Raw genomic sequence first — 112768 nt, forward strand, 5'->3', positions numbered from 1 at the left:
CAAACCGGTAGCGCTCTTTCCTTTGAGCGCAACCTGCCTCATGTGTCTCAGTTTTTTTCTTCGCCTCGCGGGTCCAAAACCTCAGCCCCAGTCCCAGTCCCGTCCGGCGTCCCGTCAGCACCTCAGCGCCGCCGGTGAAGGGTGTCTACTCATTGCCGCGAGCGGCTGCAAGAGGCTTTTTTCATCGGCGACGTGCGTCAGAAAAATCAGTCGCCTCTTGCGTGCCACCCTTGTCCACAAGCGAAAAGTCGTCGCGTCGGCATGCGATCGTTCCGCTCCAGGGACGTGGACATGGATCACATCACCGACCTCACCTGCCAGAGAGGCGAATCTGATCTCGACGCCTTCCTGGCCGTAACGCGTGGCCCGCCCGTTCAGACGTTGGTGCTGGCCGGACACGGCAGGGTCGAGAACGGAGCCTCGGCCTGATGCTTAAGTGACGCCTTTCGCTTCTTTGGTTTTGGCACTGGGGTGACGAGATCCGACCGTCGACATTGGTCCAAGATCCTGTTGGTGTGCTGACCGTCCGCGCAGAGGTCCCAATGCGGCCCAGGATGCTCATGGGGTGAGTTCAGGATCGGCTAACCAAAGAACCTATCCCTCATGCGCCTCGGCTCGCAGCCAGATGGGCCAAATTGTGGTAACTCCGCCACCTGAGCCAAGTTGCTTTACGGAGGCTAACACCTTTCAGGCCGACAGCAGTCTCAGTGGGTACGAGGATATGCAACACTCAGATCAACGGCCCAAGGATGCATCACGCCTCAAGCGGGCAAGTTCAAGATCGACGACTGAGGGGGTGCAGACACACTGCTTTGGCTGCGCTTTTTGCTGCACACGGGCCACGAAGACGAAGTTCGTATGTCGCTGATTTTGCAAGCGCAGTTGAAAACGTTGGTGCCCCCAGAGAGACTCGAACTCCCGACCCTCTGATTACAAATCAGATGCTCTACCAGCTGAGCTATAGGGGCTGCCGCGATCCGCATACGACATGGCTCGCCGGCGCGCAAGCATGGGCGGGTTTGCACCGCGCACGTGGGCGGTATAGGGTCCCGCGCGGGCAGGCAGACGGGTCAGGGTCAAACACAGCATGCAGGTTGTCTTTCACCTCGGCGCGCCGTGCACCGATCAGGGTTTGTTGCTTCAATCGCTTGGCAAGAACCGGGCGCGGCTGGCCGAGGATGGAATCCTCGCCCCGTCCATCGCCCGTTACCGCCCGCTCTTGCGCGACACGCTGCGTGCGCTCAAGGGCCAGACCGCCAGCCGTGACGTACAAGACGCGCTGCTTGATGCCATCATCGACGAGATGCCGGCCGACCGGCTGATCTTTTCCGATCCGCGTCTCGTGTGCATCCATCGCCTCGTCGTGCAGGGCCCGCAGATCTGGGCGATGATCGACCGTCAGGTCGCGGCGCTCCGCGGGCTTTTTCCACAGGCCGAACCCGAGGTCTTCATCGGCATGCGAAATCCGGCAACCCTGATTCCTGCACTTTTCGCCGCCTCCAAGTTCAGCGACTTCCCCGAGTTCAGCGAGAACATGCAGCCCCATGCCGTGGCATGGTCGGAAATGCTGAGCCGGCTGCGGCTGGCCCATCCCGACGTTCCTGTCACCGTGTGGTGCAACGAGGATACGCCGCTCCTGTGGGGCCAACTCCTGCGCGAGATCGCCGATGTGCCCTTCGACTATCCGCTCAAGGGCAGCGACGACCTGATCGAGACGATCATGGACCCCACCGGCTTCAATCGCCTGCAACGCTATCTCGCCGACAACCCGGCCCAGTCCGAGATCCAGCGCCGACGCATCGTGGGCGCCTTCCTCGACCGCTACGCCATAGACACCGCGATCGAGGAAGAACTCGACCTGCCCGGCTGGACGCCTGACCTGATCGAGGAGATCAGCCTCGCCTATGATGACGACATGGCCGAGATCGCCCGCATTCCGGGCGTGACGCTGCTGACGCCATGACGGCGCGCGCACCTGAACGCTGGGATGCAGGTGCCGTCTGGGCGCGGCGGATCGGTCCCGCGGATCTTGATTGCTTGCGCCCGCTGATGGCCGATCCCGAGGGGCTGCGCCGTGGCCCCGCCCCGGCGCAGATGGCGGCGGGCTTTGCCCGCGATCTCGACCATTGGCAGCGTCACGGGTTCGGGCGCTGGGTTGTCTTGCACGGCGATAGACCTGTCGGGCTCTGCGGCGTGACCCATCAGACGGGTTTTCCCGGGCTGAACATCTCGTGCTACCTGTCGCCTGCGGTCCGGGGACGGGGCTGGGCCACCGATCTGGCAGCGGCTCTGGTCGATCTGACCGAGGCACAGGGTCTCACCCCCTATCTCCACGCGCTCCTGCGCGCGGCCGACCCGGCGCCAATCCGGCTGCTGGACAAGCTGGCGTTCCGCGATCTGGGCCGGGTTCAACACGACAGCTCGGAAAGCCTGTTGCGCGTGCGCACCTTCAGGGGGACCGCCCCGATGGTCTATTTCGGCGGGCCGTGGCAACCGATCGTGTCCGAGACGCCCGAGGGCCTCATCTATTCGCTTCCCGTGAGCTCGGGGCCGGTCGATTTCAGCGTCGACCTGCCCATCAGCGCCCGCGATCTCGGGGTTCTGCGCGCCGATCCTGACCGCGCGTCGCTGGCCTTTGCCGTGTTGCACCCGATGGGGCAAGCCCTGCGCGCGACGGGAGAAACGGCCGAGATGGCGGCGGCCCTACACCATGTCGTGCAGGCCGACAGGGCCGACCTGTTGCCTTGGCTCGCCGCCCGCGACAAGGCCTGCAACGGGGAGATCTCCAACCATCTGAGCATCACCTGCGGCGCCGATATGGCCAAGCTTCGGCGCGGCGCATGGCTGCCGCTGCCGCGCCCGGACGGCACATCTGCCTGACCCGATGCGGCAGCCCGCGGCCTGCGCTCAGCGCATCCCCAGCGCTTCCTTGTACATCTCCAGCACCGCCTCTTCCTCGGCGATGTCATCGGGCTCGCGTTTGCGCAGCGCGATGACCTTGCGCATCACCTTGGTGTCGTAGCCGCGCGATTTCGCCTCGGCCATGACCTCCTTTTGCTGGTCGGCGATGTCCTTCTTCTCGGCCTCCAGCCGCTCGAACCGCTCGATGAACTGGCGCAGTTCGTCGGCGGTGACGCGGTAGGTGTCGGGGCGGGCGGCGGTATCGCCGTCGATCTCGGTCACGTCCATCGGGTATCTCGCATCTGAAGGGGGAATTCCGGACCTCCGATCTAGCCGCAGCCCGGCCCCGCCACAAGCCTTGCCAGCCGCGAAGTGCTGGACTAGGTCAATCACGGATCGCTTGGGAAAGGATGCTGCATGGCCGCTCTGGTCTATGTCGGAACGGCCATGGCTCTGGCGGGGCTCCTCGCGCTGGCGTGGTGCATCTGGGCGGCTGTCACGGCCAAGCGGGCGGGCCTGCCCGACGCCGAACTGCGGGTGCGCCTGCAACGCATCGTCACCATCAACATGGGTGCGCTTCTGGTGTCGGTCCTGGGGCTGATGTCGGTCGTGACGGGCATCTTTCTGGGCTGAACGCTTGCGCTGGCGCGCGAATTCACGGCAAGCCCTGCAGCATGAGCACCATCGACAGCCTTCCCCCCCTGCGCGAGGTCATCGCGACACACGATCTGTCGGCCAAAAAGGCGCTGGGACAGAATTTCCTGCTCGATCTCAACCTTACCGCCAAGATCGCGCGCACGGCGGGGGATCTGACCGGTTTCGACGTGCTTGAGGTTGGGCCGGGCCCCGGCGGGCTGACGCGCGGGCTCTTGGCCGAAGGCGCGCGCCGCGTGGTCGCGGTGGAAAAGGACGCCCGCTGCCTGCCCGCGCTGGCCCAGATCGCGGCCGCCTATCCGGGCCGGCTCGAGGTGCTGAACGCCGATGCGCTGGCGCTCGACTGGGCCGCGCATCTGACGCCCCCGATCAAGATCGTGGCCAACCTGCCCTATAATGTCGGGACCGAATTGCTGGTGCGCTGGCTGACGCCGTCCGGCTGGCCGCCACAATGGCAATCTCTGACCTTGATGTTCCAGCGCGAAGTCGCGGACCGGATCGTGGCGCGCCCCGGGTCCAAGGCCTACGGTCGGCTTGCGATCCTTGCGCAATGGCGCTGCGAGGCGCGCATCGCCATGACCCTGCCGCCCGAGGCCTTCACCCCCGCCCCCAAGGTCCATTCCGCGGTGGTGCATCTGACCGCCCTGCCCGCCCCGCGCTTTCCGGCCGATCAAGCCGTGCTGGAAAGGGTGGTGGCAAAAGCCTTCAACCAGCGCCGCAAGATGCTGCGCGCGGCGCTGAAGGGGCTCGCACCCGATATCGAGGACAGGATCGTGGCGGCGGGCCTGACCCCCACCGACCGGGCCGAACAGGTCCCGATCGAAGGGTTTTGCGCCTTGGCGCGCGCTGTGGCGGGCTGAGCCGGACGGGCTTGCCACAGTCCGGGCCGGTCACGGCACGGATCGGGCCACGGTAATTACTCGGCGGCCTCTTGAGGAGTGTCCGAGGACGGCTCGCCTCCCGCCTCACCCGCATCATCCGTCTTGCGCGGGCGCCGCGTGCGGCTGCGCTTGGGCTTCGGCGCGCTCTCTGGCGTCTCGACAAGGGTGCTGTCCCCCGCTCCGCCGCCATCGAGCACCGCATCGAAATCGCTCCGCAAGGGTTTGTCATCCGCCCGCTCGGGCTGACGCTCCGCCCGTTCCGGCTGACGCTCTGCCCGCTCGGGCTGACGCTCGGCTCGTTCCGGCTGACGATCCGCCCGCTCGGGCTGGCGGTCCTGCGGCCGGTCATAGGCGCGCTCTTGCTGCGGCTGGCCCTGCGCCTGCGGCGCACCCTCGCCATAGCCATAACCGTCCCGCTCGTCGCCGTCGCCGCGCTCACGGCCCTGCTGGCCCTGCTGCGGCTGGCGGGCATCTTGTTCGCGCTGCGCCTCGGCCAGCATGCGCAGGTAGTGTTCCGCATGTTGCTGGAAATTCTCGGCGGCGACCCGGTCGTTGGACAGCTGCGCATCGCGCGCCAGCTGGTTGTACTTGTCGATGATCTGTTGCGGCGTGCCGCGCACCTTGCCTTCCGGCCCGGACGAATCAAAGACGCGGTTGACGACGTTGCCGACCGAGCGATTGCGGTTCCCCTTGGACCGCGAGCGGTTCTTAGATGATCTCATGTGATAAATACGGTTCCAGTTGTCCTGGGTTGGCGGCGCCTGCACCGAAGTGCATGGACGCTCTGTACCCGCACCGGCGCTAGGGCGAAACGGCACGGAAAATTCGGCAGAACCGCGGGGGGTTGTCCTGGGACAGTCCCTCTCGCTGGGGATGAGTAAGCATGCGGAGCGCCGCGTGACAAGAGCAATCGACGCCCAAACCGGGGAAAGGCGCGGAAAACCGCCCCGATCGCGACCATTAGGCCGCAGTCGCGGCGCGCGCGCGTCGTCCCGACACGACACGAGGCTTGCCATTGATGTCGGGATGCACCGCCACGTCCTCCAACCCCGCCACCTCGAACAGCGCTGCAACCGCCTGTCCCTGCGCGGCGCCGATCTCGACCAGACAGCGCCCGCCCGGCACCAGATGGGCCGTCATGCGCGACAAGATGATCCGATAGGCCGACAGGCCGTCACCCTCGGGCGTCAGCGCACGGCGCGGCTCCCATCTTGTGATCTCGGGGGCCAGGCCAGCGTAGTCCTCGGCGCTTACATAGGGCGGGTTCGACACGATCAGGTCGAACGACCCCTCGATCCCCTCCCACCAATCGGACTGCACGAGCTCGATACGCCCTGCCACCCCATGCCGCGCCGCATTCACGGCGGCCACCGCCAGCGCCTCGGCCGAGACATCGCTGGCAACACCCGTGGCTTCCCGCCGCTCGGCCAGCAGCGACACGGCGATCGCCCCCGTTCCGGTCCCCAGATCCAGCAGCCGTCCGAAGGGCGCAGACAGGGCCAGATCGACCAGCGTCTCGGTATCGGGACGCGGCGTCAGCGTGTCACGCGTGACCCGAAAGGCCCGCCCAAAAAACAGCCATTGCCCCAGGATCTGCGCCATCGGCTCGCGCGCCAGACGCCGCGCCAGCATCGCCTCGGCCGCCTCCAGCACCGGCGCCTCCAGCGCCTCCCCCCCCGCCACCGCGACCCGCGCCGCCGACCAGCCGGTTGCCGCCCCCAGCACCATCCGCGCCTCGCGCGCCGCAAGGTCGCCCGATATCGGCCGCAACAGCCCCATGGCCCGCGCCATCCAATCCGCGGCCGTCATGCCCGGTGTCTCCCGCCCTCATCTTTCCCCAAATATGCCCGCCGGAGGCATCCCGCCCCCACCCACGGACGCAGGACGCCGGCAAGGGCGCCCACGCGCGGTCGCGCCGCAGGCGCCCCGCGCGCGGGCTCGCGGGCAAGGCCCGCGAAACAGCCCGGCCCCTCAGCCATCCATCTCGGCCAGCAGTCGGGCCTGCGCATCCGCGCTCAGCGCATCGATCACCTCGTCCAGATCGCCCGCGAGGATCTGCTCCAGACGGTAAAGCGTCAGGTTGATCCGGTGGTCCGTCATCCGCCCTTGCGGGAAATTATAGGTCCGGATGCGCTCGGACCGGTCGCCCGAGCCCACCTGCGCCTTGCGGTCGGCGGCCATCGCATCGGCCGCGCGGCGCCGCTCCTGATCGAACAGCCGCGCGCGCAGCACCTGCATTGCGATCTCGCGGTTGCGGTGCTGGGATTTCTCGGAGCTTGTCACCACGATGCCGCTGGGCAGATGGGTGATGCGCACGGCGGAATCCGTCGTGTTCACATGCTGGCCGCCCGCGCCCGAGGATCGCATCGTGTCGATGCGGATATCGCCCGCGGGAATGTCGATCTCCACCGCCTCGGCCTCGGGCAGGACCGCGACAGTCGCCGCCGACGTGTGGATGCGCCCCCCCGATTCCGTCTCGGGCACGCGCTGCACCCGGTGCACGCCGCTTTCGTATTTCAGCCGGGCAAAGACCCCCTCGCCCTCGATCCGCGCCGTCACTTCCTTGATGCCGCCCAGATCGGTCTCCTGCAGATCGACGATCTCCAGCCGCCAGCCGCGCGCCTCGGCATAGCGGGTATACATCCGCAGCAGGTCGCCCGCGAACAGCGCCGCTTCGTCGCCGCCGGTGCCGGGCCGGATCTCGATCATCGCAGGGCGCGCGTCGGCGGCATCGCGGGGCAAGAGCGCCAGCTGCAGCGCCGCCTCCCCCTCGCACAGCGCCGCGCGCAGGCGGGGCAGTTCCTCCTCGGCCAGCGCGTGCATCTCGGGGTCGGCCAGCATCGCCTCGGCCTCCGCGATCTCGGCCGTCAGCCTGCGCCAGGCCGCGACCTCCTCGGCCACGGGCTTCAGCTCGGCGTATTCCCGGCTGATGCGCGCGAAATCCTCCGAGGCCGTGCCGGCGTTCAGCCGCGCCTCGAGATACTCGAACCGCTCGGTGATCTGGTGCAGGCGATCTTGCGACAACATGGCCGCGATGTGACGGGCCGCGCGGCGCGGGTCAAGGGGCGGGCTGCACGCCTCAGCCGCGCGCGGCCGCGATCCAGCGGGCGACGCGGGCGGCATTCACGCCCATGTCGGAATAGCCAAAGCGCGCGCGCGAAAATATCTCCACCCGCGTGCCGCCCGCCACTGGCACCAGCCGGACCGAGACCGCATCGGGAAAGCCCATGATCCGCGAGCGCGCCACATAGGTCATCTGCCCGGTTGCCAGATCGCCGCCGATCATCGCGGCCCCTTCGGCCGTGGCGATGGCGTCGATCCGCGCGGCCATCACATCGGCCGTTGCGTCGAAGACCGGTGCGCCCTCGCCCCGCCGCAGCTCGAAATTCGGGCTCGCAGGCGGGGTCACGCTGCCCGGATCGACATGCCAGACCTCGGCGGGCATGGCCACCGTGCGGAAATAGACCGCAGCGCCGATAACGGCGAGGACGGCAAGAGCGACAAGGATCAAGAGGAGACGCATGGGATCCAGTTTTCGCCTTCTGCGCCTTTCGTCAAGAGCGCCCGGGCGCATGCGCGCGCGATGATCCGCTCCTCGTCGGTCGCCATCACCAGGATCGGCACCCGCCCGGCATGGATTGTAGCGGCATTGACGGCATTGCGGTCAGCGTCCACGGCCAACCCCAGAAAGCCCAGCTTTGCAACCGCGCGCGCCCGGATCGGGCCCGCATTCTCGCCAATGCCGCCGGTGAAGACCAGCGCGTCGATCCCCCCCAGCGCGGCCGCAAGCCCGCCGATCTCGCGCGCCAGCCGAAAGCTGTAATAGGCGATCGCCTCCTCGGCCTCGCGCGCCTCCGAGGCCAGCAGCACCCGCATGTCATGGCTGATCCCCGACAAGCCCTTGAGCCCGCTTTCCTTGTAAAGCAGATCGGTGATCTGGCCCGCCGTCATGCCCTGATCGAGCAAGAACAACACCACGCCCGGATCAAGCTGGCCCACCCGTGTTCCCATCGGCATCCCGTCCAGCGCCGAGAAGCCCATGGTGGAGGCGACGGACCGCCCCCCCTCCAGCGCGCAAAGCGAGGCGCCGTTGCCCAGATGGGCCACGATCACGCGACCCTCGAACAGGCGCGGATGCACCGCCCTCAGGCGGCCCGCGATGTAGTCGTAGCTCAACCCGTGGAACCCGTAGCGGCGCACGCCCGCCTCGAAGAACCGCCTTGGCAGCGCGAAGGTGTCGTTGACGAAGGGATGGCCGCGATGAAACGCGGTGTCGAAGGCCGCGACCTGCACCGCCTCCGGAAAGGCTGCAAGGGCGGCGCGCACGCCCGCCAGATTGTGCGGCTGGTGCAGCGGCGCCAGCGGCGCCAGCGCGTCGAGCTGCGCGACAAGTGCGGGCGTCAGGACGCGCGGCCCGTCGATGTCCGGCCCGCCATGCACCACCCGGTGCCCAACCGCCGCGATCTGCCGCGCGGCACAGAGCGGTCCCAGCGCCGCGATCAGGCGGGCAAGACCCGTGGCATGGTCGGCCGGGCCGATCACCTCGGAGGTCTCGACCCCGCCCGCCTCGATCACCAACCGGGCCTCAGGGCCCAGCGCGTCGATCTGGCCGCGCGCTTCCTCACGCGGCTCGTCGGAGGGTGCATAAAGCCCGAACTTGATCGAGCTGGAGCCTGCGTTGAGCGTCAGGATCAGGCTCATCGCAGGCTTTCGGCATAAAGCGCCGCCACCGCGCAAGACGCCAGCCGCGCCTTGTCGTCATCGGCGCGCGAGGTCAGGATCACCGGCACCTGCGCCCCCATCACGATGCCCGCCGCCGCCGCATGGGCCAGAAACGTCAGTTCCTTGGCGATCATGTTGCCCGCCTCCATGTTCGGCGCGACGAGGATCTCGGCGCGCCCGGCCACCAACCCGGTCAACCCCTTGGTGCGCGCGGCGCCCGGATCGACCGCATTGTCCATCGCCAAGGGCCCGTCGACCAGCCCCCCCGTGATCTGGCCCCGATCGGCCATCTTGGACAAGATCGCGGCATCAAGCGTCGAGGGGATGGAGGCCGTTACCGTTTCCACCGCCGAGAGGATGCCGACCTTGGGCAGCTCGACGCCCAGTGCGCGCGCCAGATCGATGGCGTTTTGCACGATGGACACCTTGCATTCCAGATCGGGCGCGATGTTGATCGCGGCATCGGTGACAAAGAGCAGATGCTCCAGCCCCGGCACATCCATGACGAAGACATGGGACAGGCGGCGGTTGGTCCGCAGCCCACCCTCCTTCTTCAGGATCGCGTGCAAAAGCTGGTCGGTGTGCAGATGGCCCTTCATCAGCGCCCTTGCCCGCCCCTCATGGATCAGCGCGACCGCGCGCAGGGCGGCCGCGCGGTGGTCGGGGATGTCGACGATCTCGATCCCCGCGATGTCAGCCCCGGCCTCGGCCGCGGCAGCGGCGATCTTGTCAGGGCAGCCGACGAAGAGCGGGGAGATCAGCGTATGATCGCGCGCCATGACCGCCCCCATCACCGCATCGGGGCTTTCAGGGCAGACCACCACCGTGGGCAGGGGCGGCAAGGGTGCTGCGCGCGCCAGCAGGGCGTCGAAATGGCGGTGCGACTGCACCGTCAGGCCCGGCACTTCCACGCCGTCGAAACGGCGCACGGCATCAGGTGCCTGCACCGTCACCTCGCCCTCGGCGACGCGGCCCGCAGGCCCGTCGACCCAGACCGCCAGCCGCACGGCGCGCGCCGGCAACTTGTCGACGACCCTCACGCCGATGCTGAGCGTCTCGCCCGCATGGGCGCGTCCGACAAAACGCAGGTCCTGCGCCAGATAAAGCGTCCCCGGCCCCGGCAACTGGTTGCCCAAGACCCCCGAGATCAGCGCCGCCACCCAGGCCGAGGGCGCGACCGCCTCGGGGCGCCCGTCGCCGTCGCCATCGAGCTTGGGCAGATGCATCGGGTTCATGTTGCCGCTGGAATGCGCAAAGACATAAAGATCCTCGGCGCGGCAGAGGCGTTGCACGCGCGCCTCCTGCCCGGGGATCAGATCGGCATAGGGAATGCTGGTCAGGATGGTCATGTCGTTCCTTTGGGTCTGCACGTCGGGTCCGGATTGCCCGGGCAGCTTGGGTCCGAACCTAGCGACGCAGGGTGACGTCGCCTTGACATGGGTCAGGCAGAGGACGGCCGCCGCCGGGTCCGCCCCCCGCGCACCGGGGAATCGCCTTTACTTGTGGCGCAAAATGGGGCATGTTTTGTGCGCTATCTCTACTCTATCGACCCCTGTCTTAGCCCTCATGGCCAGGCTTGTGCTCTCGATCTTGCATGGGTTACGCCGGACTGCCGCATGGTGCGGGCAGTGTGATAAGACAGGAGACCACGGTTATGGCCACTGGCACCGTGAAATGGTTCAACACCACCAAAGGCTACGGCTTTATCGCGCCCGATGGCGGCTCCAAGGACGTGTTCGTGCACATCTCTGGCGTCGAGCGTTCGGGCCTGACCGGCCTCGCCGACAACCAGAAGGTCAAGTTTGACCTCGAAAAAGGCCGTGATGGCCGCGAAAGCGCCGTGAACATCGAACTGATGTAACAAGGGCCTTCGGACCCGGATTTCCAAAGGGCGCGCTGCCATGGCGCGCCCTTTTTCCTTTTGCCGCATGCCTGTTCGTGGCGCGACAGCCCGTCATGTCGCGCCGGTCGGCCCCACCATGGTCACGCCGACTGCCCCTATGCCGTCGATCACCACCTCGACCACCTGCCCCGCCTTCACGGGGCGGGCGCCCAGCGACGTGCCACAAGCGATCACGTCGCCGGGATTGAGCGTCATATCTTGCGACAGCAGGCGCACGATCTGGGGAGGGGTCAAGATCATGTCCGACGCCTCGTAGCTTTGCCGTTCGCGCCCGTCGACCAGCACCTTGATCACAAGGCTGCGCCAGTCGAGGTCTGTCGCAATGACCGGCCCCACCACACCAAAGCCGTCAAAGCTCTTGGCGCGGGTCCATTGCGCGAAACTCGAGTCCGCGCTCAGCACATCGAGCGAAGTGATGTCGTTCACGCAGGTGTAGCCAAGGATCGCGGCCTCCGCCTCGGCCTCGGTCGCATCCTTGCAGGGCCGCCCGATCACGATGCCCAATTCGCCCTCGAAGATCACCCGCCCCGCACTTTCGGGGATCACGACCGCATCACCCGGCCCCGCCAGCGAGGTGCAGGCCTTGAGAAACCAAAGCGGATGGGTCGGATGGGCCTGCCCACCCTTTTTGGCTGCGGCCTTGTAGTTGTTCCACAGCCCGATGAACTTGCCCGGCACCACGGGGGCCAGTAGCGTCAGATCAGCCAGCGCGACCGGAGCGCCTGCCGCTTCGTCCGCGCCCAGCGCCGCGCGTGGATGCAGCGCCTCGGCCTCGATGACACCGGTGACGATCGTCCCTGAAGCCGTGCGGCCGCGTGCCCATGACATGATGGTCCATCCTCCCTGATACGGGCGCGCGATGCCGTGGCCCCAACGCCTCGACACGCCCCCCGCGCCCGCTTTTGCCAAGCCTGAGGCAGCGGCACAAGCACAAGCCTTACCCCTTGACGGGCCGCCCCGGCCCTCGCCACTCTGCCCCACCGGGAGGACGGCATGACAGACCCCAGACCACGGCGCAGCCTGCCCCGCCGCCTTGCCGCGCGGATCGTGGGTAATGCGCTGGTCTTGCTGGCCCGCTTCATCACCGCAGTCCGTGCCGACTGGCGCGGGGTGGAACCCGTCGCCCGCCAGCGGGTCTATTACGCCAATCACGTCTCGAATGCCGACATGCCGATGATCTGGGCCTGCCTGCCCGGCCACATCCGCCGCATCACCCGCCCGGTCGCCGCCGCCGATTACTGGCTCAAGACGCCTTTGCGGGCCTTTGTCGGGCCCGAGGTCTTCAACTGCGTCCTCGTCGACCGCAACCGCGAGGGCCGGACCGAGGACCCGATGATCGCGATCCTCGAGGCGCTGGACGAGGGTTCCAGCCTCATCATCTTTCCCGAGGGCAACCGGAACATGGGCGACGAGCCGCTGCTGCCCTTCCGCGCGGGCCTCTACAACATCGGCCGCGCCCGTCCCGATGTCGACCTCGTGCCCGCCTGGATCGCCAACCTCAACGAGATCATGCCCAAAGGCGAGGTCATCCCGCTGCCGCTGATCTGCACCGTCACCTTTGGCGCGCCCGTCCGGGTCGAGCCGGGCGAGAACCGGGGCAATTTCCTGGCTCGCGCGGCGGCGGCGCTGGTGGCGCTGCGCCCCGAGGACGTCGAGGAACGCCCATGACCAGCCAGACCACCTTCGACATCCTGATCCTTGCCACAGGGGTGATCGGCATCCTGACCGCGCTGACGCTGGTGGGCGAGATCCTGCGCGCCCGCCTGCCATGGGGCGAGACCGATCCGGGCGTCGAGACCTTCATGACCCGCGTGCAATCGTGGTGGGGCATGGTGATCTTGCTGTCGTTGGCCGTGCTGTCGGGAAAGATCGGCCTCTTGCTGCTCTTTGCCTTCGCAAGCTTCGCGGCGCTGCGCGAGTTCCTGACCTATGCCACCAAGCGTCGGGCCGATCATTTGTCGCTGGCGCTAGGGGCTTTCGTCATCTTGCCGCTGCAATATGTCTTCGTGGGGCTGGGTTGGACGGGGCTCCATACCGTCTTCATCCCGGTCTATGCCTTCTTGCTGTTGCCCATCGTTTCGGCGCTGCGTGGCGACCCGGACAGGTTCCTCGTGCGGGTGGCCGAAACGCAATGGGGGCTGATGATCTGCGTCTTTTGCATCAGCCATGTGCCCGCGCTGTTGACCTATGGCATGCCGGACGGATCGGACCGGTCGGTGCTGCTGATCGTGTTCCTCGTGATCGTGGTGCAATCGGGCGATCTGGTCGATTATTACGTCGGGCGCAGTCTGGGCCGCAGGCGGATCGCGCCCGCCCTGTCGCCGCGCACGCTCGAGGGAGTCGCGGCTGGCGTCATCGGGGCCGGCATCATCGGGGCCGGGCTGGGCTGGATCACCCCCTTCGGCATGGCCGGGGCGGCGGCGATGGCGGCCCTTGCGGCAGCGGCGGGCATTTTCGGCAGCCTCGTCTTTGCCGCGATCAAGCGCGACAAGGGGGTCAAGGACTGGTCCCACCTGATCCCCGGTCAGGGCGGCTTTTTGGACCAACTGCATGGCGTGATCTTTGCGGCACCTGTGTTCTATCACGTGACGCATCTGATCTGGGGCTGAGACACAGCCTTTGCCGCCTGATAGCGGGCCGGTGATTGCCACGGCCCATCACCAAACCGTGACATCCGCGCCTTTGCAATCACGTCAAAACTGCGTCACGCTGCCGCAGGCCAGCGCGCGAGACTGGCCCGCGCGCCACACCAAGCGCCTCACCACCGGGAGATCTGCGACATGAACCGCCTTTTGACCGCCACCGCCCTTGCGGCGATGCTGGCAGCACCTGCGTATTCCGAAACCTTCCGCTGGGCCTCGACCACCGATCCGCAGACGATGGACCCGCATGCCGTCTCCTCGACGCCTGTTCTGGGGTTTTTGAACAATGTCTACGAGGGGCTGGTGCGGCGCGGCCGCGACATGACCATCGAGGCCTCGCTCGCCACCGCATGGGAACCCTTGCCCGAAGGTGCCGGCTGGCGCTTTACCCTGCGCGAGGGTGTCACTTTCCACGACGGCGCCGCCTTCACCGCCGAGGATGTCCGCTTCAGCTACGAGCGCGCCTCGTCCGAGGCCTCGGACGTGCGCAGCTGGTTTGCGCCGGTGAGCGACGTGGTCGTGGTCGACGACTTCACCGTCGACATCCTGACCACGGCGCCCCAGCCGATCTTTCCCGACTCGATCGCCAACTGGATGATCATGGACAGTGGCTGGGCAGCGGCCAATGACGCGACGGGCGTGGCCCGCGACGTCGAGAATTTCGCGACGCTGAACGCCAACGGCACCGCCGCCTTCCGCCTCGTGTCGCGCCAGCCCGATCTCGAAACCGTGCTGGAACCCTTCGACGGCTGGTGGGGCGAGGTGGAGCACAACATCACCCAAGCCATCTTTACCCCGATCCAGAACGACGCCACCGCCGTGGCGGCGCTGCTCTCGGGCGAGATCGACATGATCAACCCCGTCCCGGTGCAAGACGCCGCAAGGATCGAGGCGGGCGATGGCGTCTCCGTCCTCAGGGGGATCGAGACGCGCGTCATCATGCTGGGCTTTGCCCATGACCACGAAACGTTGCAAAACGGTGCGCCCAACCCGTTCAGCGACGTCCGCGTGCGCCGCGCGGTGGCCCAAGCGGTCAATGTCGATGCGATCTTGCAGACCATCATGCGCGGCTCGGCCGAACCCGCCAGCCAGCTTGTTCCGCCGTCGTCGCGCGGGTTTTCCACCGGGCTCGACACGCGGCCCCCGCTCGACCCCGATGCCGCCCGCGCCTTGTTGGCCGAGGCGGGGTATCCCGACGGGTTCGACTTCACCCTGTCATGCACCAATGACCGCTACATCAACGACGAGGCCGTCTGTCAGGCCGTCGTCGGCATGCTGGCGCAGGTCGGCATGACCGCCACGCTTGAGGCCGGTCCGGTGTCGAACTACTGGCCGGAACTGCGCGCGGGCAATTTCGACATGTACCTGCTGGGCTGGTCGCCGGGCACCTTCGATGCCGAACATCCGCTGCGCTTTCTCGTGCACACCGCCGGTGATGCGCTCGGCACCTGGAATTTCGGCGGTTATTCCAACCCGCGCATCGACGCGCTGATCCCGTTGATCCAGTCCGAGATCGACGACAGCGCCCGTCAGGCGATGCTGGACGAGACCGCAGCCACCATTCAGGAGGACATGGTCTATGTCCCCCTCTACGTCGAACCGCTGCTTTGGGGCGTGCGCGACGGCGTGAGCCTGACCCAGCGGCCCGACAATTTCTTCATCCTGCGCTGGGTGACGGTGGACTGAGGTCAGGCCCCGAGAAAAAGAAACCCGCCACAGGGGCAGACAGGCCCCCTTGGCGTGGTAGGGTTTACCACGGGGCAAGACTTGACGGGCGGGGCCACCCATTGCACCCCTGTCAGACGCCAACGGGGACGCCAGCCATATGGTCAGCTACATCTTCCGCCGCATCTTGCAATCCGTGCTTGTCCTGCTGGTCGTGGGATTGGTGGCCTTTGCGATGTTCCGGTTCGTGGGCGACCCGGTGGACACCATGCTGGGGCAGGAACGCACCGTACAAGATATCGAGCGTCTGCGTGAAAGCCTTGGCCTGAACGACCCGTTCTTTGTCCAGTACTGGAATTTCCTCGGCCGCGCGCTGCAGGGCGATCTGGGCATTTCCTACCGCCAAGGCCGCCCGGTGGCCGAGATCATCGCCGAACGCCTGCCCGCCACGCTGGAACTGGCCGCTGTCTCGGGCACCTTCGCCCTGTTGATGGGCATCGGGCTGGGCGTCTTCACCGCGATACGGAGGCACGGGTTTTCGGCCAATGCGATCATGGCGCTCAGCCTGATCGGCGTGTCGCTGCCCACCTTCCTCATCGGTATCTTGCTGATCTACCTCTTTGCGGTGGAGCTCAGGTGGCTGCCCAGTTTCGGGCGCGGCGAGACGGTGATGGTCGGGGGCTGGTCGACCGGATTTCTCACGCAATCGGGGTTGATCGCCCTCATCTTGCCCTCGATCACGCTCGGCCTTTACCAGATGACGCTGATCATGCGGCTTGTGCGCTCCGAAATGCTCGAGGTGATGCGACAAGATTACATCCGCTTTGCCCGCGCCCGCGGGTTGTCGCAGCGGGCGATCCATTTCCGCCATGCGCTCAAGAACACGCTGGTCCCCGTGATAACCGTCACCGGCCTGCAGCTTGGCTCCATCATCGCCTTTGCCATCATCACCGAGACGGTGTTCCAGTGGCCCGGTGTGGGCCTTCTCTTCATCAACGCGATCCAGTTCGTCGATATTCCCGTCATGGCCGCCTATCTCATGCTGATCTCGGTCATGTTCGTGGGCATCAACCTGATCGTCGACCTGCTCTACGTCGCCATCGACCCAAGGTTGAGGAGCTGACGCCATGACCGACACCCCTGCCCCGAAAACCGTCGCGCGGTCACGGCTGGCCATGACATGGGACAGCGATGTCGCCCATGCCTTCCGCCACTCGCCGGTGGCGATGATCTCCTTTGCGGTGACGGCCATCTTGATCCTGTCGGCCGTCTTCGCACCCCTCATCGCGCCGCATGATCCGTTCAACCCGGCCACGCTGAACCTGATGAACGGCTTCACGCCCCCCGGTGAGGCCAACATGTTCACCGGCGAGAGCTTCGTGCTCGGCACCGACGACCAGGGCCGCGACGTCTTTTCCACCATCCTCTACGGCCTCAGGATCTCGCTTTTCGTGGGCTTCGCCGCCGTGGGCTTTGCGATGGTGCTGGGCATCACGCTTGGCCTGATCGCGGGCTATGTGGGCGGGTTGGTGGAAACCATCATCATGCGCGTGGCCGATGTGCAGCTGACCTTTCCCGCGATCCTTGTCGCCATGCTGATCTTTGGCATCGCCAAGGGGATCACGCCGCCAGAATACCGCAATGACGTGGCGATCTGGGTGCTGATCATCGCCATCGGCCTGTCGGATTGGGTGCAGTTCGCCCGCGTGGTGCGCGGCGCCACCATGGTCGAGAAATCCAAGGAATACGTGCAGGCCGCGCGCCTGATCGGGCGCAGCCCGGCGGCGATCATGCTGCGCCATATCCTGCCAAACGTGCTCTCGCCGGTGCTGGTCATCGCCACGATCAGCCTCGCGCTTGCCATCATCGCCGAGGCGACGCTGAGTTTCCTCGGCGTCGGCGCGCCGCCGACCGAGCCTTCGCTCGGCACGCTCATCCGGATCGGACAGAGCTTCCTCTTTTCGGGCGAATGGTGGATCTTGTTCTTCCCGGCCTGCACACTCTTGGTGCTGGCCTTGTCGGTGAACCTCTTGGGCGACTGGCTGCGCGACGCGCTGAACCCGAGGTTGCGCTGATGGCCCTGCTGGAAATCGAAAACCTCACCGTCCAGTTCCCCACCCGGCGCGAGACCTTCGTGGCGGTCAAGGACGCGCATCTGACGGTCGAGCCGGGGCAGATCCACGGCCTTGTCGGGGAATCGGGCGCGGGCAAATCCACGATAGGTGCGGCCGTCATGGGCCTGCTTGATCCGCCGGGCAAGATCACCGGCGGCGTCATCCGCTTTCGCGGCGAGGAGATTTCCGGCCTTGATGCCGAGGCGATGGCGAGCCTGCGTGGCCGCAAGATCTCGATGATCTTTCAAGATCCGCTGACGTCGCTCAACCCGCTCTTCACCGTGGGCCAGCAACTGGTCGAGACGATCCGCGCACATCTGCACCTGTCCGAGACCGAGGCGCTGGCACGTGCCATCAACCTGATCGACCGCGTCGGCATCCCCGACGCGCGCGCGCGCGTGAACCAGTATCCGCACCAGTTTTCCGGCGGCATGCGGCAGCGCGTGGTGATCGCGCTGGCGCTGTGTTCCGAGCCTGACGTCATCATCGCAGATGAGCCGACCACAGCTCTCGACGTCTCAATCCAGGCGCAGATCCTTGACCTGATCAAGGGTCTGGCGCGCGAACGGCGGGTGGGCGTCATCCTCATCACCCATGACATGGGCGTCATCGCCGACACGACCGACGTGGTGACGGTGATGTATCGCGGCGAGGTGGTGGAAAGCGGGCCGACGGCACGGGTTCTGGGCGCGCCGTCGCACCCCTACACGAAATCCCTGATCGCTGCCGTGCCGCGCCCCACGGTCAAGCTGCACCGCTTTCCCCTAATCGATTACGGCGGACGGGTCACGGGCTTTGCCATCGCGGATCTGGCGCGCAACTGGCCTAAAAGCACGGGCGAACGCGGCGCGCCTCTGATCGAAATCGAGGGGATCAGCAAGCGCTTCGTGTCGAAACAGGCCATCTTGCCGTCGCGTCGGGGCTATTTCACCGCCGTGGACAGCGCGAGCTTTACCATCCGGCAAGGCGAGGTCTTTGGCCTTGTAGGCGAAAGCGGCTCGGGAAAATCCACCATAGCCCGGATGATCGCGGGGCTTTATCCTGTCGATGGCGGAACGGTGCGCTACGGCGGGCGTGACGTGACCGCGACGACACGAGGCGTGCCCGACTGGTATCGCCGCGAGATCCAGATGATCTTTCAAGACCCCTATTCCAGCCTGAACCCGCGCATGCGGGTGGACGAGATCGTGGCCGAGCCCGCGCGTCATCACGGGCTGCTCAAGGGGCAGGCCCTGCGCAACCGGGTGGCGGAACTGCTGGACCGGGTCGGGCTTGGGGCCGAGGCGGGCGTCAAGTTTCCGCATGAGTTTTCGGGCGGGCAACGGCAGCGGATCTCCATCGCGCGCGCGCTGGCGACCCAGCCACGGTTCTTGATCTGCGACGAGCCGACAAGCGCGCTCGACGTGTCGATCCAGGCGCAGATCCTCAACATTCTCAAGGATCTGCAGGACCATCTTGGTCTGACCATGCTGTTCATCAGCCACGATCTGCCCGTGGTGCGCCAGATGTGCGACCGGGTCGGCGTGATGAAGGATGGCAAGCTGGTCGAGGTGGCCGAGACCGAGACGCTCTTCGAGGCGCCGCAGCATCCCTACACTCAGCACCTGCTCTCGCTCATGCCACGGCTCGACGGGTTGTCGGACGAGGGGCTGGCGGTGGCGTGAACCGGCTTCGCCCGCTACGCGGTCGACCGGTGCGAGGGGGTTCCCCCCTCGCGCTCCCCAGCATATTTGTGGAAAGATGAAAGGGCGAGCCCGCCCTTGAAGGGGAGGAACCCGCCATGCCGCAGCCCGATCATGTGTCGATCTACGATCTGCCCGATCTTGCCGATCTCGACGAGGACATGCAGCGCTATTTTCAGGTCTGCAGGGACAAGCTGGGGATGGTGCCGAATGTGTTGCGCACTTTTTCGCGCAACCAGGACAAGCTCAGGGCCTTCGCGCAATATTACAACACGCTGATGCTGGCGCCCTCGGGGCTGAGCAAGTTGGAGCGCGAGATGGTGGCGGTCGTGGTCTCGAGCGCGAACCGCTGTTTCTACTGCCTTGTCGCCCATGGTCAGGCGGTGCGCGCGCTCTCGGGCGATCCGCAACTGGGCGAGATGCTGGTGATGAACTACCGCGTCGCGCAGCTGGAGCCCCGGCAGCGCGCGATGCTCGATTTCGCCTGGACGCTGACGAGCACGCCTTGGGCAGTGGACGAACCTGACCGGCAGGCCCTGCACGATGCGGGGTTGAGCCAGGACGAGATCTTCGACCTGGCCGATGTCATCGCGTTCTTCAACATGTCCAACCGCTTCGCCATCGCCTCCGACATGATGCCGAACGCCGAGTATCACGGGATGGATCGTCAATCCTGATCAAAGGGTTGCGGCTCGTTCTTCACGCATCACTTCAATCGGCCAGCGCCCGCGCACCGCCCAGCGTTCCGGGGCCTACCATGCCGTCGATCGCACCTTGATACAGGCCGCGCGCCTGCAAGATCAGCTGGAACTCGATCGCCGTCTGCCGTTCCCACGCCGGTGGACGCGGGCCACCTGCGGCGCGCAGATCCTCGACCGCGACTTCGCCGGTCTCCAGTGCCGCGACATAGCCTTGCGCGGCCGCGACCGGGTCGGCGGGCGCACCGATGCCCTGTTCACGCAGAAAGGCGAGGGCTGCGACGGCGGGCGAGTGGCCGGCCTCGGCGGCGGCACGCGTCCAGCGCAGGCGCATCGCGGGGCTGGGCGCGACACCCTCGGCGCCCGCGGCATAGAGGCTGGCCAGACCCAGCGCGGCGTCGAGATTGCCGCCGCGCGCAGCCGCTGCAAGCAAGGGCACGGCGGCGCGCGGATCGGGGATGCCGAGCGCGGGATCGGCGCCGCCCGGCACGCCCTCGCCGGTCAGGTAGGTCTGGGCGAGGTTGATCTGGGCGAAATGGTAGCCCTGATCGGCGGCGGTGCGGAACAGGCGGATCATCTCGGCCGCATCGCGCGGCACGCCGCGCCCGAGGCGGTGCATGAAGGCCAGCGTGGTCGTACCCGCGGGATCGCCGAGGTCGGTGGCGGCGCGATAGGCGGTGATGGCGCGGTCGAGGTCGGCCCGGATGGGGCCGATGGCGAAATTGTAGTAATCCCCCAGCCGTGTGTGGGCCGCGCCGATGCCGGCTGCGGCGGCACGGTCGTAGAGCGCAACGGCCTCGCGATGCTCCCCGCGGGCCTGCGCCACGGTGGCGAGATGGAAGAGCGGGCCGCCTGCCTCGGGGGCAAGCGACACGGCCTCCTGGCAGAGGGCCAGCGCGTCGCGCAGACGGGCGAAGACCGCACGCTGGGCGGCTTCGCTCACCGGCACCTCGGCCGAGGCAGGGCCTGCGCGATCCATGCAGGCGGCAACCGCAGCCTCGGCCAGTTGGCGGGCCGCGCGTTCTTCGGCGAGACGGGCAATCTCGGCCGCGACGGTGGCGCGGCGGGCTTCGGCCTCGGCCTGGGCCTGTGCAATCGCCGTGGCCTGGGCAGCGGTGGCGGCCTCGGCAGCGGCGCGGGCCTCGGCGGCGAGGCGTTCGGCCTCGGCGGCGGCGGCGGCCTCTTGCTCGGCGCGCCTTAGGGCCTCCCGTTCCTCGGCCAGACGGGCGATCTCGGCGGCGACGATGGCGCGGCGCGCCTCGGCCTCGGCCTGGGCCTGTGCAATCGCCACGGCCTGGGCAGCGGCGGCGGCCTCGGCAGCGGCGCGGGCCTCGGCCGCCAGACGCTCGGCCTCGGCGGCCGCATCCTCAGGTGCCGGGTCTTGGGCGATGATGATGGCCGTATCCGTCCCTTGCTGCGCAATGGCAATCGGTGCGGGCGCGGCGAGCAGGCACAGGAGGATCAGCAGCCGGGTGTATGTGACATCTTGCGGGCGGGAAAAGGGCACGGGGGTTTATTCCTTGGGCAGCAAATGGATAGCGCCAGCCTAGCGCGCGACGGCCCGACCTGTCGAGCGTCGTCACACCACAACCGGTCGAGAAAGCGCTGGCAAAGCGCAGGGCACTGGTGCAGGCTCTGGCCAATTGAAAAGGCACGGAAATTCGACGGAGCGAGAGCCTGACGCAGCCCCAACCAGAGACCGAGGCAAGCGCCATCGATCTGCCCGTTCTGGTGGCCGATCTGGACGGCACGCTGCTGCGCTCGGACATGTTGCACGAGAGTTTCTGGGATGGCGTCGCGCGCGATCCGGCCACGCTGGGCGCGGCTCTGCTGGCATTGCCCCGGGGCAAACCCGCGCTCAAGGCCTGCCTCGCGGAGCGCTCGCGCATCTTGCCCGCCACCCTGCCCTATGACCCGCGCGTCATCGCCAGACTGGAGGCATGGCGCGAAGCGGGGGGGCGGACGGCGCTGGTGACCGCGACCGATGCGCGGCTGGCCGCGACGGTGGCCGATTACCTCGGGCTGTTCGACGAGGTGCATGGGACAGCGGGCGGCACGAACCTCAAGGGTCCGGCCAAGGCCGCGTTTCTGGCCACCCGCTACGGGGCGGGCGGCTATGTCTACATGGGCGACAGCGTCGCCGACCTGCCGGTCTGGGCCGCGGGGGGCAAGTCGATCAGCGTGAACGCCAGCGCCGCCGTCCGGCGCAGCCTCGACGCTCAGGCACAGGGCGAAGTGGAGCATCTTCCGCCCGAAACCGGGCGGGCCGGCGCGATCTTGCGCGCGCTCAGGCCGCAGCAATGGGTCAAGAACATCCTCGTCTTCGTGCCGATGATCGCCGATCTGGCCTTTGATCTGGCGACACTGATGGCGGCGCTGGTGGCCTTTGTCGCGCTCAGTCTGACGGCCTCGGCGGGCTATGTTCTGAACGACCTGCTGGATCTGGCCGACGACCGCAGCCATCCGCGCAAACGCCACCGCCCCTTTGCCAGCGGCGCCCTGTCGGCGGCCTTTGGCACATGGCTGTTCCCGGCTTTGTTGCTGGCCGGTCTGGCCGTCGCGGCGCTGGACGGGGTTTTGCTGCTGGGGGTCGTGGCGCTCTATTTCGGGGCGACGCTGATCTATTCTGTCAAGCTCAAGCGCCACACGATGGTCGATATCTGCATGCTGGCGGTGCTGTTCACGCTGCGCATCATCGCGGGCGGCGTGGCGATCGGGGTGGAATTGTCGGTCTGGTTGCTGGCGGTGTCGATGTTCCTGTTCTTCGCGCTGGCCGCGGTCAAGCGTCTGGCGGAACTGACCGACCTGCAAGCGGCGGGCCGCGCGGTGTCGCGGCGCGGCTACCGGGTGGAGGATCGCAACCTCTTGAGCCAGATGGCGATAACCTCAGGGTATCTCGCGGTGCTGGTGCTGGCGCTGTATGTCGACGAGCCGGTGGTGCAGGAGAAATTCGGGATGCCCTGGATGCTCTGGTCGGTTTGTCCGCTCCTGATCTTCTGGATCAGCCGGATGGTGATGGTGGCCGCGCGCGGCGAGATGCACGACGACCCGCTGGTCTGGGCACTGGAGAACCGCACCAGCCGCAAGGTCATGGCGATGGCAGTAATCTTCATCGTGCTGGCGGTGGTCTTGTGAGCGCGCGGCCGTCGGGGGCGGCGCTGGTGCTGCGCTACGCAGGCTTCGCGGTGGTGGCGACGCTGGCCAATCTGGGCGCGCAACGGCTGGTGCTGGCCGGAGCCGATCCGGTCGGCATGCAGCGGCTGGTTCTGGCGATGGCGGTCGGCACCGCCGTGGGGCTGGTGGTGAAATACCTGCTCGACAAGCGATGGATCTTTTACGACGCCACGACGGGGGCGCGGGCGCAGGGCGCGCAATTCGCGCTTTATTCCGCGATGGGGCTGGTCACGACGGCGATCTTCTGGGTGACGGAAACCGCGTTCTGGATGGTCTGGGGCACCGATGCGGCGCGCGAAATCGGGGCCGTGCTGGGGTTGAGCCTGGGCTATGTCACGAAATACCTGCTCGACCGGCGCTATGTCTTCCGCGCGGCAGGGGGTGCTGCATGACGCGGCTTTCGGGCTGGGGCCGGTTCCGCCCGGTCGAGGCGCGGGTGGCCCGCGCGCGGGACGCAAGCGATGTGGTCGCAGCCCTGGCGCAGGGCCCGCTGATCGCGCGCGGCAACGGGCGGGCCTATGGCGACAGCGCGGTCAGCCCTGGCCTGACGCTGGACATGCGGGGCATGGACCGGATGCTGTCCTTCGACAAGGTCCGCGGCGTTCTGGTGGCCGAGGCGGGGGTTCTGCTGGCCGAGGTCATCGCGGCCTTCTTGCCGCGCGGCTGGTTCCCCGCCGTCACGCCGGGCACCAAGTTCGTGACGCTCGGCGGGGCCATCGCGGCCGATGTGCATGGCAAGAACCACCATCTGGACGGCAGCTTCGGGGCCTTCGTCGACTGGGTCGAGGTGATGGACGCGAAGGGCTGCGTGAGACGGGCCGAGGCGGGGTCCGAGGCCTTTGGCTGGACGGTGGGCGGCATGGGCCTGACGGGCGTGATCTTGCGCGCGCAAATCCGTCTGCGCCCAGTTGAGACCGGCTGGATCGTGCAAGACATGCGCGCGACCCAGACGCTGGAGGCGACCATAGACATGATGGATGCCACCCTGTCGGCGCCCTATTCGGTCGCATGGCTCGATTGCGTGACGACGGGCGTGATGATGGGGCGCGGCCTCGTCATGCTGGGCCGCCATGCCACGTTGGACGACCTGCCGCGCGCGGACCGGCGCAAGCCCTTAGTCACGCCCAGAAAACCAACCCTCCGCCTGCCCTTCGACCTGCCTGCCGCGGCGTTGAACGGCATCACGCGCCGCGCCTTCAACGCGCTTTACTACTGGAACGGGCGGCGCAAGCCCGGGCCAAGGCTGGTCGATTGGGACAGCTATTTCTACCCGCTCGATGCGATCCTCGACTGGAACCGGGGCTATGGGCGGGCGGGATTTCTGCAGTTCCAGTGCGCCTTGCCGCAAGAGGCCGCGAAACCCGGCATGAGCGCCCTTCTGGGTGCCATCGCGCGTTCGGGCGAGGCCTCGGTGCTGTCGGTGCTGAAACGCTTCGGCGCGCAATCGGGGCCGTTTTCCTTTCCCATGGCGGGCTATACGCTCGCCCTCGATTTTCCCGCCAACGACCGGAGCCTGAGGCTGATGGAGAGACTGGACGCGATCACGCTCGACCATGGTGGGCGATTCTATCTGGCCAAGGATGCGCGGATGCCGCGCGCGGTGCTGGAGGCGGCCGATACCCGTGTGGCGGCCTTTCGCGCGATGCGGGCCGCAACCGGGGCGGCGGGGCGCTTTGTGTCGGTGCAGTCCGAAAGGCTGGGGCTGTGAAGGGGCCGGTCCTGATCCTCGGCGCGGCCTCCGACATCGCGCGGGCAACCGCGCGGGCCTTTGCCGCACAGGGCTGCGCGATCCAGCTCGCCGCGCGCGACCCCGACAGGCTGGCCGATGACAAGGCCGATCTCGAAACCCGCTTCGGGGTGGCGGTCACGCTGCACAGGGTGGATGCGCTGGACGTGGAAAGCCATGAGGCGTTTGTCGATAGCCTGCCGGACCTGCCCATGGTGGCCGTCTGCGCCGTGGGCCTGATGGGCGATCAGGCCCAGACCGCCGCCGACGTGACCCGCGCCACCCTCATCCTGCGCTCGAATTTCGAGGGGCCTGCCAGCCTGCTGGGTGTGCTGGCCAACAAGATGGAGGCGCGCGGATCGGGCACGCTGGTGGGCATTTCCTCGGTCGCGGGCGAACGCGGACGGGCGTCCAACTACGTCTACGGCAGCGCCAAGGCAGGCTTCACCGCCTATCTGTCGGGGCTCAGGAACCGGCTGGCGAAAAAGGGCGTGCATGTCGTCACCGTGCTGCCGGGCTTTGTCGACACCAAGATGACGGCAGGCATGGGCCTGAAGGGCCCCCTGCTGGCCCAGCCCGAGGAGGTCGGGCGCGCCATCGTGGCCGCTGTCGAAAAGACCCGCGATGTCATCCACGTGCGGCGCGTCTGGTGGCTGGTGATGGCCATCATCAAGGCCATTCCCGAAGGCAGCTTCAAGAAGACCTCGATCTAACTTTTCGCGCCGGTTTCCGCGCTAGGCCCCACCATTTGCGCGGGATTCCGCCGGGGCCGGGGCGCGCGGCCCATGTCTTGCAAGCGCTTTATTGTGAAATTCACCTTTTGCGCTTAGGGCAGGATCATGACCGGGACAGTGACGGCGCAGCCAAAGGCGCGCATTTCAAACCATATCGTTCGCATCGCGGACAACCCCAACACCGTGATCGCGGCGCTGGTGCTGTCGACCTGCGTGGCGGCCATCGCCGGTTATGTCGTGACCTCGCGGGCGCTGTCCTACCTGTCCGCCCCGGTGGAACTGGCTGAAATCGATACCCCCCTGCGTCCGACGGAACGACCTGCGTCACGGGTACGCCCTCTGCTGTCGACCGCCGATCCCGTGGTCCTCGCGCCCGCGTTCAGCGACACCGCCCCGGCCCAAATCCTGCCGCCTCGGCTGGCCGATGCAGACCTGCCCGCACCGCCGCGCATCGAAACGTCTGACGCGACAGCAGACGCCACGCCGCTCCGCGTGATCGCCGGACGGCCTGCCGTGGTGCCGCCGCAGCGCCCTGCCAGCGGATCACGCCTTGTCGCGCTGGCCGACGGCGTCAGCGCGGCGCGCGCCTTGGGCCTGCCCGGTCCCGTGGTCCGCCCCGACGCGCCGGTCGCCGCCCCGGTCCGCGTTGCCGCCGTCCGCCCCGCCATCCGCCCGGTGACCCTGTCGACGCGCGCGCCCGCGGACGCCGAAATCGTACTGGCCGCGGCCACCACGCCCGAGGTCGAGCCCAGCCCCCGCCTGTCCGACCCGGTGCCGCCGCGCGCGGGCGCCAACCCCTGTTCGCCCCAGCTGGCGCGCGAGATCCCGCGCAGGCCCGGCAACGCGGCGGGGGGCGCCGCCGCCATGGCCGCCGTCGGCAATGGCAGCGGCGCAACGCGCGATTCCGCGCTGGTGGCCGAGGCGCTGCGCGGCAACATCCCTGCCCATCTGCGCGACCTGCAGCCGGTCGAGTTTACCGGCGTGGTGGGCGGACGGCAGACCCGGATCACCATCTGCGTCACGCCCGATTACCTTGCCATCGGATCGGATGCCGATCATGTCCGCGTGCCGCTTGGCCTGCCCGCAGCGCTGCGCGTCGCCGATGCCTTCGACATGATGTTGCCGACGACGCGGATGGTGGACGCGATCTATGCGCAGGCCGATGTGCGCGTCTCGCCCTCGCCGATGCCGCCGACCTCGGCCATGTCCTCGACCGAGTATTTCTTGCGCCACAACGCCACTGTCGCCGCGCAGTTCGCCCGCGCGGGCGCTCGCCCCGGCCTGCTGGTCGCGGGCCACAAGAAGGATGTGGTGATCGCCAACAGGCTCGCCAATGCGCCGGGCCGCGTTGCGATCTACGGCTGGCACCGCTCGAACGGCGACCCGATCCAGCCGCTGTCGACCGTGCATGGCGAATATTACGCCGACTACAGCCATGGCGTGCGGCTGGTCGCGCGCACGGCCTATGTCGACGGGCGCGCGGTCGACCTGCGCGGGCTGCTGACCGACGGGCAATATGCGGGGATGCTCAACACCGATGGGCCGCTCAGCAGCACAACGGTCAGGCTGGCCTCGCTTCGGTAGTCAACGAGCGGGAAAAACTGCAGTTTTTCCAATCGGAAAACTGCAGTTTTCCGATCCCGTCACCCCACATCCCGGAAACAGCGGAAGCCGAGGTGATAGTTCCGGTGGCTGCCCTCCGACATGACCCGCGTGCCGTGCCAGAAGGGTGCGCGCCAGCGCGACCAATGCTCATGCGCGCGGATGGTGTCCCAGATGAACCACGACCCTTTCATCTCGGTCACGCCCAGAGTGGTCGACCCGCGGCTGGCCATCTGATCCTCCGACAGGGGCAGGTTCATGTGCTCTGCCGCATTGCCGTCGATGTCATAGACCCCCAAGGGTGACCGGCACTCCGGGAACGAGCCGGCAGGATAGGTGTTCGACCCGCAACCGGTGAAGCTGCCGCCATTGCACGAGGCGTTCTTGAAACTGCCCGTGGCACAGACGCCCGACCGCCACGACCCGATGGAAAAGGTGCCCGACGTATTGGCGTAGCGCGCATTGTGCAGGCCGCGCATCGTGTTGACCGCGGCCGAGGCGCTCATGCCACGAATGCGGTCGAAGGGATAATCGGGCGGCAACAACTGGCCAGCCGAGGCACCCTCCCACTCATGGGCATCGCCGATCCGCTTGCCCTCGGCTGCGCAGAGCTGCGCGGCCTCGTTGGCGCGGACCCAGACGACCGGGTAGGCCATCGGGATATTGGGATATTCGAACATGTCCGCACAGACCGTGGCATCGCGCGGGCTTTGGGTCTGCGGATCATAAAGTGGCACCATGAAGGGCTCACCGCAGATCCGCTCGTATTCGCGGTTGCGATAGCTGTTCTGGACCTGCTCGACCGTGCCACCCAGCCGCGCCGCCGCCTCCTCGGGCGTCAGCGGGTGGCGGGTGACGGCCGGGTTGCCCTGCCCCATCCAGCCATTGGGCGAGGCCGCAAAGATCGCCCGGACGCGGCTGATCTCGGAGGCCGAGACGCCGCGCACCTCTTGCATCTGGCGAAACATCGCTTCGTTGCGTTCGGCCAATGTCTGCGCACCCGCAGGCAAGGCCATGGCTGCGGCGGCCAGTGCCGCCTTCAGGACGGTTCGGATCATGCTCACTCCCTCCGCACAAGGTAGAAGAAATCACGGTTGTCGGGCGCCTCGACGAATCGCGCGGCCCCGCTCGGGTCGCTCTCGGCCATACCGCGCACGAGGTGGCGGGTTTCCAGATCACCGTCCTCGCGGGTGTAGAGCGCCATGTAGGTCAGCTCCTGGCTGTTCATGTCCAGAAGCATCGCATAGTCACATTGATAGGCTTGGAAGGTCCGCGCCATGCCCGACGGCGTGGCCGACGAGAAATAGGCGTAGATCAAGAACTGCCGCCCCTCGACTGTCCGCAAGCAGGCCCCCGCCCGCAGCGTGCGCAGGTTGGCCTCGGCCGAACCCGACCAGTTGCCGCCCCCCCACGAGGTCACGCGGTCGCCCGGCACGCCGTTCTCGATCAGGGGCACGCCGTTCTGGCGGGCGGTGACCAGCCGGTCCATCAGGCCCGCATCCTCTTCGGTCCAGGTGCGCATGCCGACCGTGCCATCCTCCAGCACATAGAGCGTGGCGAGGTTCGGCCAGAGCCGCGAGAACAGCACGCCATGGGTCAGGAAACCGTAGTGATGGCCCCAGTTGAAGCTCGCGTAATCCCCGAACCGCCAGGCCCCGTGTTCGCGTTTGAACCCGCCGGTGAAGGTCGCGGCCACCGTTTCGTAGAAATTGGGCGAGAGCATCCCGTTGAACACCAGCGGATCGGGCCGGTCGATGCCGTCCGGCCCCGGCCCCTGATAGTGCCGCCCTGCGCCCGAGGGTCGCGGCGACCAGCCCAGCGCCGGGTGGTCGGTGCCCACCTCGTAGCCGATCTCGAATTGCGCCATGTCAAAGGCCACCAGATACACATCCGCGCGGTTTTCCACCCCGTCGAGCCCGTTGGCCCCGGGCACATCGAAGACCTCCCGCGCGATCATGGCCGGCTGCATCACCGATGCGTAGATGCCAGGCGCGTCGGTGACCTCGTACCAGGCCCCCGCAGTCATCGCGCCGCCATCAGTGCCCTCAAGCTCAAACCCCATCGCAGGCCGCATCGCGGGCGTCTGCGCCAGCAGCGCGGTGCCCAGCAACTCTACCCCGCTGATCTCCACCTCGCCCTCGAACCCCTCCGAGGACACCATGAACGCATCCTCGAAAAAAGCGCCCTTGATCAGGTTCACGATGCTGTCGCCGAAGATGACGTTGTCGCGCAGGAATTGCGATACCGCCTCGCGCGTGGTGCGGTTGCCGCGCACCGGGTTGCGCACGAAGACCGCCCAGTCGCAGATCGGGGCAAAGGGCAGGTCAAGGTCGGCGGCGGCTTGCAGGCTGCCGTCGGCCCAAGGCGCGCATTCGGTCAGGACGCCGGACTGGTCGAGCACCAGCGATGGCGCATCCCCGTCTTGCAACGCGATCAGCGTGGCCTCGGGGTCACCGTTCTCAAGGTGATAGGCGCGCGCGCGCCCCGAGACCGGCGCGACCTCGAGCACGAACCACGAATTGACATGCGGGTTGAGCGAGGTGAGCCGGAAGGTCGTGCCATCGTCACCCGTCGCCTCATGCGCGTTGCGAAACGGGTTCAAGGCCCAGATCGAGCCCGGCACGTCGGCGTTCAGCTCTGCCAACTGCGCCTCCATCACGGCCGGATCGGGCAGATCAACCGCCTGTGCCCGCCCGAGAGGACCAATCACAAGCAGCAGTGCAAGCGGCGCAGTCAGCGCGAAACCGGGAATCAGACAAAAGGGCTTGGACCGCGGCAAGACGACCTCCTTCAATATAGGTTCCGCGTCAGGTGCTGCAGCGGATCATGCAATGGGCCAAGTGTTGCAACATCCTGATCCATGGCGCAACGCCGCAACGCGGGCTGCACGGGTCAAATCCCGATCCCGGCACGGCCTGCGGAAGATCGCCCAGAAACGGCACGCGGGACGGCAGCGTTTTTCAATCGGTTAACCAAGTGTTAACCCCTACCCGCAAGGCTTGCGGGTAGGGGATGCGCACGGTGTCGCCTGATCCTGCCAGGGCAGACAGGATCGGGCGCGGCATGATGTGTCCCCGGAATGGGAAGAGTAGACCGAGGACCGGTATGGCACGTCATTTTGCGCCCGAAGATCATCAAGATATCGCTGCGGGTCCGGTGGACCTTCTGTCCGACACGTCGGACACGCGGCCCGATGCGGGGCTTTTGCTGGCGCGCGCGCAGCTTTTGCGGGGCGATCTTGCCGCCGCGCTGACCGCGTCACGCCATCTGTCCCAGATGCTGCCCGGGCGGCCCGATCCGGTCGAGCTGCTGGTCGATGTGGCGCTGGAACATGGCCGGGTCCAGCTGGCACGCTGCGTCGTTGCGCAGGCAGAACCGACTGCACCGGCTGCCCAGACGGCGCTCCTCAAGGCGCGCATCGCCCTGTCCCAAGGGGATTTCCCGGCGGCCAAGGCGATCTTGGTGACGGCGGTCGAGGCAGCCCCCGATGTGGCGGCCCTGCGCGCCCTTCTGGCAGAGGTCATGGTCGCCGCAGGCACCGCGGCCGATGCCCGCGCCGTGCTGACGCATCTGGGCCAGCCTCCGGTCTGTCCGCCGCTGGACATCCCGTCCGAGGCTGGCGAACCCGAACGGCGACCGGAAAAACGGATCGGCTGACCGCCGCCGGTTTGGTTTGACGCGCCCCCGCGCGCGGCCCATGCTTGGCGCGCAGGACCGAAGAGGCACGACACCGATGCGCGGCGACCGGCTGCTCAAGACCACATGGCGGGGGCCGTCGTCACCGCCCTCGCCCAAGCTGTGGCCCGCCCGGCAAAACGACCGCCGGGTGTCACAATGACCCAGCCCGGCCTGCCGCAAGGCATCAGGTTGCGCGCGCCCGCTCTGGTCATGAGGCTCGCACGGCTGGGTGCCTTGCAGCCAAGCCGCCTCAGTTTCGACCGGCAGCTGTTGCGGCGCATGGCGGCCGAGCGTTGGACGGTGGCGCGCAGCATCTGGTCGCTCGATGCCGCAGGGCAAGGTCACGCTGTCTATACCGTGAGTACGGGCGCCCGGCGCTACGCCCTCTTTGCGGTGGCGGATGGCGGCCCGCGATCAGGCTTCGCGCTGTGCGACGGCACCCCCGAGGTGGACGACATGGCCCGTTTGCGCACAGCGCTGCTGCGCGACGAACCCGGCCGCCTGTCGGAGCGGGAGCTGTGCCTGACTCATGCGACGCACGAGGGCGCGTTGTGGGACCATGTGCTGGCCTGTCTCGCCGCGGGCGTGCAGCCCGACACGGCGCGGCTGTCCACCGGCGCGCTGCTGCGCGCGGCGCCGGTGCTGGCCTCGGGCAAGATGGGCACCGCCGACCGCGACCTGATCGCCGACCGCGCCGAGTTGCACGCTCCGTTTCAGGCCGAGTTGCTGACGCTCTGGCTGATGCGACGCTTTGCGCAAGATCTGGTGGAGCATCTGGCCCTGGGGCTGGGCGGCGCTCAGGCCACCCGGCTGACCGCTTCGGCGGCGCGGTCACTGGGCATTGGCCTGTCCACCGGGCTGACGCTTGCGGCCTTCCCGGTGACCCATCCATGCCTCTTCAACACATGGATCATGGCCCGCGAAGAGGCCATCGCCCGGGTCTCGGCCCTCGACCGGCTGCGCACCGACGACTGGGACCATGTCCGCGACCTGCTGGTGGGGCTGGGAACAATTGCGGGGGATGCGGAACGCGGCACCGCCTTGCGCGCCGATCTGGAGCGTCTCGCGCAAACCATGGCAAAGGGTCCACAAGGCCCGCGCCCCTGGGGATGGCTGATGGAATGGGCGGCGGGCGCACTTGGACCGGGCGGACAGGAGGCGCTGGCCTCAACCATGCTGGAGCCCTACGGCGATCTGGTCGACGGTCTGGCGCATTGCATGTCCGACACGCTGGACCGCGATTACCGCATCGACGGCACCCTGTCCGTCGGGCGGATGCGCGCCCTGATCGACGGCGTGCATGGCTGGGCGCTGGCGCGCGACTGGTCCGAGGAGGCGATGACCGCGCTGGCCTGGTCGAGCGCACGGGGCGGCGGCGACCCGACGCTGGGGCCAAGGCACAGGCCCGGCGGCGCTGGCGCTGGCGCGGTGACGGGACCCTTCGAATTGCCGCTGGCCGTGGTCCGCGACGCCGTGCGCGCCTGGCGCAGGCTTGGGCTTTTCCCCGACGAGATGCCGGTCGCGCAGATGCTGCTGGAGCATCCAGACCACCGCAGCGCGATCCGCCGTGCCCAGATCGCGGGCTTCGCCCCCTATGCCGAGATCCGCGACAACCTGATCGACGCCGATCTGCGGCCCGCCGACCTGATGCGGGCCACGCTGGCCTTCCTCGGGGGCACGGACATCGGCGCGACGGGCGACTTGCGGGCGCGGCTCTTTGCCGGCGCACCCTGCGCGGACGATGCCGGTGCGCGCCGATGACCGACACGCTGTCCTTCGGCGAGGTGGAGACGCTGGCGCGCCGCGCGGCCCGTGGTGCCGGCCTGCCTTGGGATCTGGCCGACGAGGCCGGGCGCGCCGTGCGCATCTTGTGCGCGGCCGATATCGACGGCTGCCGGGCGCTGGCCGACCTGCTCGCCGAAATCCGGGTACGCCGCGACGCCAAGATGGTGCCGCAGCGCCTGCAAGACCGGGTCTGGAGCGCTCCGGGCGGGGCGCTTTGCCCGATCCGCACGGGCACAGCACTCAGCGACATCGCCCGCCACCTTCCCCCCGACGGGGTCGGTCTTGTGGGCGTGACGGTGCCAGCCCTGATCCTGCCCTTCGCCGCTGATGTGGCGCGTATCGTGCAGGGCCCGGTGACGCTGTCATGGCACAGCGGCATCCTCAGCATCGGGCCAGACGGGCTGCCGCGGTCCGAGGGCATGGCCAAGCTGGTGCAGACGCGACAGACCGGGCTGCACCTGCATCCGGGCGGACCGGGCATGCCCCCGGCCCCGCCCCAGACCCGCGCCCGCCCCGACCCGGAGGCCTGGGCCGCGCTGGTCGCTTTGGCGGCGCGCACGCTTGCCCCGCCCGGTGATCCCGTTCCGTGTGATCCCGTTGGGTGACCCGCCCGCCACAGGGGCCGGTCAGGGGCGGTATTTCTCGATGAAGGCGTCGATGGACAGCGCGCGGAAATCGGGGATGGCCGCGCCAAACCGGTCATGGTCCCAATCCCACCACGCGATTTGCATCAGCGCCCCTTCCTGCGCCTCGCTGAAGCGGCGCTTGATTGGGCGGGCGGGGGCGCCCACGACGACCGTGTAGGGGGCGACGTCACGCGTCACCACCGACCCTGCCCCGACGACCGCCCCGGTCCCGATGCTGACGCCGGCCAGCACCGTGACGCCGTGCCCGATCCAGACGTCATGGCCCACACTCACCCAATGATCGCGCCGCCAGTCGAAGAATTCCGCCTCGTCCTCGCCGAACCCGAACATGCTGGCGCGGTAGAGCGCGTGATGCTGGCAGGCCCGCCATGTCGGATGGTTGCCGGGGTTCAGGCGCACCATGTTGGCGATGTTGGTCCACTTGCCGATGGTGGTCCAGATCACCTGACCGTAGGCGCAGATGTAGGAATAATCCCCCATCTCGCAATCGGTCATGGTGGTCTGGCGCCCCACCTCGGTCCAGCGGCCAAGGGTCACATCGGCACCGACCTCTGCCTCAGGGTGCAGGGTCGGCGCCTCGCTCAGTCGTTTGCTCATGCGTCGTGCTTCTCTCCGATGGCCCAGAGGCGCACGCGCTTGGACACCCAGTCAATCGCAAAGATCAGCACAAGCACGTTCAGCACCACGAATGCCACCTGATCATACAGCCCAGCGCGGAAACGTTCGATGATGATCATCCCGATGCCGCCCGCGCCGACGATGCCCAGAATGGTGGCCGAGCGGGTGTTGCTTTCGAGAAAGTAGAGCGATTGCGAGATGAAGACCGGCAGCACCTGCGGGATGTAGCCGTAGCGGATCACGCCCAGCTGGCTGGCGCCGGTGGCCTTGACGCCTTCGACCTGCTTGCGGTCGATGTTCTCGATCGCCTCGGAATACAGCTTGGACAGCGTGCCAAGGTCCGAGACGAAGATCGCCAGAACCCCTGCCAGCGGCCCAAGGCCAACGGCCCGCACGAAGACGAGACCCCACACAAGCGAGTCGATGCCGCGCAGCACGTCGAGGATACGGCGCACGATCTGGCGCACGATCATGACGGGCATGACGTTGCGCGCCGCCACAAAGCCGATCATCAGCGCGCCGATGGTACCCAAGAGCGTGCCGAGGAAGGCCATCGCCAGTGTCTGCGCGATCCCGACATAGATCTGGTCATAGGCCCAGCCGTCCATGTCGCGCCAGACCACGAAGGCCCGGAGCAGGCGCAGCACCCGCTCGGAGCTTTCAAGCAGTTTGCCAAACTCGAAATACCACATCGAGCCAAGCACATAGATTACCGCCAGTACGAGGGGCGCCCAGCGACGGATGGTGCCCAGCGGCGTGGCGAAAGCGCCCGGATGGTCCGCGCGCACGCGGTCGATCTGGTCGTCGGTGACAGCGGAAATGGCGGCGATGCTCATTGGAAATTCTCCCGCCCGATGTAGTTCAGACGCACGCGTTCCGAGATCAGGTCGATGATGGTCACGGTCAGAACGACCAGCAGCAGAACCGCCGCCACCCGGTCATCGGAATAGAAGGAGATGACGCGGTTCAATTCCTGCCCGATACCGCCTGCGCCGACGAAGCCGATGATGGACGAGGCCCGCACGTTGATCTCGAAGCGCAGCAGGGCGTAGCTGAAGAAGTTGGGCGCCACCTGTGGCACCACGCCGTAGGCCATGCGTTCGGCCCAGCTGCCGCCGACCGCCGTGATCCCCTCGACCGGACGGGACGATGCGTTCTCGTTGACTTCGGCGAACAGCTTGCCCAACGCGCCCATGGTGTGGATCGCAATCGCCAGAACGCCCGCCAGCGGGCCGATGCCGATCATGAAGACGAAGACCAGCGCCAGCAAGATCTCGGGAATGCCGCGGCAGATCTCGAGGAACCGGCGCGAGATCCAGTAGACCCAGCTATTCGGCGCAAGATTGGCGGCTGCGGGAAAGCTGAGCACAAAGGCCACGGCGGCCCCGATCAGCGTCGCGGTGATCGCCATCAGGATGGTTTCCCAGATCAGCCGCATGTAGGTCCAGAAATCGGTGTACCAAAAGGTCAGCGAGCCGGGCACGGCGCGGCCTTCCTCGGTCCGGCCCTCAAACAGCACGGACCACTGCAGGTCGGGCATGATGGTGCCGAAATACTCGAAAATGCGCGGCACACCGGCGGCAAGCCGGTCGGGGTAGAAGCGGCTGACCCAGATCGACAGGCCGAGGCAGACGACAAAAGCCACCAGCCCCAGAATGTTCCAGAGCCGCTTGGAGGCGCGCAGTTCCGCGCGGTGACGCTCGAAGGTGGAGACCGCGTCGCGCGGTCCGTCACCCGGCGCGGCGGAGGATCCGCCGAGGGTGGGGGTATAGGTCATTGCAATTGCCCCTCAGGCCATGACACGCGCGGCGGCGACGGACGCCGGCAGCGCGGTGGAGGTCGCGGCCTCGTTGAAGGCCTCGTCAGCCTCGGCACCGTAGATCTCGCGCGCCATCTGCGTGGTCAACAGGTCCGGCGTGCCGTCAAAGACGACGCGCCCGTCCTGCATGCCGATGATCCGGTCGCAATAATTGCGCGCGGTATCGAGCGTGTGGAGGTTGCAGATCACCGTGATCCCGTCTTGCCGGTTGATGTCGCGCAGCGCGTCCATCACGATCTTGGCGTTCATCGGGTCGAGCGACGCGATGGGTTCATCGGCGAGCAAGATCTTGGGCTCCTGCGCCAGCGCACGCGCGATGGCGACGCGCTGCTGCTGGCCGCCCGACAGGGTTTCGGCCTTTTGCAGCGCGGTATGGGCCATGCCCAGACGATCCAGCGCCTGAATGGCAAAGGCGCGTTCGCGGGGGGTAAAGACCTGCGCCATCGACCGCCACGCTGGCACGTCGTAGAGCCGCCCGGTCAGCACGTTGGTGATGACGTCCAGACGACCAACAAGGTTGAACTGCTGAAAGATCATCGCGCAATCGGACCGCCAGGCGCGCAGCTCGCGGCCTTTGAGGGCGGCGATATCGGCGTCGCCGAACAGGATCTGGCCCTCGGACGGGTCGATCAACCGGTTGAGCAGACGCAGCAGCGTGGACTTGCCCGCACCAGAGCGGCCGATGATGCCCACCATCTGGCCATCGGGAATTTCCAGATTGGCATTGTTCACGGCGAGGTTTTCGCCGAACTGCCGGGTCAGTTTCTGAAGTTTCAGCATATATGGGTTCCTTTGCCTGCCTGCGGCCGCGCGGACGTTCGCACCGGCACGAAATGCGCCGCGGGGCCGGTTTCACGGGCCCCGCGGCGTCGATCTATGGGTGTGTCAGCGCGCTTCGGTCATCACTTCGCGCAGGGCGATCGTGCTCTCGTAGAAAGCATGGTCGATCTCGACAAAGCCACCGTCATCGCCACCTGCGGCCAGCGCGTAGCATTCGGGATGCTCGGCCTGCATGCTCAGCAGGAACTCCATCATCAGCGCGCGCGCTTCCTCGGGCAGGTCCTGGCGGAACACGGTCGGGCCGTTGGGGATGATGTCCGAGGTCCAGACGATGCGGATGTCGTTCATGTCGAGCAGGCCATTGTCGACCATCCGGCGCAGGTTGCCGCGCGAAAAACCGTCGGAAAAGTCGCCCTGACCGGAAATCCAGGTCACCGCGGCATCATACTGCTCGTTGAGGACGGCGACGACAGCCTGTTCATGACCGCCACCAAAGCCGGTGGTGCCGAAATATTCCTCGTCATTGATCCCCTGCAAGGCGAGCTGGCCGCGCGGCACCAGATAGCCGGAGGTCGAATTGGGATCGGCATAGGCAAGGCTGCGACCCTGCATGTCCTCGAGCGACTGGATGTCGCTGTCCGAGCGCACCACCATCACGGCGTAGTAGCCCAGCGTGCCGTCCAGCTGGGCGCGCGTCAGGACCGGCTCGACCGCGTCGGGGTCCTGCAGGTAGATGCCGGCATAGGATGCCGCACCAAGGCCCGCCATGTGCAACTGACCTGCCAGCAGGCCCTGCATGACACCGGCGTAATCGGCGGCCGGGAAAAGCTGGACCGGCACGCCCAGCACCTCGGAGATCAGCTCCCCGTAGCATTCGTTGCGGCGCAGCCGGTCGGCCTCGTTCTCGCCGCCCAGGATTCCGATATTGAAGCTGCCCATCTGCGCGCGCCAATCGTCTTGCGCGAAAGCGGCGGTGGAGGTCAGCGCGGTGGCACCCAGCACGAGGGCTGCAAGCGTTGTCTTGAACATGGTGATGTCCCCAGATTTTGAATGAAACGAGAGGGGCGGCCCCAAGGCCGCCCCGCATGGCTGCAATCGCTCAGCGCGACTGGGTCGTTGCCTCGCGCATCGCGATAACGCCCTCGTAGAACTCGTGATCGACCGGCACCCAGCCCTGTCCTTCGCCCATGGAGAATGCGGTATAGCAGGCGGGGTCGGTCTCGTGCTGCGTCAGCAGGTAGTCGTAGACGATCTGGCGGGCTTCATCGGGCACACCGGTGCGGATCACGGCGGGACCGTTCGGGATGATGCCCGAGGTCCAGATCACGCGCAGATCGTTCATGTCGACGAGGCCATTGTTGACCATGGTGCGGAAGTTGCCACGCGTGTAGCCCTCGGCATGCTCGCCTTGACCGGATGTCCAGGTGACGCCCGCGTCGTACTGGCCGTTCAGAACCGCGATCACGGCCTGCTCATGACCGCCACCAAAACCTGTTTGCGAGAAATAATCGTCGGTGATGCCCATCCGGCCCAGCTCGAACTGCGGGACGAGATAGCCCGAGGTGGAGTTCGGATCGGCATAGGCCAGGCTGCGGCCCTCCATGTCGTCCAGCGTCTGGATGTCGCTGTCCGCGCGCACATACATCATGGCGACGTAACCGGTGGACGCATCCGCCTCCGAGCCCACGAAGATTGGCTCGACCGCCTCGGCGTCCTGCATGTAGATGCCCGCGTAGCCCGACGCGCCCAGCGTGGCGAAATCCAGCTGCTCGGCCAGCAGGCCCTGCATCACGCCGGCATAATCAGCGGCGGGGAAGAGCTGAACCTCGACGCCCAGCGCTTCTTCAAGCGCAACGCGGAAGCATTCGTTGTTGCGCAGACGGTCGGCTTCGTTCTCGCCGCCCAGCAGGCCGACGCGGAACACGGGCAGATCTGCGCGCCAGTCCTGCGCCAGTGCGGCGGTGGAGGTCAGAGCGGTGGCGCCCAGCACAAGGGCGGTCAGGGTTGTCTTGATCATCGACAGATATCCTTGGGTTGCGGTTGTAACGCCGAAGCCCGGCCCTCTCACCCAAGGGTGCCGCCCGGTCTTCGTTGGGGCGGGTGCTAGGGGGTACACATGATGGTGGTGTAATGGTTCGACGAAGAATTCGTGACAGTGCGCCAAGCCCGCCAAGTGACAGGAGAATCGCCTCGGATCGCCCGGCGCGGCATGGAGACGGCCACGCCTCCCGGCACCGACAACCCATCGAAATGTCGGAAAAAACACCTTCAGGGGCGGCACTTCAGCCGGCGCGACGCCCCTGCCGCGCGATTCGCGCCCTTCGGGCTTCCGGCACGCGGTGCAAAGCACCACGAGACGTCACAAAACAGTCACCACGGCGCAACACCGGCGTTACACTGACCCCGTTGAGAAGGCGCATGTGCCAGGAGGTTGCCCCACCATGTTTGATGCCCCGCCCGCCCCCGCGCTGACGCTGTCCAATGCCCGCATCGTCACCCCAAGCGGCATCGTCGACGGATCGCTCGCGCTGGAAGACGGCCGCATCGCCGGGCTCAGCCGCGCGTCGGATGGCCGCGATCTCGGCGGCGCCTTCGTGATCCCCGGCATCGTCGATCTGCACACCGACCATGTGGAGCGTCACACCCACCCGCGCCTCTCGGTGCTCTGGCCCTTCCTGCCCGCACTCATGGCCCATGACGCGGTGGTGATCTCGGGCGGCACGACGACAGTTTTCGACAGCCTCTCGGTCGGCGCCTCGCTCAAGCGCCCCGAACGGCGCGAGATCCTCGAACCGCTCCTCGCCGCGCTGGCCGAGGGTCAGGCGGCGGGCGTCTTCCGCGCCGAGCACCTCGTGCACCTGCGCTGCGAAATCTCGGACCCCTCCACCATGGGCCTGATCGACGCAACCGTCGCCCATCCGCTCACCCGCCTCGTCTCGGTCATGGACCATACGCCCGGCGACCGGCAAAGCCCCGACATCGACCGCTGGTTCGCCCATATGATCCACGAGATGGAAGTGGACGAGGTGACCGGCCACGCGATGATGGACGAGTTGTTCGAGCGGTCCCAAAAGCGTGGCGCGGAGGTCCGCGCCCATGTCGTGCGCGCGGCACATGCCCATGCCCTGCCGATCATGAGCCATGACGACCGGACCCTTGCCCATGCCGATCAGGCCGCCGCCGAAGGGCTGGCGATCAGCGAGTTTCCCACCACGCTCATAGCCGCACGGCGCGCCCGTGACGCAGGCCTCGCCATCGTGATGGGCGCGCCAAACTACCTGCGCGGCGGCTCGCAATCTGGCAATATCGGCGTGGCAGAGCTGCTGGCGCATGGCCTCGTCGATGCGCTCGCCTCCGACTACATCCCGCGCTCGCCGCTCGATGCCGCCTTTCGCCTCGCCGCCGACCCGGCCTTTCCCCATGACCTGCCCGCAGCCCTTGCGCTGGTCAGCGACGCGCCTGCCCGCATGACCGGCCTGTCCGACCGCGGCCGGATCGAGGATGGTCTGCGCGCCGATCTGGTGGCCGTGCGGCTGGTCGGCGATCAACCCGTGGTCCAAGCCGTCTGGCGGGCCGGAAAGCAGGTGTTTTGATGCTCCCCCTGAAAATCGGCGCGGCCCTCATGGTCGCGGACCTCCCCACCTACCGCGACTGGCTGATCGGGGATCAACGCGACCTCGAAGTGCAGGATTTCCTGCGCCCCGAGGTACTCTTGGGCGACTGGCAGGCCGTGGTGACCGAGGCCAAACGCCATCTCGACGGGTTCGAGGGGCGGCTGGGCATCCACGGGCCCTTCATCGACATGACGCTCGACATGGCCGATCCGGAGATTGCACCGATCGTGTCGCGCCGCTTTGTCACGGCGGTGGATGCCGCCACAGCGCTTGGCGCGTCGCAGATGGTCGTCCATTCCCCCTTCACGACCTGGGATTGGTTCAATTTCGGAAACGACCCAGAGATCGGCAACACCCCCTCCGCGCGCGACCGCAAGATCGCCCGTGCCCAGGCCCTGCTGGGGCCCGCCGTCGCCCGCGCCGAGACCTGCGGCGTCACGCTGGTGATCGAAAACATCGAGGATATCGACCCGGGCACCCGCCGCGAGCTCGCCGCCAGCTTCGCCTCGGACGCCGTGCGCCTCTCGATCGACACCGGCCACGCACACTACGCCCATCACGCCACCGGCGCGCCCCCCGTGGATTATTTCGTCACGGACGCAGGCCCGATGCTGTCGCATGTCCACCTGCAAGACGCCGACGGCTTCGCCGACCGCCACTGGCCACCCGGGCGCGGCACGGTCAACTGGCACGCCGTCTTCCGCGCCATCGCGGCACTGCCGCAGCGCCCGCATCTGGTGCTGGAACTGCGCCATGCCGCCGACATCCCGGCCGCCATGGCCTGGCTGGAGCGTGAAGGCCTTGCCTGCTGAACCAAACCGCCCCTGCCTTCATCTTTCCCCAAATATGCATGACCGCAGCCACCGCCCCGCGTCCCCGCCGCGGAGCCGGGCACCCAAGCGCCGGGCGGGGCTCGATGCCCCTCGCGGCGCTCCCCCCTCACGCGACGCGCGCCCCCGCCGACCAGACACCGCGCATCACGGGCACGCCGTCGATCAGCCGGAACCGGATCACATCGGCCCGCATCCCCTCGGCCAGCATGCCCCGATCCATCAGCCCCGCCGCATGCGCAGGCGCCCGGCTGACGGTCGCCATGCCGCGCGACAGGTCGCCCCAGATCCCGCCCAGCAACACGGCCGCATAGAGCAACGCCGCCGGCACGTAATCCGACGAGACGATGTCGAGCAGCCCCGCCCGCGCCAGCGCCTCGGCCGAGACATTGCCCGAATGCGACCCACCCCGCACAAGGTTCGGCGCCCCCATCATCACCGCGATCCCGTGACTCCGGCAGGCGCGCGCAGCCGCTTCGGTGGTCGGAAACTCCGCCAGCGCGATGCCATGCCCGGCGGACCGCACGACATGTTCGACCAATGTGTCGTCATGGCTGGCCAGCACCGCGCCCAGACGCTGCGCCGCCGCCACGGCCGCCGCTTCATGCGCGTCGCGCACCGCCTGCCCCAGGGCCTGCCGGGTGCGGACATGTTCCTGAAACACCTCCTCGCTCAGCCCGTGCTTGCCTTTCATGTAGGTCGCATATTGCCCCAGATCTGCGAACTGCCGCTGGCCCGGCGTGTGATCCATCAGGCTCATGATGCCGACCCGATCCTCGGGGCCGAAGCTCTCCAGCTCCTCGAGCAGCGTGTGCGAGCAGATCTCGGCGCGCAGATGGATGTGATGGCTGATCTTGAGCGCTCCCGCCGCCCGCATCGCCAGCAATTCGTCGGCCAGATCGCGCGCATAGCGCGACCAGCCGACGCCCCCCTTGCCCTCGATCGAGCCGACCCGGATCGCGTCATAGACGGTTGTGATCCCGCAAGCGGCCAGTTCCGCGTCATGGGCGACGATGGCGGGCTTGTGCGGCCAATGCGCCGAGGGGCGCGGGCGGATGTGGCGCTCCAGATTGTCGGTGTGCAGTTCCACCAGTCCCGGCGCAACGATATCGCCGCCGCAATCGATGGCGCCCGCGGGCACGGCATGGCCCGCCGCCAGCTCGACAATCTCGCCGCCCTGAAGCGTCACGCGCCCCGTCATCTCGCCTTTGGGCAGGATCAGGCGGGCATTGGCAAGCGTCAGCGTCTCGGACATCAGGGGGTGATCCTTGGGCATGTCAGTCTCGGAAGGTCAGGACAGGATGGATGAGTTCAAGCGTTACGGTCTCTACGTGGTTCCCGAGGGCGCGCTCTATCGCGCAGGTGCCGACTGGCTGGGCTGGGACAGCGTGGCGGGGTCCAAGGTGGGACAGCCCGACCTGCCGGGCCTGCCCGACACCCCCGCAGCCCTGACCGCGACCCCGCGTAAATACGGCTTTCACGGCACGATCAAGCCGCCGTTTCGCCTCGCCACCGGCACCGATGCCAAGTGGCTGGCGGCCGAGGCGCGCATCTTTTGCGCGACCTGCTCCCCGGTCACGATCCCCGCGCTCGAGGTGCGGCGGCTGGGCGGGTTCATCGCAATCGTGCCCGCCGAGCCCTCTTCCGCGCTGGCCGATCTTGCGGCGGCCACCGTCGAAGTGCTCGACCCGTTCCGCGCGCCCCCCTCCGAGGCGGAACTGGCGCGCCGCCGCAAATCCGCCCTGACCGACCGGCAAGAGGCCCTGCTGGCGCGCTGGGGCTACCCTCATGTGATGGAGGAATTCCGCTTTCACATGACCCTGACCGGCAGCCTGCCGACCGACCGGGCCGAGGCCGCGCGCGCAGCGCTTGCGGCCCATTTCGCGCCGCATCTCGCCGCGCCCTTCGTCATCGACAGCCTGTGCCTGATGGGCGAGGACGCGGCGGGGATGTTTCACCTCCTCCACCGCTACACCTTCGCGGGGTAGAGCGCGGCAAGCGCTGCCGCCACCGCACGGTCCAGCCGTCCGGAATTGTCGATCTCGCTCACCCGCAGCCCGTCGGGAAAGGGCGGCGCGGCGCGTGCGAGCCTGCGGGCGATATCGCCCCGCCCCTCGCGCCCGCGCGCGGCCAGCCTGTCGGCCAGCACCTCGGGCCGCGCAGTGATATGCAGCACCTGCAGCGTGGGAAAGGCCCGGTGCGCCTGCCCCAGCATCCCCCGCGACAGGTTGGCCAGCGCATCTTGCCCGCGCGCCAGCACCTGATGCACCTCGCGCGGGATGCCGTAGAACAATCCATGCGCCTGCCAGTGCAGCGCGAAATCGCCGCCCGCCGCGCGCGCCGCGAAAAGCGCCGGGCTGATGCCGTCGAAATCCTCGCCGCCCGCGCCCGAGGCCCGCGTGATGACCCGGCGCACCCGGACAAGCTCGGGGCGCGCGGCGACAAGCGCCTCCATCACGCTGTCCTTGCCGACGCCCGAAGGGCCGACCACAGCGATGAACCGGCCCGGGGTCACGCGGGCATCGATCATGCAACCCTCGGGGTAAAGGCCGAGACGTCGATCTCGCGGTCGGCGACACGGGCGCGCGCCTCAAGATCGTGGAAGATGCCGACGATGGCCGCGCCCTGCGCCTTGGCCTCCTCGATCAGCGTCAGCACCGTCTCGCGGTTGGTGGCGTCAAGACTGGCGGTCGGCTCGTCGAGCAGCAGCGCCGGATAAGCATGGGCAAAGCCGCGCGCGATGTTCACGCGCTGTTGCTCACCACCCGAAAAGGTCGTGGGCGACAGCTGCCACAACCGTTCGGGAATGCGCAGACGGGTCAGCAGGTCCCGCGCACGGTTCAGGGCTTCGCCCTCCGGGCGGCCCAGCGCCAGAAGCGGTTCGGCCACCACCTCCAGCGTCGGCACGCGCGGCACGACGCGCAGGAACTGGCTGACATATCCCAATGTCTCGCGCCGCAATTGCAAGATATCGCGGGGCTCCGCTTTTGTGATGTCCACGCCGCCGATCCGCACGCTGCCACTTTGCGCAAGGTAATTGCCGTAGAGAATGCGCATGACGGTGGATTTCCCCGCCCCGCTCTCGCCGGTCAGCGCCACGCATTCGCCCGGCGCGACACTGAACCCCGCCCCCACGATCACGGGGATGACCGTGCCGCCCTGGTTGTGCAACGTGAAATTCTTTGCGAGTTCTTCTACATGAATCATGTCACACCTGCAGGACGGAACTGACGAGAAGCTGGGTATAGGGCGCCTGCGGATCGTCGAGCACCTGATCGGTCAGGCCGGTCTCGATGACATGGCCGTCCTTCATCACCATCAGCCGGTCGGCAAGCAGCCGTACCACGGCCAGATCATGCGTCACGACAATGGCCGACAGCCCCATGCGCCGGACGAGGCCTCGGATCAGGTCCAGCAACCGGGCCTGCACGCTGACGTCGAGGCCTCCCGTCGGCTCGTCCATGAACACCAGCCGTGGCCCGGTCACGAGGTTGCGCGCGATCTGCAGCCGCTGCTGCATGCCGCCCGAAAACGCGCTGGGGCGGTCGTCGATCCGGGTCTCGCTGATCTCGACCCGGCCCAGCCAATCGGTCGCCTGCGCGCGTATCTCACCATAGTGGCGCGCGCCCACGGCCATCAGCCGCTCGCCTACATTGCCGCCCGCGCTGATGCGCATGCGCAAACCGTCGCGCGGGTTCTGGTGGACAAAGGCCCAATCGGTGCGCCCCAACATGCGCCGTTCGGGCTCCGACATGGTGAGAACGTCGCGCGGGCCCTCGGCGCGGGTGTCAAAGATGACCTGACCGCGATCCGGCGGCAGATGGCCCGCAAGGCAATTGAGCAGCGTCGACTTGCCCGAGCCGCTTTCGCCCACGATCCCCAGCACCTCGCCGGGATAGAGCCGGAAGGACACATCGGTGCAGCCGACCCGCCCGCCGTAGGTTTTCGTCAGGTCCTTCACATCCAGAAGCGGTGTCATGCGGCTTCCCCCTCTTGCGCGGCCCGCCTGTCGGCGCAGAAATCGGTGTCGGAACAGACGAACATCCGGGTGCCTTGGTCATCGGTGATGACCTCGTCGAGGTAGCTGTCCTCGGCCGCGCAAAGCGCGCAGGGATGCGGCGCCTTGGACGGATCGAAGGGGTAATCGTCGAAATCGAGGCTGACGACCTTGGTGAAGGGCGGCACGGCATAGATGCGCTGCTCGCGCCCCGCGCCGAACAATTGCAGCGCCGCACTTTCCAGCTTGGGATTGTCGAACTTCGGGATCGGCGAGGGCGACATGACATAACGGTCCTCGACCATCACCGGATAGGAATAGGCCGTCGCGATCTCGCCATGCCGCGCGATATCCTCATACAGCTTGACGTGCATCAGCCCGTAGTCCTGCAGCGCATGCATCTTGCGCGTCTCGACTTCGGAGGGCTCCAGAAACCGCAAGGGTTCGGGCATCGGCACTTGATAGACGAGGATCTGATCCTCGGTCAGCGTCACCTCGGGGATGCGGTGGCGGGTCTGGATGATCGTGGCCTCCGCGGTCTTTTCCGTCACCGCCACATCGGCGGTCTTTTCAAAGAACTTGCGGATCGACACCGCGTTGGTGGTGTCGTCCGCGCCCTGGTCGATCACCTTGAGCGTATCCTCGGGCGTCAGGCAGGCGGCCGTCACCTGCACGCCGCCCGTGCCCCAGCCATAGGGCATCGGCATCTCGCGGGATGCAAACGGCACCTGATAGCCCGGCACGGCCACCCCTTTCAGGATCGCGCGGCGGATCATCCGCTTGGTCTGCTCGTCGAGATAGGCGAAATTATAGTCAGACATGGGTCACCTTTTCGCCGAAATCGCATGCGATGGTTGCGGTATGGGACAGTTGATCTTTGCCCTTCTGTGGACGGCCATGGCGCTTCTTCTGCTCTTTTTCGGGGGCATAGAGACGCTTGCGCCGCTTGAACGCGCGATCTTCACGATCTTCCCGATCACCGGCATCGCGCTGACCTGGGCCAGCTGGCGCCAGTTTCGCCGCCGCCGCAGCCTGCGGGTGGAAACCGTTGGCGGGGTTTCCGTCTACGTCTGGATCGAGATGGACGGCACAGAGCGGCGCGCGACCAAGGACCCGCGCGACGATTGGGACAGCGACGGGGACGGCGGGGATGGCGGGGGCGACTAGGCTCATTCCGCGGCCTCCTTGCGCGTGGCTTGCATCGCCTCGGCCCTGAGCCTCCGGATCAGTTCAAGCTCCGACTGGAAATCGACGTAGTGCGGCAGCTTGATGTGTTCGAGGAACCCCGTCGCCTGCACGTTGTCGGCATGGTAAAGCACGAACTCCACATCTTGTGCAGGCGCGCCGGAATTGTCTTCGCCCAGTTCTTCCCAGCGCAACGCACGGTCGACCAGCGCCATGGAAATCGCCTTGCGCTCGGTCTGGCCGAACACCAACCCATAGCCGCGGGTGAATTGCGGCGGCTCAGATTTCGAGCCGGTGAACTGGTTCACGGTCTCGCATTCGGTCAGCACCACCTCGCCGATATCGATGGAAAACCCCAGTTCGGGGATGTCCATCTCGACCGGCACGGTGCCGATGCGCAATTCGCCCACGAAAGGGTGGTTCTTGCCGTAGCCGCGCTGGGTCGAATAGGCCATCGACAGCACGAAGCCCTCGTCGCCGCGGGTCAGCGCCTGCAGCCGCAGGGGTCGGTCGGCCGGGAAATCCAGCGGCTCGCGCGTCAGGTCGCGGGGCGTGGCGGGGCCGTCGGGGTCGGGCTGGATCAGGTCCTCGCGCGCCAGAAAGCCGGTCACATGCGGCACCGCCCCGCCCGACGCCTCGGCCTGCGGGGCGGCCTCGGGCGCCAGCCCCTCGGCCGCCAGCGCGAAATCGAGCAGGCGGTGGGTATAGTCGAAGGTCGGCCCGAGGATCTGGCCGCCCGGCAGGTCCTTGAAGGTCGCCGAAATGCGCCGGTCACAGGCCATCGCGGCGGTGTCCACCGGATGAGAGGCACCAAAGCGCGGCAGCGTGGTGCGATAGGCGCGGATCAAGAACACTGCCTCGATCAGATCGCCGCGCGCCTGCTTGATCGCCAGCGCGGCCAGATCAGGGTCGTAGAGCGAGCCCTCAGCCATCACGCGGTTGACGGCCAGCGCCAGTTGCTCGCGGATCTGCGCGATGGAAAGCTCTGCCACGCCAAGATCGCCACGCCGTTCCTCGGCCAGCCACGCATGGGCATTGTCGATGGCGCGCTCGCCACCCTTGACCGCTACATACATCGCCTAACCCTCCACACGGGTGCTGCGCGGCAGTCCGGCCAGCCGGTCGCCGCAGGTGAGATAGGTGTCGAAGCCCAAGGGAAAGCGGCGGCGGTTTTGCTGAAATGCCGCCACCTCGGGCAGCGACAGGCGCGCGATGGTCCGGATGCCCGGGCCGCTCAGCGTCGCACCGTTGGTGGAAAGCTCGCCCAGCTCCACGATCAGCGTTGCGGATCGGTCGGGATATTCCGCCGTACCGGGCGAAAACCGCGTGACGGCAGCCAGCGCGGCCCATGTGCCCAAGCCGAACATCGCATGTTCCGGCCCGGTGAAGGGCGCGCCGGTGTGAAAGGTGATCCATCCGCGCAAACCCTCGGTGTCATGGGAGGGCGCAAGGTAGATCGGCGTGGTCGTGTCGCAAAGCGTCACCAGCAGCGCGCCCGCCGCCACCGAACAGGGCGCGGGCGGGGCCACGCCCGCGACCGTCTCGATCCGGCCGGGGCGCGCCATGGCCTGCAAGGCCGCGCGAAAGGCATGGGCCGCATCGCGCGCGGGGTCCTTGAACCCGCCATCCAGATAAACAGCAGCCATCGCTCAATCCCCCCGGACCATGGTGAAGAACTCGACCTTGGTGGCCGCCGCCCGCGCAGCTCGCCCCGCCTTGCGCGCCGCATCCTCGGCCCGGAGTGGCGACAGGATCGCCGCCTCCAGCGCCGCGCCCTGCCCGTCCTCGGCCAGCGCGTCGATGAGCGCGGCGGCGCGCGCGGCCTCACGGTCGCGGCCCTGCACATGGCCGTGGCCGACGGTGCCTGACGCAAGCCGCACCGAGCAGCGCGTCACCGTCATCTCGCCAAGGTTGAAGGACGCGCCGACCGCCCCCGCCCTGCCCCGCACCATCACGGTGCCGATCTCGGGCGCGCGCAGCACCTGATGGGCGGGCGGCTCGGGACTGTGCGCGGACCAGAGCGCCTTGAGCCGGTCGGCGGGGGCCTTGGCCAGCGTCGACAGGCGGGCGCGGCGGGCGGCATTGGGGTCGGTGTCAGACATCTTGGCAAGTTGTCCATTTATTTATACAACTATACAAATCTGATCTCACAGCCCCCGAGTCGGAGCAAGAGGGCATTGCATGAAGGTTTGGTGACAGCGATGGGCCGATCCCCCCTTTGGACCGCGATCCGCGACCATATCTCCGAGGAAATCGGGCGCGGCCACTACGCCCCGGGCGACCGCCTTCCGACCGAGACACAGTTGGCCGACCGCTTTGGCGTCAATCGCCACACGGTGCGGCGCGCGCTGGCCGATCTGGCCGAGGCAGGCACGGTTCATGCGCGCCGCGGCGCGGGCGTTTTCGTGCGCCACCGACCCACCGCCTATCCGCTTGGGCGACGCGTCCGGTTCCACCAGAACCTGACGGCGGCAGGCCGCGTGCCCGAACGGCGCATCTTGCATCTGGAAACCCGCGCGCCCGACGCGGATGAGGCGGCGGCCTTGCGGTTGGACCAGGGCGCGCAGGTCCATGTCTACGAAGGCCTCAGCCTTGCCGATGGCACGCCCATCGCGCTGGCACGCTCCGTGTTTCCGGCAGCGCGCTTTCCCCGCATGCTTGACGCGTTGCGGGAAAACCACTCCATCACCGCCGCCTTTGCGGTCCATGGGCTGCCCGATTACACCCGCGCCTCGACCGAGATCACCGCCAAACCGGCGACGCCCACGCTGGCCGCGCAACTGCACCTGCCTGCGGGCGCCGCGATCTTGCGCACCGTGGCCATCAACGTGGATGCGGGCGGACAACCGGTGGAATTCGGGCGCACATGGTTCGCGGGCGATCGGGTGGCGCTGACGCTCGGGTCCGAGGGGCTCTAGGGCTTGCGCCTGCCGCCCGGGCGGTATTCTCTCGTGGCGGAGCAGGAGAGACCCCCATGACCCCAACTTTCGCCCACCGCATGGACCGCGTGGTGCCCAATGCCATCGGCGAGTTGCTGGCGCTGGGGGCCGATCCCTCGATCATCTCCTTCGGGGGCGGTTACCCCGACCCGACGCTGTTCCCGGCCGAGGCGCTGGCGCAGGTGTTCGACGATGTCATCCGCGCGCCCGGCGGGCAGGCGATGCAATATGCGCCCTCGGACGGGCTGCCCCTCCTGCGCGAACAAGTGGCGGAGCTGATGACGGCAGATGGCACTCCCTGCACCGCCGCCGATGTGCTGATCTTGCAAGGCAGCCAACAGGGTCTTGATTTCAGCGCGCGGATGATGGTCGACCCCGGCGACGTGATCGTGACCGAGGACCCGACCTTTCTGGGCGGGCGCATCGCCTTCGACCCGTCGGAACCGGTCTATGCGCCGATCCCGATGGACCAAGACGGCATGCGGATGGATGTCTTGCAGCAGGTGCTGGAGACGACGCCGCGCGTCAAGATGATCTACACCATCCCCGAGTTCCAGAACCCCACCGGCGTGACGCTGTCGCTGGCACGCCGCCGCCGCCTGATCGAATTGGCCAATGCGCACAACGTCATCGTGCTGGAGGATACGCCCTATCGCCAGATCCGGTTCTCGGGTGAGACGCTTCCGACGCTGAAATCCCTTGATACCCAAGGCCGCGTGATCCACCTCGGCTCCTTCTCCAAGGTGCTGGTGCCGGGGCTGCGGGTGGGTTGGGCGGTGGCATCGCCGGCACTTCTGGGCAAGATGGCGCTCCTGAAACTGGCCAATGACACACAGACCTCGACGCTGAACATGGCGGCCACCAGCCTCTACCTCGACCGGCACGACCTCGCGGCCCATGTCGCCATCCTGCGCGCCGCCTATGCGCGGAAAAAGGCGGTGATGCTGGACGCGATGCGCCGCCATTTCCCGCAAGACGTGACCGTGACCGACCCCGAGGGTGGGCTGTTCACATGGGCGACATTCCGCGAAGGCTTCGACGCCACCGCCTTCATGCGCGACGTGGCCTTGCCCGAGGCGCGGGTGGCCTATGTGCCGGGCGCCAGTTTCCATCCCGTGACGCCCCGCGCGAATACCGCGCGCTTCAACTATTCCGCCCAGCCCGAGGCCCGCATCGAAGAGGGCATCGCTGCCCTCGGCGCGGCCCTGAAACGCCATGCCTGAAGGTTGCCCATGACCGTCACGACCCATCCTGCCCCTGCCCGCCTGCCTGACGCGGCGCTCGCCCCATGGCGCGACGTGCCGGTGGCGCTGGCCGTCGATTGCGCCCCCGGCGCGCGCCAGATCGACCCCGCGATCCGCCCCCTGCGGCCTGCCGGCCGGCAGCCACGCCTGTCCGGTCGCGCCGTCACCGTCCATGTCAGCCCGCCCGATTTCGGCGCGATGCTGCATGTGCTCGATCTGGTCGGGCCCGGCGACGTGCTTTGCGTCGATGCGGGCGGGGATGCGCACACCGCGATGATTGGCGACATCTTGTCGGGCCAGTTGCGGCGGCGCGGCGTGGCGGGCCTGATCGTCGACGGCGCGGTGCGCGATGTGGCGACGCTGGCGGGCTGGGATGATTTCGCCGTCTTCGCCCGCCACATCACCCCGCGGGGGCCGACCGGGGCTGCCGGCGGCACGATCAACACCCCCGTCACCATCGGCGGGGCGCGCATCGAACCGGGCGATCTGATCCTTGGCGATGATGACGGGCTGGTCTGCCTGCCGTCCGCGACGGTGCTGGACGGCCTCGGCCCGGTGCAAGCCAAGGCCGCACGGGAAACGGTGTGGGAAGCGGGCCTTGCCGCGGGCCGCAGCGCGGCAGAGGTCTTCGCCCTGCCGCCCGTCCAGCGCGCCTGACGCCCCCCCCGGGCAGGTTTGAGGTTGCATCGCCACCGACGCGCCCGCACTGTCCGCGACCAGCCATGACACGGACCAGACAGACCCTCGCCATGCCCGAAACCGGCCCCGCCCCCCTGCCTGACCCCGACACGGCGCCCCGGTCCGGGCGCCGCTCGCGCCCCTTGCGCGTGGCCGAGGCGATCAAATCCTGGGTGGTCGAGCGCAACATGCGGCGCGGCGACCGCCTGCCCGGCGAGGCCGAATTGATGGCGCGCTTCGCCATGGCCAAGGGCACGATCCGCGAGGCGATGCGCATCCTCGAGGCGCAAGGCCTGATCGAGACCCGCACCGGCCCCGGCGGCGGCAGCTTCGTGGGCGAGGTGACGGCCGACCGCGCCAAGGCTCTGCTCGCCAATTACTTCTACTTCAAGGATCTGTCGGTCGCCGATATCTACCAGCTGCGCCGCGCGCTGGAACCCGAGCTTGCCGCCGCGCTGGCGGGCAAGCTCGACGCGGACCAGATCGCCGCACTGGAGGGCATCGTCGCCCGCTACCCCCGCCCCGCCGAAAGCGCCGAAGAGGAACGCGACCAGCATGTCGCCTCGCTGGCCTTTCACCGCAAGCTGGCCGAATTCTCGGGCAATCCGCTGCTGGGCTTCGTGGTTGATTTCATGGCCAGCATCCTGGCCGACCTGACCGTCTACCGCCGCCTCTACGATCCGCCCAACCGCGCGCTCTACGACCGCGGCCGCGCCAGCCAGCTCGCGCTGATCGCCGCCCTGCGCGAGGGCCGCGCAGAGGAGGCGCGCGCCATCATGCGCGGCCATATGGAAGGCGCCGAGGCGCTGATGCAGGCGCAAGAGGCGCAAGTGATGCGCCGCTTCATCGCGGAGTGAGCGGCGAGCTTTGCCTCAACGACGGATGGCCGGACCACCCTCGATGATCGGCTCGGGCAGGTCGGGCACCTGTTCCGGGGCAGGCGCGCGGTACGGGTCATCGAGCACCGGCACCACCTCGGTCCAGCCGTGATAGGGCTCGCCCTGACTGACCCGATAGAGATCGGCCAGCGCGGCCAGCGGGTTGACCGAATGGTCGATCCTGAGCGTCAGCGGTGCCATGTCGCGCCCCACCACCAGAAGCGCCGCTGATTTCAACCCCCGCGCATCGCCCCCCGCCGCTGCCGCCGCGCCCAGCGCGCCCATCAACCGTTCGGCAAAGGGCATCGCGGCTGCGGCATGAAACCCCGCGACAGCCGCCGCGATGACCTGCGGACCGGCCAGCATGTTGCCCGCGACGACCAGACCGGCCGCGTCTTGCGATCCGGCATGGGCGATGCTTGCCGCCCCGGTAAAGGCCGCCGTACCGCCAAACCGGTCCAGCGCCGCCAATTGGCGGTGTGCCCGGCCACTATCGGAGCCTGTGACCGCCGCCACCGCATCTGCCGCGCGCAACCCGTCCGCCATCGAAGCCAGAACCCCCTCGCCCCACAGCGTCGAGGGCGCGGTGCCTTGGCTGGCCGACATCCCCGATTCGGGGTGCCCGCGCAGCACCCAGCCCCCCACGCACAGGCTGCCCGTGGCCGCCGCCCCGCCCATCCGGCCTGTTTTTTCATCGAATGCGAGGATGGAAATCGTCACCTTGGGGCCTCCGCTGCATCGGTCTTGCATTTATCATGATAATTTGGCCTCATCGAATTGATAGTGAAAAATTCAAAGACCCGACAGGAAAGGCAAGACCATGACATTTCTGACCCTGACGCGGCGCGCGGCCCTTGCAGGCGGTGCCGCCCTTGCATTGGCCCTCTCGTCGCTGACCCCTGCCATGGCCCAGACGCCACCCGGCGTGTTGATCGTGGGTCAGGTGGCCGAGCCGCAGGCGCTTGACCCCCATGCCGTGACCGCCGTCAACGATTTCCGCATCCTGATGAATGTCTATGACGGCCTCGTCCGCTACGCCCCCGGCACGCTCGAGGTCGAACCGGCTTTGGCGAGCGCGTGGGACGTATCGGAGGACGGCACCGTCTACACCTTCAGCTTGCGCGACGGCATCACTTTCCACGACGGCACGCCCTTCGATGCGGAGGCCGTGGTCTTCAACTTCGAACGCATGCTGAACGAGGAACACCCGTTCCACGACACCGGCCCCTTCCCGCTGTCCTTCTTCTTCTCATCGATCCAATCCGTCGAAGCCGTCGACCCGCTCACCGTCCGCTTCACGCTTGACGGCCCATATGCGCCCTTCTTGTCTAACCTCGCCTATCCCACCGGCCTGATCGTCTCGCCCACAGCGGTCGAAACGCACGGCGCCGACTTCGGGCGCAACCCGTCCGGCACCGGACCCTTTCGCTTCGTCGAATGGCGCTCGAACGAGGCGGTGGTGATCGAGGCCAACCCCGATTACTGGGATGGCGCCCCCGCGCTTGAGGCCGTCGTCTTCCGCCCCATCACCGATGCCAACACCCGCGTGGCGGAAATGCTGTCGGGCGGCATCGACATGATGGTCGAGGTTCCCCCGGTGGCCCTGTCGGAATTCCGCAGTGACGATTTCCGCATCGTCGAACAGGCAGGGCCCCATGTCTGGTTCCTGATCCTCAACCTGCGCGAAGGCCCTTTTACCGACCAACTGGTGCGACAGGCCGCCAATTACGCCATCAACAAGACCGCTCTTGTAGAAGAAGTCTTGGAGGGCACCGCCGCCGTCGCCGCCGGCCCCACGCCCCCCGCCTTTGCCTGGGCCTATAACGAGGATCTGGAACCCTACCCCTATGACCCCGACCGCGCCCGCGCCCTTCTGGCCGAGGCAGGCGTGGAAAACCCAGCGATCACCTTCTACGTGACCGAGGGCGGATCGGGCATGCTCGACCCTGTCGCCATGGGCACCGCCATTCAGGCCGACCTCGAGGCCGTGGGCTTCGACGTCACGATCGAGACCTATGAATGGAACACCTTCCTCGGCCGCGTGAACCCCGGGCTGGAAGGCGAGGCCGACATGGCGCAGATGGCCTGGATGACCAACGATCCCGACACCTTGCCCTATCTCGCGCTGCGCACCGAGGCCTGGCCGGAACAAGGCGGCTTCAACTCCGGCTACTATTCCAACCCGGCCGTCGACGCCCTGCTGGAAGAAGCCCGCACCGCCACCGATCAGGACCGCCGGGCAGAGCTTTACCGCGAGATGCAGGTGATCGTGCAGCAAGATGCGCCTTGGGTGTTTGTCGCCAACTGGGTGCAGAATGCCGTGACCTCGGACCGGGTCGAGAACTTCACGCTTGAGCCGTCGTTCTTCCTGCTGCTGGATGACGTGGTCAAGAACTGACACCGCAACCCGGGCCGCGCGGCAGGGCATGGGCCTTGCCGCACGATCCGGGCCATATGTACGAGATGTGTACGGCCTGTGTACGCGCTGTTCAGGCCCGCATCCGCCGCAGGGGGCGCCATGACCCGATACATCCTCCGCCGCTTGCTCTCCGCGATCCCCGTTCTCTTCGGCATCTCGGTCATCGTCTTCGCGATCATGGCGCTGATCCCGGGCGACCCGGCGCTGGCGATCTTGGGCAGCTTTGCCACGCCCGAAAACGTGGCGCGGCTCAACGCGGATCTGGGCCTCGATAAACCCCTGATCCAGCAATATTTCATCTGGTTGGGCAACATGCTGCAGGGCGATTTCGGGCGCTCGTTCAACCTCAACCGCCCGGTGCTGGACGAGGTGCTGGACCGCTTCAACGCCACGCTGGTGCTGGCCGGAACCAGTTTCGTGCTGTGCGCATTTCTTGGCATCGTCGCGGGCGTGGTATCGGCGGCCAATCAATACGGCTGGGCCGACAAGGGCATCACCTTCGTCGTTTTGCTCGGTATTTCAATACCTTCCTTCTTCCTCGGGATGATGATGATACTCACCTTCGCGGTGAACCTGCGCTGGCTTCCCGCCTCGGGCATGTGGCCGATCTACGGCGAGCGCGATCTTTGGGCGCTCCTGCGTCACCTGACGCTCCCGGCGCTGGCGCTGTCCGTCGTGGCCACCGGCGTCATCGCGCGGCTGGCGCGGTCGGCCATGCTCGAGGTGCTCAGGCAGGATTTCATCCGCACCGCGCGGGCCAAGGGCGTGCATGAGCGCGGCGTGATCTGGCGCCATGCGCTGCGCGCCGCGATGGTCTCGATCATCCCGATCCTCGGCATTCAGGCGGGCTTCGTGCTGTCGGGTGCGGTCTATATCGAGGTCGTGTTCCAATGGCCCGGCATCGGCCGCATGCTGGTCGACGCGATCTTGCGCCGCGACATCTTGCTGGTGCAGGGCGGCGTGATCTTTGTCGCCGCCTGCTATGTCCTGTTCAACATCGTGGTGGATGTGGCCCAAAGCCTGCTCGACCCGAGGATCAAGACATGAGGTCGCTGGCGCTTCTGGCGCGCAACCGTCTGGCGCTCGGCGGCCTCATAGTCATGGGCCTTGTCGTGTTTCTGGCGCTGTTGACGCCCGCCTTGCCGCTCAAGCCGCCCAACATCACCGACACCTCAAACCGCTTCCTGCCGCCCTTTTCCCAAGGCGCGATCCTCGGCACCGACCACCTTGGCCGCGACCTGCTTTCGCGGCTCATGTGGGGCACGCGCCTGTCGTTGGCCGTGGGGTTTGCCGCAGCACTCATCGCCGCCACCATCGGGGCCGCCATCGGGATCGTCGCGGGCTACTACGGCGGGCGCACCGACAATGTCATCATGCGCGGCGTCGACATGCTGATGGCCTTCCCCTACATTTTGCTCGCACTCGCCATCGTCGCCGCCCTCGGCCCCGGCCTGATCAACGCGCTGGTCGCGGTCGCCGCCGTCAACATCCCGTTTTTCGCCCGCAACATCCGCGGCATCACGGTCGGCATCGCGCACAAGGAATTCGTCGACGCCGCGCGCCTATCCGGCATGTCGGATGCCCGCATCATCTTGACCGAGATCTTGCCCAACGTGATCCCCGTCATCGTCATCGCCATGTCCACGACCGTCGGCTGGATGATCCTGGAGACCGCGGGCCTCAGCTTCCTCGGCCTCGGCAGCCAGCCGCCCGTCGCCGATCTGGGGTCCATGCTGGGCGAGGCGCGCGCGGCGCTGATCACCAACCCCCACACCTCCATCGTGCCGGGGTTGATGATCCTCGTCATCGTCATGGCGATCAACCTCTTGGGCGACGGCATCCGCGATGCGCTCGACCCACGGCTGAAATCCGGCGCGCTCAACCGCCCTCTGCCTGCCACACTCGTCGCGCCGTCCCGCCAACCCGCAGCCCAGCACGCCGACGCCATCCTGACGCTGGACAACCTCCAGACCCAGTTCCACGTCAAAGACCGCGTCTATCGCGCCGTGGGCGGCGTGTCGCTGTCGGTCAAACCCGGCGAATGTCTTGGCATCATCGGAGAAAGCGGCTCGGGCAAATCCGTCACCGCGCTCTCCGTCATGGGCCTCGTCGCCTCACCCCCCGGTATCATCACCGGCGGCTCCGTCCATTACCAAGGCGAGGATCTGGTCGGCGCGCCTTACCGCCGCCTCCGCACCCTCAGGGGCCGCGAGGTCGCCTATATCTTTCAGGACCCGCAGGCCACGCTCCACCCGCTCTACCGCGTCGGCGACCAGCTGATCGAGGCGATCACCGCCCACCGCCCGCTTTCGAGGGACGAGGGCCGCCGCAAGGCCATCGACCTGCTCGATGCCGTGCGCATCCCCAACGCCAGCGCCCGCGTGAACGACTACCCGCACGAGATGTCGGGCGGCATGCGCCAGCGCGTCGGCATCGCCATGGCGCTGGCCAATGACCCCGAGGTCATCATCGCGGACGAGCCCACCACCGCGCTGGACGTGACCGTTCAGGCGCAGATCCTGTCGCTACTGGATGACCTGCGCCGCGAACGCGGGCTCGCTATCGTTTTCATCACGCATGACTTCGGCGTCGTGGGGCAATTGTGCGACCGCGTCGCCGTCATGTATGCTGGCCGCATTGTCGAACAGGGGCCGACCCGCGCCATCCTCGACGCGCCGCGCCATCCCTATACCGCCCGCCTGATGGCCTGCGTGCCCGAGCTTGGCGGCGGCAAGCGGCGGCTCGACGCGATCCCAGGCCTGCCACCCGCCGTCGATGACCTGCCCCCCGGCTGCGCCTTCGCGCCGCGCTGCGACCGCGCGACCGAGACCTGCCGCACGGGCGAGATCCCGCTCGACAAGGTGGGCGACCGTGCGCTCCGCTGCCTCCACCCGGTCACCATGACGGAGGCGGTGTCATGACCACCCCCGCCCTGCGCCTCGACACCCTGTCGAAAACCTTTCCGCTTGGCCGCAGCCTCTTCGGCCCGGAACGCCCCGGTGTGCGTGCCGTCCACCCCATCACTCTCGACGTGATGCCCGGCGAAACGCTTGGGATCGTGGGGGAATCAGGCTGCGGCAAGTCCACGCTGGCGCGCATGCTGGTGGGGCTGATCCCACCCACCACCGGCACCATCGAAATCGAGGGCGCGGCGCTTGACAATGCCGACCCCGCCGTCTTCGGCAAGCGCATCCAGTATGTCTTTCAGGACCCGATCAGCAGTCTCAACCCGCGCAAGACCATCCGCCAGATCATGGAGGCGCCGCTCAAACTCCTGCACGGCATGGACCGCGCCGCGCGCACGACCCGCATCGCCGAGATTTTCGAGACGGTGTCGCTGCGCGCCGACTTCCTCGACCGCTACCCGCACGAGTTTTCCGGCGGGCAGGCGCAGCGCATCGGCATCGCGCGGGCCTTGGCGGCCGAGGCGCGCATCTTGATCCTTGATGAACCCGTTTCGGCGCTCGACGTGTCGGTGCAGGCGCAGGTGCTGAACCTGCTGGCCGACCTCAAGGCGCGGCTGGGGCTGACCTATCTGTTCATTTCCCATGACCTCGCCGTGGTGGAGGCTGTGTCGGACCGCATCGCGGTGCTCTATTTCGGGTCAGTCGTGGAACTGGGACGGGCCGAAGATGTGTTCCGCACCCCCCGCCACCCCTATACGAAGCTGCTGGCCGACAGCGCGCCGGTCGTGGGCCGCCCCCTGCGCGCGCCGGAAGGCGCCGAGACCGAGTTGCCCGATCCGCTGAACCCGCCCGAGGGTTGCGCCTTTCGCGCCCGCTGTCCGCGCGCGACCGATTTGTGCCGAAAGCTGGTGCCCACCCTTGCCCCCGCGGACGCAGGGCATTCGGTGGCCTGCCACAACCCGCTTGGGGGCTAGGTCAGAACAGGCCCGCCTCCTTGGCGGTCATCGCGGCCTGCGTTCGGTTGGTCGCCCCGATCTTGCGGTAAAGCGTCTTCATGTGCAGCTTGACGGTCGGCTCCTTGATGCCAAGCTCATGAGCGATTTCCTTGTTCGCCATGCCCTTGCACAGCTTTTCCAGAACCTGCAGTTCGCGCTGAGTGAGCTTTTGCGCCAAGGCGTTGACTGGCGTCTGCAGGCGCGCCTCGCTCATCAGGTCGGTCGGTGCATAGCGTTCACCCATCGCCATGAAGCGGACAGCGTTCACGAAGGATTTGGGAGCCAAGGTCTTGGGCAGGAACCCCGCCGCGCCCATGTCGAGCGCCTCTTGCACCACTTCGCGCGGGGCATTTCCCGACATCAGCGCGACATGTGCCCCCTTGGACGCGCCCAGCATGCGCGCCAAGCCCTCAAGGCCATCCATCCCCGGCATGCGATAGTCGAGCAAGATCAGGTCGAACGCGTCCGAGGAAGCGACCGCGGCCAACGCGCCGGCAAGATCACCGGCTGCGGTGACCACGATCTGTTCCTTCTGGAACCACGCATCGAAAAATTCCCGCAACAGGTCGTGATCGTCGGCAATCAACAGGCGCATCGTTACTCTTCCTGATCAATCATACGCAAAAGGGCCAGTTCGGCCTGCAAGACAAGCGCCGCGCGGTCCACGGGCTTGGGCAGAACGGCGGCGAAACCCGCGCCCGACCGCCCGGCCTCCCCGGCCAGCGCGGTGACCAGCAGCACCGGCAAACCGGGCGCATGGGCCTGCGCCGCGCGCGCCAGATCGGCGCCTGTCATGCCGGGCATGTCGTAGTCGGTCACCAGCAGATCCCAAGACTCAGCGTCATCGGCGAGCGCCTCGAGGATGTCGGATGGATCGGTGCTGGGCGCGACCTCGGCGCCGGCCGCCTCGAGATAGGCGGTCAGGATATCCAGCACATCTTGCTGGTCATCGACGACAAGGATCATCTTGCCGTCAAGCCGCCCGGTCACGTCCTCGGTGCTGACCGTCACGGGCGTGGTGGGGGCTTCGGCCTCGACTGGCCAGAACACGTCAAAGCGCGTGCCCTGCCCCGGTGCAGTATCGAGATGCATCGCGCCACCGTTGTCGCCGATCACGGTCGACACCACGGCCAGACCCAGCCCCGTGCCCTTGTCGCCCTTGGTGCTGAAATAGGGGTCGAGGATGCGCGCCGCGACCTCGGGCGGCATGCCCGGCCCGGTATCGACCACCGACAGGCGCGCATAGCGCCGCTTGGGGTCGAGCCGCCCCACCGCCAGTGGCTGATCGGCAGTGCCGAACTCGGGTTCGCTCAGGCTTATGGCGATGGAGCCGGGTCGCTCGGCCAGCGCGTCGCGCGCGTTAATCGCAAGGTTGAGCACGACCTGCAAGATGTCGGTCGGATCGGCCATCGCCTCGATCGGAGTTTCGGGCAAGGTCACGAAAAGCCGCATCGGCGCCCGCAGGCTGGAGCGGACAAGCTCGGCCGCCTCGCGCACCGGATCGCGCAGGTCAAGGGCCACCCGCTCGGGCTGGCGCGCGCCCAGCGCCAGCAGCCGCCGCACCAGACCCGCCGCCTGATCGGAGGCCGCAAGGATGCGCGCCGCCCCCACGGCGGTCGCATCATCGGCCGAGGCGGTTTCGCGGATCAGCGACGCGCCGCCCGCGATCACCGCCAGCAGGTTGTTGAAATCATGCGCCAATCCGGCCGCCATCTGGCCGATCATCTCGCGCCGCTGGGCCAGCTGCAATTCGTTTTGCAGCCGGTCACGCTCGGCCCGCTCGAACCGGCGCCCGGTGATGTCGCGGCTGATGCACAAAAGCCCGCCATCCTCCTTGAGGGTCAGCGACACGTCTTGATCGACGGGCGTGCCGTCGCGCGACAGGCCCATGATCTCACCCGACCAGCCGCCGTCGCGCATCAGTGCGGGCATCGCATGCGAGGCCATCCAGGCGGTTTCCTCCGGGCCATAGAGAACGGACCAGTGCCGCCCCAGAACCTCGCGCTCCTGCGTGTAGCCGAACATCTCCAGATGGGCGCGGTTCATGTAGACGAAATGCCCCGCGGCATCGGTGATGGAAATGCCATCGAGGCTGGCCTCCATCGCGGTGGCGCGGTCGGCAAGGGCGCGCTGCTCGGCCAGCTTGAGGGCGGTGATGTCGACCCTGAGACCGACGCGGCCGCCGTCGGGCGTGGCCTTTTCATAGACCCTGAGCCATGTGCCATCGACCAGCTGTTGTTCGAATTCGGTGTCGTTGCGGGCGTGCCGTTCCATCCGCTCGGCCAGCCATGCCTCCTCCCGACCAATAGCGTCGGGGTATTGGCCGCGCGACAGTCCGAAGCGCAAGATGGCGTCATAGGTCGCGCCGGGTCGCATCACCTCGGCAGAGAGCGCGTAAAGCTCGCGGTAGCGGCTGTTGCACAGCACCATGCGGTCCTCGGCGTCGAACAAGACAAACCCGTCTTGCAGCGCCTCGACCGCCGTCTCCAGCGTGGCGCGGGCGCGCGCTGCCGCGTCGGCCGCGTCGCGCAGGGCATCGGCCTGCCGCCGCTGTTCGGTGATGTCGACCTGAACCGCAAGAAATCCGTCAAGCGCGCCATTGGCGTCATGAACCGGCTGGATGTCGACCGCGAGCCAATAGCGATCGCCGCTGCGCGAGCGGTTCAGGATCTCGCCCTGCACCGGCAGGCCCGCATCCAGCGCCGCGCGGAAGCGAGCGACCGTGGCCTGATCGGTGGCGTCGCAATGCAGGAAATGGCCGGGGTTGCGCCCGCGCACCTCGCCCAGCGTCCAGCCCGTCGTGCGCTCGAAGGCCGCGTTGACCCATTGGATTTGCCGTTTGGCGTCGGTGACGATCACAAGGTTGGTGGTGCGCCGCGCGATCATCGACAGGCGCTCGATCTCGGCGCTTTGCGCGCGCACCTCGGTGATGTCGCGCAGCGCGAAGATATAGCCCTGATCGCCCACCGCGGTGGCCGACATCTGCCACCAGCGCGCGACCGGATCGAGCAGCGCAAGCTGGAAAGTGTGGCTGACGCTGCGCGCGCCCGCATCAAGCTCGCGCAGCTTGGCGCGCGCAACTGCCGCCAAGTCGGCGGGCAGCGTCTCCTCGGGGGTGCGGTTGAGGAAGAAATGGTACACCGGATCGGGCACGACGACCGCGCCCGAATGCCACGAGACAAAGCGCCCGTCGCGGTCCAGTTCCACGACCAGATCGGGCATGGCCGACAGCACCGCCTCGAGCCTTGCGCGCTGCGACTGCGTTTCGGCATGCACCGCGACCAGCCGTTCCTCGGCGTCGCGGCGCGCCAGAACCGAGATGATGACCTTGGCGACCGAGCGGATCAGATAGACCTCGCCGGGCAAGAAGCTGCGCAGCGCGCGCACGGCGTCAAAACCGACGAAGCCGCGGAACCTGCCGTCGCTGACCATCGGCACCGCCAAGAGCGACCGGATGCCCTGTTCGAGCAGGATCTCCTTTTCGGGGGCAGCTTCCGGCATGGCCGCGACATCGGGGATCATCACCTCTTCGCCGGCATCGAAGACGGCGCGCCAGTGATCGATCATGTCGGCGGGAATGTCTTGCAAGATGTGGCGCATCGGCTCGATGCCCTGCGCGCACCATTCATGGGTATTGTCGATGAAGCCGCCATCGTCGCGCAGCCGGAACACATAGACCCGGTCGCTGTCGGTCAGCACGCCCATCCGCGCCAGCGCCCGGTCGATGGCGGTGTCGATATGGTCAAGCGGCGCGCCCAGCAGCGCGTCGAGGATGCCGACGACCTCGCCCTGCATTTCGGTCAGGCGGGTAAAGGCCTTGTGGACCGCCTCGAAGGGCGCGTCGATTACACCTTGCCCCCCCTCCAGCGGTTTGCCCTCGACCAGCGAGATCAAAAGCGCGTTGCGCCGCGCCTCGCGCAGCGCCTGCAATGCCTGCGCCGCCAGCTTGGCCACCTGTTCCAGAACCCGCAGATCGCCGGCCGAAAACCGCCCGGTCTTCTCGCAGGCCAGCACAAGCGCGCCGGGTGCCTCGCCCGGTACCGTCAGGGGCGCGACCAGTGCCGAGGCAAGATCGCGCAGCGCCTCGGGCCAGACCTCCGCATCGCCTTCGCCTTTCGGGGCGGACAGATCGGCAAGCCTGCGCGCGCGCTCGATCACTGCGGCGGGCAAGGGCAGGACATCGCCCACGACACCCTTACGGGCAGAGGCGGAGACGATGATCTGCGCGCCTTGGGCCTGCACGAAAAAGCAGTCGCAGACCTCGAAATCACGCCGCAAGACGTCGAGCAGCGCCTGCAGCGCCTCATCCGCGCCGGGCTTGCCGGTCAGGGCCTTGAGCGCCTCGGACAGGATGGAGCGTTCCTTGAGCGCCCAGACCTCGCGCTGGCGGATCGCTTCCATGTCGGCCAACGCGTCGCGCACGGCCTCGGTCTCGGCCATCAGGCGCTGGTTCATGGCGACAAGTTCGCGGCTCTTGGCCTCCAGCGACGCCTCGGCCGCGAGACGGGCCTGCCGCTCGCGCTCGAGGTCGGACCGGGACACCGGCGTATCGCTGGTCGCGTCACTCATGCATCTGATCCATCCCGCACGCCACCCGGCGCCCCGCTCATCGGGCGCGCCATCTTGCGTCGCGCGGCCTGCCCTGTCCAGCAGGGGGCGTGACGCGGGTTGCGATCACGCGCCGCAGGCGGACGGCGTCCGGCCTGCCGCGCTGGATGGCCTGCGCGGCGGTCATGGGTCAGGCTGCGCGATCACGCTGCACGAAATCATCAGGTTGCCATGCTTGGCCTCGTCACCGACCGGAACACCCTGTTCGCCGAAGGTGAAGACCCCAAGCCACGGCACATCGCCCAGTGCGGCCTCAATCCCGGCCGAAACCTCCTCCATACGGTCGCGCACGGCCAACATGCAGCCGCCGCAATAGACCACCAGCGCGCCCGCGACCGCGCCGCCCGCGCTTTCGCGCGCCTGTGCCGCCACCCGGCCCGCCCGCGCCACGAGACTGTCGGCCGATCCCTGCATCTGCCAGAGGTGATCGCCTTGGGCGACATCGGCGAACAGGTCGACCGACCCGTCAGGATGGGCGACCGCCGGATGGGCCAGCAGGTGGAACGGCACGCCCGCCAGATGGCGCGTCACCCGCCCCAGCGGCCAGAGGGTCGAGGCCGCGAGGATCGAACAAGGCTCTTGCCCGGCCATCGGCACCACCCCCCCCGACCAGTCATGCAGCACCTGCGCGGCGGGGCGGCCGTCGATCTCGATCAGGCGGCGGCCCTCCACGCGGGTGACATGGCCCTGCGCGCCCGTGGGGGCATAGCCGCTTTGGTAGACCGAGGCGATGGGCTGGCTGGGAAACAGCACCGACACCACGACCCCATCGCCATGCACGCCGTCGGGGCCGAACTGCGCCCAACTGCCGCTGATGTCATTGTCGGCTGAACTGCCACCCACGATCAGGGTTTCCGCCCCCACCACCGCGCGCAGGCCCGCCAGAACCTGTTCCTCACGCCCGGGCGCGACGCTCAGCCAGACCATGTCCGGCATCTCGCCCGAGCGGCCTGCCTGCGCCAGCGCCGCCAGTGCCGCATGGCGGGCCGCCTCCTCGGCATTTTCCCCCAGATCGGCCGCGCCGGTGCCATAGCTGCCCTCGGCATCCCAGATCGCAAAAGCCCCAAGGCCCGCACCGGCGATATCAACCCCGTCCCGTCCCATGACGCCAAGGCAAGACGACCCTCCGTGCAGCGCCCCCGCACCCAGCGACCCGAGCAGCGCGTCGCGCAGCTTTGCCGCGTGAAGGCCGACGCCGAAATGCACCGCGACGAAATCGGGGCGGCCGCGTCGGGGCAGGTCAAGGCGCGTCACTATTTCAGCCACGCCTTGCGCTACGTGGCTTTCGCGCGATTGTGCGGTGACAATGTCCATTCGATGCTCCTTTGGAGCGGAAACTACCTCAAGACAGGCAGTACTTCTCGGCGCAAAAGGATAGGCATTTGTATCGAAAGTATCATTTTTGACGCGCGAAGGTGTCTGACCCTATGCGCGATCAGGGCGCAGCGGCCCGATGATGAGGCGTCCGGCCCTGATACCGGCCCACACCCTTATCCGCGCGCAACGCGCCATCGGCCATCACCGTCTTGCCGCGCAGGATCGTGCGCACCGGCCAGCCCGTGACCTGAAACCCTTCATAGGGAGTGTAATCGGCGCCGTGATGCAGATCGTCTTGCCGGATCGTTCGGGTCTCAGCCGGGTCCCAGAGCACCAGATCGGCATCCGACCCGACCGCGATGGTGCCTTTCTGCGGGTACAGCCCGTAGAGTTTCGCGTGGTTGGTCGAGGTCAACGCCACGAAACGGTTGAGGTCGATCCGCCCCTTGCTGACCCCTTCGGAGAACAGGATCGGCAGGCTCGTTTCCACACCGGGAATGCCGTTGGGGACATAGCGAAAGCTTTTGACGCCTGCGGGGCGCTTCTTGCCCTGCTCATCCTCGAACCGGTAGGGGCAATGATCCGAGGAATAGAGGTCGAAAACGCCTGTCATCAGCCCCTCCCAGCAGGCGGCCTGTTGGGCGGTGTCGCGCGGGGGCGGCGAGCAGACGTATTTCGCCCCGTCGAACCCGGTGCGGTCCATGTCGTCAGCCGTCAACACCAGATACTGCGGACAGGTCTCGCCATAGACCACGCTGCCGCGTGCGCGGCCTGCGCGGATTTCCTCCATCGCATCGCGGTTGGAGACATGGACCACAACGATGGGGGTTCCGATCACCTCGGCCAGCGCGATCGCGCGGTGCGTCGCCTCGCGCTCGGCGGGGATGGGTCGCGTGGTGGCGTGGTATTTCGGCGCCGTCTCGCCGCGCGCCTCGGCGCCGTCGCGCAGAAACTCGATCATGTCGTCGTTCTCGGCATGCACCATCGCCAACGCGCCCGAGGTTTTCGCGGCCTCCAGCGTGCGCAATATGTCCCTGTCGGACAGTTTCATCCCCTCATAGGTCATGAACAGCTTGATCGAGGCATAGCCGTCGGCGACCAGCGCGGGCAGGTCTTGGCCCAGCGCCTGCGGGGTCGGGTCGGTCACGATCAGGTGGAAACTGACATCGCAGTAGCAGTTCCCCTCGGCCAGCCCGTGATACCATGTGACCGCCTCGCGCAAGCTCTGGCCCTTGGCCTGCAGGCAAAACGGCAGCACGGTGGTCAGCCCGCCGAAGATCGCGGCCCGCGTGCCGCTCTCGAAATCATCGGCGATGACCACGCCCGGCTCGCCCGGTTGCGAGATATGGACATGGCTGTCGATGCCGCCGGGCACCACGATCAGGCCGGTGGCGTCGATCACCTCGGGCGCGTCGTAAAGATCGGGGCCAAGATCCTCGCCGATCATCACGATCCGCCCACCCTTGATGCCGATGTCAGCGCGGGATGTGTCGCTGGCCGTCACGATGGTGCCGCCGCGGATGATGGTATCGAGCGGGGTCATGCCACCGCCTCCAGCCCCTTGGTGCGGATCTGTTCCAGCCGGTCGATCAGGCGGTCGATCTCATCCGCCGTGTTGTAATGCACCGCCGAGACGCGGATGACCCCATCGGGGTTTGGCAGGTCCAGATCCTGCACCAGCCCGCGCGAATAGAAATCGCCAAAGCGGATGCCGATGCCGGCAGGATCGACCGCGCGCACCACCGCCTCGGACGGCTGGCCTTCGATCACGAAGGAAATCGTGGGCACCCGGCGGTCAGCCTCGGGTGATGGGTCGCCGATAATCGTCACGTCCTCGCGCGCGGTCAGATAGTCGAGAAGGCGTTGCGACAGCGCCGCCTCATGATCGGCGATCAGGGCAAAGGCCGCCTCGACCGCCGCGCGGCCCTTGGTGTTGACGCCATGGGCCTGCGCGAGGGCCTCGAGGTAGTCGATCACGCCGACACATGAATAGGCGGCCTCGTAATTGGCGTTTCCCGGCTCCAGCTTCTGGGGCACCTTTTCGGGGCTGAAAAAACTGTGGTTGATGTTGCCCGCCGCAAGCAAATGGTCATACCGACCATAGAGGGCGGCAAAATGCACCCCATAGACCTTGTAGACGGAAAAGGCGTAGAAATCCGCCCCCAACGCCTGCACGTCGATGGCCCGGTGCGGCGCATAGGCGACCCCGTCCACACAGATCAGCGCGCCGCCCGCATGGACCACGTCGGCGATGGCGCGCACATCGTTGATCGTGCCGTAGATGTTGGAGGCATGCGTCACGGCCACCAGCCGGGTGCGCTCCGTCATCAGCGCCTTGAGGTCATCGAGATCGGGCCGGTTCGCGCCCGGACGCATCTTCCATTCCCGGATCACGATGCCCTTGTCGGCCAGTTTCCGCCACGGGCCGATATTGGCCTCATGGTCGAAATTGGTGACGATCACCTCGTCGCCCGGTGCCCATCTCTGGACCAGCGCGCGCGCCAGCTGGTCGAAAAGCTGCGTCGTGGTCGCGCCCATCACCACCTCTTCGGGCCGCGCGGCGTTGAACAAGGTGGCCAGCGCCTGCCGCCCCTCATGGACCATCGCACCCGCACGGACCGAGGCGCCGTAACTGGCGCCAAGCTGCACATTCGCGGTGAAGAGATAATCGTTCAGACGGTCCGCGACCTGCCGCGCGACCTGCGACCCGCCGGCATTGTCGAGATAGACCTGCCCCTTGCCCAGCGCCGGAAAATTCTCTTGCACAAACGCCGTGTCAAATGTCGCCATTCGATCGCTCCCTTCATCTCCGGCGTCACGGGGGTGCACGCCCCGCCGCGCCTGTCCGCACATCGTCCCCAAGCCCTAGCGGACCCGATCTGTCGATCCCAGAGCAAACCGGGGGATTCTCCGTCCGCAAAGCCAGCGGCCTTCTCGAGTTGCTTAATTTTGGTGCAAAGGCGGATTACATCGCGTAAGAAATGTTCCCAGCCGAACGGTAGTGACAAATCGCACCGGCTCGGCTTTGTTAAACGAGACGCGTGTCTAGGGTGGAGATCTGACCTGCGGCGCGGGTTCCATGAAAAAACAACCAATGGGGAAGACCAATATGAGATTTATTGCTATCACCAGCTGCGCGCTGATGCTGGGTGCAGGTGCGCCCGCCTTCGCACAAGCCACGCTCGCGACCGTGCAGGAACGCGGCATGCTGAACTGCCAGGTCGGTCTGCCGACCCCGGGCTTTTACGCGCTGGCCGATGACGGCACCTGGTCGGGCATCGACGTCGACATGTGCCGTGCCGTGTCGGCCGCAATCTTTGGCGATCCGGACATGGTGGAATACCAGTCCGTGACCTCGGCCGTGCGCTTCACCTCGCTGGCGAACTCCGAAAGCGACATGCTCTCGCGCACCACCACCTGGACCGCCGTGCGCGACACCCAGCTTGGCCTCGATTTCACCGCCGTGAACTTCTACGACGGTCAGGGTTTCCTCGTGCCCGCGGACAGCGGAATCACCTCGGCGCTGGAACTCGATGGCGCGACGATCTGCGTTCTGACCGGCACCACCACCGAACTGAACCTTGCCGACTATTTCCGCGCAAACGGCATGTCCTTCACGCCGGTGACCAACGAGAACGTCAACGTTCTGGTGGAAACCTACCTCGGCGGCGGCTGCGATGCCTATACCAACGACAAATCCGGTCTGGCCGCACGTCGGTCTGCCTTCCCCGACCCGTCGGCGCATATCATCCTGCCCGAGACCGTGTCGAAAGAGCCGCTCGGCCCGGTCGTCCGTCAGGGCGATGACGCATGGGCGAACCTCGTGCGCTGGGTCATCTACGGCATGATGAACGCCGAGGAACTGGGCGTGACCTCCGAGAACGTCGCGGAAATGACCGCTTCTGCCGATCCCAACATCGCCCGCCTGCTGGGCACCGAGGGCAACATCGGCGAAGGTCTGGGCCTCAGCGCGGATTTCATGGTCAACGTGCTCACGGCCGTCGGCAACTACGGCGAAGTCTACGAGCGTCATATCGGCGTCAACACGCCCATCGGCATTCCGCGCGACGGCACGCTGAACGCGCTCTGGACCGAAGGCGGCATCATGTATGCCCCCCCGTTCCGCTGATCGTCGCCTGACCTTCTGACCCTACGATACGTGCCCGCCCCTCGCGCGGGCACGTATCCCCCTTGACCGGCACCTAGAGCAGGCGGAGCACGGCCATGGCCATAACCGACAGTCGTTCCTCGACATCCCCCCCCGAAAGATCAGGACTGGCAAAGGCGTTCTTCGACGCCCGCATCCGGTCGATCGTATTTCAGATCCTGACGCTGGCGGGCGTGATCGGATTTTTCTGGTGGCTCGTGGACAACACGATCACCAACCTCGCCGCGCGCAGCCTGTCTGCGGGCTTTGGCTTTCTCGACGTTTCGGCGGGCTTCGGCATCGGCTTCACGCTGATCTCCTACACCGAGGGCGACACCTACCTGCGCGTCTTTGCGGTCGGCATTCTCAACACGCTTCTGGTCGCGGTCGTCTCGATCGTCTTTGCGACGATCCTCGGACTTCTGGTGGGCCTTGCCCGCCTGTCGACAAACTGGATCATCTCGGGCGTCGCGCGCGCCTATGTCGAGTTGCTGCGCAACACTCCCCTGCTGTTGCAGATCATCGCGTGGTATTTTGGCGTGTTCAATCTGCTGCCCCGCCCGCGCGACAGCGTGGTGCTGGTGGAAGGGTTCATGCTGAACAACCGCGGGTTCTACATGCCCGGACCGGTGCCGCAAGACGGGTGGGGCCTTGTCGTCGCCGCCTTCGTGCTGGCCCTGATCGGTGCCATCACGCTTTACAAATACGAAGAGGCGCGGCGCGACCGGACCGGGAAATCCTTTCCCGCCATATCCTCGGGGATCGCCATGGTGATCTTGGTGCCGATGGTGGTGTTTCTCGCCACGGGCAGCCCGATGGAGTGGACGATGCCCGTCCTTCAAGGCTTCAACCTTGTCGGCGGTATCTCGGTGCCCCCAAGTTTCTGCGCGCTGATCGTGGCGCTGTCGGCCTACACCTCGTGCTTCATCGCCGAAATCGTGCGCTCGGGCATCCAGTCCGTGGGCAAGGGCCAGCTTGAAGCCGCAGGCGCGCTGAACCTGCCCGCCAACTGGACGCTGCGCCGCGTGGTGCTGCCGCAGGCGATGCGCGTCATCATTCCGCCGCTGATCTCGCAATACCTCAACGTCACCAAGAACTCCTCGCTCGCCATCGCCATCGGTTTCCCCGATCTGGTCAGCGTCTGGATGAACACCTCGCTCAACCAGTCGGGCCGGGCGATCCCGATCGTGGCGATGACCATGGCGTTCTACTGCATCGTCAGCCTGTCGGTGTCGCTGGTGATGAACCGCTACAACCGCAGCGTCCAGTTGAAGGAGCGCTGAGCCATGACCATCGTGTTCCAGCCCAAACCAAGCCGCCCCGCCCCCTCGAACGTGGTCGGGCCTGCCGCATGGCTGCGCCAGAACCTGTTCAAGGACATTCCCAACACCTTGATGACCATCCTTGGCCTCTACATCGCCGTGACGGTGGTGGGCTGGGTGCTGAACTGGGCGGTATTCAACGCGGTCTGGGATGCCGATAACCGCCGCGAATGTCTCGACATGGTGGGACGGTCCGGCGCGTGCTGGCCCGGTGTGGCCAAATGGCTGCCCAACATGATCTACGGGCTTTACCCAAAGGATCAGGTCTGGCGCATCAACCTCGGGTTTCTGGCGCTGATCGTGTGGATGATCCCCCTGTGGATGGGTGGCGTGAAATCCAAGGTCGCCATCGGCCTGAGTGCGGTGCTGCTCTACCCGTTTCTGGCCAGCTATTTCTTTCTCGGCGGCAGCAAAGGCGTGGTCTGGAGCGCGCTGATCGCACTTGGCCTGTCGGGCTTTGTCTGGGTCTGGGCGACGGCGATCTGCGAACGGGTCACCGGGTTGAGCGTGGGCGAATGGATCGGCCGCCGTTTCGCGGGCGCAACCGAAGACGTGAAGCAAAAGCGCGTGCGCCAGATCGCTGCGCTGCTCCTGTTCCTTGTGTGCTACGGCGTCGTCTCGCAATGGTCCCTGCCCGGAGTGCGCACGCAGCTTTGGGGCGGATTGTTCCTGACCCTCGTGATCTCGGGCATCGGCATCACCTTCTCGTTGCCCGCTGGCATCTTGCTGGCGCTGGGGCGACGCTCGAACATGCCGGTCATCTCGCTGTTGTCGACGCTGTTCATCGAACTGTTCCGCTCGGTGCCGCTGATCACGATCTTGTTCATGTTCAACACGATGCTGCCGCTGTTCTTGCCCGAGGGCACATCGGTCAACCAGCTTGTTCGGGCCATCGTGGCCGTGTGTCTGTTCGCCGCCGCCTATATGGCCGAGGTGATCCGGGGGGGCCTGCAGGCGATCCCGAAAGGGCAATACGAGGCCGCAGCGTCGCTGGGCCTTGGCTATTGGCAGACCACCACGCAGGTGATCATGCCGCAGGCGCTCAAGATCATGATCCCGACCATCGTCGGCAATTTCATCGGCCTGTTCAAGGACACGACTCTGGTCTCGATAATCGGCCTGTTCGACCTGATGAACATGGCCCGTGCCGTGGGCGAAGACAGCGACTGGCTGGGCCTGTTCATCGAGCCCTTCTTCGTCGTCTCGCTGATCTACTTCGTCTTCTGTTTTGCGATGTCGTCCTATTCCATTGGGCTTGAACGAAAACTGTCTGCGGGGCGTGACCGATGAGCCGGATCGAGGGTGCGAAAAAGGTGATCGAGATCACCAAGCTGAACAAATGGTTCGGTCCGTTCCACGTGCTCAAGGACGTCAGCCTGACAGTGCGCGACCGCGAAATCTACGTGGTCTGCGGCCCCTCAGGATCGGGGAAATCGACCCTGATCCGCTGCATCAACCAGCTTGAACACCATCAGGAGGGCGACATCGTCGTCGATGGCGTGGAGGTGGAAAAGAAGGGCAAGAACCAAGCCCTGATCCGCCGTAACATCGGCATGGTGTTCCAGAGCTTCAACCTGTTTCCACACCTCACGGTGCTGGAAAACTGCACGCTCACCCCGACACTGGGCCTGCAAACCCCCCGCAAGGAGGCGGAGGAGACCGCGATGCGCCACCTCGAACGGGTGGGCATCGCCGATCAGGCCAGGAAATACCCGCTGCAACTGTCCGGCGGCCAGCAGCAGCGCGTGGCCATCGCGCGGTCGCTGTGCACAAAGCCCAAGATCATGCTCTTCGACGAGCCAACCTCGGCGCTTGACCCCGAGATGATCAAGGAAGTGCTCGACGTCATGGTCGAACTGGCCGAGGACGGGATGACGATGATCTGCGTCACCCACGAGATGGGCTTTGCCCGTCAGGTCGCCGACAAGGTCGTGTTCATGGACGGCGGCGAGATCGTGGAATCCGACACTCCCGAGGCCTTTTTCGCCAACCCGCGCTATGACCGGACGCAGGCCTTCTTGTCGCATATCCTCTAGGGATAGGGCAGCGCGGTCACGTCGATCACGCCGTCGACAGGCATGGCGAAATCGGGCTGCCCCCCCGCAAGCCCCATCACGCGCTGCGGATTGTAGAGCGTGAGCCACGGCGGATCGTCCTGCAGCACGCCGTAAGCCTCGGCATAGATCGCGGCGCGGGTGGCGCTGTCGGTTTCCCGCCGCCCTTGGTCAAGAAGCGCCTCGGCTTGCGCGTTGTGATAGCCCTGCCACCACGACCCCGCCACGCGGGCGTCGATCTTCTCAAAGAGCACGCGGAATGTGCTCATCGGGCTGGAATCAAACACGCACATATCGCCGATCTCCTTGCGGCGGACCATATGGGCGTAGCCTTCACGGTCGGTATGGCGCGTGACATCAAGGGCTATCCCCAAGCGCGCCAGTTGCTCGGCCAGCGCCGCCGTCAGCCGCTCGGCCTCGTCGGGCAGGCGGGTGGGGCAATCGACGCTCAGGCGCAGACCCTGCGCATAGCCCGCCTCGGCGATCATCGCACGCGCCCGGTCGGGGTCGAACGGGTCGCGCGAAGCATCGCCCGCCCCGAAATGCACCGGGCTGACGAAGCCGCGCAAAGGCTGCGCCATGCCGTCCAGCACCGTATCGATCAGCGCTGCACGGTCGACCCCGAGGCTGAGCGCTTGACGCAACCGCGCATCGGCCAGCGGCCCGCGCGCGGCATTGAGCAGGTAGATGATCGCCACCGGCGACAGGTAATCGTGCCGGGTATGACCCGCTGCCGTCAGCGCCGTGGCGGTGGCGGGATCAAGCAGCGTCGCCACCTCCACCTCGCCTTGCAGCAGCAGCGCCAGACGCTCGGCCGGGTCTGGCACCGCGCACCATGTCACCTGCGCCGGGCCGCCGGCGGCGAAATGCCCTGCAACACGCGCGGCGGTGATGCGGTCAGGGGCGCGCGAGGTCAGGCGATAAGGACCTGAGCCCACGGGGGCCACATCCTCGCCCCGGTCCAGTGCCGCAGTGCTGTCGGGCGACAGGATGAACCCCTGCTCAAGAATGTCGAGCAGATCGGCCAGCGGCTCGGGCAACTCGACCACCACGGTCAGCGGGTCGGGGGCCGACAGCTTGGCGCCGCCCAGATACTGCCGCCAGACCGCAGGCGCGCCCAACGCATAGCCCTTGTCGGGCCGCGCCATCCGCGCCAGGGATGCCACCACAGCCATCGCATCACAGGGCGTGCCATCGTGGAACACCTGCCCGGGGCGCAGGTGAAAGGTCCAGCTGCGGGCATCAGCGCCGACCGTCCAGCCTGTCGCCAGATGCGGCACGAAGCCTTGCCTCACGCGCTTGACCAGCGTGTCGAACAGCGCGTGCTGGATCGTCAGCTCATCTGCGGCATCGGTGCAGTCATGCGGTTCGGCGAGAGCCGCCCGGCGCTGCGCGATCGTCACATGCTGTGCCATTATGCCCCCTTGGTCGTTGCAAATCCGGTTGGCCAAAAGCCTAGCCCGCCCCGCACCCCTGCGCCACATCGGAAAAGCGTGGCATCACCCCGCCCCGGCCTTGCGCCCCTCGGTGCGGATCAGATCCAGCATCTGGCGTTGTGCTGCCGTCGGCTCCCAGTCGCTGCGCGTGCTCAGGCCGATGGGCCGCCCCGGCAGATCGACCCGGACATCGAGACGCGCCACGAGATCCTTTCGGATCTCGGCCTCGGCCTGCGCGCCCGAGATACAGCCCAGAAGCCGCCCCTCGTCCAGCATCTCGCGCATCAGCAAGATCGACCCGCTTTCCAGAATACTGACCCGGCGGGGCAACGCCCGCTGCCGCAAAGATACCGTCGAACTGCGCCCGCGCGGGCGTTCCGGGGCGCGGCACCACCCACGGCTCGCGCGCCAGATCGGCGACCGCTATAGCCGTGCGCCCTGCCATCGGATGCGCGCGCCCCGCGATAAAGGCGAGACGGTCGTCGAACAGCCGTTCCTGCACCACATCGCCGATCGGCGCAGGGTCGCGCAGCGCGCCCACGATCACGTCGATGTCGCCCCGCCTCAACGCCGCCAGCAACTCGCCATAGACGCCGTCGATCACGCTGACGGGCTGGCGCGGGCGCGCCTCGCGGAAGCGGGCCAGCGCACGCGGCAAGATCGCAGACCGCGACAAGGGCAGCGCGCCGATGACGATGCGCCCTGCCTCGGCCCCGTCCATCTCGGCCAGATCGGCCTCGGCCTGACCCAGTTCCGCCAGCGCCAGCCGTGCCGCCTGCGCCAGCGCGCGACAGGCCCGCGTCGGGATCAACCCGTAGGCGGTGCGCTCGAACAGCGGGCGGCCGGCCTCATGCTCGACCTGCGCCACGGCGCGGTGAACGCTGGGCTGCCCAACGCCAAGACTGCGCGCGGCAAGGGTGAAATTCTCGGCCTCGCGCACCGCGACAAGCGCTGTGATCTGCGCGCGCGTCACGGTCAGCGGCAGGCGCGGCGACACCTCGGTAAGTGCGGGGTCAAGAAACCCCAGCGCGCGCCGGACCCTGTGGGCCAGCGTCACGCCACGGTCCGTCGCAAAGGCGCCATGGCGCGAGCGCTGGAACAGCGCGCCGCCCGCCCGCGCCTCGAGGTTGGCCATGGCCTGCGTCACCGCCGGTTGCGTCACGCCGCAGGCCTCGGCCGCCAGTGTCAGCGACCTCAGGTCGACGACCGCCAGAAACAGCCGCAGGTGGCGCAGGCTGGCAAGGCTCATAGGCGGGTCAGGATGGCATCCAGCCGGGCGGTCAGGTCATCGCCGCCCGGATCGGCCTTGAGGGCGGCGATCTTGTCCTGCCATTCGGCGGTGGCGGCGGACATCAGCCCGGGCAGGCCCAGATCTTCCACCGTGATGGCGACCTCGCGCAGCTCCGAGGCGCGGCGCGCGCCATGGACCATCATCCGCTCGAGGTTGTAGGCCCCGCGCTTGCGCCAGGCGATATCGGGGTCGGACGCCTCGAGCGAAGCCAGCACCTGCTCTTCGACCCCCGCGCGGCGGGCGGACAGGAAGCATTCGGCGACCAGCGCCTCCAGTCCCTTGATCATGACGGACCGGATCATCTTGATGGAGGAGGCATGCCCGACCTCCGGGCCGGTGACGGTGGGTTTCATGTCGAGGCTGCGCAAGACCTCCGCTGCCGCCTCGGCATGCGGGCCTGCGATGTTCAGCGGCACATGGTGGCGTTTGGGGTAGACCGGCGCCATCACGGCGACATCGACGTAGCGCCCGCCTGCCGCCTCGATCACCTCGGCGGCGCGGCGCTTGGTGGCAGGCGCACAGGAATTGCAGTCGAACCAGAAAACCCCCTTGGGCAGATGCGGCGCGGCGGCTTTGGCCGCAAACAGCGCCTGATCAGCGGTCACGACGGAAAAGACCATCGCGGTTCCCGCCACCGCCTCGGCGGGGCTGGCGCAGCCGCGCACGCCTGTCTGGGCATAGCGTGCGCGCATCATGTCTGCGGCACCGCTCTGTTCCGACTTTATGTCAAAGGCGGCGACGCGCGCAGGGTCGACCAGCGCCCAACCCGACAGGAACGCCCCTGCCGCCTCACCAAATCCGATGAAGGAAATATGGTCATTCGTCATGATCTCTTCCGTCCCGTGTCACGATCCGTTTGCGCATCAAGGCTTGCACGGGCGAAAAGACTTTTCCATCCACAATGCTGGAAAATTATGGATCGGGTAGAAAATTTGAGTTGTGCGCGCAGCATGGCAGATTATCCGGAATGGATCACCCCGCAGAAGGCAACCCGACCCATGAGCACCCCGAAAACCGCATTGATCCTGTCGGCCCATGCTGCCGATTTCGTCTGGCGCTGCGGCGGCGCCATCGCGCTGCATGCCGAAATGGGCTACGAGGTGACAGTGGCCTGCATGTCCTTTGGCGAGCGCGGCGAAAGCGCGAAGCTCTGGAAAGAGGGCAAAAGTCTGGACGAGGTCAAGGCGATCCGCCGGGCCGAGGCCGAGGCCGCAGCCGAGGTGCTGGGGGTCCATCGCCTTGAGTGTTTCGATCTGGGCGATTACCCCTTGGCGTTGGAGCGTGACGACAAGATGAGGCTGGTGGATCTGATCCGCAAGGTGCAGCCTGCCTGGATGATGAGCCACAGCCAGTACGACCCCTACAACACCGACCACATGTACATGACCCAAGTGGCGCTGGAGGCCCGGATGGTGGCCCAAGCCTGGGGTCACAATCCGGGGCAAAAGGTGCTGGGCGCGCCGCAGCTTTACCTCTTCGAGCCGCATCAGACCGAGCAGATGGGCTGGAAGCCCGACACCTTCCTCGACATCACGCCCGTCTGGGAGAAAAAGCGCGCCGCGATGGAGCATATGAACGGGCAGGCGCATCTGTGGGAATTCTACACCCGCGTGGCCCAGCAGCGCGCCAATCACTTCAAGCGCAATTCTGGCGGTCAATCGGGTGGACGCGACTGCAAATATGCCGAAGGGTTCCAGTCGATCTTTCCGCGCACCGTGGATGAGCTTTGAGGGGGTAAGGCCATGAATGTCGTTGTGCAAAACGTGCCGCGCGCAGATCGCGCGATCATCGAAAAGCTTGGCAAGGCGGGCGTTGCCACCGTGCATGAGGCGCAGGGACGGCGCGGCTACCTCGCCTCGTACATGCGGCCGATCTATGCGGGCGCGCAGGTGGCGGGGTCGGCGGTAACCATCAGCGCGCCGCCCGGCGACAACTGGATGCTGCATGTCGCCATCGAACAGCTGCAAGACGGTGACATCCTTGTCCTTGCCCCGACGTCGCCCTGCGACAATGGCTATTTCGGCGATCTTCTGGCGACCGCCGCGATGGCGCGGGGCTGCAAGGGGCTGGTGATCGAAGCGGGCGTGCGCGACGTGCGCGACCTGACCGCGATGGGCTTTCCGGTCTGGTCCAAGGCCGTCAGCGCCGAAGGGACGGTCAAGGAAACGCTGGGGTCGGTCAACGTGCCCATCGTCTGCGCAGGTCAGATCGTGAACGCGGGCGACATCATTCTGGCCGATGACGATGGCGTCTGCGTCGTGCGCCGCGAAGAGGCCGAGACGGTGCTGGCCGCCGCCGAGGCGCGGTTGGCCGCCGAGGAAGCAAAGCGCGAAAAACTGGCCTCTGGCGCGCTTGGCCTCGATCTGTACGGGATGCGCGAACGGCTGGCCGCCAAGGGCCTCAAGTATGTCTGACGGCATCCCCTGCCTGTGGATGCGGGGGGGCACGTCGAAAGGGGCCTATTTCCTCGCCCGCGACCTGCCTGCGGGGCGGGCGGCCATCGATGCGCTGATGCTCAGGATCATGGGCAGCCCGGATGCGCGCCAGATCGACGGGATCGGCGGGGGCGATCCGCTCACGTCCAAGGTGGCGATCCTGTCGCCCGCGACGCGGGACGATGCGGATGTGGATTACCTGTTCCTGCAGGTCTTTGTCGATCAGGCGCTGGTCAGCGACGCGCAGGGCTGCGGCAATATCCTCGCCGGTGTGGGACCAGCCGCCATCGAACGCGGGTTGGTAGCGGCGCAGGACGGCGAGACGGCCGTGCGCATCCACATGGTCAACACCGGCGAGATCGCCACCGCGACGATCCAGACGCCGGGGGGGCGCGTGGATTACACCGGCGAGACCCGCATCGACGGGGTGCCGGGCGGGCATGCGGCCGTGCCGCTGGTCTTCGGCGATGTGGCGGGCTCGATGTGCGGCAGCCTTTTGCCCACGGGTCGTGCGGTTGACGTGATCGACGGCGTCGCCTGCACGCTGATCGACAACGGGATGCCTTGTGTCGTCATGGACGCTGCCGCATTCGGCCTCACGGGCGATGAGGCCCCCGAGGCGCTGGAGAGTGACGCAGCCCTCAAGGCGAGGATCGAGGCGATCCGCCTCAAGGCCGGGCCGATGATGGCCTTGGGCGATGTGGCGACGAAATCGGTGCCCAAGATGACGCTGGTCGCAGCCCCCCGCGCGGGGGGCGCCATCGCCACGCGCAGTTTCATCCCCTTCCGCGTCCATTCCACCATCGGCGTCTTTGCCGCCGTGAGCGTGGCCACCGCATGCGCCCTTCCGGGCAGTCCTGCAGCGCCCTTGGCCGTCATGCCCGACGATGGCCTGTTCCGCGTCGAACACCCCACGGGCGCGGCCGAGGTGCTGCTCGAGATGGGGGCAGACTGGACGGTCCTGCGCGCCGGCGTCGTGCGCACCGCGCGCAAGCTGATGGATGGCCGCGTCTTTCCCGGCCCTAGCCGGTAAGCCCCTGCCAGATCAGGCGCAGCGAGATCAGCACAAGGATCACGTCAAGCGCCAGCTTGAAGCCGCGATCGCTGATCCGGTTCAACACCAGTCGCCCCGCAAGCGTGCCAGCAACCCCCGCCGCGACCAGCGCAAGGATCACTCCGGCCCAGGGCCCAAAGGCAAACCCGAGTAGGCCAAAGACCACGACCTTGAGCGAATGCTGCACGGTCATCAGGGCGGCATGGGTCGCCACATGGTCATGGCGCGGCAGACCCAGGGATTTGGTGTAATTCGCCGTGAACAGGCCCGTCGCCCCGAAAAACATGGTCAGAAAGCTCGACACCACCCCGGTCAGCCATGGCCAGCCCGACAGCCATTTCGGCGGCTTGGCAAAGACCGAATAGATGACAAAGACACCGATCCCGATCTGCACCACATTGGGCGGCAGCTCGACGACCACGGCGCCCCCGATGGCCGTGCCGATCAGGGACCCGATCAGGAAGCCGGGGATCACGGCGGCCCAGCTGATGTTGCGCCAGAGCATGATCGCGCGCCCGCCGTTGGACCCCAGCTGCACCACACCATGCACCGGGATCAGGGCGGCAGGCGGCACAAGGGTTGCCATGACCGCCAGAAGCAGCCCGCCGCCGCCGATGCCCATGGCGACCGTGATAAGCGAGGCGATGAAGCTGAAGACCATCAGCACCCAGAAAGCCACGGTCGAAAGGCCCTCGGGCAAGGTGAAGAGAAGTTCCATCATTATGGGGCCTCCGCGCCCCGCACAGGAGAGTCGGCATGACACCGACCTGCGCTCTGTATGATCATGTCCTCGATCAGACGGGCGTCCTGCCCCCTGCCTTGCAACATTTCGCCGGCAGGGGCGCGTTTTCCGGCCACGCCGCCACGGTCAAGACGCATGAAATGAACACCCGCGTGCGCAAGCTGGCCCATAGCCCCGGCAAGGGGCGGGTGATGGTGGCGGACGGCGGCGGGTCGCTGCGCCGGGCGCTTATGGGGCTGGTGCTGGAGATCGAGGGCGTGCGCGTTGCCCCCGGCGACATGATCGTCGCCGATGCCGGTGGTGGGCTTGTGATCCCGCAGGGCCTGCCCCTGCCCGGCTGACATGCGCCCTACCCCCGCGCCTCGGGGTTGATCATGTGGATGGGCTGGCCGGCCGCATGGGCGTTGATCTGGGCGTAGATCTCGGCGAATTGCAGGTCCAGCTCATCCTCGGTGACAAAGCCGATATGGGGCGTGGCGATCACGTTGGGGTGCAGGACCAGCGGGTCGACCGGCGCGGTCATCGGCTCGCGGTCGAAGACGTCGAGCGCAAGGCGGCCGGGGCGGCCTGCCGCCAGCGCCGCCTCAAGCGCGCCCTGTTCGACAAGGCCCGAGCGCGAGGTGTTGATGAAGCTGGCGGTCGGTTTCATCGCCAAAAGGTCGCCCTTGGTGAGAATGCCCTTGGTCTCGGGCTTGAGCCGGACATGGACCGAAACGAAATCGCTGTCCGCGAAAAACGCCGCGCGGCTGGCGGCCACGGTCTCGCCCGCAGCCAGGGCCTTGGCGCGGCCTGCCTCGGACGCCCACCAGACCACAGTCATGCCAAAGGCGCGGGCATAGCTTGCGACCTGTTTGGCGATGCGGCCATAGCCGTAAAGGCCGAGCGTCCGGCCGCGCAAGGACTGCCCCGGCGCAAGCTGCCATTCCCCCGCCCGAAGCGCCGCCATCTGTTGCGGGATCTGGCGGGCAGAGGCGAGAATGAGCGCAAAGGTCAGTTCGGCCGCGGCGACCGACGGCCCGTCGGCATGCATGTTCGAACACAAGAGCACGCCATTGGCGGTGCAGGCGGGCACATCGACATGGGGATAGACGCTGCGCTGGCTGATGAGCCGCAGGTTCGGCAGGCGGTCCAGCAGCGGCGCGGTAATGGCCGTGCGCTCGCGGAACAGCACCAGCGCCTCAGCGGGCTGGAGCCTTTCGGCAAGCACGGCCACATCGTCGCTGTGGTCGGTCCAGACCGTCACCTCATGCCCGTCAAGCAGTCTAAAGCTCGGCAGGGTCCGCAGCGTGTCGAACCAGTCGTCGAGGATATGGACCTTCATGCCGGGGCGTTCCTTGAAGTGCTGCGGGGCGAGGCCCGCGTCTGGCATACTGTGGTATACCGTGACGAAGTCAAGCGGTCTGAGGGGTTACTCCGCCGCCAGTTCGGGATGCGCGCGGCGGATGACAGGCGAAAACACCCGGTCCGAGATCGGCACGTCCCAGACCGCCGCGCCGCCCGTCGCCGCGAAATCGGCGATGAGCGCGGGCAGCGCCGCCAGATCGGTGATCGTCTCCCCCCCGATGCCGAAACCGCGCGCGATGGCGGCAAGGTCGGTTGGGCCAAAGACGGCGCCTGCATCCGACAGCCCCTCGGCGCGCAGCTTGTGGATCTCGGACCCATAGGCTCGGTCGTTCAGGACAATGATCAAGATGTTGAGGCCATGGCGGCGGATCGTCTCCAGCTCCTGCACATGCATCAGGAAAGAGCCATCGCCATCGAACAGCACCACGGTATCACCGGGCTTTGCAGCGGCCACACCCATGGCGAAGGAGGTGCCATTTCCAATCGCCCCGAACTCCCGGATCGTGAGGAAAGTGTCATGGCGGCGCGACGGCATATGGGCGAAGTAATAGGAGCAATGGCCCGAGGAATTCACCATCTGCCAATGACTTGGCAGGTGCTCTTCAAGTGCCGCCACAACATCGCGCGGGTCGTGCAGGCCGGATTCCTGCGGAAAAACGCTGCCATCGGCGGGGGTGGTGGCGATGCGCTCGGCCAGCTCGGCTGTGCAAAGGGTGGCGGGGCGTTGTGGGACGGCCTTGGTCAATGCCTCGACGCCCAGACGCGCATCGGCGCGCAGATGGGCATGGGAGGCGAGGCGGCCTTGCGAGATGGCCTGCGGGTCGGTGTCGATCTGCAGCACACGCGCCTTGGGCCAGAGTTTCCCGGCATCGGCATTGTGCGAGGCCAGCGAGGAGCCGACGGCGATGACCAGATCGGTCTCGGCAAAGACCGCGCGCGCCACGTCGGAGGAAAAGCCCCCCGCGACGCCAAGGCAATGGGGATGGCCCACGAAAAGTCCGCGCGCGGGCAGCGTGGTGGCAAGGGCCGCATCCAGTTTCGCGGCAAGGGCCAGGCAAGCCTCGGCCGCGCCCGCCTCTGCCGCACCAAGCCCCGCCATCACGACGATGCGCGCTGCACCCGCCACCAGATCGGCGGCGCGTGCCACGTCATCGGGGTTGGGCGGCATGGGCGAGATGCGGGGCAGGATGTCGGTCGAGGGTGCGGGCAGGTCCGCAGGTCCGGTCCACGCGCCATGCTGCAGGTCGAAGGGCACGCCCAGCACCACGGGCTTGCGCGTCATCCGCGCCTCGAGGAAGGCGTCGCGGATCGCGGTCGGCATCCGGTCGGGCCAGTGCAGCGCGCGATAACTCGCCCCCGTCGCGGTGACAAAGGGCGCCTGATCGATGGCCTGATTGTACCAGCCCTTGGACATCGGCGCCTCGCCCGCCAGCACGACCAGCGGGATGTTGGCGCGCACCGCGGCGGGCAGCGCCGTCATCAGCTGCGTCAGGCCGGGGCCGCAGGTGACGGTGGCCAGCCCCACCTCGCCCGTCTTGCGGGCATAGGCCATGGCGGCGGCGACGGCGCAGTGTTCGTGGCGAACGTAGATCATGCGCGTTCCCAAGTCGCCCAGCCGGGTCGCGACATTCATGTTCGCATCGCCCAGAAGCGCGAAACAGGTCCCCGTCCCTTCCTGCGCGATGGCGCGGGCGAGCATGTCAAAGACCATCGGGCCGCTGCCATAGGACATCGTTCAGCCCTCCATCAGATGCGAGGGCACGAAGATCTCGCCCCGCGCGATCATGCGCGCGGTGCGCACGACGCCCGCCGAATGGAACTCGAACGCGTTCCCGTCGCGGGTGAAGGTGACAAGCACCTCCATCACGCCCATCGGATGTTCGATATGGATCATCTCGGGCGAACCCGTGACCGGGGCGGCGATGCCCTCGGCCACGGTGCCCGGCGCGATGGCACAGGCGGCAAGGCATTGCGAGCCGGTGACGGCCAGCGACGGATGCGTATCCCACGGCATAAAGTAGCGGGTGGTGAAATGCGCACCGGGGATGCGGGCGGGCGCGATCAGACCCAGTTTCGGCGTGACGGATTTTGTCACATCGCCCAGCCCCATCAATTCGCCGGCTTTCATGCGGATGGGTTCCATCTTGGCGAACAGCGCCTTGTTCTCGTTCAGCTCGGCCGCCGTCTCGTAGCCCGTGATGCCGAAGTCGGATGCGCGCGCGATCATCATCGGCATGGCGACATCGACGCAGGACACCTCCACCCCGTCGATCACGTCGATCCGGTTGCCGGTGGGGAACATCTTGCCGGTGCGCGATCCGACCACGTCGAGGAAGTTGAGCGCCACGGGCGCCGCCGTGCCCGGCACGCCCGCAATCTCGGTATCGCCCGCATAGGACACCCGGCCACCGGGCGTCTGCACCTGCGCCTCGACCAGTGCGCCGGTGTTGACGGCGCGGATGCGCACGGGCGTGACCTCGCCCGTCACGGGGACCAGCCCCATCTCGATGGCCGCGGGGCCGACGGCCACCAGCATGTTGCCGCAGGTCGGCCCGAAATCGACCATCCGCTCGGTGACGGAGACCTGAGCGAAGAAATAGTCTATATCGGCCAAGGGGTCATCAGACCGCGACAACATCGCCACCTTGGTCGTGACCGCATTGCCGCCGCCGACCCCGTCGATGTTCAGCGGATGGCCCGCGCCCACGGCGGCGATCAGCACCTCGGCCAGACGGTCGCGGTCGGCGGGCAGGTCGGCGCGGTTGAAATAGGGCCCGCGCGAGGTGCCGCCGCGCATGAAGTGAAAGGGGATCGCGGTCTGTGTCATCTGTCTGCCTGTGCGATATGGTCAAGGATGGTGCGGGTCATGGCCCGCGTGCCCGCGGTGCCGCCCAGATCGGGCGTGCGAGTGTGAGGATTTGCCAGCGCCGCGTCGAGTGCTGCCATGATGGTATCGGCGGGGCCGGGATGGCCAAGATGGGCAAGCAGCATCGCCACAGACCCGATCAGCGAGCCGGGATTGGCGCGGTCCTGCCCCGCGATATCGGGGGCCGAACCGTGCTGCGCCTGGGCCACCGCATGGGTGGCGCCATGGTTGAGCGAGGCGGCAAGGCCAAGCCCGCCGGCCAGTTCGGCCGCCAGATCGGACAGGATGTCGCCATACATGTTGGTCGCCACGATCACATCGAAACGGGTCGGGTCGCGCACCAGCAGGGCGGCGGCGCTGTCGACAAGGATTTCCTCGACGGCCACGCCCGGATGATCGGCGGCCACCGCGCGCACGGCCTCTAGGAACAACCCGTCCGACAGGCGCAGCACATTGGCCTTGTGGATCACGGCGACGCGTTTGCGCGGGCGGCGTTCGGCCAGCGCAAAGGCGGATTGCGCGATGGCCGTGCTGTTTTCGCGCGTGATCTTGCGCATGGCGATGGCCAGATCGGGCGTCGGCATCACCTCGCCGGGCCCCATGTGCATGTTGCGGTCGGCGTAGAAGCCTTCGAGGTTCTCGCGCACCACCACCATGTCGACGGCATGACCCGTGGGTGTCGGCACGCCGGGGCGCGACCGCGCGGGGCGGATGTTGGCGTAAAGCTGCAAACTCTTGCGCAACACGCCCGAGGGGTTCAGCCCGCCCTCGGCCACGGGCGGATAAGCGTTGTGCGAAACGGGGCCAAGGATGATGCCCTGCGCTGCCCGTGCCGCAGCCATCACCGCCTCGGGGATGGTGGTGCCGTGCCGGGCAAGTGCCGCAAATCCGATCTCGTGGCGGTCAAGCGCCAGTGTCACGCCATGCGCCGCGCAGGCCGCCACGGCCACCTCTTCGGTGGCCGCGACGATCTCGGGTCCGATCCCGTCCCCGGCGAGGGAAAGGAAGCGCAGGCTCATCTGAGCGGCCAGGGCATGTCGATGACATCTTGCAGCAGGCCGGGCGGGAATTCACGGCCCAGAACCCAGGCGAGGAAGACGATAAAGCTCACCCCCGCCGCCGTGTAGAGGACGGCAGAAAGCCAGGACAGGCCTGCGCGCACCCGGAAGAAAGCCACCATGAAGAGCGACAGCGCGATGATCAGCCCGAACAGGCCCGTCAGCACCAGAAGGCCAAGGAACCACGACAGGGTCCACCACAACCCGTGCGGGGCCGCGCCATCGGTGCCACCCGCCTCGAGGTCGATGAAGAGGTCGTCGGTCTCGGCGCGGCGCATCATCTTGCCCAGCATCGCAAGGCAGGCGATCAGGGTCACGATGCCCACGGTCAGCGGGAACACCTTGTCGCCGAAGCGGTCGATCGTGGCGGCATCCGCGACAGAGATCGCCACATAGGCCGTGATCGCCAGCAAGAAGACGAAGGGCGCCCGTTTGCCGCCGGTATAGGTGTCGATGTTCTCCCGGATGTTCTTGGATTGTCTCAGACCGATGATGATCGACAGCACCGTGAGGATCAGGATTGTCACCGTGATCGGCGTCACGATATAGTCGATCCCCGCCTCGAAACTGCGGCGGAACCGGGCGGATGCGATCTGGGTCGCCATGTTGGTGAACTGCTCGGCCTGATGGGACAGAACAAAGCCGATCAGGAAGGCAGGGCGCGAGAAATCGAACCGGCGCAGCAAGATGCCGATGATGCCGATGCCCACCAGCGCGACCAGATCGCCCAGCGACTGCCGCGACTGGAAGGCGGCAAACGCGATCATCATGAACAAGAAGGGCGCCATCAGCGTGAAGCGGATGGTGGTGAGTTTCGCGATCTGCCCCGACAAGAGCACGCAAAGCCCCGCGCCGAGCACGTTGGCCAGCGCCAGCGACCAGACGATGGTGTAGGTGATGTCTAGGTCTTGCCGGATCATCGCGGGCCCGGGCGACATGCCCAAAAGCGCCAGACCGCCAAGGAACACCGCCATCGACCCCGAACCGGGGATGCCGAAGATCAGCGTCGGCACGAGGCCCCCGCCCTCCTTGGCATTGTTGGAGCTTTCGGGCGCGATCACGCCGCGGATGTCGCCCTGACCGAACTGGTCGCGGTTCTTGGCCGATTGCACGGCATAGCCATAGGCGATCCAGTCCACCACCGACCCGCCAAGGCCGGGGATGATGCCGACGGTCACGCCGATGGCCGCGCATTTCGTCGACAGCCACTTGTTGCGCCACCAATCGCGCAGACCATCGGTCCAACCGCGACCGAGCCCGCCGGAACTGGAGATCGAGCTGTCCTGCCGGAGGAGCGAAATAACCTCGGGGATGGCGTAGATGCCAAGGCCCACGATCACCAGTTGGAAGCCTTCGACAAGATAGGGAATGTCATAGGTCGACATGCGCAGCGACCCGCCCGCGGGCGCCGATCCGATGGTGCCCGCCAGCAGGCCGATGCCGCAGGCGATGACGCCCTTCATCGGCACACGGCCGGCCAGAATGGCAACCATCGACATGCCGAGGATGGTGATCATCATCATCTCGGGCAGCCCGAAGGCAAGGATCAGCGGGCGCGCGACAAAGATGATGCAGGTCAGGACGGCAGCACCCAGTAGTCCGCCGTAAAGCGACGAGATGAAGGCTGCGGCCAGTGCGCGGCCCGCCTCGCCCTTGCGGGCCAGCGGAAAGCCGTCAAGCACGGTCGCCTGGCTGGCCGACGAACCGGGAATGCCCAGAAGAACCGAAGAAAACGTGTCCGAGGTCGGGATCACCGCGATCAGGCCGACCATCAGGGCCAGTCCCGACACCGGTTCCATGCCGAACATGAAGGGCAGCACCAGCGACAGGCCCGCGATGCCGCCAAGGCCCGGCAGCACGCCGATGGACAAGCCCAGCAAAACGCCCGCCATCAGGTACATCAGTTGGGTGGGCTGGAATACGAGCGTCAGGGCCTCGCCGAGAGCCGGCAAGGCAATGGTCAGGATGTCCATGGGCGTCTCCCCCGGGGGCCGTCAGGAAAGCGCCCCCTGCACGCAGCGCGCAGGGGGCCGTGGATGTGCCGCGGGTTATTCCAGCGTCACGCCGTAATCTTCGCGCAGCCAATCGAGGACGTACTGGCGCGCCTCATCGGACACCGTGATCGCCGCTTCGTGCGCCACAAGCGCCGCCGGGCCGATCATCTGGGGATAGACACCCAGTTCGGCCGCCGAGATTTCGGCGAAATCGGGACGCGCAAGGATTCCGGCCATCGCCGCCTCATACATCGCAACCACCTCGGGGGATGCGGTGCCGGGCAGGTAGACCAGCTTTTGCGCCGCGAAACCCGACACGAAGAAGGCACTCCATGCTTCCCAGGCCACGCCTTCGGTCTCGCAGCCTTCGGTCGCGTCGCAGATTTCGGCAAAGGTCGGGATGTCGGGGAAGGTCGGATCACGCACGACATTGCCGTCGTTGTCCAAAATGCCCCAGGTCATGACCGGAACGGCCAGACCCTGATCCACCAGCGGCTGGACGTTGCGGATGTAGGCCGACGATGTCTGATAGTCGATATTGGCCTCGCCCCGCTCGAACATCAGGCGACCGTCACCGCGGCCCTCGATGCCGAACACCGGCTCGACCTGAAGGCCCAGCATGCGGAAGGCCAGAAGCGGCACCAGATCGAGCGTCGTGGCGCCCTGGCTGCCGAAGATGAAGAATTCGTCTTGCAGGTCATCCATGTCGCCGTCGAAGCGCGCACCCAGATCGGCGGGCAGGTAGACGACGCCGCCGGTTCCCGAGGCCAGAACCGGGGTCCAGTCGCGGTATTCGTAGCGCACGCGCGGGTCGCGCAGTAGATAGGGGAACTGGGTCGAGCCCGAGGTGCCGAACACCAGCGTGCCGTTGTCGGTGGTCTGCTCGGCAAACCAGTTGGCCCCCGCGGTCGAGCCCGCACCCGGGCGGTAGCGCACGACGACGGTGGGGTTGCCTTCGAGCGCCTGGCTCATAAGCGGTGCGAAGAAGTTGGCCCAGGTCGCCGAGCCGCCCGATTCCGAAAAGGGGATCACGAAGTCGACGGTGGCACCCGACAGGTCAGCGCGCGCCATCTGCGGCGCGCCTGCGGTCATCGCAAGCACGGATACGGCAACAAGGCCCAGCGCCTTGCGGCGCGTGGTCGAAAGATTGATCATGTCGTCCTCCCAAAGTGACCGCAGGCTCCCCCCCGCGGTCGGTTGTGCAAGATGTCATCGCACCTTGATGCGGGGGTGATGACCTGCGAACCTTGCGCGAAGCTGTCGTGGGTCGGGAAAACTTCAGGAAGGGTGGCCCGGTGCGGATCGTTCTGGTCGAGGACAATGAGGCGTTGGCCAAGGGCATCTCCTATCGCCTGCAAGATCTCGGGCACGGGGTCGATCACCTTGCGCGTGGCGACGAGGCCGAACCGTTCTTGCGCCAAGAGGCCTGGGACCTGCTGATCCTCGACATCAACCTGCCCGGCATGGACGGCCTGACCCTCCTGCGCGGCTTGCGCGGGCGCGACGACGAGCGGCCGGTGCTGATCCTGACCGCGCAATCGGAGACGGAGCAGCGCGTGAAGGGTCTGGACGCGGGCGCCGATGACTACCTCGTGAAACCCTTCGAGATGGACGAGCTGGTGGCGCGGGTGCGCGCGATTTCACGGCGCAGTCCCCGCCCGATCCGGCGCATCCTGAGCCTTGGCGCGGTGCAGCTTGATTGTGACGCGCGGCAGGTCACCATCGGGGCCGACCCCGTCGCCCTGCCCCGACGCGAAGTCAGCTTGCTGGAAAAGCTGCTGAGCGCCCAAGGGCGTTCGGTGTCCAAGCAAGACATCCTCGACCATCTCTACGGCACCGGCTCGGACGTCGAGGAAGCGGCCGTCGAGGTTCATATCTCGCGCCTGCGCAAGCGGCTGAAACCCCATGGACTGTCGATCCGCGTGCAGCGCGGCATCGGCTACAGCCTGACAGATGGCGAAAGGGGGGCGGCATGAGGGCCTCGACCTCGCTCAGGCTGCGGCTGACGGTCATCATCTTGCTTCCGTTGCTCGTGATCGCGCTGGCGGTGGGGTTCTGGCAGGTGCGCGACGCCCGCGTGCAGGCGGCGGGTATCTTCGACCGTAGCCTTCTGACCGTGGCGCTGGCGGTCAAGGGCGACGTGGCGCGCTCGAACGGCAACGCGGTGTCGCTGGAAACCCGTGACCTGCTGGCCGATACCTCGGGCGGTCCGGTGTTCTACCATGTCCATGCGCCCAACGGCTATTACGTCACGGGGTTTGCCACGCCGCCGGTGCGGCTCAACCCGGACCCGGACGCGGGCGACAGCCCCTACTCCTACTACAATTCCACCTATTACGGCGAAGAGGTCCGCGCGCTGCGCCTGCGCGACGTGACCACGGTGGACGGCATCACCGGCACCTTCACCATCACGGTCTGGCAACAGGTCGAGGTGCGCGACGCGCTGATGCGCGATCTGGCCGGGCGGGCCTTTGTGGTCATGGCAGTGCTGATCGGAACCGTGGCCTTCGTGGTCTGGTTCGGCGTGCTGCGCGGTCTGCGCCCCTTGCTGGATCTGGAAGATGCGATCTCGCAGCGCTCCTCGGACGACCTTTCCCCGATCCGCCGCCCGGTTCCGCCCGAGATCCGCGGCCTCGTCAAGCGGCTGAACCTTTTGTTCGGGCAGGTCGAGGCGTCGATGGCGCGGCAGGCAAGCTTTATCTCGAATGCGGCGCATCAGTTGCGCAACCCGATCGCGGGCGTTCTGGCGATGGCCGAGGCCGTGCGCTCGGCCCCGACGGATCGCGCCGCGCGCGACCGGGCGGGCGAATTGCTGGTCTCGGCCCGCGACCTCAAGGATCTGGCCAACAAGCTTTTGACGCTGGAGCGCGCAAGCCATGCAGGCGAGCGCCGCGAGCCGCTGGAACTGGGCGAGGCGCTGGAGGATGTGGTCGACCGCTACCGCGCCGCCGCCCGTGCGCGCGGCGTAGCACTGACCATCGCGCTGCCCGATGACGAGATCTGCGTCTCGGCCGATCCGGTGATGCTGCGCGAGGCCTTGGGCAACCTGATCGACAATGCACTGAAACACGGTGGGCCGGACCTCGGGCGGATCGCCGTATCACTGGCCGCCGAGACCGACCGTGCCCTGATCCGCGTCACCGATGACGGCCGCGGCGTGGCCGCCAAGGATGTCGAGACGGTGCTGGCGCGCTTCGGTCAGGCAGGGCCGTCCGAGGGCAGCGGTCTGGGCCTGTCCATCGCCGAGACGGTGGCGCTGTCGCATGGCGGCGGTGTCGCGCTGGACCGGTCCGAGGGCGGTGGACTGTCGGTCTCGGTCAGCCTGCCCTTGCCGACGGGGACCGCGCCCCCCCTGCCCCGCGCGCCACGTCCGATGCCCCTGCCATCGCGGGCGGCCCCTGCCGAATAGCGCGCCTCAGGCGTCGGGATCGCCGCGCGGCTTTGCGGTCACGCCAAAGATCCGGGCCGCGATGGGCGCGCCGGTGATGACGAACAAGATGCGGGTGAGGTGGTGGACGACGATGAAGCCCAGATCCGCACCCGCGACGATGGCCAGAACCGTCATTTCCGCCTGTCCGCCGGGGGCGAAGGACAAGAAGCCTTCGACCGGGCCCGCCAGCCCCGCCAGCACCACGATCTCTGTGAAAATCGCGGCCAGCGCGGCAAGGATCAGAACGAACAAGAGCCCCGCCGCCACGTCTCGGCGCAGTTCGTGCCATGTGACGCCGACATACCCCACGCCGATGCCGATCCCGATCAGGAATTGCGCCAGCAAGATGGCCTCGGCAGGCGGGCGCACATGTATCAGGTCCGACAGGCTGAGGATGGCGGTCACGATCATCGGCCCAAGGATCGAAGCCCCGAAGAGCCCGATCCGCTCGCCCCCCTTCCAGCCGACCAGCGCCGCCGCCACCATCAGCGCCAGTTCCGCCAGCGGCAGTTCCGCCGCCGGCTGGCCGATGGGTATGTCGAGCGTCTGGCCGAAGCCATAGACCAGTATTGCGGGGGCAATCGTCACGATGATCAGCACACGCGTGGCATGGATCAGTGACAGGGCGCGCACATCCGCCCCCGCCTCCTGCCCGAAGATCACCATGTCCTGCAGACCGCCGGGCATCGCCGCATACCACGAGGTCGGCCAGTCGAAGCCATAAACCTTGCGGAAAAACGGCACGCCTATGGCTGCGATGACCACGACGTAGATCGGAACCAAGGCCACCGAGATTGCCATCTGTGGCAATTGCCCGATCAGCGCGGGCGTGATCGATGCACCCACTGCCACGCCCAGAATGGTGCGCGCGCCGACCGAGACCTGCCCCATCCCCTTGAGCCGGACGCCCGCCAGTGCGGCGATCAGGCAGGCGGTCATCGGCCCGAAGAGAAACGGCAGCGGCAGGCCCAGCACCCAAAACACCGCCAGCCCCCCGAAGGCCAGCGCCAGTGTCCGGGCACGGTCGGTGGCGGCGGGGGAAAGCTTGGCCATGGGACGTCTCCTTCTTGCATCCATCTGTATCCAACTGTATGCGATTTACAAGAGAGGGAGCGCGATGGCCGCCGAAATGACACAGAGGCCCGACACCGGACAGGGCCGCGACGCCTATGACCGGCTGATCGCCGAGATACGGCAGGGCCAGTTGCGCCCCGGCGACCGGCTGACCGAGACGGAGCTGGCCGAGCGACTGGGCATCTCGCGCACGCCGGTGCGCGAGGCGATCCGGCTTCTGGAAAGCGACGGGCTGGTCGATCACCAGCCCCGCGCGGGCGCCCGCATCCGCCGCCTTGATCTGGCCGAGGTGACCGAGTTGTACGAAATGCGCGCGGTTCTGGAAGGCACGGCGGCGCGCTTTGCCGCCCGTGCGGCCTATGACAGCGAACTGGCGGAGCTTGACGCCATCAACGCCGAGATGGCGGCGGCAGCGCGCGACCCCGAACGGCTATATCACGCCAACCGGCAGTTTCACGGTGTGCTCCTGAATGCCGCGCGCAACCGCTTTCTCTGGCGCTCGGTCGAGGCGGTGCAAAAGACGCTGCTGATCCTCGGGCGGTCCACCATGGAAGAAGCAGACCGCGCGCAGGCGGCGGTGGATGAGCATGACATGATCTTGCGCGCGCTTCACGCCCATGACGGCGACGCCGCCGAGGCCGCGATGCGGCGCCATATCGAGGCCGCGCATCGCGCGCGGCTCAAGCAACTGCGTGACCAGGCGACCGAAGGGGGGGACCAGCGATGACCGATATCGACCGCGTGACTTGGGATGTGGTGGTGGTGGGCGGCGGCAATGCCGGGCTTTGTGCCGCGATCGAGGCGGCGGAAACCGGCGCCAAGGTCTTGATGCTGGAGGCCGCGCCCAAGACCTATCGCGGCGGCAATTCGCGCCACACCCGCAATTTTCGCTGCATGCATGCCGGGCCCCTGTCGGTGCTGACCGGCACCTATCAGGAGGACGAATATTTCGACGACCTGATCCGTGTGACCAAGGGCAAGACCGACGAGGATCTGGCCCGCATGACCATCCGCGACAGCGAGGCTTGCCTGCCGTGGATGGAGCGGCATGGCGTGGCGTTTCAGCCCTCGCTGTCCGGCACGCTGTCGCTCTCGCGGACCAACGCGTTTTTTCTGGGCGGCGGCAAGGCGCTGGTGAACGCCTATTACAACACCGCCGAGGATCTGGGCGTGCGCGTTCTCTATGAGGCCGAAGTGCGCCACATCACCGTGACCGAGGGCCGGTTCGAAGGGCTCGACGCGCGCATCGGTGGCAAGGATCTCCGCATCGAGGGGCGCACGCTGGTGCTGGCCTCGGGCGGGTTTCAGGCCGATCTGGACTGGCTGGCCGATGCCTGGGGGCCTGCTGCGCGCAACTTCTTGATCCGGGGCACACCCTACAACCGCGGCGTGGTGCTGCGCGACATGCTCGATCAAGGGGCCGACAGCGTGGGCGACCCCACCCAATGCCACGCGGTCGCCATCGACGGACGCTCGCCCAAATTCGACGGCGGCATCGTCACGCGGCTGGATTGCGTGCCGTTTTCCGTGGTGGTTAACCGCGACGGCGATCGGTTCTACGACGAGGGCGAGGATGTTTGGCCCAAGCGCTACGCGATCTGGGGGCGGCTGGTCGCGGCCCAACCCGATCAGGTGGCCTATTCGATCATCGACGCCAAATCCCGCACGCTCTTCATGCCATCGGTCTTTCCGCCCGAACAGGCCGACACGATCGAGGGGCTCGCGCAGCGGCTGGGCCTGCCCGGCAACAAGCTGCGCGAGACCATCGACGCCTTCAACGCCGCCTGCCGCGAAGGACCGTTTCACCCCACGGAACTGGACGGTCTGGCCACCCAAGGCATCAGCCCGCCCAAGACCAACTGGGCACGGCCCATCCTTGAGCCGCCGTTTTTCGGTTATTCGCTGCGCCCCGGCGTGACCTTCACCTACCTTGGCCTCAGGGTGGACCGCACCGCGCGGGTCTCGGCCCATGGCGCGCGGCTCCACAACATCTGGGCCGCGGGCGAGATCATGGCGGGCTCCATCCTGGGCGAGGGCTATCTCGCCGGCTTTGGCATGACCATCGGAACCGTTTTCGGACGCATCGCAGGCCAGGAGGCCGCCGCCCATGTCGCTTGACATCACCCCCACCCTCACCGCCACCGAAGAAGCCCGCCGTCAGGTCGAGATCTGCAACGCCTGCCGCTATTGCGAGGGCTATTGCGCGGTGTTTCCCGCCGCCTTCGCGGAACGCAGTTTCTCGGATGGCGACATCACGCAACTGGCAAGCCTGTGTCATAACTGCCGCGGCTGCTACTACGCCTGCCAATACACCGACCCCCATGAGTTCGCGCTGAACCTGCCCGCGGCATTGGCCGAGGTTCGGGTCGAAAGCTGGGACCGCTTCAGCTGGCCGGGCGGGCTGTCGCGTGCGTTCCAGACCCGCGGCGTGGCGCTGGCGGGCGCTTTGGTCGTGGGCATCGCGCTGATGTTTCTGGCGATCCGCGCCATCGGGTCTGCGGGGGGCGATGGCTTCTACGCCTATCTCTCGCACACGGCGATGGTGGCGATCTTCGCGCCCGCCTTTCTGTTTCCGCTGGCGGCTCTGGCTGTGGGGGTGCGGCGCTACTGGGCCGAGGTGGGCGGCACGCCGCTGCGGCTTTCGGATGTGACGGCGGCGCTGGTCGATGCGGGACGGATGCGCAACCTCTCGGGCGGTGCGGCAGAGGGCTGCAATTACGAGAAGGGCGACCGCTATACCGTCGCGCGCAAGCACGCCCACCACGCGGTGGTCTGGGGGTTCTTGCTGTGCTTCGCCTCCACCTCCTCGGGGACGGTGCTGCATTATGTCTTCGACATGCAGGCGCCCTACGGGTTGTTCAGCCTGCCCAAGCTCTTGGGCATCCCCGGTGGCATCCTCCTGACGCTGGGTGCCGCTGGCCTGATCGCGCTGAAGCTCAAGGCCGACCCGGCGCTTGGCGCGAAATCGGCTTGGGGCGGCGAGATAGCCTTTGTCGGCCTGTTGGGGCTGACAGGGCTGACCGGGCTGGTGCTCTATGCCGGCACCGGCACCGCGCTTGTCGGCCCGCTTCTGGCGCTGCATCTGGGCACCGTTCTCGCCTTCTTCCTCACCCTGCCCTATTCCAAGATGGCCCATGCCGCCTACCGGCTGGCCGCCTTGGCGCGTGATGCGCAGATCAAGGCCGCGCGGGGGTAACCCGCGCGGCGACAGGTCACGACGCGTCCTTTTCCTCGGACCCGAGCAAGGGGATCTCGGTGCGCTCGGCCTCGGGCGCACCGCAGAGCAGGTCGACGGCGCGGTCGGCGGCATCCTGAAACGGCTCCAGCACAAGATCGGCGCCCGAGGCGAACAGCTCCTCGGTGTCGCGCGCATGGTGCGAGGCGACCGCGATCCGCCCCCGGAACCCGGACATCCGGGTCAGTTGGATCAGCGTGGTGCGCGTATCCTCGTGGCTGAGGCCCGTGGGATGGATCGGCACGGTCGACACGATCCATTCGGCCTGTCGCAGCGGCAGTTCGGCCACAAATTCCGGATCGGTCGCATCGCCGAATTCCGTGGCAAGCCCCAGTTCGCGCCAGCGCCGCGCGGCCTGAGGGTTGAAATCGACCCCCAGAACCTTGACCCCCCGTTTTTGCAAACGGATGCCTATGGCGGTGCCGAAGCGGCCGAGGCCGAAGATGATGACCTTGTGCCCATCGTCACGGTGCGCGCCCGCCTCGGAGGGCTCGCGCGGGGTGCCGTTGCGCTCGAAGACCCAGAGAAACCGCTCGAACACGGCATAAATCTGATGCGAATAGGTGATCATGTAGGTGGAGGCCGCGATCGTCACGAGACCCACCATGGTGACAAGGCCCAGCGCATCCTCCTGCACATGACCTAGCGACACGCCCATGGCCACGAAGATCAGGGAAAACTCGCTGATCTGCGCCACGGTCAGGCCGGCCAGAAAGCCGGTCCGCTTGCGATAGCCCAGCGCCCCCATGATCACCAGCACGATCAACGGGTTGCCGATCAGCACAAAGAGCGAAAAGATGACCGCGCCGGTGACATGCGCCCCCAGAAGCGACAGGTCGAGCGCAGACCCCAGCGCGATGAAGAAGAACAACAGCAGGAAATCGCGCAAGGGCGCCAGCCGCGCCGCGATGGTTTCGCGGTAGGGGGTGGAGGCCAGCGCCACGCCCGCCAGCAGGCCGCCCACCTCCTTGCCCAAGCCCACGATATCGCCGATGGCCGCGAACATCGCCGCCATGGCGATGGCGAAGATCACAAGCAGTTCGGGCGCGCGCGCCAGCCGTTCGGTCAGCGGATTGGCGACATAGCGCACGAACAACACGACCATGGCCACCATCGCCACGCCCGAGGCCAGCACCAAGGGCACCGACCCGCCGCCATGCCCGCCCTCGCCCGCGCCGATCCCGATGGCCGACAGCACGATCATCGCCAGCACTACGACCAGATCCTGCACGATCAAGAAGCCAAGCGCGATCTGGCCGTGCAGGCTGTCGATCTCGCGTTTGTCGGACAAGAGCTTGACGATGATGATGGTCGAGGAAAAGGTCAGCGCCACGGCGACATAGAGGCTCGTGACAGCCCCAAGGCCCAGCGCCAGCCCGATCAGGTAACCAAAGACAGACGTGAAAGCGACCTGCCCCAAGCCGGTCAGCAAGGACACCGCCCCAAGCGAGCGGATCAGTTTGACGTCCAGCTTGATGCCGACAAGGAACAGCAAGACGGCGATGCCAAGTTCGGACAAGAGGTCGATCTGTTCATCCGAGCGCACCACATCGAGCGCCGAGGGCCCCGCGATCAGGCCCACCGCGATGAAGCTCACGATCAGGGGCTGGCGCAAGATGATGCCCAGAAACCCGATCACGGCGGCCATCACCAGAAGGGTTGATATCTCCGCAAACGGGGATTGGGCGATCATTTCCATCACGTTCAGGGGTTCCTTATGTTTCTTGTCCGGTCGTGGCCCTCATCCCTGCAAAGAGGGGGGTCGGGATTGCACGTCAGGGTTTTGATAGCGCAGGTTAATAGTGGTGTCAGAGCATTTCTGACCATTGCCTTGCCGGTGACCAACCCAATCGGCCACGCGGTCCGTGGATTGCGGCCCGAAACGGTCCCCGCCAGCCGGTAGTGGGGGCGTTCAGATCCCGAACGGCAATGCAATACCAAGGCGCGCCGCCCCTTGGGCGAGATCTTGCACCACATCGGCGGGAAGCTGCAGCCCCTCGACCCGCGCGGTTGCGTCGTGGCGCGCCTCCATCTCGCCGGGATAGAAGATCTCGGCCACGCCTGTCGCGCGGGGTGCGTCCTTCATCGTGGCGATCAGGCGTTCCATGTCGGCCCCGAACTCGGCCAGCGGGCGCAGGCGGGCGATGTCGACGGCCATGACGAAATGCCCTGCGCCCGATGCACCCTCGGGCATGTAGGGGCCGACCACATCGGGGGCAAAGGCGCTGCCCGACAGCACACCCGACAGAACCTCCATCGCGAAGGTGATGGCATAGCCCTTGTGGCCCGCCATGGGCAGGATCGTGCCTGCGATGCCCACCGCGGGGTCGATCGTCACGCGGCCGTCCGCGTCGATCGCCCATCCCTCGGGGATCGCCTCGCCGCGGGTGCGCGCGACGTAAAGCTTGCCGCGCGCCACGGCGGTATTGGCCATGTCGACCATCATCGGCGCGTGCCGGCCCGCGGGTGCGGCCCATGAAAACGGGTTGTTGCCGATCCGCTTTTCCCGCCCGCCCCAAGGCGCCATGGCGGCCGAGGCATTGGTCGAGATGAAACCGATGCAGCCCGCCTCGGCCGCCATCTTGGTGAAATACATCGCCGTGCCGAAATGGCCCGAGCGGCGGACGGATACGGCCGCGATGCCATGCAGCTTGGCCGCGCGGATCGCCTGTTCCATCGCGGCCTTTGCCACCACCTGCCCGATCCCGTCCTGACCGTCGATGAGGCCCAGCGCGGGCGGCGCGGGGTCGGCCGGCAGGGCCACATCGGCGCGCGTCGCGCCGGTTTCCAGTCGGGCGCCATACCAAAACAGCCGCATCACCCCATGCGAGGGATGCCCCCAGAGGTCGGATTGCACCAGCGTATCGGCCAACAGCCGGGCGGCGTCATCCGCCACGCCCAGCGCGCGGTAGCAGTCGGTGGCGAAATCCGTCAGCGCCTCGGGCGCGACTTTTGTACGTGTTTCCATGGTCCTGCCCTCTCAGCCTTGCGCCGGTGCGATGCGCGACACCGCGCCCGTCTCGACCAGCGTGCGCGTCGCCTTGGCCGAGGCATAGGTCCAGAAGATGCGCAGGCCCATGTCGGGCGACGGGTTGGAAAACCGGTGCTGGAGCCCCGAAGCGATCCAGCAGACATCACCTGCCTGCGCCGCGTGCACCGCGCCCTCGATCTCGATCAGCGCCGCGCCCGCGACGATCAGGACGCTTTCCTCGCAATCGTGGAAATGGAGCGGGATGCCCGCGCCCGGTGGGATGTCGGTGAAGCCGTTGAGGATATCCCGCGCGCCGCTGTCGGGCGTGATCATCTGCACGGTGGACGCGCCGCCGCCCCGCGCGATGCGGGGCCTGTCGGCTTCGCGCCGCAGCGCATGGCCGGTCATCGCGCGCGCGCCTTTGTGTTTGCGGAAATGTCGGTCATGGCCGCCCCTCCTGTCCCTCTTCTTGGGGGAAAGGGTTACGGACGGCGACAGGCACATGCAATGTCTTGCGGTCGCGCGCGGCCGCGCCGCCACGGGACGGACCCGGGCGGCACAGTCACGTTGCGCGCCTTACCAGCTGTTGTAGCCGAGGAACTTTCCCGACATTTCCAGCTTCACGCGGTCGCCCTTGGGGTTTTCGACCTTGGTGATCTGCATGTCGAAATCGATGGCCGACATGATGCCCACGCCGAATTTCTCTTCGATGATCGCCTTGATGGTGGGTCCATAGACGCCCACGATCTCGTACAGGCGATAGAGGCAGGGGTCGGTCGGAACCGCCTGTTCCCAGACCTTGGTCGGCGGCTCGGTCATGACGGATACCGCCTCTTGCGGCAGGCCCATCTGGGCCACCAGCAGTTCCGCCTTGTCCTTGGGAAAGGCGTTCATGCCCATGCAGGCCGAATGGGTCCAGACGGGCGACATGCCGATGCTCTCGGCGATGCCTTCCCAGGTCAGGCCGGCCTGTTTTTTGGCCGACAAGATCATCACCGTCACATCCTCCTTGGACATCATGACGGGGCGCTCGAAGGTGTCTTTCATCGCGGTCTCTCCTCTTGCGAATGGGGGGCGGCGTCAGTCGTTGACGGCGCGCAGTCGGGCGCTTGGCTCGGGGTCCTCGGCCGGTTTGGTCCTGTCGATCACCACGGTCTCGGGCGATTGCGTTGCGCCGCCCGAAGGCCGGCCCGACAGCGCCTTGGACCGGTGGCCAAGGAACTGCACCAGATGGTTGCGGATCGCGTAGTAGTTCGGGTGTTCCACGATCTCGGTGCGGCTGCGCGGGCGCGGGATGGTGATCTGAACGCTTTCGGCCACGCGGGCATAGGGGCCGTTGGTCATCAGCAAGATGCGGTCGGCCAGCAAGATCGCCTCGTCGATGTCATGGGTGATCATGAAGACGGTCTGTTCGGTCTGGCTCCAGACCTTCAGCAATTCTTCCTGAATGGTGCCGCGCGTGAGCGCGTCGAGCGCGCCGAAGGGTTCATCCAGCAGCAACAGCTTGGGCTGGTTGGCAAAGGCCCGCGCGATGGACACGCGCTGGCGCATGCCACCCGAAAGCTGGCTGGGCTTGCGCAGCACCGTGTCGCCCTCAAGCCCCACCATGGCGAGGTATTTGCGCGAATGGTCCTCGACCTGCGCCTTGGACCAATCCCGCTGTCGCGCGGCCACACCGAAGGACACGTTCTTCAGCGCTGAAAGCCACGGCAGGAGCGAATAGTTCTGGAACACCACGCCCCGGTCGAGCGAGGGGCCCGACACCTCGGCCCCGTCCATCGTGACGACGCCCGAGGTGGGGGAACCAAGGCCCGCAAGGATGTTCATGATCGTCGACTTGCCGCAGCCCGAATGGCCGAGGATGCAGACGAACTCCCCCCGGTCGATGCCGAAACTGGCGTTCTCGAACACCGTCGCCGTGCCGCCGCTTGCATCGGGAAAGGTCTGGGTCAGGCGTTCCACGCTGAGAAAGGGTTTTGTCATCGGACTGGTTCCTTATTCCGCGTAGGCCACAAGGCGCTGGAGCGCGCCAAAGGCTGCATCCAGGGCCATGCCGACAATGCCGATCATGAGGATCGAGAAGATCACCGAGGTGAGATCGAGGTTGTTCCACTCGTTCCAGACGTAATAGCCGATGCCAGTGCCCCCCACGAGCATCTCGGCGGCGACGATCACGAGCCACGCGATGCCGATGGAAATCCGCATCCCCGTGACGATGGTGGGGGCGGCGGCGGGCAAGATCACCTGAAACGCGGTGCGGAACGGCCCAAGCTCATGCGTGCGGGCGACATTCACCCAATCCTTGCGCACGCCGGCCACGCCGAAGGCGGTGTTGAGCAGCATGGGCCAGATCGAACAGATGAAGATGACGAAGATGGCCGAGGCCTCGCTGTCGCGGATGATGAAGAGCGCAAGCGGCATCCACGCCAAGGGCGAGATCGGGCGCAGCACCTGGATGAAGGGGTTGAGCGCGCGGTAGGCGACAGGCGACATGCCGATCAGGAAGCCCAGCGGAATGGCAACGAGCGCGGCAAGGAAATAGCCCGTCAACACGCGGTAGATCGAATAGCCGATCTGGATGCCGATGCCCTTGTCGTTGGGGCCTGCGTCATAGAACGGGTTCGACAACTCCTCCCAGGCCTTGGCGAAGATGTCGGACGGCGGCGGGATGGCGGCGCGGGGTGCGCCGCCGCCCATCAAACGCTCGTATTCCGTCATCTCGGTCGCAAGTTGCTGCTCAGGGATCGCGGCCTCCCAGAACAGGAGGCCCACGACGAGCAGCAAGATGGACAGAAGCGCGCCGCGCTGGTTGATGCTGAGAGACGCCATGGCTCAGGCCCGCCGAATGGCGAAGCTGTCGATGTAGCCCGTGGGATCTGCCGGGTCGAAGGTCTTGCCCATGATCGTATGGGTCCGGTAGCTCTCAGAGGGCGCCTCGTAGCCCAGTTCCTCCATGATCCGGCGCGCATCAGACGCCAGATAGACCTGTTCGGCCACCGCGCGGTAATCGATGTCGTTCTCGATATAGCCCCAGCGGCGCATCTGGGTCAGGATCCAGACGCCCATGGAATGCCACGGGAAGGGGTCGAAATCGATCCGGTCGGGCACGCGCTGCACATTGCCCAGACCATCCGCATAGGTGCCGGTCAGCACCTGCTGGATCACCTCGACAGGCTGGTTGAGGTAGTTTTCCGGCGCGATGGCGGCCGAGATTTCGGCGCGATTCTCGGCGGCCGAGGCGTATTGCGTGGCGTCGATGATCGCTTTCAAGAGCGCGCCATAGGTGTTGGGCAGTTCGGTTGCGAAGGACAAAGGGGCGGCAAAAGCGCAGCAGGGATGCCCTTCCCAGATATCCTTGGTCAGCAGGTGGATGTAGCCGATGCCTTCCCAGACAGCGCGCTGGTTGAACGGGTCGGGCGAGAGGAACCCGTCGAGGTTTCCGGCGCGCAGGTTGGCCACCATCTCGGGCGGGGGAACCACACGGATCTGGATGTCGGTGTCGGGGTCAAGGCCATGTTCGGCGACGTAGTAGCGCAGCAAGAAATTGTGCATCGAATACTCAAAAGGCACACCGAAGGTCATGCCGCGCCATTGCGCCGGGTCGCGCTTGTCGAGGTGGTCGTTGTGCAAGACGATGGCCTGCCCGTTGATGTTCTCGACGGCGGGCATGATGAAGGGCATCGCGGTTGATCCGACGCCAAGGCTCATGGCAAGCGGCATGGGCGTCAGCATGTGGCTGGCGTCATATTCGCCCGACAGCGACTTGTCGCGCGCGATAGCCCAGCCCGCGGTCTTGATGACCTGAGCGTTCAACCCGTAGCGGGCGTAGAACCCCATCGGCTCGGCCATGATGATCGGCGTGGCGCAGGTGATCGGCACAAAGCCGATGTTGAGGTCGGTCTTTTCGGGCGGTCCAAGCTGGTCAAGCAATGCCGCCTTGGCCGCATCGAGCGGAAAGATCGAGGCGAGGATCGAGGCGAAGGTGCCGCCACCAAGCATCCCCATGAAGGACCGGCGCTGGATGTCGTTGTGGCCGAACACGGAGCGCACGACCGCGCTTTCGATGGCGCGTTCCAGGATCTGTTCGGACGACATGGGCGCGGCGGTCGGGGCGGCGGCATGGGCATGGCTGGCGCAGCCGTCGCAGCCGCACTCGGCCCCGTGGCGCAGATCGGTCTTGTCGGAGAAGGGATTTCCAAGGCTCTTGACGGACATCAGGCGGCTCCTTGATTGGCAGTTGGGCTTATGGTGGCGGGGCAAAGCCTGAAACAAAAGCACCCGCCCAAAATTTCAGCAAAGCAAGAATATATATGAAAATCATATTTTTGGCGCGCAGTTCCTTGCAGGTGCTATTATGAATTTTCGTAATTTACGAAATTTCATAAGCCTGTGCCGCATTGCGGCGTTAAGCTTGGGTCATGCTCGATAGCGATCTCTCCTTCGATTCGATGGTGGCCATGGTGCCCGAGGCCGCGCTGGTGCTGGACACCGGCACGGACAGCATCGCGGCGCTGAACGCCCCGGCGCGGGACCTGTTGGGGGGATCGATCTCTGCCGGTTTGCGTTTCTCGACGCTGCTCGGGCCCGACCTCGCCCGCTTCATCGTTTTCATCGAGGAGCTAGACCATCGCGGCGCGGCCTGGACGCGCGAGATCGCCCTGCGCACCGAAACCGGAAGCGTGCATTGCGAGATGCGCGCCCGTCGGATCGGTTCGGACGCGCGCCATGTGTTCTTGCTGCTGGTCGATCTGGTCGAGTTGGACCGCCGCACCCAGCAGGTGGAAACCGAACGCCTGCATCGCGGCGGCCTGATCGAATGGAAGCGCGCGCATCAGTTCTTTTCCGAACTGGAACACCAAAACCAGCTGATCCTGAACGCGGCGGGCGAAGGCATCTACGGCGTCAACGCCGAGGGCAAGACCACGTTCCTCAACCGCGCGGCGCAGGAAATGCTGGGCTGGACCGCCGAGGACCTCTTGGGCCGCCCGATCCACGACATCATCCACCACCACCATCTGAACGGCGATCTTTACCATTCGCATGATTGCCCGATCTACCGATCCTTCCGGTTCGAGCAGGTCAACCGCATCGAGGACGAGGTGTTCTGGCGCAAGGATGGCCGCCCGATCCGGGTCGAATACGTCTCGACCCCGATCTACGACCAACAGGTTCTGGCGGGCGCGGTCGTGATCTTCCGCGACATCACCGAGCGCAAGGAAAACGAGAAGAAGCTGCGCGATGCGGTGGAAGAAATCGCCAATCTGCGCGACCGGCTGGAACAGGAAAACGCCTATCTGCAGGAGGCCATCACCACCGAGCGCGCGCATCACGAGATCATCGGCGCCTCGCCTGCCGTCCGCCAGCTGCTGACCCGGATCGAACTGGTGGCGGGCACCGATGCCACCGTGCTGATCTCGGGCGAGGCGGGCACCGGCAAGGCGCTGGTGGCCAATGCCATCCACAAGGCCAGCCCCCGCCGCCGCCGCCCGCTGATACATCTGCGCTGCGGCGCGATCGCTCAGGGCGCGATGGAGGCGGAGCTCTTCGGCCAGATCCGCGGCGCCTACCAGGGCGCGCTGCGCGACAAGCCCGGCAAGCTGGAACTGGCGCATGGCGGCACGCTGTTTCTGGACGATGTCGAGGAATTGCCGCCCGAGGTGCAGGGCCAGCTCTTGCGCGCGCTGCAAGACCGCGAGGTGACGCGGCTGGGCGACACCCGCAGCCGCAGCCTTGACGTGCGGGTGATCGCGGCCTCCACCCGCGCGCTCGACAAGGAGGTGGCGGCCGGGCGCCTGCGCGAAGATCTCTATCTTTGGCTCAACGTCTTTCCCGTCCTGTGCCACCCCTTGCGCGAGAAGAAGGAGGATATTCCCGCGCTTGCCACCCATCTCTTGGGGCTGGCGAGCAAGCGGATGAACCGCCGCCCGCCGGTCATCACCCAGCATGTGATGCAACGGCTGCAAGACTACGCCTGGCCCGGCAATGTGCGCGAATTGCGCAACGTGATCGAGCGGGCCACCATCGTGTCGCAAGGCGGCAAGCTGATCGTGGACCTGTCCGAACCCGATGGCCACGCGCGACAAGCGCCCCGGACGATCCGCACCGAGGCCGATCTGGAAGCGGACCTGCGCCGGACGCTGGTCGATTGCCTGCGGGAAACCGGCGGCAAGGTCTCGGGCAAGGATGGCGCGGCGGCCTTGATGGGCATCCCGGCCACGACCTTTTACTCGCGCATCAAGAAATTCGCCATTCTGCCGCAGGACTGGGCGGGGGATGGCACACGCGGCAGCGACTAGGATCGGGCCGGGCGCCGGGCGCATGCTTGCGCCTTGCCAATGCCGCCGCAACGGGGTCATGAGAGGCCCAAGACACCCCCGGCAAGAAGGCGGCACCGCATGGGCGCGGACCAGATCCCCGACAGCGATGTCATCATCCTCGGCGGCGGGCTGTCAGGGCTGCGCCTTGCCAGCCTGCTCCACCATGCCGGGCTGTCTTTCCAGCTGTTCGAGGCGCGGCCGCTTTGGGGCGGACGCATCGCGGTGCTTGCGGCCAAGGGCGGGCGCGTCGATCTGGGGCCGTCGTGGTTCTGGCCCGGCCAGAGGCGCATCGAACGGCTGGTGGAGGATCTGGGGCTGAAGAGCTTTGACCAACATGCCGAGGGCGATATTTTGTTCGAGACCGCGGCGGGCGTCGTGCAGCGCGGGGCGGGCTTTGGCTCGATGGAGGGATCGCTTCGGGTCGAGGGCGGGACACGCAGCCTGATCGAAGGGCTTGTGGCGCGCCTTCCCGCCGAGCGTCTGCACCTGTCGCACAAGGCGGTGGCGGTCGGGGACGGCACCGTGCAGCTGTCGGACGGAACCCACCACAGCGCCCGGCATGTCGTCCTCGCCCTGCCGCCCCGGCTGGCGGCCACGCTGATGCAAGACGCCAGCTGGCCCGATGCGACGCGCCAAAGCCTCGCGGCGATCCCGACATGGATGGCGGGACATGCCAAGTTCGTGGCGGTCTATGCCCGCCCGTTCTGGCGCGACGCCGGCCTGTCGGGCGATGCGATCAGCAGGTTCGGGCCCTTGGCCGAAATCCATGACGCCAGCGGCGCAGACGGCCGCCCAGCCGCACTTTTCGGCTTTCTCGGCGTGCCGGCAAAAGCGCGCGCGGCGCGGACCGAAGAGATCACGGCGCAGGCGCTGGTCCAGCTTGCCCGGCTCTTCGGACCGGACGCCGCGCGCCCGGTCCAGACCGCGCTACAAGATTGGGCCCGCGAGCCCCTGACCGCGACGGCAGCCGATCAGACGCCGCCTTTGGGTCACCCGGCTTATGGGTTGCCACGGGGCCTGTCTGACATCTTGGGCCATCGCCTGCATTTGTGCGCGACCGAGACCGCCCCGGACAATGGCGGTCTGATGGAAGGCGCACTGGCCGCGGCCGAACATGTGGCGCGGCAGATCTTGGGTGCCAAAGCGGCCTAGGCCATGGCAAGGGCGGACAGGCGAGCCCCTTGTTGCCCGTCATGCCTGCGGTGCCTTGCACCCTCCGACAATCTTGACTAATTTACTCGGAGATCGGGGCGCGAGCCCCCAGCCAGTGATGTCGGACGACCGACACAGCCAGCCCGCGATGTCATTCCCTTTCTGGATGGACCCGAGATGGCGGCTGGACCCTTTGGCACACTGCGCACGCAACGGCGTGCCCCCTTGAAACCCGCGCTCCTGATGCTGGCCGTGATCGCGGGGCAAATGCGGTCGCCCGCCCAAGCGGACCCGGCCGAGCGGGTGCTGGCGCTGGGCGGCGCGGTCACGGAAATCGTCTATGCGCTGGGGCAAGGCGACAGGCTGGTGGCCCGCGACACGACATCAACCTACCCGCCCGAGGCCGCAGCGCTGCCTGATGTCGGCTATGTCCGCGCGCTCTCGCCCGAGGGGGTGTTGTCGGTCGCCCCCGACCTGATCCTCGCCATCGAGGGCAGCGGGCCGCCCGAGACGATGGAGGTTCTGCGCGCCGCCGACATAGCGTTGGCCACGGTGCCGGAAGGGTATGACGCGACCGCGATCGTGGCCAAGATCACGGTCGTGGCCCAAGCGCTCGAGGTGCCCGAGGCCGGCGCGCGGCTGGTGGCCGAGGTCGAGGCGGCCCTGGCGGGCGCCATAGCGGCGGGCCGGACACAGACGCCGCCGCGGGTGCTGTTCATCCTGTCCCTGCAGGGCGGGCGGATCATGGCAGCGGGTGCCGACACCGCCGCGCAAGGCATCATCGAACTGGCAGGCGGAGTGAACGCCCTGTCGGGGTTCAACGGATACCAGCAGGTCAGCGACGAGGCGGTGTTGCTGGCCGATCCGGACGTGATCTTGATGATGGACCGTTCGGGCGAGCATGCGGCGGAGGCCACAGACATCCTTACCCATCCCGTTTTGGGCCAGACGCGTGCTGCACAAACAGGCGCGATCCTGCACCAGCCGGGTCTCCTGCTGCTGGGCTTTGGCCCCCGCACGCCGCAGGCCGTCGAGGCGCTGAGCGCCGCGTTCCGGCAGGCGCAGGGCTGATCCGGGATGGCAACAGCCGACAACAGCCCGACCCGCGACTTTGTCGCGGGTGACCGTCAGGGGCGCGCGCGCCGCGTGATGCTGGGCCTAGTGGCCCTGTTGCTGGTGACCTCGACCCTCTCGCTGGGGATCGGCGCCTCGGGGGTCAGCCTCTGGTCTGTGTTGGGGCAGATCGCACGAGCGGAGGCCGTCGCCCCGCGAGAGGCGTTGATCTTGTTCGACATCCGCGCGCCGCGTCTGGCGCTGGGGCTGCTGGTTGGGGCGGCGCTGGCGGTGTCGGGGGCGGTGATGCAGGGGCTGTTTCGCAACCCGCTGGCCGATCCGGGGCTGGTGGGCGTGGGCGCGGGCGCGGGGCTGGGCGCGATCACGGCCATCGTGCTTGGCGGGCTGCTTCCACTGGCGCTGCAAGACGTGGTGGGATTTTATCTTGTGCCGCTGGCGGCTTTTCTGGGCGGCTGGCTCACGACTTTGTTTCTTTATCGCATTTCGACCAGCCGGGGGCGCACCTCGGTCGCGGTGATGCTTTTGGGCGGCATCGCGCTGGGGGCACTGGCGGGCGCGGTGTCGGGCGTGCTGATCTACATGGCCGATGACGCGCAACTGCGCGACCTGACCTTTTGGGGCTTGGGCTCGCTTGCGGGCGCAACATGGGACAAAGTGCTGGTCGCGGGCCCGCTGATCGCGCTGGTTCTGGTGGTCACGCCCTTTCTGGCGCAGTCGCTCAACGCGCTTGCGCTGGGGGAAGGGCCTGCCGCGCATCTGGGCATCCCGGTGCAGCGGATGAAGACCATATCCATCCTGACGGTGGCGGGCGCGACCGGGGCCGCTGTCGCCGTCTCGGGTGGGATCGGCTTTGTCGGGATCGTCGTGCCACATCTGTTGCGCATCCTGACCGGGCCCGATCACCGATATCTGCTGCCCAATGCCGCCTTGCTGGGCGCCGCGCTGCTGGTCGGCGCCGACATGATCGCACGCAGCGTCATCGCGCCGGCCGAATTGCCGATCGGCATTGTCACGGCCACCTTGGGCGGCCCGTTCTTCTTGTGGATCTTGCTGCGCAACCGCAGCTTGCTGGACCTGTGAGCCAATGCTGAGCGCGACCGACATCCATGCCGACCTTGCGGGAACGCCCATCTTGCGCGGTGTGTCGCTGACCGCGCGGCCGGGACAGATCACCATGATCGTGGGGCCGAACGGATCGGGCAAGACGACGCTGTTGCGCGCGCTGACCCAAGATCTGCCGTACCGGGGCCGGGTCTTGCTCGACGGGGCGGATATCGCCGCCCTGCCCGGCTGGGAGCTGGCCACACGCCGTGCCGTGCTGCCGCAGGCCAGCCGCATCGCCTTTCCCTTTACTGTGCTGGAAATCGTGCGGCTGGGCCTGATCGCCGCTGCCACACCCGCGCCGGGCCATCGCGCCAGCGAGGCTTTGGCGCGGGTCGGACTGGCCGGGTTCGAAGGCCGGTTCTATCAGGACCTGTCGGGCGGCGAGCAGCAACGCGCGCAACTGGCCCGCGTTCTGGCGCAGGTCTGGGACCCGGTTGGGCCCGATGGCGCGCGCTGGCTGTTTCTCGACGAGCCTGTCGCGAGCCTTGATATCGGTCACCAGCTCGAGGTGATGGAGATCATGGCGGATTACGCCCGGGCCGGGGGCGGTGTGGTCGCGGTGATGCATGACCTGAACCTGACGGCGATCCATGCCGATCAGGTGCTCTTGATGCAAGACGGGCGCTGTCTGGCCGCAGGTCCGCCTGCCGCCGTGTTCACTGATGCCATCTTGAGCGCGGCCTATGGCTGCACCGTCAGGGTCAACGCCACACCGCCCGCGCCTGCGACCTTCGTGCTGCCCCACATGGCCCGCCGCGCGGGCTGAGTTACATCTACCACCAACACCAGAAGGAGAGACCGATGTATCTGGCCATGAACCGCTTCACCGTCCGCCCCGAGAATGCCCCTGCATTCGAGGCGCTGTGGCTGGGCCGCGACAGCCACCTGAGGGAGATGGAGGGCTTTGTCGAATTTCATATGCTCAAGAGCAAGGAACGCGACGACGGCACGATCCTCTACGCCTCACACACCGTGTGGGAAAGCGAGGCGGCGTTTTCCGCATGGACAAGGTCTGAACAGTTCCGCGCGGCCCATGCCAATGCGGGCGGCACCCGCAAGCTGCACGAGGGGAGCCCCAGTTTCGAGGGGTTCACCGCGATCCAGCGAATTTCGAGCACCGCCGCCTGAGACTCCGAGGCCCTGTCAGCCGTCGCCAAGACCGCCGCGCGCCCATGGCCCGCGGCGGTTTTCGTTTTTGCGCGCTCTCGCCCGTCAGAAGGTGAAGCTCGCCGTGATCTGCAGACTGCGCCCCGTTTGCGGCAAGCCGTTGGGATAGATCGTGTAGCTTTCGTCAAAGACGTTATCGAGGCCGATGCGGATCGTGCTGCCCGCCAGCGCGCCCCGGTCCGGCGCGAAGGTCGCGAACAGGTCGAGCAGTTCGTAGCTTGGCCCCGGCGTGCCGCCCGCGGGCAGACGGTCTTGCTCGGCGGCCAGCGTGGCGCGCGCGCCCAGTTCCCAATCTTGCGTCGGGCGGAACCCTGCCGTGAGCGTCAGCCGGTCTTGCGGCAAGGAACCAAGCGCGAACCCGTCGCTGCCCTGCCCGCGCGCGATGCCCAGCCCCGCGCCGACGAACCAGTCGATTGCGTCGTAATCGACCTCGGCCTCGAAGCCCCAGAGCCGCGCATCGACATTGACGAAGGTCGTGGTGCCGCCCGCGATGCTGACGGTCTGGTCGATGTAGTCGGTCACATCGGCGTAATAGGCGCTGGCCGCAAAGCTCAGCCGGTCGCCGTCGCGCCACTGGCCCGCCCGATCCAGCCGCGTGCCGATCTCGATCTGGGTCGACGCTTCGGGGCGCAGGTCGGGGCTGGGCACGAAAAAGTTGTTGGGCGGAAAGCCGAAGGGATTGCCCGGGAAATGCAGGCCGCTGTTGTAAAGCTCGGTGAGGGACGGCGCGCGAAAGGCGCGCGACAGGTTGGCATAGACCTGCCAGTCCTCGGTCGGCCGGTAGCTCAGGCCAAGCCGGGGCGACAGGAATTCATTCGTCACACTGGCCAGCGCGGGATCATCGGGGTCGCGCGCGTAGCGGTCGTAGCGCAGGCCCGCGATCAGGTCGAATTGCGGGCCAAGCGCAAAGGTGCCTTCGACGAACCCGGCGATGGTCGTCGCCTCGGCATCGGGAAAGGCCGGGCGCGGCGCGCCGTTGCGCAGGCCCTGCTGGGTGTCGCGCAAGATCTCGATCCCGTAGACCAGATCGACGGGCACGCCCAGCGACAGGCTGGAGCGGTTGGTGATCTCAAGCCCGGTGGTGTCGTAAGTCGTGTCATCCAGACGCGGGGTATCGACACGGCTTTCGGTGATCCCCAGCCGTTCGGCATAGAACAGGACCGACAGGTCGATCAGGTCGGACCCTGCGGGCGCGTAATCCCATGTCAGGCGAAAGCTGTCGACCTGCGCCGCGCGATCGACGACCGGGTTTCCGGTGCCCGCAAGACCGTTGGCGTTGGAGGGCACAAGACCGTCATCGAGAAAGCGCGAGAAGCTCAGCTCGATCCGGCTGTCTTGCGACGGCTCGAAGCCCAGCTTGAGCATGCCGTTGAAGCTGTCGAGTTGGGAAAACGGCACCGGCGCGCCGCCGCCCGTTTCGACATCGGCGCCCATCTGGCGCGTGCCCAGAAACAGGAGCGCGTCGAAAGCCCCGTAATCGGCGAACAGCGTGGTATTGGCGGTCGCCCGGTCGCCATTGCTGCTGTAGCCAAGGTTGACCCGCCCGCCCATGGTCTGGCCGGGCTGGATCAGATCGGCCACATCCACCGTCTCGACCGAGATCACGCCGCCCAGCGCGCCCGATCCGAACAGGGTCGAGCCGCCGCCGCGCACCACCTCGACCCGTCCGATCAGCGCGGGATCGACGAAAAAGCGCCCACGATGGCCCTGGCTGTAGTTGAATCGCCCCCCATCGAAGCGCAGGACGATCTGCTGGTCCCGAAAGCCGCGGATATTGGGCTCTTGCGCCATGCCGCGTGGGCCACCGTCGATCGTCAGGCCGGGGATGTCGCCGATCAGCGCCTCGAAATCAGCGGCCTGCCGGTCAGCCAGTGCTGAGCTGTCCACGACGGTCGCCGAAACCGGCGCGTCGAGCAACGCGCGATCATCGCGGAAGGCCGAGCCGAGCAAGATCGGATCGAGGGTGAAGCCAAGTTCCTGCGCCTGCGCGCCGTGGCCCGCGACCGCCACCAGTGCCGTAGTCAAAAGATGAGTGATGCGACGCATGCCGCCCTCCGTGTGCTGTCTGCGTGAAATGATGCAGGCCTGCCGTCGGCGGTGGGTCGCGCGTGTCCGGGATGGGTTAAAAAATCCGACAAAATTTGTCAAGATTGAGTTGCGGTCTCAGGAAGCCTCGAAGCGTCAGCGACCGCGCACGGTGACATTGTAGCTCCGCTGCGCCCCTTCCGGCGGGGCCGGAAAGGGGGCGCCGCGCTGGACATGAGCGATGGCGAGGCGGTCGAACTCGGGCTGGCCCGAGGATTGCGCGACCGACACGGCGGCCAGACCGCCATCGGGGGCGATGGTGAAGGCGATGATCGCGGCCCCGTCAAAGCGCGCATCGGGCCGGTTGAGGCGGGCGAGATGGCGGTTGACGTGTTGCGGGTATTCGGCGGCGGCCCGCCCGTCGCTGGCCGCCTGCCCGCCTGCCCCGGCTTGCGTGCGGGGGGCGTTGCCTTGGGGCGCGCCCCCGGTGTCACCCGCGCGCCGCGTCTCGGCCGCCTCGCCCTGCGGGGCCGGCGACGTCTGTCGCGGCGGGGTGGACGTGGGCGGCTGTGGCGCGGGCCGGTCCGCGCGCGGTTGTGGGCGCGGCGTATCCACTGTCGGGGTCTGCGTGACAGGGGCATCGCGGGCGAGGACGGTCTCGGTCGGCGCTGCGGCGGTGGCTTGCGTAGAGAGCGTCGGGGCGGCTGGAATGATCGGCACAATGGCCTGCACTGCAGGCGTGGATGGGGGTGTCGCTGTGGGCGTCGATGAGCGCGTCGGCGCAGTGACCGCCGTCTCAGCAGGCTGGGGTGTGGGAAGGACAACCGCAGCAGCCGAAGCTGCGGCTGCCACAGCCTGAAGGGTCTCGCGACTGGGGGTCGGCGCAACCTCGGCCGTCACCGGGACGACCGGATCGGTACGCACAGGGTCGGTGGTGCCCGTGACCCTGTCCGCCACGGCATCCTCGAACCCGTTGCCGATCATCGCCAGTTGCGGCGGCCCACCGGCCAGCGTCGGGGGCGGCGCGGGGGCCAGCGCGATCAACCCGCCCGCATGCAGCCCCACCGAGACTACCAGAGCAACACCGGCGCCCGCCCTGCCCGACCGGGTCACTGCAGGCCCCTTTCGGTGACGATCCAGATCTCCGCCGCGCCTGCACGACGCAGATCGGTGGCGATGTCCAGCAGCTGCGCGGCGGGCAGGTCGCGGTCGGGCACCAGCCGCAGCCCCGTGTCCTCGCGCGTCTCGGTCAGCCGGGCCGCCAGATAGCCGCCCGAGGTGATCTCGGCCCCGCGATAGATCATGGTGCCATCGGCAAGAATGACGGCGGCATCGGGTGGCGCGCGCCCGTCCAGCCGGTCAGCCTGCACCAACGCCACACCACGGTCGAGCGGGGGGGCGACGGCTGCAGCGACAAGGAAAAACACCAGCATCAGGAACACGATATTGATGAGCGCGATCATCGGGTCGGGTCTGCGGCGCGGGGGGATCGGGGCAAGCGCCATCGGTCTAGTCCAGGACGCTTACGGTAAGACCGGGCAGGCCGCGCAGGCGGGCCAGCAGATCGACCAGCCGTTGCGATGTGACCTCGGGCGCAAGCGTGACCAGCAGCGTTTGCGCGCCCTCCGCCTCGGGCGGGGCCAGCGCCTCGATGGCGGAGGGCAAATCATCGAGCTGCACGGCCACCCCGTTCAGCATGACGTCTTGGGGGCTCAGCTGCACAAAGAACGGCGCCGCGCCCTCGGCAGCGCCGACACCAGCCTGCGACAGCGGCAGTTCGGCAAAGCGGGTGAAGGTCGAGCTGAGCATGAAGAACAGCAAGAGCAAGAAGATGATGTCGATCAGCGGCGTCAGGGCGATCGGGCGGCGACGCCAGGGGGTTGGCCTAAGGGACATGAGCGTACACGGTCTGCAGCGGATAGGTCGGCGAAACCGGCCCGGGTTGCGCGGCCCGCATCGGGTGGCACAGGGTTTCCAGCGCAAGGTCGATGCGAGCGCGTTCCTGCGCCGCACGGCTTTCGAAATAGCCCAGCGCCAGCGTGGTCGGCATGGCTACGGCCAGCCCCGCCGCCGTGGTCAGCAGCGCGACCCAGATGCCACCCGCAAGGATCGAGGGGTCGACCACATCGCCTGCCGCCTGCAAGGCGCGAAAGGCGTCGATCATGCCCAGCACCGTGCCGAACAAACCCAGCAACGGCGCCACCTGCGCGATGCTGTCGAGCAGGCGAAAGCCGCGTGCGACCTCGGCCAGCCGCGCCTCGGCCATGGCGATCAGGCGCGGTTTGGCGTCCGCATCGCCCTGCAAGGCGGCGGTCAGGACCGGTGCCAGATGGTTGGGGCTTTGCGCCAGCGCCGTGGCCGCACCCCGCCTGTCGCCCGCATCGAGTGCCGCCATCGCGCGCAGGATCTGGGTGTGGCGGCCGACGCCCAGCGCGCGGAATTGCCAGAGCTTCCACAAGACGCAGGCAAGAACGACGATGGACAGGGCCAGCAAGATCAAGAGGACCGGGCCCCCAAGATCGGCGAGCGCGCTCAGCCGGTCGGGCAAATCGCCAAGGCCCGTCATCCGATCACCTCCACGCTTGTGCGTGTCGACAGCTCAAGCCCCGCCGCGCAAGCCTCGCCTGGGCTGCATGTCGCCACACCATTGATCAAGACGCGGCCCAGCCCCTCGCAGGCAAGGCCCGGAATGTCGAACTGGCGCACGCGTGGCACGCCGTCGGGCAAGGCGCCGAAGTCGAACAGGGTCAGACGCTCGACCCGGCCTTCGGTGTCGATCAGCACCGTTTCGACAGACAGCGCGTCAAGATCGGTGCCGAGGGTGTTGTGGGTGAGGAAGGTCAGCCGGCACGCGCCATCCAGCGGATCGATCCGGTTCAATTCCAGCACGAGGCGCATGGGCCCATCTTGCGCGCGCGCAAGATGGGCAGGCAGCAGCAGACAGCACAGAAAAAGGACAAGACGCATGAGGTCACCGGCGGGATAGAGGGGGAGGGATTTGCTGGCGCCTTGCGGGCTTGCGCTGCGGGCCGCCGGGGCCTTGGCCCGACGGCTCGCTTGATCCCGCTACAAAAGCCGACTAAATTTGTCAACAACAGCGAGGCCTCTGCAAGCGCGCAGCCCCAGCCCCAAACCGGTTTCCCCGAAATGGAGCACAGCATGCCACTGGCCGACCCCTGCACCCGACCCAGCCCCGCCGATCTGCGCAAGGCCATGGCAGACGCGACCTTGCGACCGCGTGATCTGGCGCTGAGCCTTGGCGTGACCGAGGCCGATCTGCTGGCCGCGCAGGTCGGCCATGGCGCGACCCGGATCGCCGCCCATCCCGACCGGATGATGCCGACGGTCTGCCGCCTTGGCGAGGTGATGGCGCTGACCCGCAACGGGGCGGCCGTGCATGAGCGGACCGGAACCTATGGCGCGTTCCATCCCGGCGATCAC

108 protein-coding genes and 1 tRNA gene (1 of these 109 cut by a window edge) are annotated in these 112768 nt (G+C 67.0%); 53 read left to right on the forward strand and 56 right to left on the reverse strand.

What is annotated here, in order from left to right; genetic code table 11:
* Nucleotides 1-291: 291 nt before the first annotated feature.
* Entirely contained in the window at nt 292-429 is a 138-nt protein-coding gene (locus tag C7455_RS20205; protein WP_170119118.1) for a hypothetical protein, read from the forward strand.
* Between the two features lie 463 nt (nt 430-892).
* Here the strand turns inward: C7455_RS20205 and C7455_RS16570 are convergent.
* Nucleotides 893-968, reverse strand: a tRNA-Thr gene (locus C7455_RS16570).
* A 167-nt stretch (nt 969-1135) separates the two neighbouring features.
* On the opposite strand from C7455_RS16570, the gene C7455_RS16575 reads away from it, so the two are divergent.
* Together C7455_RS16575 and C7455_RS16580 are read left to right on the forward strand one after the other, a co-directional pair.
* Entirely contained in the window at nt 1136-1963 is an 828-nt protein-coding gene (locus C7455_RS16575; protein ID WP_146200033.1) for a hypothetical protein, read from the forward strand.
* Nucleotides 1960-2880 carry a GNAT family N-acetyltransferase gene (locus C7455_RS16580; protein WP_109670149.1) on the forward strand — a complete coding sequence of 307 codons (921 nt, stop codon included), beginning with the start codon at nt 1960-1962 and terminating at the stop codon, nt 2878-2880. The genes C7455_RS16575 and C7455_RS16580 overlap by 4 nt, the downstream gene beginning before the upstream one ends.
* A gap of 27 nt (nt 2881-2907) precedes the next feature.
* Here the strand turns inward: C7455_RS16580 and C7455_RS16585 are convergent, their stop codons facing one another.
* Entirely contained in the window at nt 2908-3174 is a 267-nt protein-coding gene (locus C7455_RS16585) for a DUF2312 domain-containing protein (protein ID WP_425450655.1), read from the reverse strand.
* 144 nt (nt 3175-3318) lie between these two features.
* On the opposite strand from C7455_RS16585, the gene C7455_RS16590 reads away from it, so the two are divergent.
* Nucleotides 3319-3534, forward strand: coding sequence for a hypothetical protein (locus tag C7455_RS16590; RefSeq protein ID WP_109670152.1), 216 nt, complete (start codon nt 3319-3321; stop codon nt 3532-3534).
* A gap of 41 nt (nt 3535-3575) precedes the next feature.
* Nucleotides 3576-4415: a 16S rRNA (adenine(1518)-N(6)/adenine(1519)-N(6))-dimethyltransferase RsmA gene (rsmA, locus tag C7455_RS16595; RefSeq protein ID WP_109670154.1), complete on the forward strand. Its 840-nt coding sequence runs from the start codon at nt 3576-3578 to the stop codon at nt 4413-4415.
* Between the two features lie 56 nt (nt 4416-4471).
* Here rsmA and C7455_RS16600 read toward each other — a convergent pair whose 3' ends face one another.
* The 6 genes from C7455_RS16600 to C7455_RS16625 form a co-directional block, all read right to left on the reverse strand.
* Complete coding sequence (locus tag C7455_RS16600; protein WP_109670155.1) at nt 4472-5158, reverse strand: DUF4167 domain-containing protein; 687 nt, start codon at nt 5156-5158, stop codon at nt 4472-4474.
* A gap of 238 nt (nt 5159-5396) precedes the next feature.
* On the reverse strand, nt 5397-6245 hold the full coding sequence (gene prmC / locus C7455_RS16605; protein ID WP_109670157.1) for a peptide chain release factor N(5)-glutamine methyltransferase: 849 nt from the start codon (nt 6243-6245) through the stop codon (nt 5397-5399).
* A gap of 162 nt (nt 6246-6407) precedes the next feature.
* Complete coding sequence (gene prfA, locus C7455_RS16610) at nt 6408-7463, reverse strand: peptide chain release factor 1 (RefSeq protein ID WP_109670320.1); 1056 nt, start codon at nt 7461-7463, stop codon at nt 6408-6410.
* Nucleotides 7464-7515: 52 nt separating this feature from the next.
* Nucleotides 7516-7959, reverse strand: coding sequence for a DUF1499 domain-containing protein (locus C7455_RS16615; RefSeq protein WP_170119119.1), 444 nt, complete (start codon nt 7957-7959; stop codon nt 7516-7518).
* Nucleotides 7944-9137, reverse strand: a complete 1194-nt coding sequence (locus tag C7455_RS16620) for an acetate/propionate family kinase (protein WP_109670160.1) — start codon at nt 9135-9137, stop codon at nt 7944-7946. Before C7455_RS16620 ends, C7455_RS16615 begins: the two co-directional genes overlap by 16 nt.
* Nucleotides 9134-10507, reverse strand: a complete 1374-nt coding sequence (locus C7455_RS16625; RefSeq protein WP_109670161.1) for a bifunctional enoyl-CoA hydratase/phosphate acetyltransferase — start codon at nt 10505-10507, stop codon at nt 9134-9136. Before C7455_RS16625 ends, C7455_RS16620 begins: the two co-directional genes overlap by 4 nt.
* A gap of 305 nt (nt 10508-10812) precedes the next feature.
* Between C7455_RS16625 and C7455_RS16630 the strand changes: the two genes are divergently transcribed.
* Nucleotides 10813-11019 (forward strand): cold-shock protein, encoded by a 207-nt coding sequence (locus tag C7455_RS16630; protein ID WP_109670163.1) that lies wholly within the window; start codon nt 10813-10815, stop codon nt 11017-11019.
* Between the two features lie 93 nt (nt 11020-11112).
* On the opposite strand, the gene C7455_RS16635 is transcribed toward C7455_RS16630, so the two are convergent.
* Nucleotides 11113-11889: a fumarylacetoacetate hydrolase family protein gene (locus C7455_RS16635; protein WP_109670164.1), complete on the reverse strand. Its 777-nt coding sequence runs from the start codon at nt 11887-11889 to the stop codon at nt 11113-11115.
* Between the two features lie 165 nt (nt 11890-12054).
* Here C7455_RS16635 and C7455_RS16640 point away from each other — a divergent pair, with 165 nt between their 5' ends.
* The 7 genes from C7455_RS16640 to C7455_RS16670 all read left to right on the forward strand — a co-directional run bounded on the left by C7455_RS16640 (nt 12055) and on the right by C7455_RS16670 (nt 19841).
* Nucleotides 12055-12729, forward strand: coding sequence for a lysophospholipid acyltransferase family protein (locus tag C7455_RS16640; RefSeq protein ID WP_109670166.1), 675 nt, complete (start codon nt 12055-12057; stop codon nt 12727-12729).
* The gene (locus C7455_RS16645; protein WP_109670168.1) at nt 12726-13670 is read left to right on the forward strand and encodes a phosphatidate cytidylyltransferase; all 945 of its coding nucleotides are present in this window, start codon (nt 12726-12728) and stop codon (nt 13668-13670) included. The genes C7455_RS16640 and C7455_RS16645 overlap by 4 nt, the downstream gene beginning before the upstream one ends.
* Before the next feature lie 171 nt (nt 13671-13841).
* Entirely contained in the window at nt 13842-15389 is a 1548-nt protein-coding gene (locus C7455_RS16650; protein WP_109670169.1) for an ABC transporter substrate-binding protein, read from the forward strand.
* A gap of 139 nt (nt 15390-15528) precedes the next feature.
* The gene (locus tag C7455_RS16655) at nt 15529-16491 is read left to right on the forward strand and encodes an ABC transporter permease (RefSeq protein WP_109670171.1); all 963 of its coding nucleotides are present in this window, start codon (nt 15529-15531) and stop codon (nt 16489-16491) included.
* A 4-nt stretch (nt 16492-16495) separates the two neighbouring features.
* Entirely contained in the window at nt 16496-17443 is a 948-nt protein-coding gene (locus C7455_RS16660; RefSeq protein WP_109670172.1) for an ABC transporter permease, read from the forward strand.
* A complete protein-coding gene (locus C7455_RS16665) occupies nt 17443-19146 on the forward strand; it encodes an ABC transporter ATP-binding protein (RefSeq protein ID WP_109670174.1) in 1704 nt (567 codons plus the stop codon). Before C7455_RS16660 ends, C7455_RS16665 begins: the two co-directional genes overlap by 1 nt.
* Before the next feature lie 116 nt (nt 19147-19262).
* The gene (locus C7455_RS16670; protein ID WP_109670175.1) at nt 19263-19841 is read left to right on the forward strand and encodes a peroxidase-related enzyme; all 579 of its coding nucleotides are present in this window, start codon (nt 19263-19265) and stop codon (nt 19839-19841) included.
* Nucleotides 19842-19875: 34 nt separating this feature from the next.
* On the opposite strand, the gene C7455_RS16675 is transcribed toward C7455_RS16670, so the two are convergent.
* Nucleotides 19876-21369 carry a tetratricopeptide repeat protein gene (locus tag C7455_RS16675; protein WP_109670177.1) on the reverse strand — a complete coding sequence of 498 codons (1494 nt, stop codon included), beginning with the start codon at nt 21367-21369 and terminating at the stop codon, nt 19876-19878.
* 224 nt (nt 21370-21593) lie between these two features.
* Here C7455_RS16675 and C7455_RS16680 point away from each other — a divergent pair, with 224 nt between their 5' ends.
* From C7455_RS16680 to C7455_RS16700, 5 genes are all read left to right on the forward strand, one after another.
* Nucleotides 21594-22997, forward strand: coding sequence for a UbiA family prenyltransferase (locus tag C7455_RS16680; protein ID WP_245904384.1), 1404 nt, complete (start codon nt 21594-21596; stop codon nt 22995-22997).
* Nucleotides 22994-23428, forward strand: coding sequence for a GtrA family protein (locus tag C7455_RS16685; RefSeq protein ID WP_245904385.1), 435 nt, complete (start codon nt 22994-22996; stop codon nt 23426-23428). The genes C7455_RS16680 and C7455_RS16685 overlap by 4 nt, the downstream gene beginning before the upstream one ends.
* Nucleotides 23425-24744, forward strand: a complete 1320-nt coding sequence (locus C7455_RS16690) for an FAD-binding oxidoreductase (RefSeq protein ID WP_109670180.1) — start codon at nt 23425-23427, stop codon at nt 24742-24744. Before C7455_RS16685 ends, C7455_RS16690 begins: the two co-directional genes overlap by 4 nt.
* Nucleotides 24741-25475 carry an SDR family oxidoreductase gene (locus C7455_RS16695; RefSeq protein ID WP_109670182.1) on the forward strand — a complete coding sequence of 245 codons (735 nt, stop codon included), beginning with the start codon at nt 24741-24743 and terminating at the stop codon, nt 25473-25475. The genes C7455_RS16690 and C7455_RS16695 overlap by 4 nt, the downstream gene beginning before the upstream one ends.
* Before the next feature lie 126 nt (nt 25476-25601).
* Complete coding sequence (locus tag C7455_RS16700) at nt 25602-27080, forward strand: hypothetical protein (protein WP_109670183.1); 1479 nt, start codon at nt 25602-25604, stop codon at nt 27078-27080.
* Between the two features lie 59 nt (nt 27081-27139).
* Here C7455_RS16700 and C7455_RS16705 read toward each other — a convergent pair whose 3' ends face one another.
* Together C7455_RS16705 and C7455_RS16710 are read right to left on the reverse strand one after the other, a co-directional pair.
* Nucleotides 27140-28156, reverse strand: coding sequence for an SUMF1/EgtB/PvdO family nonheme iron enzyme (locus tag C7455_RS16705; protein WP_109670185.1), 1017 nt, complete (start codon nt 28154-28156; stop codon nt 27140-27142).
* Nucleotides 28157-28158: 2 nt separating this feature from the next.
* Nucleotides 28159-29877 carry a hypothetical protein gene (locus C7455_RS16710; RefSeq protein WP_211315509.1) on the reverse strand — a complete coding sequence of 573 codons (1719 nt, stop codon included), beginning with the start codon at nt 29875-29877 and terminating at the stop codon, nt 28159-28161.
* Nucleotides 29878-30203: 326 nt separating this feature from the next.
* On the opposite strand from C7455_RS16710, the gene C7455_RS16715 reads away from it, so the two are divergent.
* The 3 genes from C7455_RS16715 (at nt 30204) to C7455_RS20215 (ending at nt 33166) form a co-directional block, all read left to right on the forward strand.
* Complete coding sequence (locus tag C7455_RS16715; RefSeq protein WP_170119120.1) at nt 30204-30755, forward strand: tetratricopeptide repeat protein; 552 nt, start codon at nt 30204-30206, stop codon at nt 30753-30755.
* Nucleotides 30756-30932: 177 nt separating this feature from the next.
* On the forward strand, nt 30933-32537 hold the full coding sequence (locus tag C7455_RS20210; protein ID WP_170119121.1) for a hypothetical protein: 1605 nt from the start codon (nt 30933-30935) through the stop codon (nt 32535-32537).
* Entirely contained in the window at nt 32534-33166 is a 633-nt protein-coding gene (locus C7455_RS20215) for a DUF3726 domain-containing protein (protein ID WP_170119122.1), read from the forward strand. The genes C7455_RS20210 and C7455_RS20215 overlap by 4 nt, the downstream gene beginning before the upstream one ends.
* 21 nt (nt 33167-33187) lie before the next feature.
* Here C7455_RS20215 and C7455_RS16725 read toward each other — a convergent pair whose 3' ends face one another.
* The 6 genes from C7455_RS16725 to phnD (C7455_RS16750) all read right to left on the reverse strand — a co-directional run bounded on the left by C7455_RS16725 (nt 33188) and on the right by phnD (C7455_RS16750) (nt 38442).
* Complete coding sequence (locus C7455_RS16725) at nt 33188-33805, reverse strand: DapH/DapD/GlmU-related protein (RefSeq protein WP_109670188.1); 618 nt, start codon at nt 33803-33805, stop codon at nt 33188-33190.
* Nucleotides 33802-34662, reverse strand: a complete 861-nt coding sequence (gene phnE, locus C7455_RS16730) for a phosphonate ABC transporter, permease protein PhnE (protein ID WP_109670190.1) — start codon at nt 34660-34662, stop codon at nt 33802-33804. The genes C7455_RS16725 and phnE (C7455_RS16730) overlap by 4 nt, the downstream gene beginning before the upstream one ends.
* Entirely contained in the window at nt 34659-35603 is a 945-nt protein-coding gene (phnE, locus tag C7455_RS16735; RefSeq protein ID WP_109670191.1) for a phosphonate ABC transporter, permease protein PhnE, read from the reverse strand. Before phnE (C7455_RS16735) ends, phnE (C7455_RS16730) begins: the two co-directional genes overlap by 4 nt.
* Nucleotides 35604-35615: 12 nt before the next feature.
* Nucleotides 35616-36425, reverse strand: coding sequence for a phosphonate ABC transporter ATP-binding protein (gene phnC, locus C7455_RS16740; RefSeq protein ID WP_109670193.1), 810 nt, complete (start codon nt 36423-36425; stop codon nt 35616-35618).
* 105 nt (nt 36426-36530) lie between these two features.
* Complete coding sequence (gene phnD, locus C7455_RS16745) at nt 36531-37454, reverse strand: phosphonate ABC transporter substrate-binding protein (RefSeq protein WP_109670195.1); 924 nt, start codon at nt 37452-37454, stop codon at nt 36531-36533.
* A 70-nt stretch (nt 37455-37524) separates the two neighbouring features.
* Nucleotides 37525-38442 (reverse strand): phosphonate ABC transporter substrate-binding protein, encoded by a 918-nt coding sequence (gene phnD / locus C7455_RS16750; protein WP_109670197.1) that lies wholly within the window; start codon nt 38440-38442, stop codon nt 37525-37527.
* Between the two features lie 424 nt (nt 38443-38866).
* Between phnD (C7455_RS16750) and C7455_RS16755 the strand changes: the two genes are divergently transcribed.
* Both C7455_RS16755 and C7455_RS16760 read left to right on the forward strand, forming a co-directional pair.
* The gene (locus C7455_RS16755; RefSeq protein WP_109670198.1) at nt 38867-40018 is read left to right on the forward strand and encodes an alpha-D-ribose 1-methylphosphonate 5-triphosphate diphosphatase; all 1152 of its coding nucleotides are present in this window, start codon (nt 38867-38869) and stop codon (nt 40016-40018) included.
* Nucleotides 40018-40851: a sugar phosphate isomerase/epimerase family protein gene (locus tag C7455_RS16760; RefSeq protein WP_109670200.1), complete on the forward strand. Its 834-nt coding sequence runs from the start codon at nt 40018-40020 to the stop codon at nt 40849-40851. Before C7455_RS16755 ends, C7455_RS16760 begins: the two co-directional genes overlap by 1 nt.
* Nucleotides 40852-40978: 127 nt before the next feature.
* Here C7455_RS16760 and C7455_RS16765 read toward each other — a convergent pair whose 3' ends face one another.
* Nucleotides 40979-42124 carry an alpha-D-ribose 1-methylphosphonate 5-triphosphate diphosphatase gene (locus C7455_RS16765; protein WP_109670323.1) on the reverse strand — a complete coding sequence of 382 codons (1146 nt, stop codon included), beginning with the start codon at nt 42122-42124 and terminating at the stop codon, nt 40979-40981.
* A gap of 46 nt (nt 42125-42170) precedes the next feature.
* Here C7455_RS16765 and C7455_RS16770 point away from each other — a divergent pair, with 46 nt between their 5' ends.
* Entirely contained in the window at nt 42171-42857 is a 687-nt protein-coding gene (locus tag C7455_RS16770; RefSeq protein WP_109670202.1) for a DUF1045 domain-containing protein, read from the forward strand.
* Here C7455_RS16770 and phnN read toward each other — a convergent pair.
* The 4 genes from phnN to C7455_RS16790 are packed head-to-tail and all read right to left on the reverse strand — an operon-like array spanning nt 42839 to nt 45687.
* Nucleotides 42839-43399 (reverse strand): phosphonate metabolism protein/1,5-bisphosphokinase (PRPP-forming) PhnN, encoded by a 561-nt coding sequence (gene phnN, locus C7455_RS16775; RefSeq protein WP_109670204.1) that lies wholly within the window; start codon nt 43397-43399, stop codon nt 42839-42841. The genes C7455_RS16770 and phnN overlap by 19 nt on opposite strands.
* On the reverse strand, nt 43396-44076 hold the full coding sequence (gene phnL, locus C7455_RS16780) for a phosphonate C-P lyase system protein PhnL (protein WP_109670206.1): 681 nt from the start codon (nt 44074-44076) through the stop codon (nt 43396-43398). Before phnL ends, phnN begins: the two co-directional genes overlap by 4 nt.
* A gap of 1 nt (nt 44077) precedes the next feature.
* Entirely contained in the window at nt 44078-44848 is a 771-nt protein-coding gene (gene phnK, locus C7455_RS16785) for a phosphonate C-P lyase system protein PhnK (RefSeq protein WP_109670207.1), read from the reverse strand.
* Complete coding sequence (locus C7455_RS16790) at nt 44845-45687, reverse strand: alpha-D-ribose 1-methylphosphonate 5-phosphate C-P-lyase PhnJ (RefSeq protein ID WP_109670209.1); 843 nt, start codon at nt 45685-45687, stop codon at nt 44845-44847. Before C7455_RS16790 ends, phnK begins: the two co-directional genes overlap by 4 nt.
* A gap of 40 nt (nt 45688-45727) precedes the next feature.
* On the opposite strand from C7455_RS16790, the gene C7455_RS16795 reads away from it, so the two are divergent.
* Entirely contained in the window at nt 45728-46033 is a 306-nt protein-coding gene (locus C7455_RS16795; RefSeq protein WP_109670210.1) for a hypothetical protein, read from the forward strand.
* Between the two features lie 2 nt (nt 46034-46035).
* On the opposite strand, the gene C7455_RS16800 is transcribed toward C7455_RS16795, so the two are convergent.
* Genes C7455_RS16800 through phnG form a run of 3 tightly spaced genes read right to left on the reverse strand, consistent with a single transcriptional unit; the run spans nt 46036 to nt 48153 of the window.
* Nucleotides 46036-47127 (reverse strand): carbon-phosphorus lyase complex subunit, encoded by a 1092-nt coding sequence (locus C7455_RS16800; protein ID WP_109670212.1) that lies wholly within the window; start codon nt 47125-47127, stop codon nt 46036-46038.
* Nucleotides 47128-47130: 3 nt separating this feature from the next.
* On the reverse strand, nt 47131-47697 hold the full coding sequence (gene phnH, locus C7455_RS16805; protein ID WP_109670213.1) for a phosphonate C-P lyase system protein PhnH: 567 nt from the start codon (nt 47695-47697) through the stop codon (nt 47131-47133).
* 3 nt (nt 47698-47700) lie between these two features.
* The gene (phnG, locus tag C7455_RS16810) at nt 47701-48153 is read right to left on the reverse strand and encodes a phosphonate C-P lyase system protein PhnG (protein ID WP_109670215.1); all 453 of its coding nucleotides are present in this window, start codon (nt 48151-48153) and stop codon (nt 47701-47703) included.
* 99 nt (nt 48154-48252) lie between these two features.
* Between phnG and phnF the strand changes: the two genes are divergently transcribed.
* The 4 genes from phnF (at nt 48253) to C7455_RS16830 (ending at nt 51769) form a co-directional block, all read left to right on the forward strand.
* The gene (gene phnF / locus C7455_RS16815; protein ID WP_109670217.1) at nt 48253-48969 is read left to right on the forward strand and encodes a phosphonate metabolism transcriptional regulator PhnF; all 717 of its coding nucleotides are present in this window, start codon (nt 48253-48255) and stop codon (nt 48967-48969) included.
* Nucleotides 48970-49025: 56 nt separating this feature from the next.
* Complete coding sequence (locus C7455_RS16820) at nt 49026-50213, forward strand: aminotransferase-like domain-containing protein (protein WP_109670219.1); 1188 nt, start codon at nt 49026-49028, stop codon at nt 50211-50213.
* A 9-nt stretch (nt 50214-50222) separates the two neighbouring features.
* The gene (locus C7455_RS16825; RefSeq protein ID WP_109670221.1) at nt 50223-50891 is read left to right on the forward strand and encodes an RraA family protein; all 669 of its coding nucleotides are present in this window, start codon (nt 50223-50225) and stop codon (nt 50889-50891) included.
* Between the two features lie 164 nt (nt 50892-51055).
* Nucleotides 51056-51769: a FadR/GntR family transcriptional regulator gene (locus C7455_RS16830; RefSeq protein ID WP_245904395.1), complete on the forward strand. Its 714-nt coding sequence runs from the start codon at nt 51056-51058 to the stop codon at nt 51767-51769.
* Between the two features lie 15 nt (nt 51770-51784).
* On the opposite strand, the gene C7455_RS16835 is transcribed toward C7455_RS16830, so the two are convergent.
* Nucleotides 51785-52510: a DUF1028 domain-containing protein gene (locus C7455_RS16835; protein ID WP_109670324.1), complete on the reverse strand. Its 726-nt coding sequence runs from the start codon at nt 52508-52510 to the stop codon at nt 51785-51787.
* Nucleotides 52511-52610: 100 nt separating this feature from the next.
* On the opposite strand from C7455_RS16835, the gene C7455_RS16840 reads away from it, so the two are divergent.
* The 4 genes from C7455_RS16840 to C7455_RS16855 all read left to right on the forward strand — a co-directional run bounded on the left by C7455_RS16840 (nt 52611) and on the right by C7455_RS16855 (nt 58089).
* A complete protein-coding gene (locus tag C7455_RS16840) occupies nt 52611-54188 on the forward strand; it encodes an ABC transporter substrate-binding protein (RefSeq protein ID WP_109670224.1) in 1578 nt (525 codons plus the stop codon).
* A 120-nt stretch (nt 54189-54308) separates the two neighbouring features.
* A complete protein-coding gene (locus tag C7455_RS16845) occupies nt 54309-55256 on the forward strand; it encodes an ABC transporter permease (protein WP_109670326.1) in 948 nt (315 codons plus the stop codon).
* Nucleotides 55253-57130 (forward strand): dipeptide/oligopeptide/nickel ABC transporter permease/ATP-binding protein, encoded by a 1878-nt coding sequence (locus tag C7455_RS16850; RefSeq protein WP_109670226.1) that lies wholly within the window; start codon nt 55253-55255, stop codon nt 57128-57130. Before C7455_RS16845 ends, C7455_RS16850 begins: the two co-directional genes overlap by 4 nt.
* Complete coding sequence (locus C7455_RS16855) at nt 57127-58089, forward strand: ABC transporter ATP-binding protein (RefSeq protein ID WP_109670227.1); 963 nt, start codon at nt 57127-57129, stop codon at nt 58087-58089. Before C7455_RS16850 ends, C7455_RS16855 begins: the two co-directional genes overlap by 4 nt.
* A 1-nt stretch (nt 58090) precedes the next feature.
* Here the strand turns inward: C7455_RS16855 and C7455_RS16860 are convergent, their stop codons facing one another.
* The 5 genes from C7455_RS16860 to C7455_RS16880 all read right to left on the reverse strand — a co-directional run bounded on the left by C7455_RS16860 (nt 58091) and on the right by C7455_RS16880 (nt 66825).
* On the reverse strand, nt 58091-58705 hold the full coding sequence (locus C7455_RS16860) for a response regulator (RefSeq protein WP_109670229.1): 615 nt from the start codon (nt 58703-58705) through the stop codon (nt 58091-58093).
* A 2-nt stretch (nt 58706-58707) separates the two neighbouring features.
* Nucleotides 58708-62679, reverse strand: coding sequence for a PAS domain S-box protein (locus C7455_RS16865; RefSeq protein WP_109670231.1), 3972 nt, complete (start codon nt 62677-62679; stop codon nt 58708-58710).
* Between the two features lie 162 nt (nt 62680-62841).
* On the reverse strand, nt 62842-64032 hold the full coding sequence (locus C7455_RS16870) for an FIST signal transduction protein (RefSeq protein ID WP_109670232.1): 1191 nt from the start codon (nt 64030-64032) through the stop codon (nt 62842-62844).
* A gap of 121 nt (nt 64033-64153) precedes the next feature.
* Nucleotides 64154-65578 carry a dihydropyrimidinase gene (gene hydA, locus C7455_RS16875; RefSeq protein ID WP_109670234.1) on the reverse strand — a complete coding sequence of 475 codons (1425 nt, stop codon included), beginning with the start codon at nt 65576-65578 and terminating at the stop codon, nt 64154-64156.
* Nucleotides 65575-66825 (reverse strand): cysteine desulfurase-like protein, encoded by a 1251-nt coding sequence (locus C7455_RS16880; RefSeq protein WP_109670236.1) that lies wholly within the window; start codon nt 66823-66825, stop codon nt 65575-65577. Before C7455_RS16880 ends, hydA begins: the two co-directional genes overlap by 4 nt.
* A 319-nt stretch (nt 66826-67144) precedes the next feature.
* Between C7455_RS16880 and C7455_RS16885 the strand changes: the two genes are divergently transcribed.
* The 4 genes from C7455_RS16885 (at nt 67145) to C7455_RS16900 (ending at nt 71540) form a co-directional block, all read left to right on the forward strand.
* Nucleotides 67145-68164, forward strand: a complete 1020-nt coding sequence (locus C7455_RS16885; protein ID WP_109670327.1) for an amino acid ABC transporter substrate-binding protein — start codon at nt 67145-67147, stop codon at nt 68162-68164.
* Nucleotides 68165-68259: 95 nt separating this feature from the next.
* Nucleotides 68260-69465, forward strand: a complete 1206-nt coding sequence (locus C7455_RS16890; RefSeq protein ID WP_109670237.1) for an amino acid ABC transporter permease — start codon at nt 68260-68262, stop codon at nt 69463-69465.
* Between the two features lie 3 nt (nt 69466-69468).
* Nucleotides 69469-70794: an amino acid ABC transporter permease gene (locus C7455_RS16895; RefSeq protein ID WP_109670239.1), complete on the forward strand. Its 1326-nt coding sequence runs from the start codon at nt 69469-69471 to the stop codon at nt 70792-70794.
* Entirely contained in the window at nt 70791-71540 is a 750-nt protein-coding gene (locus C7455_RS16900) for an amino acid ABC transporter ATP-binding protein (RefSeq protein ID WP_109670240.1), read from the forward strand. The genes C7455_RS16895 and C7455_RS16900 overlap by 4 nt, the downstream gene beginning before the upstream one ends.
* Here the strand turns inward: C7455_RS16900 and C7455_RS16905 are convergent.
* The 3 genes from C7455_RS16905 to C7455_RS16915 are packed head-to-tail and all read right to left on the reverse strand — an operon-like array spanning nt 71537 to nt 75112.
* A complete protein-coding gene (locus C7455_RS16905; protein WP_109670242.1) occupies nt 71537-72973 on the reverse strand; it encodes an ABC transporter substrate-binding protein in 1437 nt (478 codons plus the stop codon). The genes C7455_RS16900 and C7455_RS16905 overlap by 4 nt on opposite strands.
* Nucleotides 72974-73013: 40 nt before the next feature.
* Nucleotides 73014-74243 carry a LysR family transcriptional regulator gene (locus C7455_RS16910; RefSeq protein ID WP_245904386.1) on the reverse strand — a complete coding sequence of 410 codons (1230 nt, stop codon included), beginning with the start codon at nt 74241-74243 and terminating at the stop codon, nt 73014-73016.
* Nucleotides 74240-75112, reverse strand: a complete 873-nt coding sequence (locus C7455_RS16915; RefSeq protein WP_109670243.1) for an NAD(P)-dependent oxidoreductase — start codon at nt 75110-75112, stop codon at nt 74240-74242. The genes C7455_RS16910 and C7455_RS16915 overlap by 4 nt, the downstream gene beginning before the upstream one ends.
* 171 nt (nt 75113-75283) lie before the next feature.
* Here C7455_RS16915 and C7455_RS16920 point away from each other — a divergent pair, with 171 nt between their 5' ends.
* From C7455_RS16920 to C7455_RS16930, 3 genes are read left to right on the forward strand one after another with little or no spacing between them, the layout of a single operon-like run.
* Nucleotides 75284-76015 (forward strand): PIG-L deacetylase family protein, encoded by a 732-nt coding sequence (locus tag C7455_RS16920; protein WP_109670329.1) that lies wholly within the window; start codon nt 75284-75286, stop codon nt 76013-76015.
* A 12-nt stretch (nt 76016-76027) separates the two neighbouring features.
* Nucleotides 76028-76699, forward strand: a complete 672-nt coding sequence (locus C7455_RS16925) for a 4-carboxy-4-hydroxy-2-oxoadipate aldolase/oxaloacetate decarboxylase (protein ID WP_109670245.1) — start codon at nt 76028-76030, stop codon at nt 76697-76699.
* Nucleotides 76692-77753, forward strand: a complete 1062-nt coding sequence (locus C7455_RS16930; protein WP_109670246.1) for a 4-oxalomesaconate tautomerase — start codon at nt 76692-76694, stop codon at nt 77751-77753. Before C7455_RS16925 ends, C7455_RS16930 begins: the two co-directional genes overlap by 8 nt.
* On the opposite strand, the gene C7455_RS16935 is transcribed toward C7455_RS16930, so the two are convergent.
* On the reverse strand, nt 77743-78495 hold the full coding sequence (locus tag C7455_RS16935) for a sulfite exporter TauE/SafE family protein (protein ID WP_109670248.1): 753 nt from the start codon (nt 78493-78495) through the stop codon (nt 77743-77745). The genes C7455_RS16930 and C7455_RS16935 overlap by 11 nt on opposite strands.
* 35 nt (nt 78496-78530) lie before the next feature.
* On the opposite strand from C7455_RS16935, the gene C7455_RS16940 reads away from it, so the two are divergent.
* Complete coding sequence (locus C7455_RS16940; RefSeq protein WP_109670250.1) at nt 78531-78857, forward strand: RraA family protein; 327 nt, start codon at nt 78531-78533, stop codon at nt 78855-78857.
* An 8-nt stretch (nt 78858-78865) separates the two neighbouring features.
* Here the strand turns inward: C7455_RS16940 and C7455_RS16945 are convergent, their stop codons facing one another.
* The 6 genes from C7455_RS16945 to C7455_RS16970 form a co-directional block, all read right to left on the reverse strand.
* The gene (locus C7455_RS16945; RefSeq protein ID WP_109670330.1) at nt 78866-79837 is read right to left on the reverse strand and encodes a D-2-hydroxyacid dehydrogenase family protein; all 972 of its coding nucleotides are present in this window, start codon (nt 79835-79837) and stop codon (nt 78866-78868) included.
* Between the two features lie 87 nt (nt 79838-79924).
* Entirely contained in the window at nt 79925-81592 is a 1668-nt protein-coding gene (locus C7455_RS16950) for a thiamine pyrophosphate-binding protein (protein ID WP_245904387.1), read from the reverse strand.
* A 3-nt stretch (nt 81593-81595) separates the two neighbouring features.
* Nucleotides 81596-82687: a 4-oxalomesaconate tautomerase gene (locus tag C7455_RS16955; protein WP_109670251.1), complete on the reverse strand. Its 1092-nt coding sequence runs from the start codon at nt 82685-82687 to the stop codon at nt 81596-81598.
* Complete coding sequence (locus tag C7455_RS16960; protein ID WP_170119123.1) at nt 82684-83745, reverse strand: isocitrate/isopropylmalate dehydrogenase family protein; 1062 nt, start codon at nt 83743-83745, stop codon at nt 82684-82686. The genes C7455_RS16955 and C7455_RS16960 overlap by 4 nt, the downstream gene beginning before the upstream one ends.
* The gene (locus C7455_RS16965) at nt 83742-85757 is read right to left on the reverse strand and encodes a tripartite tricarboxylate transporter permease (RefSeq protein WP_109670253.1); all 2016 of its coding nucleotides are present in this window, start codon (nt 85755-85757) and stop codon (nt 83742-83744) included. Before C7455_RS16965 ends, C7455_RS16960 begins: the two co-directional genes overlap by 4 nt.
* Before the next feature lie 75 nt (nt 85758-85832).
* Nucleotides 85833-86933: a type 2 periplasmic-binding domain-containing protein gene (locus tag C7455_RS16970; RefSeq protein ID WP_109670255.1), complete on the reverse strand. Its 1101-nt coding sequence runs from the start codon at nt 86931-86933 to the stop codon at nt 85833-85835.
* 92 nt (nt 86934-87025) lie between these two features.
* Between C7455_RS16970 and C7455_RS16975 the strand changes: the two genes are divergently transcribed.
* A complete protein-coding gene (locus tag C7455_RS16975) occupies nt 87026-87754 on the forward strand; it encodes a response regulator transcription factor (protein WP_342767651.1) in 729 nt (242 codons plus the stop codon).
* Complete coding sequence (locus tag C7455_RS16980; protein ID WP_109670258.1) at nt 87751-89187, forward strand: sensor histidine kinase; 1437 nt, start codon at nt 87751-87753, stop codon at nt 89185-89187. The genes C7455_RS16975 and C7455_RS16980 overlap by 4 nt, the downstream gene beginning before the upstream one ends.
* A 6-nt stretch (nt 89188-89193) precedes the next feature.
* On the opposite strand, the gene C7455_RS16985 is transcribed toward C7455_RS16980, so the two are convergent.
* Complete coding sequence (locus C7455_RS16985) at nt 89194-90261, reverse strand: AbrB family transcriptional regulator (protein ID WP_109670259.1); 1068 nt, start codon at nt 90259-90261, stop codon at nt 89194-89196.
* 76 nt (nt 90262-90337) lie between these two features.
* Here C7455_RS16985 and C7455_RS16990 point away from each other — a divergent pair, with 76 nt between their 5' ends.
* Genes C7455_RS16990 through tcuB form a run of 3 tightly spaced genes read left to right on the forward strand, consistent with a single transcriptional unit; the run spans nt 90338 to nt 93478 of the window.
* Nucleotides 90338-91009 carry a GntR family transcriptional regulator gene (locus C7455_RS16990; RefSeq protein ID WP_109670335.1) on the forward strand — a complete coding sequence of 224 codons (672 nt, stop codon included), beginning with the start codon at nt 90338-90340 and terminating at the stop codon, nt 91007-91009.
* Nucleotides 91006-92400, forward strand: coding sequence for an FAD-dependent tricarballylate dehydrogenase TcuA (tcuA, locus tag C7455_RS16995; RefSeq protein WP_109670261.1), 1395 nt, complete (start codon nt 91006-91008; stop codon nt 92398-92400). Before C7455_RS16990 ends, tcuA begins: the two co-directional genes overlap by 4 nt.
* Complete coding sequence (gene tcuB / locus C7455_RS17000; RefSeq protein WP_109670262.1) at nt 92390-93478, forward strand: tricarballylate utilization 4Fe-4S protein TcuB; 1089 nt, start codon at nt 92390-92392, stop codon at nt 93476-93478. Before tcuA ends, tcuB begins: the two co-directional genes overlap by 11 nt.
* A gap of 16 nt (nt 93479-93494) precedes the next feature.
* Here tcuB and C7455_RS17005 read toward each other — a convergent pair whose 3' ends face one another.
* The 7 genes from C7455_RS17005 to C7455_RS17035 form a co-directional block, all read right to left on the reverse strand.
* A complete protein-coding gene (locus tag C7455_RS17005; protein WP_245904388.1) occupies nt 93495-95216 on the reverse strand; it encodes a cation:proton antiporter in 1722 nt (573 codons plus the stop codon).
* Between the two features lie 213 nt (nt 95217-95429).
* Nucleotides 95430-96485 (reverse strand): Ldh family oxidoreductase, encoded by a 1056-nt coding sequence (locus C7455_RS17010; protein ID WP_109670264.1) that lies wholly within the window; start codon nt 96483-96485, stop codon nt 95430-95432.
* Nucleotides 96486-96497: 12 nt separating this feature from the next.
* The gene (locus tag C7455_RS17015) at nt 96498-96896 is read right to left on the reverse strand and encodes a cupin domain-containing protein (protein ID WP_109670265.1); all 399 of its coding nucleotides are present in this window, start codon (nt 96894-96896) and stop codon (nt 96498-96500) included.
* Between the two features lie 168 nt (nt 96897-97064).
* Nucleotides 97065-97535 (reverse strand): cyanase, encoded by a 471-nt coding sequence (gene cynS / locus C7455_RS17020; RefSeq protein WP_245904389.1) that lies wholly within the window; start codon nt 97533-97535, stop codon nt 97065-97067.
* 33 nt (nt 97536-97568) lie between these two features.
* Nucleotides 97569-98471 carry an ABC transporter ATP-binding protein gene (locus tag C7455_RS17025; protein WP_109670267.1) on the reverse strand — a complete coding sequence of 301 codons (903 nt, stop codon included), beginning with the start codon at nt 98469-98471 and terminating at the stop codon, nt 97569-97571.
* Between the two features lie 12 nt (nt 98472-98483).
* The gene (ntrB, locus tag C7455_RS17030; RefSeq protein WP_109670269.1) at nt 98484-99317 is read right to left on the reverse strand and encodes a nitrate ABC transporter permease; all 834 of its coding nucleotides are present in this window, start codon (nt 99315-99317) and stop codon (nt 98484-98486) included.
* Nucleotides 99318-99320: 3 nt separating this feature from the next.
* Nucleotides 99321-100703 (reverse strand): CmpA/NrtA family ABC transporter substrate-binding protein, encoded by a 1383-nt coding sequence (locus C7455_RS17035; RefSeq protein ID WP_109670270.1) that lies wholly within the window; start codon nt 100701-100703, stop codon nt 99321-99323.
* 203 nt (nt 100704-100906) lie between these two features.
* On the opposite strand from C7455_RS17035, the gene C7455_RS17040 reads away from it, so the two are divergent.
* From C7455_RS17040 to hmuQ, 6 genes are all read left to right on the forward strand, one after another.
* Nucleotides 100907-102784, forward strand: coding sequence for a sigma 54-interacting transcriptional regulator (locus C7455_RS17040; protein WP_109670272.1), 1878 nt, complete (start codon nt 100907-100909; stop codon nt 102782-102784).
* A 99-nt stretch (nt 102785-102883) separates the two neighbouring features.
* Nucleotides 102884-103957: a flavin monoamine oxidase family protein gene (locus C7455_RS17045; protein WP_109670274.1), complete on the forward strand. Its 1074-nt coding sequence runs from the start codon at nt 102884-102886 to the stop codon at nt 103955-103957.
* A gap of 225 nt (nt 103958-104182) precedes the next feature.
* Nucleotides 104183-105028, forward strand: a complete 846-nt coding sequence (locus C7455_RS17050; RefSeq protein WP_245904390.1) for a heme/hemin ABC transporter substrate-binding protein — start codon at nt 104183-104185, stop codon at nt 105026-105028.
* Between the two features lie 6 nt (nt 105029-105034).
* Complete coding sequence (locus C7455_RS17055; protein WP_109670277.1) at nt 105035-106111, forward strand: FecCD family ABC transporter permease; 1077 nt, start codon at nt 105035-105037, stop codon at nt 106109-106111.
* A gap of 4 nt (nt 106112-106115) precedes the next feature.
* A complete protein-coding gene (locus C7455_RS17060; protein WP_109670279.1) occupies nt 106116-106901 on the forward strand; it encodes a heme ABC transporter ATP-binding protein in 786 nt (261 codons plus the stop codon).
* Between the two features lie 35 nt (nt 106902-106936).
* The gene (gene hmuQ / locus C7455_RS17065) at nt 106937-107263 is read left to right on the forward strand and encodes a heme-degrading protein HmuQ (protein WP_109670281.1); all 327 of its coding nucleotides are present in this window, start codon (nt 106937-106939) and stop codon (nt 107261-107263) included.
* An 84-nt stretch (nt 107264-107347) separates the two neighbouring features.
* On the opposite strand, the gene C7455_RS17070 is transcribed toward hmuQ, so the two are convergent.
* The 6 genes from C7455_RS17070 to C7455_RS17095 form a co-directional block, all read right to left on the reverse strand.
* Entirely contained in the window at nt 107348-109348 is a 2001-nt protein-coding gene (locus C7455_RS17070; RefSeq protein ID WP_109670283.1) for a TonB-dependent receptor domain-containing protein, read from the reverse strand.
* Nucleotides 109349-109483: 135 nt separating this feature from the next.
* On the reverse strand, nt 109484-110440 hold the full coding sequence (locus C7455_RS17075) for a TonB family protein (RefSeq protein WP_146200034.1): 957 nt from the start codon (nt 110438-110440) through the stop codon (nt 109484-109486).
* The gene (locus C7455_RS17080) at nt 110437-110790 is read right to left on the reverse strand and encodes an ExbD/TolR family protein (RefSeq protein ID WP_245904391.1); all 354 of its coding nucleotides are present in this window, start codon (nt 110788-110790) and stop codon (nt 110437-110439) included. The genes C7455_RS17075 and C7455_RS17080 overlap by 4 nt, the downstream gene beginning before the upstream one ends.
* A gap of 46 nt (nt 110791-110836) precedes the next feature.
* The gene (locus tag C7455_RS17085) at nt 110837-111223 is read right to left on the reverse strand and encodes a biopolymer transporter ExbD (protein ID WP_245904392.1); all 387 of its coding nucleotides are present in this window, start codon (nt 111221-111223) and stop codon (nt 110837-110839) included.
* Complete coding sequence (locus tag C7455_RS17090; protein ID WP_109670288.1) at nt 111213-111893, reverse strand: MotA/TolQ/ExbB proton channel family protein; 681 nt, start codon at nt 111891-111893, stop codon at nt 111213-111215. Before C7455_RS17090 ends, C7455_RS17085 begins: the two co-directional genes overlap by 11 nt.
* The gene (locus C7455_RS17095; protein ID WP_245904393.1) at nt 111890-112294 is read right to left on the reverse strand and encodes a hypothetical protein; all 405 of its coding nucleotides are present in this window, start codon (nt 112292-112294) and stop codon (nt 111890-111892) included. Before C7455_RS17095 ends, C7455_RS17090 begins: the two co-directional genes overlap by 4 nt.
* Nucleotides 112295-112486: 192 nt before the next feature.
* Here C7455_RS17095 and C7455_RS17100 point away from each other — a divergent pair, with 192 nt between their 5' ends.
* Nucleotides 112487-112768 carry the beginning of a hemin-degrading factor gene (locus C7455_RS17100; RefSeq protein ID WP_245904394.1) on the forward strand. It continues 774 nt past the right edge of the window, so 282 of the gene's 1056 nt are visible here — the first part of the coding sequence; its start codon is at nt 112487-112489; its stop codon lies beyond the right edge, outside the window.

Origin of the sequence: Roseicyclus mahoneyensis (genome assembly GCF_003148775.1) — a bacterium.
In the GTDB taxonomy this organism is placed as follows: Bacteria; Pseudomonadota; Alphaproteobacteria; order Rhodobacterales; family Rhodobacteraceae; genus Roseicyclus; species Roseicyclus mahoneyensis.

Coding starts and splice junctions, on each gene's coding strand:
- C7455_RS16765 (WP_109670323.1), bottom strand. CDS start 42,124: ATGTCCGAGACGCTGACGCTTGCCAATGCCCGCCTGATCCTGCCCAAA.
- phnG (WP_109670215.1), bottom strand. CDS start 48,153: ATGTCTGACACCGACCCCAATGCCGCCCGCCGCGCCCGCCTGTCGACG.
- C7455_RS16955 (WP_109670251.1), bottom strand. CDS start 82,687: ATGACACAGACCGCGATCCCCTTTCACTTCATGCGCGGCGGCACCTCG.
- C7455_RS16920 (WP_109670329.1), top strand. CDS start 75,284: ATGAGCACCCCGAAAACCGCATTGATCCTGTCGGCCCATGCTGCCGAT.
- cynS (WP_245904389.1), bottom strand. CDS start 97,535: ATGAAAGACACCTTCGAGCGCCCCGTCATGATGTCCAAGGAGGATGTG.
- C7455_RS16760 (WP_109670200.1), top strand. CDS start 40,018: ATGCTCCCCCTGAAAATCGGCGCGGCCCTCATGGTCGCGGACCTCCCC.
- C7455_RS16925 (WP_109670245.1), top strand. CDS start 76,028: ATGAATGTCGTTGTGCAAAACGTGCCGCGCGCAGATCGCGCGATCATC.
- C7455_RS17070 (WP_109670283.1), bottom strand. CDS start 109,348: ATGCGTCGCATCACTCATCTTTTGACTACGGCACTGGTGGCGGTCGCG.
- C7455_RS16880 (WP_109670236.1), bottom strand. CDS start 66,825: ATGGCGACATTTGACACGGCGTTTGTGCAAGAGAATTTTCCGGCGCTG.
- C7455_RS16895 (WP_109670239.1), top strand. CDS start 69,469: ATGACCATCGTGTTCCAGCCCAAACCAAGCCGCCCCGCCCCCTCGAAC.
- C7455_RS16620 (WP_109670160.1), bottom strand. CDS start 9,137: ATGAGCCTGATCCTGACGCTCAACGCAGGCTCCAGCTCGATCAAGTTC.
- phnL (WP_109670206.1), bottom strand. CDS start 44,076: ATGATTCATGTAGAAGAACTCGCAAAGAATTTCACGTTGCACAACCAG.
- C7455_RS17090 (WP_109670288.1), bottom strand. CDS start 111,893: ATGACGGGCCTTGGCGATTTGCCCGACCGGCTGAGCGCGCTCGCCGAT.
- C7455_RS16855 (WP_109670227.1), top strand. CDS start 57,127: ATGACCACCCCCGCCCTGCGCCTCGACACCCTGTCGAAAACCTTTCCG.
- C7455_RS16795 (WP_109670210.1), top strand. CDS start 45,728: ATGGGACAGTTGATCTTTGCCCTTCTGTGGACGGCCATGGCGCTTCTT.
- C7455_RS16635 (WP_109670164.1), bottom strand. CDS start 11,889: ATGTCATGGGCACGCGGCCGCACGGCTTCAGGGACGATCGTCACCGGT.
- C7455_RS16930 (WP_109670246.1), top strand. CDS start 76,692: ATGTCTGACGGCATCCCCTGCCTGTGGATGCGGGGGGGCACGTCGAAA.
- C7455_RS16615 (WP_170119119.1), bottom strand. CDS start 7,959: ATGCGTCTCCTCTTGATCCTTGTCGCTCTTGCCGTCCTCGCCGTTATC.
- C7455_RS17010 (WP_109670264.1), bottom strand. CDS start 96,485: ATGGAAACACGTACAAAAGTCGCGCCCGAGGCGCTGACGGATTTCGCC.
- C7455_RS16910 (WP_245904386.1), bottom strand. CDS start 74,243: ATGAGCCTTGCCAGCCTGCGCCACCTGCGGCTGTTTCTGGCGGTCGTC.
- C7455_RS16900 (WP_109670240.1), top strand. CDS start 70,791: ATGAGCCGGATCGAGGGTGCGAAAAAGGTGATCGAGATCACCAAGCTG.
- C7455_RS16660 (WP_109670172.1), top strand. CDS start 16,496: ATGACCGACACCCCTGCCCCGAAAACCGTCGCGCGGTCACGGCTGGCC.
- C7455_RS17095 (WP_245904393.1), bottom strand. CDS start 112,294: ATGCGTCTTGTCCTTTTTCTGTGCTGTCTGCTGCTGCCTGCCCATCTT.
- C7455_RS20215 (WP_170119122.1), top strand. CDS start 32,534: ATGACCGACACGCTGTCCTTCGGCGAGGTGGAGACGCTGGCGCGCCGC.
- C7455_RS16800 (WP_109670212.1), bottom strand. CDS start 47,127: ATGTATGTAGCGGTCAAGGGTGGCGAGCGCGCCATCGACAATGCCCAT.
- C7455_RS17080 (WP_245904391.1), bottom strand. CDS start 110,790: ATGATCGCGCTCATCAATATCGTGTTCCTGATGCTGGTGTTTTTCCTT.
- C7455_RS17040 (WP_109670272.1), top strand. CDS start 100,907: ATGCTCGATAGCGATCTCTCCTTCGATTCGATGGTGGCCATGGTGCCC.
- C7455_RS16770 (WP_109670202.1), top strand. CDS start 42,171: ATGGATGAGTTCAAGCGTTACGGTCTCTACGTGGTTCCCGAGGGCGCG.
- C7455_RS17015 (WP_109670265.1), bottom strand. CDS start 96,896: ATGACCGGCCATGCGCTGCGGCGCGAAGCCGACAGGCCCCGCATCGCG.
- C7455_RS16990 (WP_109670335.1), top strand. CDS start 90,338: ATGACACAGAGGCCCGACACCGGACAGGGCCGCGACGCCTATGACCGG.
- prmC (WP_109670157.1), bottom strand. CDS start 6,245: ATGACGGCCGCGGATTGGATGGCGCGGGCCATGGGGCTGTTGCGGCCG.
- hydA (WP_109670234.1), bottom strand. CDS start 65,578: ATGACCCCGCTCGATACCATCATCCGCGGCGGCACCATCGTGACGGCC.
- C7455_RS16960 (WP_170119123.1), bottom strand. CDS start 83,745: ATGAGCCTGCGCTTCCTTTCCCTCGCCGGGGACGGGATCGGACCCGAG.
- phnE (WP_109670190.1), bottom strand. CDS start 34,662: ATGAGCATCGCCGCCATTTCCGCTGTCACCGACGACCAGATCGACCGC.
- C7455_RS16640 (WP_109670166.1), top strand. CDS start 12,055: ATGACAGACCCCAGACCACGGCGCAGCCTGCCCCGCCGCCTTGCCGCG.
- tcuB (WP_109670262.1), top strand. CDS start 92,390: ATGTCGCTTGACATCACCCCCACCCTCACCGCCACCGAAGAAGCCCGC.
- C7455_RS16860 (WP_109670229.1), bottom strand. CDS start 58,705: ATGCGCCTGTTGATTGCCGACGATCACGACCTGTTGCGGGAATTTTTC.
- C7455_RS16725 (WP_109670188.1), bottom strand. CDS start 33,805: ATGAGCAAACGACTGAGCGAGGCGCCGACCCTGCACCCTGAGGCAGAG.
- hmuQ (WP_109670281.1), top strand. CDS start 106,937: ATGTATCTGGCCATGAACCGCTTCACCGTCCGCCCCGAGAATGCCCCT.
- phnK (WP_109670207.1), bottom strand. CDS start 44,848: ATGACACCGCTTCTGGATGTGAAGGACCTGACGAAAACCTACGGCGGG.
- C7455_RS16590 (WP_109670152.1), top strand. CDS start 3,319: ATGGCCGCTCTGGTCTATGTCGGAACGGCCATGGCTCTGGCGGGGCTC.
- C7455_RS16980 (WP_109670258.1), top strand. CDS start 87,751: ATGAGGGCCTCGACCTCGCTCAGGCTGCGGCTGACGGTCATCATCTTG.
- phnD (WP_109670195.1), bottom strand. CDS start 37,454: ATGTTCAAGACAACGCTTGCAGCCCTCGTGCTGGGTGCCACCGCGCTG.
- C7455_RS16755 (WP_109670198.1), top strand. CDS start 38,867: ATGTTTGATGCCCCGCCCGCCCCCGCGCTGACGCTGTCCAATGCCCGC.
- C7455_RS16870 (WP_109670232.1), bottom strand. CDS start 64,032: ATGGACATTGTCACCGCACAATCGCGCGAAAGCCACGTAGCGCAAGGC.
- C7455_RS16935 (WP_109670248.1), bottom strand. CDS start 78,495: ATGATGGAACTTCTCTTCACCTTGCCCGAGGGCCTTTCGACCGTGGCT.
- C7455_RS16965 (WP_109670253.1), bottom strand. CDS start 85,757: ATGGACATCCTGACCATTGCCTTGCCGGCTCTCGGCGAGGCCCTGACG.
- C7455_RS16670 (WP_109670175.1), top strand. CDS start 19,263: ATGCCGCAGCCCGATCATGTGTCGATCTACGATCTGCCCGATCTTGCC.
- C7455_RS16665 (WP_109670174.1), top strand. CDS start 17,443: ATGGCCCTGCTGGAAATCGAAAACCTCACCGTCCAGTTCCCCACCCGG.
- C7455_RS17025 (WP_109670267.1), bottom strand. CDS start 98,471: ATGACAAAACCCTTTCTCAGCGTGGAACGCCTGACCCAGACCTTTCCC.
- C7455_RS16630 (WP_109670163.1), top strand. CDS start 10,813: ATGGCCACTGGCACCGTGAAATGGTTCAACACCACCAAAGGCTACGGC.
- C7455_RS16820 (WP_109670219.1), top strand. CDS start 49,026: ATGACCCCAACTTTCGCCCACCGCATGGACCGCGTGGTGCCCAATGCC.
- C7455_RS16970 (WP_109670255.1), bottom strand. CDS start 86,933: ATGATCAATCTTTCGACCACGCGCCGCAAGGCGCTGGGCCTTGTTGCC.
- C7455_RS16915 (WP_109670243.1), bottom strand. CDS start 75,112: ATGACGAATGACCATATTTCCTTCATCGGATTTGGTGAGGCGGCAGGG.
- C7455_RS16985 (WP_109670259.1), bottom strand. CDS start 90,261: ATGGCCAAGCTTTCCCCCGCCGCCACCGACCGTGCCCGGACACTGGCG.
- C7455_RS16825 (WP_109670221.1), top strand. CDS start 50,223: ATGACCGTCACGACCCATCCTGCCCCTGCCCGCCTGCCTGACGCGGCG.
- phnN (WP_109670204.1), bottom strand. CDS start 43,399: ATGATCGATGCCCGCGTGACCCCGGGCCGGTTCATCGCTGTGGTCGGC.
- C7455_RS16950 (WP_245904387.1), bottom strand. CDS start 81,592: ATGTCCTATGGCAGCGGCCCGATGGTCTTTGACATGCTCGCCCGCGCC.
- phnH (WP_109670213.1), bottom strand. CDS start 47,697: ATGGCTGCTGTTTATCTGGATGGCGGGTTCAAGGACCCCGCGCGCGAT.
- C7455_RS16890 (WP_109670237.1), top strand. CDS start 68,260: ATGGCCATAACCGACAGTCGTTCCTCGACATCCCCCCCCGAAAGATCA.
- C7455_RS16625 (WP_109670161.1), bottom strand. CDS start 10,507: ATGACCATCCTGACCAGCATTCCCTATGCCGATCTGATCCCCGGGCAG.
- C7455_RS17035 (WP_109670270.1), bottom strand. CDS start 100,703: ATGTCCGTCAAGAGCCTTGGAAATCCCTTCTCCGACAAGACCGATCTG.
- C7455_RS16655 (WP_109670171.1), top strand. CDS start 15,529: ATGGTCAGCTACATCTTCCGCCGCATCTTGCAATCCGTGCTTGTCCTG.
- tcuA (WP_109670261.1), top strand. CDS start 91,006: ATGACCGATATCGACCGCGTGACTTGGGATGTGGTGGTGGTGGGCGGC.
- C7455_RS16845 (WP_109670326.1), top strand. CDS start 54,309: ATGACCCGATACATCCTCCGCCGCTTGCTCTCCGCGATCCCCGTTCTC.
- C7455_RS20205 (WP_170119118.1), top strand. CDS start 292: ATGGATCACATCACCGACCTCACCTGCCAGAGAGGCGAATCTGATCTC.
- C7455_RS16865 (WP_109670231.1), bottom strand. CDS start 62,679: ATGAGTGACGCGACCAGCGATACGCCGGTGTCCCGGTCCGACCTCGAG.
- C7455_RS16580 (WP_109670149.1), top strand. CDS start 1,960: ATGACGGCGCGCGCACCTGAACGCTGGGATGCAGGTGCCGTCTGGGCG.
- C7455_RS16945 (WP_109670330.1), bottom strand. CDS start 79,837: ATGAAGGTCCATATCCTCGACGACTGGTTCGACACGCTGCGGACCCTG.
- C7455_RS16850 (WP_109670226.1), top strand. CDS start 55,253: ATGAGGTCGCTGGCGCTTCTGGCGCGCAACCGTCTGGCGCTCGGCGGC.
- C7455_RS16790 (WP_109670209.1), bottom strand. CDS start 45,687: ATGTCTGACTATAATTTCGCCTATCTCGACGAGCAGACCAAGCGGATG.
- rsmA (WP_109670154.1), top strand. CDS start 3,576: ATGAGCACCATCGACAGCCTTCCCCCCCTGCGCGAGGTCATCGCGACA.
- C7455_RS16885 (WP_109670327.1), top strand. CDS start 67,145: ATGAGATTTATTGCTATCACCAGCTGCGCGCTGATGCTGGGTGCAGGT.
- phnF (WP_109670217.1), top strand. CDS start 48,253: ATGGGCCGATCCCCCCTTTGGACCGCGATCCGCGACCATATCTCCGAG.
- ntrB (WP_109670269.1), bottom strand. CDS start 99,317: ATGGCGTCTCTCAGCATCAACCAGCGCGGCGCGCTTCTGTCCATCTTG.
- C7455_RS17055 (WP_109670277.1), top strand. CDS start 105,035: ATGGCAACAGCCGACAACAGCCCGACCCGCGACTTTGTCGCGGGTGAC.
- C7455_RS16840 (WP_109670224.1), top strand. CDS start 52,611: ATGACATTTCTGACCCTGACGCGGCGCGCGGCCCTTGCAGGCGGTGCC.
- C7455_RS17085 (WP_245904392.1), bottom strand. CDS start 111,223: ATGTCCCTTAGGCCAACCCCCTGGCGTCGCCGCCCGATCGCCCTGACG.
- C7455_RS17045 (WP_109670274.1), top strand. CDS start 102,884: ATGGGCGCGGACCAGATCCCCGACAGCGATGTCATCATCCTCGGCGGC.
- C7455_RS17060 (WP_109670279.1), top strand. CDS start 106,116: ATGCTGAGCGCGACCGACATCCATGCCGACCTTGCGGGAACGCCCATC.
- C7455_RS16705 (WP_109670185.1), bottom strand. CDS start 28,156: ATGATCCGAACCGTCCTGAAGGCGGCACTGGCCGCCGCAGCCATGGCC.
- C7455_RS16600 (WP_109670155.1), bottom strand. CDS start 5,158: ATGAGATCATCTAAGAACCGCTCGCGGTCCAAGGGGAACCGCAATCGC.
- phnD (WP_109670197.1), bottom strand. CDS start 38,442: ATGATCAAGACAACCCTGACCGCCCTTGTGCTGGGCGCCACCGCTCTG.
- C7455_RS17005 (WP_245904388.1), bottom strand. CDS start 95,216: ATGGAAATGATCGCCCAATCCCCGTTTGCGGAGATATCAACCCTTCTG.
- phnE (WP_109670191.1), bottom strand. CDS start 35,603: ATGACCTATACCCCCACCCTCGGCGGATCCTCCGCCGCGCCGGGTGAC.
- prfA (WP_109670320.1), bottom strand. CDS start 7,463: ATGTTGTCGCAAGATCGCCTGCACCAGATCACCGAGCGGTTCGAGTAT.
- C7455_RS16940 (WP_109670250.1), top strand. CDS start 78,531: ATGACACCGACCTGCGCTCTGTATGATCATGTCCTCGATCAGACGGGC.
- C7455_RS16700 (WP_109670183.1), top strand. CDS start 25,602: ATGACCGGGACAGTGACGGCGCAGCCAAAGGCGCGCATTTCAAACCAT.
- C7455_RS16715 (WP_170119120.1), top strand. CDS start 30,204: ATGGCACGTCATTTTGCGCCCGAAGATCATCAAGATATCGCTGCGGGT.
- C7455_RS16690 (WP_109670180.1), top strand. CDS start 23,425: ATGACGCGGCTTTCGGGCTGGGGCCGGTTCCGCCCGGTCGAGGCGCGG.
- C7455_RS16645 (WP_109670168.1), top strand. CDS start 12,726: ATGACCAGCCAGACCACCTTCGACATCCTGATCCTTGCCACAGGGGTG.
- C7455_RS20210 (WP_170119121.1), top strand. CDS start 30,933: ATGACCCAGCCCGGCCTGCCGCAAGGCATCAGGTTGCGCGCGCCCGCT.
- C7455_RS16650 (WP_109670169.1), top strand. CDS start 13,842: ATGAACCGCCTTTTGACCGCCACCGCCCTTGCGGCGATGCTGGCAGCA.
- C7455_RS16905 (WP_109670242.1), bottom strand. CDS start 72,973: ATGGCACAGCATGTGACGATCGCGCAGCGCCGGGCGGCTCTCGCCGAA.
- phnC (WP_109670193.1), bottom strand. CDS start 36,425: ATGCTGAAACTTCAGAAACTGACCCGGCAGTTCGGCGAAAACCTCGCC.